Raw genomic sequence first — 115,343 nt, 5'->3', positions numbered from 1 at the left:
GCTGATGGTGCCGCACATCGCCCGGCGCCTGGTGGGCGCCGAACATCGCCGCTTGCTGCCAGCGTGCGTGCTGCTGGGCAGCCTGTTCCTGGTCTGGGTCGACGTCGCCGCGCGTACCCTGATCGCCCCTGAGGACCTGCCCATCGGCGTGGCCACCGCGGCCATTGGCGGGCTGTTCTTCATCGGCCTGATGCGCCGCCGCTGATCCACCCGCCGTTGTAGGAGCCGGCTTGCCGGCGAAGGCGCCCGTGAGCCTTGTGCCAGGTTCGAGGGCCTCTTCGCTGGCACGCCAGCTCCTACAATCGTCGCCCTTGCTTTAAGATCGCGCGCTTGGATCTCTCAGGATGAGTCTCATGTTCAGAACCGCATTCTTGGCCTTGCTGCTCGGCACCTCCCTTGGCGCCCAGGCCGGCACCTCGGTCGATGTCTCGAAAATCTACGGCAACATCCAGATCGTCAACAGCTTCCCCGACTACAAGGTCAAGGTGGTGAACTCCTTCCCCGATCTGAAGGTCAAGCAGGTCAACTCCTTTGCCGACGCGCCGGGCAAGTGGAAGATCGTCAACAGCTTTCCCGATTACAAGATCCAGATCGTCGACTCCTTTCCGGACTTCACCATCAAATACGTCGACTCCTTCCCTGGGGTTAACTGAAGCCCCTGGCTGACCCAGGCTGCCGCTCTGCGGCAGCACCACAATGACGCATCCCTGCGCACCATCCTCTGCGCAAAGCCTCCTCTTGGGGCATCACCTAGCCGCTCACTGCCGCTAAGACCGACGTTTTCATGCCCTGCGGCGACTCGGCACATCCCTTGCAAAACAGCCCTTCAGCACAGGCGGAGTGAAAACTACTGCGTTTTCACTGCGCCTGAGAAGTCGCATCTACCACCTGAAAAAATCAAGAGTTCATGGAGATCGCACAATGAAGCGTCGTAGTTTGCTCAAGGCTTTCACTCTCTCGGCAAGCATTGCCGCGATGGGCATGACCTGGACTGTCCAGGCCGCCGAGACCATCAAGGTCGGTATCCTGCACTCCCTGTCGGGGACCATGGCGATCTCTGAAACCTCGCTCAAAGACATGGCGCTGATGACCATTGACGAGATCAACGCCAAGGGCGGGGTCAACGGCAAGCTCTTGGAACCGGTGGTGGTGGACCCGGCGTCCAACTGGCCGCTGTTCGCCGAAAAGGGCCGGCAGTTGCTGACCCAGGACAAGGTGGCGGTGGTGTTCGGCTGCTGGACTTCGGTGTCGCGCAAATCGGTGCTGCCAGTGTTCGAGGAACTCAACGGCCTGCTGTTCTACCCGGTGCAGTACGAAGGCGAAGAAATGTCGCCCAACGTCTTCTACACCGGCGCCGCGCCGAACCAGCAGGCGATCCCGGCGGTGGAGTACCTGATGAGCGAAGACGGCGGCAGCGCCAAGCGCTTCTTCCTGCTGGGCACCGACTACGTCTACCCGCGCACCACCAACAAGATTCTGCGTTCGTTCCTGCACGCCAAGGGCGTGGCCGACAAGGACATCGAAGAGGTCTATACCCCCTTCGGCCACAGCGACTATCAAACCATCGTCGCCAACATCAAGAAGTTCTCCGCCGGCGGCAAGACCGCGGTGATCTCCACGGTCAACGGCGATTCCAACGTGCCCTTCTACAAGGAACTGGCCAACCAGGGCCTGAAGGCCACCGACGTGCCGGTGGTGGCGTTCTCGGTGGGCGAAGAAGAACTGCGCGGCATCGACACCAAGCCGCTGGTGGGCAACCTCGCGGCGTGGAACTACTTCGAGTCGGTGGATAACCCGGTGAACCAGAAGTTCGTCGCCGCCTGGAAGGCCTACGCCAAGGCCAAGAACCTGCCGGGGGCAGACAAGGCGGTGACCAACGACCCGATGGAAGCCACTTACGTCGGCATTCACATGTGGGCCCAGGCGGTGGAGAAAGCCAAGTCCACCGATGTCGACAAGGTCCGCGAAGCCCTGGCCGGGCAGACCTTCGCCGCGCCCTCGGGCTACACCCTGACCATGGACAAGACCAACCACCACCTGCACAAGCCGGTGATGATCGGCGAGATCCAGCCGGACGGTCAGTTCAACGTGGTGTGGCAGACCGAAGGGCCGATCCGCGCCCAGCCCTGGAGCCCGTACATCCCGGGCAACGACAAAAAGCCGGACTACGCGGTCAAGAGCAACTGATCGCCGGATGGACGCCAAGCCTTCAGGCCCGGCACACCCCCTGTACCCGCTGCCGCTGGCTGCGATCGGCCTCGAAGAGCACGTGCTCTTGAGGCCGTTGAAGGTCCTGCGGACCTTATCGCAGCCTGCGGCAGCGGCTACAGAACCACGCTACGCGCAAGGCCACTGATATGCCCACTGCCCTCTACCGTTTGATCCTCGCCTGCCTGTTGCTGCTGCCCATGGCCGCCCAGGCCGGCGACGCCGAAGACTTCGTCGCCGGCAACTCCAGCGAACAGGCCCGGCTCCTGGAAAGCTGGGCCGCGCAGCCCGACCCGGCGCGCCTGGAACTGCTCATGGCCCTGCAACAAGGCCAACTGAGCATGGCCGGCGAAACCAAACCCCTGCGCCTGAACAACCGCTTGCGGGGCCTGATCGACAGCGCCCTGGCCAGCCACCAACTGCTCGCCGCCGACGCCCAGAGCCGGCTGGCCGCCGCCCGCCAATTGCAGAAAAGCGCCAAGCCGGCGCAATTGAAATTCCTCGATGCCCAGCTCGCCGCCGAGCAAGACCCCGGCGTGCACGCCGCCCTGAGCCTGGCCCTGGCCAACCTGCAACTGGTGGACAGCGACCCGGCGGTGCGTCTGGCCGCCGTGCGCCTTTTGGGGGAAACCGGCGACCCACTGGCCCGCACCCGTCTCGAAGGCCTGCTGCAACCCGGGGTCGAGGCCGATGCCAATGTGCGCACCGCCGCCGAAACCAGCCTGGCCCAGGTCAAGCGCAAGCTGCTGGTGGGTGAAGTCCTCGGCCAGGCCTTCAGCGGCTTGTCCCTGGGTTCGATCCTGCTGCTGGCGGCCCTGGGCCTGGCCATCACCTTCGGCCTGCTGGGGGTGATCAACATGGCCCACGGCGAGATGCTGATGCTCGGCGCCTACGCCACCTACGTGGTGCAGCTGCTGTTCCAGCGCTACGCCCCACAAGCCATCGAGTACTACCCGCTGCTGGCACTGCCGGTGGCGTTCTTCGTCACCGCCGGGATCGGCATGGCCCTGGAACGCACGGTGATCCGTCATCTGTATGGCCGGCCCCTGGAAACCCTGCTGGCCACCTGGGGCATCAGCCTGATGCTGATCCAACTGGTGCGCCTGCTGTTCGGCGCGCAGAACGTCGAGGTGGCGAACCCGGCCTGGCTCTCCGGCGGCATCCAGGTATTGCCCAATCTGGTACTGCCCTACAACCGCATCGTGATCATCGCCTTCGCGCTGTTCGTTGTCGTGCTCACCTGGCTGCTGCTGAACAGGACCCGCCTGGGCCTGAACGTGCGAGCAGTGACCCAGAACCGCAACATGGCCGCGTGCTGCGGCGTGCCCACCGGCCGCGTGGACATGCTCGCCTTCGGCCTCGGCTCGGGCATCGCCGGCCTTGGTGGCGTGGCCCTGAGCCAGGTCGGCAACGTTGGCCCGGACCTGGGCCAGAGCTACATCATCGACTCGTTCCTGGTGGTGGTGCTCGGCGGCGTCGGGCAACTGGCCGGCAGCGTGCTGGCGGCCTTTGGCCTGGGGGTGGCGAACAAGATCCTCGAACCGCAGATCGGCGCCGTACTGGGCAAGATCCTCATCCTGGCGCTGATCATTCTGTTCATCCAGAAACGCCCGCAAGGACTCTTCGCACTCAAAGGACGGGTGATCGACTGATGAATCAACCACTGCTCATTACCGCCAGCCAGAAAGCCGGGCCCAAGGTCACGATCGCCGTCGGCGCGCTGCTGCTCCTGGTGCTGCTGGCCTTGCCGCTGTTGTCACTGCTGCCGGCGGACAACCCGCTGCAGGTCTCGGCCTACACCCTGACCCTGGTGGGCAAGATCCTCTGCTACGCCATTGTCGCCCTGGCCCTGGACCTGGTCTGGGGCTACGCCGGGCTGCTGTCCCTGGGCCACGGCCTGTTCTTCGCCCTGGGCGGCTACGCCATGGGCATGTACCTGATGCGCCAGGCAGCAGGCGACGGCTTGCCAGCGTTCATGACCTTCCTTTCGTGGAGCGAACTGCCCTGGTACTGGACCGGCACCAGCCACTTCCTCTGGGCCCTGTGCCTGGTGGTGCTGGCGCCGGGTCTCTTGGCCCTGGTGTTCGGTTTCTTCGCCTTCCGCTCGCGGATCAAGGGCGTGTACTTCTCGATCATGACCCAGGCCCTGACGTTTGCCGGGATGCTGCTGTTCTTCCGTAACGAGACCGGTTTTGGCGGCAACAACGGCTTCACCAATTTCCGCAGCATCCTGGGTTTTGGCATCACCGAACCCGGGACTCGCGCGGTGCTGTTCCTGGCCACGGTGCTGCTGCTGGTGGCCAGCCTGTACCTGGGCTGGCGCCTGGCCCGGAGCAAGTTCGGCCGGGTGCTGACCGCCCTGCGCGATGCCGAGAACCGCCTGATGTTCTGCGGCTACGACCCGCGTGGCTTCAAGCTGTTCGTCTGGGTCTTGAGCGCGGTGCTCTGTGGCTTGGCCGGGGCCCTGTATGTGCCCCAGGTGGGCATCATCAACCCCAGCGAGATGTCCCCCACCAACTCCATCGAGGCTGCCGTGTGGGTGGCCCTGGGCGGACGCGGCACGCTGATCGGACCGCTGCTGGGCGCCGGGCTGGTGAACGGCATGAAGAGCTGGTTCACCGTGGCCTTCCCCGAATATTGGCTGTTCTGCCTCGGCGCCCTGTTCATCGTGGTGACCCTGTACCTGCCCAAGGGCGTGATCGGCCTGCTGAAGAAACGAGGTGAACAATGAGAGTCACAGCCACCGCGGACTTCATGCTCGAACCCATTCTCGACGCCAACAAGGACGCCGGCGCCAGCCGCGACGCCATCGGCCTCGGACACGCCGCCGGCAAGGGCCTCAACACCCGCCACGGCACCCTCCTGACCCTGGAAGACATCAGCGTCAGCTTCGACGGTTTCAAGGCCCTCAACGACCTCAACCTGTACATCGGCGTCGGCGAGCTACGCTGCATCATCGGCCCCAACGGCGCCGGCAAGACCACCCTGATGGACGTGATCACCGGCAAGACCCGCCCCACCCAGGGCAAGGCCTGGTTCGGCGAAACCCTGGACCTGACCCGGATGAGCGAAGTGCAGATCGCCCAGGCCGGGATCGGCCGCAAGTTCCAGAAACCCACGGTGTTCGAGGCCCTGAGCGTGTTCGAGAACCTGGAGCTGGCGCAGAAGACCGACAAGTCGGTGTGGGCCAGCCTCGGGGCGCGCCTGAGCGGCGAACAGAAAGACCGCATCGCCCAGGTGCTGGAGACCATTCGCCTGAGCCCTTCGGCCCAGCGTCAGGCCGGCTTGCTGTCCCACGGTCAGAAGCAGTTCCTGGAGATCGGCATGCTGCTGATGCAGGACCCGCAACTGCTGTTGCTGGACGAGCCAGTGGCGGGCATGACCGACGCCGAGACCGAGTTCACCGCCGAGCTGTTCAAGACCCTGGCGGGCAAGCATTCGCTGATGGTGGTGGAGCACGACATGGGCTTTGTCGGCTCGATTGCCGACCACGTCACCGTGCTGCACCAGGGCAGCGTGCTGGCCGAAGGGTCGCTGGAGCAGGTGCAGGAAAACGAGCGGGTGATCGAGGTGTACCTCGGCCGCTGACCCAACCAACCACCTTTGTAGCCGCTGCCGCAGGCTGCGATCGGCCTTGAAGAGGACGTGCTCTGCAAGGCCCATGAAGGTCCTGTGGACCTTGTCGCAGCCTGCGGCAGCGGCTACAGGTTTTTGAAGGAATCCGAACATGCTGCAAGTCGACCAGCTGCACCAATACTACGGCGGTAGCCACATCCTGCGCGGCCTGAGTTTCGAAGCCCGGATCGGCGAAGTCACCTGCCTGCTGGGACGCAACGGCGTGGGCAAGACCACCCTGCTCAAATGCCTGATGGGCCTGCTGCCGGTCAAGGAAGGCGCGGTCAACTGGGAGGGCCGGACCATCACCGGCTACAAGCCCCACCAGAGGGTCAACGCCGGGATCGCCTACGTGCCCCAGGGCCGGGAAATCTTCGGCCGCCTGAGCGTGGAGGAAAACCTGCTGATGGGCCTGTCCCGCTTCCCCGGCTCCCAGGCCAGGGAAGTGCCGGCCTTCATCTACGAACTGTTCCCGGTGCTGTTGCAGATGAAGCAGCGCCGTGGCGGCGACCTCTCCGGCGGCCAGCAGCAACAGCTGGCCATCGGTCGCGCCCTGGCCAGCCGCCCCCGGCTGCTGATCCTCGATGAGCCCACCGAAGGCATCCAGCCCTCGGTGATCAAGGAGATCGGCGCGGTGATCAAGCAACTCGCGGCCCGGGGCGATATGGCCATTGTGCTGGTGGAACAGTTCTACGACTTTGCCGCCGAACTGGCGGACCAGTACCTGGTGATGTCCCGGGGCGAAATCGTCCAGCAGGGCCGTGGGGAAAATATGCAGGCAGAAGGTGTACGCGGCCTGGTTACGATCTAATCTGTAGCTTCCTAACGATAACGACCCAGCATGAACTCACCTGCCGCCACCGCCCTGTTCACCCCCAGCTGGCACGCCGAGCTGGAACTGGCCTATGCCCGTTTCGGCGCCACCACGCGCCCGGTGCTGCGTCGCTACCTGGGCCCGCTGCGGGTGCAGAAGCACCTGTATGCCGAAGGCCCCGAGGTCTGCCAGCACATCATCGTCCACCCACCCGGCGGCATCGCCGGCGGCGACCGGCTGGCCATCAGTGCCCGGGTCGAGCGCGGCGCCTGGGCACAGCTGACCAGCCCCGGTGCCGCCAAGTGGTACCGCGCCACCGGTCCTGCCAGCCAGACCCTGAGGCTGCAAGTGGCGCCGGGGGCGACCCTGGAATGGCTGCCCCAGGAAACCATTGTCTTCAGCGCCGCCCAGGCCGAACTGACCACCCTGATCGAACTGCAAGGCGATGCCCGGCTGTTCTACTGGGATGTCGTGGCCCTGGGACGCCCGGCCAGTGGCGAGCGCTTCGAGCAAGGGCACTTCCAGGCTCACCTGGATATCCAGCGCGACGGCCGACCGCTCTGGCATGAGCGCCAGCGCATCAAAGGCGGCGACGGCCTGCTGGATTCCCCCATCGGCCTGGACGGCCAGCCAGTGTTCGCCACCTTGCTGGTAACCGGTGAAATCGACAGCCAACTGCTGGAGCGCTGCCGCGCCCTGGAACACCCGGTACGTGGCGACCTGAGCCAACTGCCGGGCCTGCTGGTGGCCCGCTGCCTGGCCAGTGAAGCCCTGCAGGCCCGGGCCTGGCTGATCGACCTGTGGCGCCTGCTGCGCCCGGCGTTGCTGGGCCGCGAGGCCGTGCCGCCGAGGATCTGGAACACCTGACGCCGACTCTTTTTTCAACTGCCCAACAACGGATTGATCACGATGGACCTGACCCCACGCGAAAAAGACAAGCTGCTGATCTTCACCGCCGGCCTGGTGGCCGAGCGGCGACTGGCTCGCGGCCTCAAGCTCAACTACCCGGAAGCCATGGCCTTTATTTCCGCGGCGCTGCTCGAAGGCGCCCGGGATGGCCAGACCGTGGCTGAACTGATGCACTACGGCACCACGCTGCTGAGCCGTGAACAGGTGATGGAAGGCATCCCGGAAATGATCCCGGAGATCCAGGTCGAGGCCACCTTCCCCGACGGCACCAAGCTGGTCACTGTCCATCAACCCATCGCCTGAGGCCGCGCCATGACCTATCGCATCCGCGACGCATTGCACGCCGACCTGCCGGCGATCCGCGACATCTACAACGACGCCGTGCTCAATACCACGGCGATCTGGAACGACTCGCCGGTGGACCTGGGCAACCGCCAGGCCTGGTTCAGCGCACGCCAGGCCCAGGGCTACCCGATCCTGGTGATCGTCAACGCCGAGGAGCAGGTGCTCGGCTACGCTTCCTTCGGCGACTGGCGACCCTTCGACGGCTTTCGCCACACCGTGGAACATTCGGTCTATGTCCGCCGCGACCAGCGCGGCAACGGCCTGGGTCCACAGCTGATGGCGGTGCTGCTGGAACGTGCCCGTGGCTGTGACAAGCACGTGATGGTGGCCGCCATCGAGAGCGCCAACGCCGCCTCGATCCGTCTGCATGAGCGCTTCGGTTTCATCAGTACCGGGCAGATGCCCCAGGTGGGCACCAAGTTCGGCCGCTGGCTGGACCTGACCTTCATGCAGCTGATTCTCAACCCTGGGGCACAACCGCCCGCCCCTCACAAGGAGTGACCTCTCGATGAACGCCGCCCAACTGCGCCGAGTCCATGGAGAAAGCTTTGCCCATTACCGTCAAGGATTGATCGACCTGCTGCTGGATTCGGTGCACCACGGCGCGTCCATCGGCTTCATGGCCGATCTGGACGACAGCCAGGCCCGGGATTACCTCGGCAGCGTGCAGGCAGGCGTCGAGGACGGCAGCCTGATGCTGTGGGTGGTGGTTCACGATGAGAAGGTCCTGGCCAGCGTGCAACTGGCGCTGTGCATGAAGGCCAATGGGCGCAACCGCGCCGAGGTGCAAAAGCTCCAGGTGCTGCACAGCGCCCGGCGCCGCGGCCTGGGCCAGCAACTGATGAACGCCCTGGAGCAGGCCGCCCGCCAGCACAAGCGCGGGCTGCTGTACCTGGACACCGAGGCAGGGTCGGCGGCCGAGGACTTCTACCGTTCCCTGGGCTACACCCGGGTCGGCGAGCTGCCCAACTACTGCCAGAGCCCGGACGGCACCTACACCGCCACCGCCATCTACTTCAAGACCCTGGGACAACCCCTATGATTCCTGGCCAATACCAGATCCAGCCCGGCGAGATCGAACTCAATGCCGGGCGCCGCACCTTGACCCTCAGCGTGGCCAACAGTGGCGACCGACCGATCCAGGTCGGCTCCCACTATCACTTTTTCGAAACCAACGACGCCCTGACCTTCGACCGCGCCGCCAGCCGCGGCATGCGCCTGAACATCGCCGCCGGCACCGCGGTGCGCTTCGAACCGGGACAGACCCGGGAAGTGGAACTGGTGGATCTGGCCGGCAAGCGCCGGGTGTTCGGTTTTGCCGGACGCATCATGGGCGACCTCTGATCCCTCGCCCCCACGCACATAGGAGCCAGCTTGCTGGCGAATGCGGTCTTTCGGGCCCCTTCGCCGGCAAGCCGGCTCCTACAAGACCTGTTTCTGTAAGGAGCTGCGATGAAGATTTCCCGTGAGGCCTATGCCGACATGTTCGGCCCTACCGTGGGCGACAAGGTGCGGCTGGCCGATACCGAGCTGTGGATCGAAGTGGAGCAGGACTTCACCACCTACGGCGAAGAAGTGAAGTTCGGCGGCGGCAAGGTGATCCGCGACGGCATGGGCCAGAGCCAACTGCTGGCGTGCGATGTGGTGGACACCCTGATCACCAACGCGCTGATCATCGATCACTGGGGCATCGTCAAGGCTGACGTCGGCTTGAAGGACGGGCGCATCGCCGCCATCGGCAAGGCCGGCAACCCGGATATCCAGCCCGATGTGACCATCGCCATCGGCGCCAGCACCGAGGTCATCGCCGGTGAAGGCATGATCCTCACCGCCGGCGGCGTCGACACCCATATCCACTTCATCTGCCCGCAGCAGATCGAAGAGGCGCTGATGAGCGGGGTCACCACCATGATCGGTGGCGGCACCGGGCCGGCCACCGGGACCAACGCCACCACCTGCACCTCCGGACCTTGGCACATGGCGCGCATGCTCCAGGCCGCGGACGCCTTCCCGATGAACATCGGTTTTACCGGCAAGGGCAACGCCAGCCTGCCGGAGCCCTTGATCGAGCAGGTCAAGGCGGGGGCCATCGGCCTCAAGCTGCACGAGGACTGGGGCAGTACTCCGGCCAGCATCGACAACTGCCTGAGCGTGGCCGATGAGTACGACGTGCAGGTGGCAATCCACACCGACACGCTGAACGAGTCCGGCTTCGTCGAAACCACCCTCGGCGCCTTCAAGGGCCGGACTATCCACACCTACCACACCGAAGGTGCCGGCGGCGGCCATGCCCCGGACATCATCAAGGCCTGCGGCTTCGCCAATGTGCTGCCCAGCTCCACCAACCCGACCCGGCCCTTCACCCGCAACACCATCGACGAACACCTGGACATGCTCATGGTCTGCCATCACCTGGACCCGAGCATCGCCGAGGACGTGGCCTTCGCCGAGAGCCGCATCCGCCGGGAAACCATCGCCGCCGAAGACATCCTCCACGACCTGGGCGCGTTCTCGATGATCAGCTCCGACAGCCAGGCCATGGGCCGGGTCGGCGAGGTGGTGACCCGCACCTGGCAAACCGCCGACAAGATGCACCGCCAGCGCGGTCCGCTGCCGGGCGACGGCTCGGGCAACAGCAACTTCCGGGTCAAGCGCTACATCGCCAAGTACACCATCAACCCGGCCATCACCCACGGCATCAGCCATGAGGTGGGCTCCATCGAAGTGGGCAAGTGGGCCGACCTGGTGCTCTGGCGCCCGGCCTTTTTCGGGGTCAAGCCGACCCTGATCCTCAAGGGCGGGGCCATTGCCGCGAGCCTGATGGGCGACGCCAATGCCTCGATCCCGACCCCGCAACCGGTGCACTACCGGCCGATGTTCGCAAGCTTTGGCGGCAGCCGTCACGCCACCAGCCTGACCTTTATCAGCCAGGCCGCACTGGATGCCGGCGTACCGGAGCAATTGGGGCTGAAGAAGCGCATCGCCGTGGTCAAGGGCTGTCGCACCGTGCAAAAGAGCGACCTGATCCACAATGACTACCTGCCGAACATCGAGGTCGACCCGCAGACCTATCAGGTCAAGGCCGATGGGGTACTGCTGTGGTGCGAGCCGGCGGATGTGCTGCCCATGGCCCAGCGTTACTTCCTGTTCTGAGGCGTGCCCGGCCACTGGGCAGGCGCGATGTTGAAGCCGTGGATAAGGCGCTAAGATGCGTGTCGGTTTTCCACTCTCTGCCCAATAAGGTGCCCGGCTATGCGCCTGTCCGATTTCATCGTGCAGCACGTTGATCGAATCGTTGATGAATGGGAACAATTTGCCAGGACCCTGGCCGCGGACACTCTGACCCGCAGCGACCTGCGGGATCACGCCACCTCGATCCTGCTGGCGGCCGCCCGGGACATGCGCATCACCCAGAGCCCGGGTGAACAGCTGGCCAAGGCCAGGGGCGAAGGCCCGGAGAAATCCCCGAGCCTGGATGCGGCCGCCGCCAGCCATGGCGAACTGCGCCATCACGTGGGTTTCGATCTGGTGCAGATGACGTCCGAATTCCGCCACCTGCGGGCCTGCGTGATCCGCCTGTGGGTCGCCAGCCTGGTAACCCCGGACCTGGAACACCTGCAGGACATGATCCGTTTCAACGAAGCCATCGACGAAGCCCTGGCCGAGTCCACCTGCGCCTATGCCGAGCAGGTCAGCCGCTCACGGGACATCTTCCTGGCGATTCTCGGCCACGACCTGCGGGCACCGTTGCAGGCGGTGAGCATGTCCACCGAGATGCTGGCGCGCAAAGTGCCGCTGGATGGCGACGCCCAGGCCTTTGTCTCACGCATCAAGACCGGCACCCGACACATGGGCGCCATGGTCAGCGATTTGCTGGAGTTCGTCCGCAGTCGCCTGGGCAACGGCCTGCCCATCGACCCCGCGCCCATGGACCTGGCCAGCGCCGCCAAGGCGGCCATGGACGAAGCCTGCGCAGGACAGCCCGATTGCACGCCGTTACTGAGCTTCGAAGGTGACAGCCATGGCATCTGGGACCGGGGACGTATCGAACAGATGCTGCAGAACCTGATCGGCAACGCCCTGCAGCACGGCAGCAACCGCCGTACCGTGACCGTGACCATTACCGGCGGTGCGGAACAGGTGCTGTTGACCGTGCACAATTACGGCACGCCGATTCCCAAGGAAGCCCTGGGCACCCTGTTCGATCCTTTGGTGCGCAGTGCAGATGAGGAACTGGGCAGCACCAGCACCAGCCTTGGCCTGGGGTTGTTCATCGTCAAGGAAGTGGTGACCGCGCACCAAGGCAGCATCGAGGTCAGCTCCAACGAGAGCGACGGCACCACCTTCACCGTCACCCTGCCGCGGGTCTCCCGCGCCTGAGGCTCGCTATAACTGCTGCTGCCCTCTGTAGCCGCTGCTGAGCGCCAGCGAAGCTGCGAACGAGGACGCAGTCCTCGCAACCTGCTTTTTCCTGACACCCCGCAGCGGCCTGTTTTTACGGCCGCTGCACGCCCGGTCGCAGCCTCGCTGGCGCTCGGCAGCGGCTACAGGTCATCAGTCCAGCAGCAGGCGGCCCAGGCGCTGCTTGAGCATCTGGTTCTCCGCCCGCAGTTGCCGCACCTCGTCCAGCAGGTCCAACGCCAGGGCGACGCCTTCCCACTCCAGGTCCAGGTCGCGGCGCAACTTCGCCGCGCGCTTGGCCAGGGCCAGTTCGACATCATTGAAGCGCCAGTCCTTGGGCGCCGTCCCCTGAGGTTCGAGGATGCCGTGTTCGACGATTTCGATCACGTAGGCCGCCGACAGGTCGGCCACTTCACAGAACTCTTCCATGTCCAGCTGAACGATCAGGGTGCTCATGATCAGCGCCTCCTAGTGTCGAATCAGAAATTTTCCCGAGGGTCGAACGCAGCCTTCTTCGCCAGCTCCTGCCACAACGCCTTGACGTCGTCGCCGGTCTGCTTGGGCATCACCGCCTTGAGCTGGACGAACAGGTAGCCACGCTGGCCGGCCTTGTTCAGCAGGCCATGCCCCTTGGCGCGCATGCGCTGGCCGTTCTGGCTGCCGGCCGGGACCTTGAGATTGATCTTGCCGGTCAGGGTCGGCACCGCCACCTCGGTGCCCAACGCCAGCTCCCAAGGGGCCAGCGGCAGGGTGATGATCAGGTTTTCGCCTTCGACATCGAATTTCGGATGGGGCGCAAAACGAATGGTCAGGTACAGGTCGCCATTGGCCCCGCCGCCCACACCCGGCGCGCCCTGGCCCTTGAGGCGGATGCGCTCGCCGTCGGTGACCCCGGCCGGAATCTTCACGTTCAGGCTTTTGCTGGTGTTGCTGACGTGCTGCCCGTTGGCGTTGTATTGCGGCACCTGGAAGCTGATCTTCTTCGACTCGTTCGACAGGGTTTCTTCAAGAAAGATCGGCAGTTCCATTTCCACATCCTGTCCACGACGACCGCTGCTGCGGCGCTGCTCCGGGCCGCCGAATCCTGGCCCCCGGTTACCAAAGATCGAACTGAAGAAGTCCGAGAAGTCCCCACCGTCACCGCCACCAAAGCCGCCACGGCTCTGCCAGCCCGGTGGCCCCTGGAACGGCTGGCCGTGCTGGCCGTACTTGCGCAGGTCGTCGTACTCGGCGCGCTTGTCGGCGCTTTTCAGCGCTTCATAGGCTTCCGAGGCATCCTTGAACTTGGCCTCGGCATCCTTTTCCTTACTGACGTCGGGGTGGTATTTGCGCGCCAACTTGCGATAGGCGGCCTTGATCGCCTTGTCGTCCGCCGTCGGCTCCACGCCGAGAATCTTGTAATAGTCTTTGAAGTCCATCGAGGGAATCACCATCCGTTATCAAAGTCGCGCGGCGTGCAGCACAGCATGCTCGGTCTGGCAGCATGAGAATTGATCAATCTCAATCCTCTGACTGAACGGCGCATCAGAAGTTTATCGGCAGCCGCGGGCGGATCTTGTGATCCCTGGTGGCTGCTCGGCCCATGCCTGCAAGTTTGGGGGTCAAGGATAGTCTTTCAAGGCACGACAGGGGGTGATTTAGCAGATAGTCGGCCTTTGCAACGCGCGAGGACTGGCGTACGCTTCGCGGCCGTTTTTTTCACCGGATCCAAAGACATGAACAACGCCACCCCGGCCCGTGCCTGCGGCATTGACTTCGGTACCTCCAACTCCACCGTCGGCTGGCTGCGCCCCGGCGAGGAGACGCTGATCGCCCTGGAGGACGACAAGATCACCCTGCCTTCGGTGGTGTTCTTCAATATCGAGGAGCGCCGTCCGGTGTACGGCCGCCTGGCGTTGCACGAATACCTGGAAGGCTACGAAGGCCGGCTGATGCGCTCGCTGAAGAGCCTGCTGGGCTCCAAGCTGATCAAGCACGACACCAGCGTGCTGGGCACCGCGATGCCGTTCAAGGACCTCTTGGGGCTGTTCATCGGCCAGCTGAAAAGCCGCGCCGAAGCCACCGCCGGTCGGGAATTCGAGCAAGTGGTACTGGGCCGCCCGGTGTTCTTCGTCGATGACGATGCCGCCGCCGACCAGGAAGCCGAAGACACCCTGGTGGAAGTGGCGCGCAAGATCGGCTTCAAGGAAGTGTCCTTCCAGTACGAACCCATCGCCGCGGCCTTCGACTACGAATCCACCATCGAACGCGAAGAGCTGGTACTGATCGTCGACATCGGCGGTGGTACTTCGGACTTTTCCCTGGTGCGCCTGTCCCCCGAGCGCCGTGGCGTCGACAACCGTCACGACGACATCCTCGCCACTGGCGGCGTGCACGTCGGCGGTACCGACTTCGACAAGCAACTGAGCCTGCAGGGCGTGATGCCACTGTTCGGCTACGGCAGCCGGATGAAGAGCGGCGCCTACATGCCCACCAGCCACCACATGAACCTGGCGACCTGGCACACCATCAACTCGGTGTACTCGCAAAAGTCCCAGCTGGCCCTGGGCAGCATGCGCTACGACATCGAGGACACCGGCGGCATCGACCGTCTGTTCAAGCTGATCGAACAGCGCGCCGGGCACTGGCTGGCCATGGAAGTGGAAGAAACCAAGATCCAGCTGACCCACGCCGAGAACCGCCTGGTGGCCCTGGACCGCATCGAGCGCGACCTCAGCGTCGACCTGAGCCGGGCCCTGTTCGAGTCCTCCATCGACGGTTTGCTGGAGCGCATCCGCACCAGCGTCACCCAACTGTTGAGCGATGCCAATGTGGGTGTGGCCCAGGTCGACACGGTGTTCTTCACCGGCGGTTCCAGCGGTATTCCGGCGCTGCGCCAGAGCGTGGCGGCCATGCTGCCCAACGCCCGGCATGTGGAAGGCAATATCTTCGGCAGCATCGGCAGCGGTCTGGCCATCGAGGCCAAGAAGCGTTACGGCTGAAACCGCCTCACCGGCCAGCCGGCTCCTACAGACCGTTGTGGGAGCCGGCTGGCCGGCGAACAAGATTCACACCAATCCCGCCAGCTTCAACTCGCTCTTCAAGTACGCGTAATAGATCGGCCCCGCCACCACCCCGGGCAGGCCGAAGGCGGCCTCGAACACCAGCATCGCCAGCAGCAGCTCCCAGGACTTGGCACTGATCTGCCCGCCAACGATCCGCGCGTTGAGGAAGTATTCCAGCTTGTGGATAAAGATCAGGTAGCCCAGCGCCGCCACCGCCACCCAGATCGACAGCGACAGGCCGACGATGGTGATCAGGGTGTTGGAGATCAGGTTGCCGATCACCGGCAGCAGGCCCAGCAGGAAGGTCAGCACGATCAGGGTCTTGGTCAGCGGCAGCTTGACCCCGAACAGCGGCAGGATCAGCGCCAGGAAGATCCCGGTGAAGAAGGTGTTGAGCAGGGAGATCTTGATCTGGGCGAAGACGATGTTGCGAAACGCCTGGACCAGCAGGTGCAGGCGGTCGAACAGCGCCGCGGCCAGGGGCTTGCGCTTGGTCAGGTCGGGAATGCGCTGCAGCGCGATGATCGCCCCCAGGACCATGCCGATCAGCAAGGTCACGAACATGTGCGCCGCGTCCTTGCCCACCAGTTGCAACTCGCTCAGGTGCTTGCTGGCCCAGGCGCCGATGGCGGTCTGGAACTCGGCCGCACTGGCCGGCAGGTAGGAATCGAGGAACGGCGGCAACTGGCCGCGGGCCTTGTCCACCACCACCATGAACTTGCCCAGCGAAGCGCCGGGGTTCTCCGCTTCATGCAACAGGAAACTGATGGCCCCGGCGAACAGCAGGGTCAGCAGACTGACCACCAGGGTGCCCAGCAGGGCCACCGCCAGCCAGCGCGCGCGCCGGCCTTCGATCAGCCGCTGCAGTTGCGGGGTGAGCATGTTGACCAGCTCGAACACCAAGAGACCGGCCAGCAGGCTGGGCAACAGACGCATGGGCAAGGCCAGCAACAGGCCACCGAAGATGATGATCCAACTGATGAACAACAGATGACGCTGTGAAAACGCTGGCATAAAGCCTCAAGACAAACAGCGGGAAAAGACCGGCAGTCTGCCAGCCTTCACCCCGGAGGAATAGTGGCAGGCGCCCCAAGGGCATGGGCTTACATGGGTACTTGAGTCTTGTGACAGGCGAAGGTTCAGTCGCTTTTGGCCTGAGGCACCGGGGCTGAAAGGTCGGGCAGCGGCACGTTGTAACCGCAGTAATGCAGGTGAGTCAGGGTCAGGCGCTTGTCGGGGTAGTCATCGCCCCATCTCAGGTTCTGGTCGTAGCGCGATTTGACATGGGCACAGAACCCTTGAAGATCGGCCCGGGCCTTGGCCAGCAGCGGTGCCGGCAATGGGTTGATCTTCAGGCTCTGGAAGAACGGCAGGATGAACACCTGATCCAGGTCGTAGCCCTTGCTTCCCAAGGGCAGGCGCTGGCCGGCATGCACGTAGAACGGCTGCTGCAGGCCGCTCTCCTGCTCCCAGCACCAGTACTTGACCTTGTCTTCGAGAATGCCCACTGCGGTCCCTTCCCAGCGCTCGTAGGCGCGCAGGCATTGATAGCCCTGCACAGTCACCCACTGCAGGCTGCTGGGCTTGACTCCGCTATGGGAAGGCAGCGCCTGCCTGGCCAGCAGATCATCCAGAAAGGCCTGGCGGGGATACAGCAGCCCATCCGCGCGACCATCGAGAAAGCTGTTGACCCGCATGTACAGTGCCGCAGCCGTCACCTCGGTAGTGCCGTAGGAGAAGGTTCCGGAGGTGCCGACCGACAGCGCGTCACGGCCCTTTTCATAGTCAAAGCCGCCGGTGACAGTGCCACACGGCGCATGCCGATAAGGCTCGGGCAGGTCGAAGGAGTAACGCTGCATCAGGGTGACCCGCTTCGCCCCCTCCTGGCACAGCATGCGGGAATCCAGACGAGCATTTTCATAGACCAGGGGTGGGCCGCCGCACGCCGGCAGCACCCCACAGGTCAGAACGATCAGCGCTATCTGTGCAGCCTTCATTGCGAGCCCAGTAATTTGTCGTTGCCGTGCTGATCGATCAAGGTCGGGACGATGTACTTGTTGCTGTTCTTGAAGGTCTCTTGCAACCCACTGCTGGCTCCGCCACAAATGTCCTTGGCCACACACAAGTAGTTAGAGTGAGGACTGTCCGCGGCCAACAGCTTGCCTGACGTAGCCGCGGCCCCGAAGAATCGGGCAACCGTATCGGACGAGCGCCACGCATTGCGCCCCAGCAAGTCGGACACCGTATCGGTCACCGGCAACGTATTGAAGAACATGCTCGAGGTCGGCCGGTTGACCTGGAAGAACGCCCCTTCACTGATGTCGAACCCGGCATTCTTGGCCGCCTGGAAGAAGTCCGTCGAAGCGACGGGCGCGCCCGACAGCTGGATGCTACCCGCATTGCCATTGGCATTGAAGTTGAGTCCGGCAATGGCCCGGTACGTCAGCAAGCCGCCCTGGCTGTGGCCGAATACATCCAGCTTGTTGCCCTGGTCGAGCCCGGCGCCGAGGAAATCATTGAGCTGCCGGGCGTTCCCTGAACGCACGGCACCGCCGAGCATCACATCCCACAAGGACTCCACCAGGTCACCCAGGAAGCCATGCTCAGGGTTATAGGCCTGGATGAAGCTGTCCTTGCCGGTCTGCATGCCGCCGTTGACCAGCGCCGCATCCAGCGAGTTCTGGATCCCGTTGGTGAACACCGCTGCGTTACCGTCGGGTGTCAGCAAGTTCTGCAAACTGTTGCGTGTGGCGTCCACATCCAGGACCGGCTTGCCCGATTCCGGGTCGATAAAGACTTTTCCATTGGCATCCTTTTTGTACTCCATCTGCACACGATAGAAGCTCATGTCCCCCGTGAGCAGCGCCGGGACTTGGGTAACCACGCCACCATGACTGACGACGCCCGGTATTACGCCGCCGGTGTAGAAGGCCGACTCGTCCATGGCTTTCTGCAGGAAGCCCGGTATCCAGGCCAAAGGCGCCAGCGCCGGGTTGTCGGCCAGGGCCTTGTCCGCGGCCTGGGTCAGATCGCCGTACTGGGTGAACGCTGCGGACGCATTCTTGCCATAGTCCTTGATCCCCTGGGCCCATTGATTGAGGGTCTGCAACGGATGGCTCACCGCGTCCAGGGACGACTGGGACACATACAGATCGGTACGCTTTTCCTTGTCCTTGGTGATCTCGTAGGCCCGTGACGGATCACGGTTCAGGCCCGCCGTGGAGTCGGCGCCGGTCTTGGCGTCGTTGCGCACGGTGATGGTGCCCGCGCCCACCGTGGCGCGCACTTCCTGTTCACGCTCCTTGCGGTAGTCATAGCCGCTGACACTCCAGCCCGAAGCCCCGGTCTTGCCCTTGCCTTCCTGGCTCTTGTCATTGGTGAAGGCCACCTCCTTGCCGCCGGTGGACTTGGCGCCGTCGCCGCCGCCCCAGCCAAAGGTGCCGCCCGCGTTGACGTAGTAGCTGTGCTCCTTGTCCTGACCGGAAATATCGCGGAAACCCAGGGTGCCGGTGTCCAGCTTGAGGTTGCCGTTGTCGGCGGCGACCAGCGCGCCGTCGAGCTGGGTGTGGTTCTCGGTGCGGATGTCGACACCGTTCTTGCCGGTGATGCTGGTCTGCTCCTGGACCCAGTTGGTCTTGCCGGTGGTCTTGCCCATGCCCAGGGAACCGCTGACGCTGCCACCGCCGCCCAGGCCGATGCTCACGGTGACACTGGCATCCAGTTCCTTGCCGCTGACCTTGCCGGTGTCCGGCACCGAGGACACGGTCAGGTCACCGCCCACCCGGCCGATGACCTCTCCGCCGCGCAGGGTGGCGCCGGCAATGGTGGTGTCCTTGCCGCTGCTGAAACGCAGCTGGTCGCCGGCCACCAGGTTGGCGTTCTGTTGCCGCTGGTTGTCCCGGTCCAGCTGGCCCTTGCCCATGTCGACGCTGGCATAGACCGAGATGAAGTCCTTGCCACCCACCGCCAGGCCCACTTCGCCTCCGCCGCTGTGACGGCTGGACTCGCTGCTGGAATCGTTCTGCGCAGCGCGGATGGTCAGGTCGTTACCGGCCCCCAGGTCGATATCGCGCCCGGCCTGGACCTGGGTTCCGATCAGGGTCAGGTTGTTGCGCGCCTCAAGGCTGACGTCGCGCCCGGCGAGGAACACCGACGGGGTGTTGGTGCCCTGGCTCATCTGCTCGCTGGCCACACCGTTGCTGCCACCGATACCGGCACGGGCACTGCCGCCGCCGCTCTGGCCGTTGATGCCGCCCTGGCTGCGGGCGCTCTTGCTCTCTTCGGAAATCGAGCCGCGGGCCACATCCACATTGATGTCGCGCCCCACCAGGGTGATGTCGCGCCCGGCGTCGAACTGACCGCCACGAATGTTGATGTCATTGCCGGCCACGGCGCTGATGTCCCGTCCGGCACCGAGGCTGGCAGGGCTGTTGCTGTGCACTTCCTGGCGCGAGCTGCTGGACTGGCTGGCCGTGCCGAAGTGGGTCGCGGTGGTCGGGCCCGAGGTGAACTGGTTGATCGCATCCACGGTGCTCAGCACGCTGGAGGCCTTGCTGGTGTTGTCCTCGCCTTTGCCGGTGCCCTTGATCGCATCCATGGTGTTGCCGTAGTTGTGGCTGACGTTGACCGTCAGGCCATTGCGGTCACGGCTCTTGCTGCGTTCCTCGATCGAGGTTTGCTTGCCGGCATCGATGCTGATATCGCGCCCGGCCTGCAGGTTGATATCGCGCCCGGCATCCACCCGCGAGCCTTCCAGGGTCAGGTCACGCCCGGCCTTGATGGTTGCATCCTGCCCGGCCAGCAACTGGCTCGGGGCCACTGTCTGCTCGGCATTGCGCGACTTCTGCTTGAGGGCTTCGCTGCCCAGGAACGCGGTGACGCCGTTGCGATCGCTCTCCAGGGACAGCCCCACATGCTTCTCGGATTTCCAGTTGCTCTGGTCCGAACTGTTGCTGCCGGCCAGCACGTTGACGTCGCGGCCCGCCCCCACGTTGAGGTTGCGCTCGGCCGCCGCCGTGCTGCCGATCATGTTGACGTCGCGGGCCGCCTGCAGGGTGGTGTCTCGCCCGCCACTGACCACGCTGCCAACGCTCTGGGACTGGGTGTTTTCCTGCCCCGACTTCTTCGCCGAGGCAATCGAAGTGAAGCTGCCGGAACTGGAAAGCCCCACCTTGCTCTTGTACTTCTCGCTCTGGCTGCTGGAGGTGTTGGCCGCATCCATCAGGTTGATGTCGCCGTTCTTGTCGATCAGCCCGGCGCGCACTTCGGCATCGCGCTTGGCCTCGATGGAACTGGCCGAAAGGTTGACGTTGGTCCCTGCGATCACCACCGCGTCATTGCCGGCACTCAGCTCGCTGCCCACCTGGGTGGTGCTGCTGGAGGTGCGGCTGTTGCCGCTCTTGCTCAAGCCGAAGCTGCCTTTCTTTTTCTGGCTGTAGGCGCTGTCCTGCTGCTCCTGGGCCGAGACCAGGCTGACGTCCCGGGTGGCGCCCACCAGCAGGTCGTTGCCGGCCTTGAGCTGGCTGCCGACCACCGTGACGTCGCGCCCGCCGTTGAGGCTGATGCGGCCGTCCTGGTCCTGGCTGACGTTGACCATCAGGTCGTGCCCGGCACTGATCTCGGAGGCCACGTTGGTGGTCGAGGAGTCGGCGCTCTGGGTGGTCTTGCTCTTGCCCCAGGAACCTTTCTTCTTCTGGTAGGAAGTCGAGGACTGCTCGTCCTGGGCCGAGGCGATGACGATGTCGCGCTTGGCGTTGAGGGACAGGTCGTGGCCGGCATCAACCTTGCTCGCCACCACCGCCAGGTCGCGCCCGGCATTGAGTTGCAGGTTGCCGCCGGTGGTCACGCTGGAGCCCTGGGTCTGCACCGTGTCGTGGGTCACCAGGCCGCGACGGATCGCGCTCTGGGTGAAGGTATGGTCCTGCACCGCCAGTAAATCGATGTCACGACCAGCGCTGAGCTTGGCATCCCCGGCGCTGGCGAGCTGACCGAGGTTGCTCAGGTCGCGGCCGGCGCTGAGGTCGAGCTGCTGGCGCGCGGTGATCTGGCTGCCCTGGTCAAGGATGGTGCGACTGCCCGAGCCGTAGCCGACGGCCACCGCGGTGCGGTCGTTGATGATGTCGCCCTTGATTGAAGTGACGCTGACCTGATTGCCGCGAATCTCCCCGGCCAGGGCGTTGCGCACGCTGTCCTGGGCCATCAGGCTGACCCGCTCGTTGGCTTCGATCAGGCCACCCTGGTACAGGCTGCCGCCGGCATTCACGCTCAGGTCGTTGCTGGCCCGCAGGGTGCCGACGTTGCTCAGGTCGCCACCGGCGATCAGGGTCATGTCGCGCCCCTGCACCAGGCTGCCGCCGCGCAGGTTGCGGGTTTCCGCCTGGGCCAGGTACAGCACCGGCACCAGCACCTTCTCGCCCTGCACTTCGCGGGTTTCCATCCACACGATGTCGTGGGTCAGCGAGGCCACTTGGGCCGGGGTCAGGGACACGCCGACGCTGAGCTGCAACTGGTCCTTGGAAGCGATGGCGTTGTCCATCAGATAGCGATACTGGTCGTAATCACTGGTCAGCCCCGCCGCGAGGAAACGCTGCCCGGTCTGGGCCAGCACCGCATCGCGGATCAAGCGGGTTTCATACAGGCCGTCGCCCAGGCGGCGCCAGGTCTGGTCGGTGTTGTAGTTGAGGTGGCCGAGCATGTAGTCCGAACTCATGAAGCGCGACAGGTCGGTGAAGGTCGGGTTGGTCTCGATCAGGTAGCGGCCCTGGGGATTCTGGCTCTTGACGAACAGGCCGTACTCGCCCTGGGGTACGCGGAAACTCGACAGAGAAGTCGGGTCCACGGCAGCGAACGGTACGCCGGAGAAGTCCACCGGCACGAAGCTGATTTGGGTGGTGCCGTCGGCGGCGACCTTTTCGATGCGCTGCACATCCTTGGCCACCTGATTGGCAGCGGCGGAGCTTTGCGCGTTGACTGTAATCACCTGGCCGCCCACCTGGGCCAGGTTGTTCTGTAGCGTCTGCCCGGTGAGCTGGGCGCGGCTCTGTTCGGTCTGCACGCCGTTCTCGATAGTGCCGCTGACCTGCAGGTGCAGGCGCTGGCCGGCCTGCAAGGTGGAAGCGTAGGCAGTCTGGGTGCCCGGAGTGATCACCGTGTGGCTGGCGGGTTCGTAGATCGGGTACTGGGTCACCTCTGTCGGCAACGGGTCCTGCTGGCCCGGCGCGCGATTGGCATTGGCAGCGTTCCAGGCGAGGGTCGCCCGCTCCGCGGCGCGGAACGCGCCCTGGGAAACCCCATGCAGGAAATAGCTGATGCTGTCGACCCGCTTGTCCAGGGTCAGGCCGCGGTTGTAGAGATTGTTGGCCGTAATGGAAACATCGCGGTTGGCGGCGATCAGGCTCTGGTCGTTCTCCACCGTGTCGGCATTGATGGTCAGGTCATGGTTGGACACCAGGCGGGCACCGGCGGAGTGCTCGCCCATGGTGCCTTCATAGGTGGTGTTAACGATGTAAGTGGCGGTGTGGTGATCGCCGGAACAGTCGGTGCAATTGATCACGATGTTGCGCTGGGTGATGGTTTCGCCGACCTGGTACTTGTCCATGGCGTTTTGCAGCAACGCCACGTTGAGGTTCATGTCGCCCTCGCTTTCGATGGTCCCGGAGCGGTTGCTCAGCAGGGCCGCGCGGCCACCGTCGAGGGCGGCAAAACTGAGGTTGCCGGCGCTGTAGAGATCGCCATAACTGTTGCTCAGAGTATTGCCCCGCAGGAGCATGTCGCCGCCGCTGTAGATCAGGGTGTCGGCCGAGGTGGTGATGCCGTTGCCGGAGCGCAATTGCATCTGCCCCAGGGCCCCGAGGGTGCCGCGGTTGTTGATCTGCGCCGCGGACACATAGAGATTCTGGCTGGCGATCAGGCGCCCCAGGTTGTCCAGGGTGCCGCGCAGGTTCAGTTCGCTGTCGCCGCCACTGGCGATACGACCGCCGTACTGGTTGAGGTCGCCGGCCCCCACCGTGAGCTTGCCCCGGGACGACAGCAGGCCGCTGTTGTTCAGGTTGCCCCCCAGGTCCAGGGTCAGGTAACCGTCACTGGCCAGCTCCCCGGCGTTGTTCAGGGTCGCCGCGCCCACTCGCAGGCCGCTGGCGCTGGCGATGCGGTCGCCGGCATTCAGGTTGAGGTCGCCCCCGGTGCTCAGGTCCAGCGTACCGTTGAGTTGCATCAGACCGCTGCGATCCACCGCAGCCACATCCCAGTCGCCACGGCCCAGGCCGGTGATCCGTCCCTGGAAGCCGGACAGCGCCCCCAGGTCCAGTTTGAACAAGCCGCTGCCGGCGTGCTCGATGCTGCCGCCGATGTTGTTCAGCTGTCCGGCATTCAGGGCAAAGGCGCTGGAGCCCAGGGCCAGGGTGCCGCCCTGGTTGTTCAGCACGCCGCCCAGGGTAATCCGGCTTTGCTCGCCAGCCAGTGCCCGTACCCGGCCCCCGGCGCTGTTGTCCAGGTTGCCGCCCACCAGCAGCAGTGAGTTGCCCGACTCCACCAGCCCGCCCTGGTTGTAGAGGTTGGCCGCCACGTTCAAGTCCAACTGCCGGGCGCTGACTTCGCCGCCAAAGCGGTTGTCCAGGGTCTGCCCGGTGCTGCTGAGCAGGCCATTGGCGTAGAGCTTGCCCGCCTGGTTGGTGAGGCGATCGACCACCAGCTTGAGCGCTCCGGCCTGGCTGCTGATCAGTCCGGCCTTGCCGTTCAGGGCACTGTTATCCACAGCCCCGGCAGTGACTCCCAGGGTCGCGCCCTGCAGGGTGCCTCCACGGTTGTCCAGAGTGCCTTGGCCCAGCGCCACTTCGCCGTGGCCGTCCTTGGCCAGGATCATCCCTTGGGCGTTGTTCAGGCCGCCGGCCACCAGGTTCAAACCGTCACTGCCGGCCAGCAGTTGTCCCTGGCGGTTATCCAGGGCTGTACCCGCAACCTCCAGGCGCTTGCCCTTGAGGGTGCCGCCTTGGTTGTCCAATTGCCCACCCTGGGTCACCCGCAGCGCCTGTTCACCGGCGTCGATGACCCCGGCGTTGTTGTTCAGTGCGCCGTGGTTGAGTTTCAGATCCAGCGCCCCCTGGCTGGCCACCACCGCGCCCTTGGCGCTGTTGTCGAGGCCGGAGGTATCGAGCCCGACGCTGCGGCCCAGCAGCACACCGCCACTGTTGTTCAGTTGACCGCCGTTGATCTGCAGGTGCCCATCGCTTTGCAGGCGCCCCTGGCTGTTGAGCAGTTGCCCCGGTGCCGCGCCGTCAGCCGTCAAGGTCAACTGCAGGCCATCGCTGCCGGCCGCCAGCAGGCCCGACGCCTGGTTGTCCAGACGCTGGGTGCTGACGGTCAACCGATCACCGGCCAATTGCCCACCACGGTTATCCAGCAGGCCGGTGTTGGTCAGCAGCAAGTGATTGCCCACCACCACACCGCCCTGGTTGTTCAGGCTGCCCGAGACGATCTGCACGTCACCGGTCTTGGCCTGCAGGTGGCCCAGGGCATTGTTCAGGTGCTGTTTGACCGTCAGCGTGAGCTTGCCGGTCTCGGCGCTCAACACCCCGGCCTGGTTCTGGCTGAGGCTGTCGAGGTTGGCGCTCAGCACGTTGCCGATGACCTGGCCCTGGTTGTTCGCCAGGTCCCGGGCGTCCAGCAGCAGGTTGTCCTTGCCCTGCAGCAGGCCGCCCTGGTTGTCGATGTCCGCGGTGTGCAGCTCCAGCGCGTCGGCGGTGAGGGTGCCGCCCTGGTTGCCGAGCTTGCCGCTGCTGTTGAGGGTCAGTTGCGGGGCGATCAGGGTACCGCCGCGGTTGTCCACACTGCCGGCCTTGAGGTTCAGCAGCGAAGTGGCCTGCAACTTGCCATCGGCATTGGCCAGGTCCTGATCGAGGCTCACTTGCAGTGCGCCCTTCTCGGCGCTGATCAGGCCCTTCTGGCTGTTGTCCAGGCGCTTGCCGGTCACCTCGATCTGGTCCGCCAGCAGCTTGCCGCCCTGATTGAGCAGCTCCCCACCCTGGGTTTCCAGCAGGGTCTGGGCCTGGAGCCGGCCGCCATTGTTGTTCAACTGCTCGCTGACCTTGAACGTGGCGCTGCCCTGGCTGGCCCCGATCAGGCCCTGCTGGTTGTCCAGTCGCTGGGCGCTGATCGCAACCTGGTCGGCGACCATCGAACCCTTCTGGTTACTGACCTCACGGGCGTTGAGGGTCAGGTCGGCACCCGCCACTTCCAGGCGTCCGCCGTTGTTGTTCAGGCTGTCGAGGGTCAGGGTTGCGGCCTGCCGGTCGCCAAAGCGGATCAGGCCTTCCAGGTTGGCAATGGCCGGGGTGGTGAGCACCAGCTCATTGTGCGCCAGCACTCGGGCCTGCCCGCCCTGGTTGACCAGGCGTGCGGCCTTGACCTCGACCTTGGGCCCCTGGATCACGCCGTTCTGGTTGCTCAGGGTCTGCCGCGCGGTCAGTTGCAAACTGCGACTGGCCAGCACATCGCCGCGGTTTTCCAGGTTGTCGGCGTTCAGCTTGACCACGCCTTGATCGTTGCGGCTGTTGTCGCTGTTGACCCCGGCCTCGATGATGCCGTGGTTGACCAGTTGCCCGGCGTCCACCACCCGCACCTGATCCCGGGCCGCCAGACTGGTGCCCACCTCGATCTGCTCCTTGGCCTGCAGGGTCGCTTCGGTCCCGGCATAGGCCTTGCCCTTGAGGTCGATGCTCTGGGCCTTGATCGCGATCGCCTGGTTGGCGCCCATGCCGGCCACCGTGACCTTGCCATTGGCATCGATCTGGATGTCACCGGTGCTGGCCGCCATCTCCCCCGACATGTTCACACCCACGCCCTTCTCCGTGCCCACCAGACGGATGGCCCCGGCGTACATGCCTCCCAGGGCCGCACTGTCGATGGCCAGTTCCGGCTTGGCACTGGCATCGGCGTCCCGGGCGGTGACGCTCAGGTCATCAGCCTTGACGTCGTTGCGCCCGGTGATGACGTTGAGGTTCTTGGCATACAGGTTGGCGTTGAGCTTGGTGCTGCGGGTGATCAGGTCGAACTGATCGATATTGCTGGCGTTGAGGCCGGCACCTTCAATGCTGATATCGCCGCCATCGACCTGGAAGCGATCGAGCTTCTGGCCCTCGATAATCGGCTTGCCGGTGGTCAGGGTGGCGCGCGGGGTGTTGATGAAGCCGCAACCGTTGCAGGTAATGCCATGGGGGTTGGCGACGATCACCCGGGCAGCCTGACCGGCCACCTCGGTGTACCCCGCCAGCTTGCTGCGGTTGCTGCCGGTGACTTCGTTGAGGATGACCTGCGCCGCCTGCCCCTTGAGGTTGGGGTTGCCGATGATGTAGCCGCCCAGCTGGGTGCTCTGGGTCGAGCCGGTGGCGTTATTGAGGATCAGGCCGTTACTGCCGACGTTGTATTCGCTGAACTTGTTGTGAGACAAGCCGCTGCCATTGGCCGCATTGATGTTGACGATGGGGACGCCGTTGCCCGCCGCGCCGATGGTGGCATTGCCCCCGGCGGCCGGGTCCAGGGCCAGGCCGGCGGCGACGCTGACGATCGGATTGAGAAACAGGATCCCCGACAACGACAGGGCAATGCATTGGGCAAAGGGCTTGCGTACGTCCATATACGAATCATCCATCCACTAGCGTTTGGGTCGGGTCAGAAGAACAGGTCTACTCGCACGTACACCGGATGCTCTCGTCTCTCGATAATGTCGGGTCGCTCCAGGGAGCGGGCGAAGCTGACTGACGCGGCCAGGTACTGGCCACGGGCGTTGAGTTCGATGGCGTTGCCACTCATGCGGCCCTTGGCGTCATGGTTGTAGCGATCGCCCTTGATCACCCCGACGTCATAAGCAAAGGCCAGGCCGTATTCCTGGACAAAGGGTTGCAGCGCTTGCCAGGTCACGGCACGGCGCCAGCGCAGCTGGTTGCGCCAGTAGCCGCCGCTGTTGCCGGAGAGGGTCTGGTCCTGGAAGCCGCGCACCGAATTGAGCCCGCCGAGGCTGATGCGCTGAGGGCTGAAGAGCACGTCCTCGCTACGCTGACCGGTGGCCAGGCTGTCGAAACTGAAGTTCTCGTTCCACAGGCGAAAGGGCTGCAAGTAGCTCAGGGTCAGGCTGTACTTGTTGTAGCGCGAGACCGGCTCGCTGCCGTGAGGGTTGCCGCTGCCCTGGGCGTCCAGCGCGCCGATGCCCTGCTGCCAGCCGATGTCGGCGTTGACCAGGGCAGTGCCGATGCGCCGCCCGTGGTTGAAGCCCAACTGGCTTTCGGTGATGCGGTTGCTGGAGACGTCGATCAGGTTGTCGTCGATGTAGTTGCGCGTGCGCAGCTGGCTCAGCCCCAGGCTCATCCCGGTCTTGCTCAGGTTGTCGCGGTGCAACACACGCTCGGCGCGCAACTGCTGGTTCTTGCTTTCGCCGTCCATGGTGAAGTCGAAGCCGGTGCTGTCATTGCGAGTGCGGTAGTAGCTCTGGCTGTAGGCGTAGCTGAAAGTCCACCAGCCCCAGGGCAGGCTGTAGAACAGGCTCTGATTGTCGGAATGGCGCCAGCGATCGCTGACCGCGTCCTGGTTGGCCCGCAGGCTCAATTGATCCGCCAGCCCCAGGGGACTGTCCCAGTCCAGGCCGAGGCCCATTTGCTGCTCGCCGGTGCTTTTGTCGCCGCTGTTGTTGCGGGTGGCCGAGACGCGCCAGGGTTTCAGGCGCTGGCCCTTGAGCCCGACATGGCTGTCCCCCAGTGTCTCCCCCGGTGACAGTTCCAGCTCGACCTGGCGCGAAGGCAGGCGGCTGAGCTGGTCCACCAACTGCTCCAGTTCCCGCAGGTTCAGCACTTCGCCGGTGGTGCCGGGAAAGGCCATGGCCAGCTCCCGGGAACTGGCCAGGGCCGAGCTGTCCAGGCTTTCCAGGCGACCTTCGACGATGACGATGATCAATTGCCCCGACGCCAGCTCCTGGGCAGGCAGGTAGGCGCGGGTGGTGACATAGCCCTGTTGCAGGTAGTGGTGGGTAATGGCCTTGAGCAGGGTGTTGATCTGCGCCACCGACAGGCACTGGTCGCGATAGGGCGCAACCAGGCGCTCCTGATCCGCCGCCGAGAGGTGTTCGGCGCCTTTGAGGACCACGGTCTTGATGGTAAAACAGCGCTGCTCGCCAGGTTGCGGAGCAGGCTCGGGGGGCAGGGTCTTGCCGGGCAGTTGCTGCAGTTCGTCGAGGCGCTTTTGCTGTTCTTGCAGCAACTGCTGCTGGCGATCACGGATCAGATCGCGGTCACCCGGCGTCTGCAGCGGGGCGGCGGTGAGGGCAAACGAGCCGAACAAAGCACAAAACGCTACGACAGGCCTGAAACAGCCAAAACGCGACATGCCTTCCATTCCCTTGAGTCGCAGACGCCGGTACTAGAGCGGCCGCGCGGTGCATCCCGGCACCTGTTTTCGAAGGGGATAAAGTCTAAATGTAAAATTTATTACATTAAAAAAAAGCGACGAGCGGTATCTTTCTGATTTATCTCATTGAAATAAAAGATTTTTTGTGATCTTGAAATCGTAAACCTCGATGCGAACCAAGGCCCTGTGCCAGCCCGGTGACCTTGGTCCCATCGATTCAGGCTCACTTTTTCTTCAGGCAATCACTCATGAACGCCTTGCGCGCATCGCCCTTGAGGGCCTGGGTGGTGGCAGTGGCGTTGCACGATTTCATTCTTTCCTGGGGCGTGGAAGGTGTCGCTGCAGCCGCCGGAGCCGCCTTGAGGCAGGTGCTCATGAAGGCCTTGCGCTCGTCGCCCTTGAGGGCCTTGGCGGTGGCCTCGGCATTACAGGTGGTCATCTTGTTTTGCTGGGCAGTGGCGGCAAAACCTTGGGAGCAAAGCAGCAGGCCCACCATCAACAAAGGGATACGCAACATCTTCATGGAGTTTTCTCCTGGTCACCGCACCGATGGGCACGGCCTCCTGCGCAGTGTAGACAAAGCCTGTTACACCTTCACCTGTTCTGCAGGCTGGCCCGGCGGTACTGCTCGGGGGTGCAGCCGGCCTGGCGCTGGAACATCGCGATAAACGCCGAGGCGCTGCTGTAGCCCATGTCGAAGGCGATTTCCTGGACGCTGCGGGTGCTTTCCAGGGCCTCGATGGCCGCGAGGAAGCGCTGGCGTTGGCGCCATTCGCCGAAACTCATGCCCAGCTCGCGAACGAACTGGCGGGCCAGGGTCCGTTCACTGACATGGGCCTGCTGCGCCCAGTGGGCCAGGGGCTGGTGGTTGCCCGGTTCGGCCTGCAGGGCCTGGAGTACCCGCAGCAGCTCGGGGTTGCGGGCATAGGGCAGGTAACAGTCTTGCACCGGGGCCTGGCGCAACTGGTCCAGCGCCACCTGGGCCAGACGCTGGTCGGCCTCGCCTTCGGGGATCTGCACGTCCCGGGCGGCGAAGTCCTTGAGGATCGCCTTGAGTATCTCGCTGATGGCCAGGGTGCTGCCCTGCTTCGGCAAGTCCGTGCACAGTTCCGGCGCCAGCAGCACCGCTCGGTAGTTGATCGGTTGCGGGGTGTAGAAACTGTGGGGCGTCTGCGGCGGCACCCAGACCGCGTACTGTGGCGGCGACATGAAGCGCCGGCCGGCGATGTCCATGCGCATCACACCATGGGCCGAATACTCCAGGCAGCCCCAGGGATGCCGGTGCTCCAGGGCGTGGCTGTCGGCGGCGAAGTCGGCATAGCGGAAGTACACCGGCGCGGGCAGGCCGTGGAAATCCAGGAGATCGATGTGTTTTTTGCTCATGCTGTCCGGATGTCGGGGCAGGTTGTCCGGTTCGAAGTATAGGCATTGATCCGGACAGGAGGATAATCAGCCCTCATCAACTGTCTGGCTGTTTCCATGCAATACGCTTATCCACTGCTGGCCATCTTTATCTGGGCCGGCAATACCGTGATCAACAAACTCGCAGTGGGTGCGATCTTCCCGGCAGAGATCGGCTTCTACCGCTGGCTGCTGGCGGGCCTGCTATTCACTCCGTTCATGCTCAAGCCGGTGCTGCGGCACTGGCCGGTGATCCGCCCCAACCTGGGCCGGATCTTCATCCTCGGGGTGTTGGGCATGGCCGTGTATCAGAGCCTGGCCTACTTCGCCGCGACCCTGACCTCGGCCACCAACATGGGCATCATTCTTTCCCTGATGCCGCTGATGTCCCTGGCCATGGCCATTGCCGCCCTGGGCCAGCGCCTGACCGCCGGGGCCCTGGTAGGCGCCGTGCTGTCCTTTGCCGGGGTGCTGGTGGTGGTGTCTTCCGGCAGCCTCGCTGCGCTGCTGCAACACGGGGTCAACCTGGGTGACGCGATGATGCTGATCGCCACCCTGGCCTATGCGATCTACAGCACCTTGCTGAAGAAGTGGCAACTGCGCCTGCCGCCGCTGGTGCTGCTGTACCTGCAGGTGCTGGTGGCGGTGCTGGTGCTGCTGCCGTTGTTCCTGGCCTCACCCAAGGTCGGCCCGACCCTGCAGAACATTCCGCTGGTGCTCTATGCCTGCCTGCTGGCGTCGATGCTCGCGCCCCTGGCCTGGATGCAGGCAGTGGTGCGCCTGGGGCCAAGCCGGACCACGCTGTTTTTCAATCTGCTGCCGTTGATCACGGCGCTGATTGCCGCGGTGGTGCTGCATGAGCAACTGGCCTGGTTCCATTTGGTGGGGGGCTTGTTGACCTTGGGCGGGGTGGTTCTTTCCGAACGCTGGACCAGGGTGCTGGGGCCGGTCGCCGGCAAGCCGGCGGCTACAGGGCAACAGTGAGGGTCAGAGGTTGGCGGCCTTGAGGCGCCGGGCATGTTCGACGAACAGGCGGATCGGTTCGGCGCCCTTGCCCACCAGCCCCAGGGATTGGTTGACGATATCGAAGTGGTCCAGGGGGTAGTCGTCGCCGATGACCTGCCCCAGGTGCGAGCTGTAGCGCCCGACCATGCCGTCGCACTGGCCGGCCTCGCGGACGAAGGTGCGGGCGAACAGGCGGCAACTGCGGTTGGTGCCGTCGAACAGGTTGCGTCCGCGATTGGTCTTGCCCGGCTGCAAGGTGCCGGACCAGGAGTAGTAGCGCACGCCGCCGACCTCTTCCGCGCCCTGGCCGCCCCAGGTGGACGGCAACCCTTGAGGGTATTGGCGGTTGAACAGGGCCACGCCCTCGGTGGTCAGCGATTGATGCGAAGCGTGGATATCCACCGGCAGTTTCGGCCCGCGATAGCCGGTTTCCAGCAGCGTCATCAAGGCCGCGACGCCCCGCAACAGCCAGCTCAGGACACGCCCCTTGAGGCTGTGGGCCGGGGAATGCCGTGCCAGGTAATCCGCCAGTTCGGAACCGTGGTTGGGACCTGCTACCGAAGTCACCGAGGCGACCCAGTCAGGGCGTTTGGCCGCCGCGTAACGGGCGGTCAGCGCGCCCTGGCTGTGGCCGATCAGGTTGACTCGGGGCGCACCAGTCTCGGCCATGATCCGCTGGACCTGGGCCAACAGTTGTTCGCCGCGCACCTCGCTGGAGTTGAGCGGCGACACCTGTATCGCAAACACCTGGGCGCCACCTTGGCGCAAGGCCGGAATGATGCCGTACCAGTAGGGATACAGCAGCAGGCGGACAAAACCGAGCATGCCGGGCACCAGTACCAGGGGGTAACGCGTGGCAAGCTCTTGGGACATGCGGGGACATCCTTGTGCGAAGGCGGCGGGGCTGGCTGAAAGCTAGACCATAACCAAGGCCGTCGTCAGCCCCTATGACGCTTTGGCGACAAACCGATGACAAGCCGGCCCCGAGTTGCTACTTCAGCCCCACCACCCCGGCCACGATCAGCCCCACCGACACCAGCTTGACCGGCGTCAGGCTTTCCCCCAGCAGCATGAAGCCCAGCAGCACCGTGCCCAGGGAACCGATGGCGGTCCAGATCGGGTAGGCCACGCTCACCGGCAACTCGCGCATGGCCAGGCTCAGGAAGTAGATCCCGCCCAGCGCCGCGACCACCGTCAGCAGCGACGGCCAGGGCCGGGTAAAGCCCTGGGCATACTTCATGCCCATGGCAAACGTGACCTCGAAGGCCGCCGCCAGCAGCAGGAACATCCAGGCCATGGCGCCGCCTCCTCAGAAGGTCTGCGCCAGGGCCAACAGGCGCTGCCGGGCTTCGCCACAGGACTCCGCGAAACGCTCGGGCGCCGACTCCTCGCCTTCCGCCGCAACCACCGTCACATCCTCGATCCCGATGAATCCCAGGGCCGTGCGCAACCATGGATCGGCGTGATTCATCGCTTCATGCTCACCCCCGGGCCCAAATCCACCGCCGCCACGGCTGGTGACGATCAACACCTTCTTGCCCTGCACCAAGGGCTGGTACTGGGCCACGCCGTTGTCCAGCTGGGTGTTGAAGGTCAGCCCCAGGCGCACGATGTGATCGACCCAGGCCTTGATCCCGCTGGGCACGCTGAAGTTGTGCATCGGCGCCGAGATCACCAGGCGCTGATGGCCGAGCAACTCGCCGACCAGCTCGTCACTCAAGGCCAGGTCCGCCTGCATCGACAGCGGCCGCGCTTCGGGCTGTGGATAAAACGCCGCCGCGATAAAGGCTTCGCTGACATGGGGCAAGGAGCCCCGCCCGACTTCGCGCCGGGTCAGGATTGCCCCGGGATTGGCCTGTTGCCAGGCTTGTAGAAAGTCATCGGTCAGACGCCGACTGTGGGAGCGCTCGCCTCGTGGGCTGCCGTGAATCGCAAGAATTGTGCTCATCTGCCTTCTCGTATACGGATTGACTGTAACGGCCTTGAAGCCGGCCCTGTTCCGCGTTCAAGCTAGAGCTACCGCAACTCACCAACAAATGAGTAAACATTCACTTGGATGAACTCAATTCATCCATGGAGCCCATCATGTTCGCCCACCTGCCCCTTACCGCACTGCGCACCTTCGAGTCCGCCGCGCGCCTGCTGAGCTTCAAGGCCGCTGCCGAGGACCTGTCGGTGACCCCTACCGCGGTGTCCCACCAGATCCGCAGCCTGGAACACTGGCTGGGGGTGCCACTGTTCGAACGCCTGCCCCGTCAGGTACGCCTGACGGAGTCCGGCCGCCGACTGTTCCACAGCCTGCATGGCGCTCTGCTGGATGTGGCCCAGAGCGTCGATACCCTGCGCCCCAGTCCCAGCGCCGCGCAGTTGACCGTTTCCACCACTGCGGCCTTCGCCGCCCTGTGGCTGGTGCCGCGCCTGGGGCGCTTTTACGCCCGGCACCCTGGCATCAACCTGCGCCTGGACACTCAGTGCGAGGTGGTGGACCTGCAACAGGACGCCAGCATCGACGTCGCGATCCGCTACAGCCAGGACGGCTACCTGAATCTCCATGGCCTGTGCCTGTTCGACGAGCGCTTTGCGGTCTATGGCGCGCCGCAGCAGGTGGCCCTGGCCCGGCAGCAGCCACCGTCCCTGATCAGCGTGCATTGGCGCAATTCCAGGTTGTATGCCGATGGCTGGCGGGCCTGGTGTGACCAGGCCGGGGAAAACTGGCTCGACGCTCAGTTGCCGATCCGCTCCTACGACGAGGAGCAGTACGCCCTGCAAGCCGCCATTGCCGGTCAGGGCCTGGTGCTGGCGAGCAACATCCTGGTGTCCCAGAGCGTGGCCAACGGCCTGCTGCAAGCCTATCGGCCGGAGGTCCAGGTGGACGGCGCGGGCTATAGCGCCCTGTGCGTGCCGGGACGGGAGCGGCACCCTCCGGTGCGGGCCTTCCTCCAGTGGCTGCAACAGGAAGCGCTGCTGGCCGGGCATCCGCCCCTGGCCCGCAGTTGACCCCGGCGCAGACCACCGGGCACATCCGATAAAACTTTTTGCCACGCCCGGGACTCACAACCCAGGCAGTGATCAGGCCGAGAGAGCCTGGCGCAAAACGGATTAGCCCCAGGAGAGAGACATGAGCGACAAGCATTTATCCGATGTGAACACCCTGCGCGAACGGGCCCGCCAACACGTGGAGAACGGAGCCGTGACCGAGGGCTACAACGCCGACCGCGAGCAGGTGCTGCGGCTGCTCAACGAATCGCTGGCCACCGAGCTGGTGTGTGTCTTGCGCTACAAGCGCCACTACTTCATGGCCAACGGCCTCAAGGCCAGCGTGGCGGCCGACGAGTTCCTCGAACACGCGACCCAGGAAGCCGAGCACGCCGACAAGCTGGCCGAGCGGATCGTCCAGCTCGGCGGCGAACCGGAGTTCAACCCGGACCTGCTGTCCAAGCACTCCCACGCCCAGTACGTGGCCGGCAACACCCTGAAGGAAATGGTCTACGAGGACCTGGTGGCCGAACGCATCGCCATCGACAGCTACCGCGAGATCATCCAGTACATCGGCGACAAGGACCCCACTACCCGCCGCCTGTTCGAAGAGATCCTGGCCCAGGAAGAGGAACACGCCGACGACATGGCAGACATCCTCAACGACCTGTAATCCCCTCCTCCAAGCCCGCCCCTGCCTAACGTAGGAGCGGGCTTGTCCGCGAAGCCCCAGTCCTTCCTACTGGCTCGGCTTGACCGTCACCGGCGCCTTGCCCGAGCGCATCTGCTGCAGCAGCGGCGCGCACTGATTGGGCTCGTCACCGCTGGGCGCCACCAGCGCCAGCAAGCCTGCCGCCGGCCCGGCGATCAACCCCAGCGCCACCATCCCGGCACCGCGCAGCACCAGCGGCACCGCCTTGACCCCGGCACTGGGCTTGATGAACTTGCCCTGCACATAAAGCGGTGAACGCAGGGAGAACAGGCGCAGCCCCTTGGACTCCGGCGTGATGGTCAGGTCCAGTTGCTCGGAGGCCATATTGGCGGTGCCATCGATGTAGATGATGGCGTTCTCGGTATCGAAGACGAACAGCCGTGACGTAGCCAGACCGCTCTTGATGCCAAAGTCGGCGGCGGCGCAATTGATCTTCACTTCCTTGTCGCCAAACATCTTGCCGACCACATAGTTGCCGACGTTGAGCCCGGCGATTTCCATGAGGCTGCGGCTGATGGCGCCATCGTTGATCAACATCTTCAGGTCGCCGTTGGCGCTGCCCAGCAAGGCTGCCACCGAGTTGCCGCGTCCGGTGATATCGGCATCGCCGTTAAGTTCGCCGAAGCTGGTCTTCATCGGCTCGAAGGTCGGAAACAACTGCTTGAGCTTGAAGTTGCGCGCCGTCAGCCTGGCCCGGCCTTCCAGCGGCGTGGTGTGACCATTGAGGCGCACCTGGGCATCCAGCTTGCCCCCGGCCACGCCGAAGCGCAGGGGCTCCAGGCTGAGCTGGCCGTCGTTGAGCACCAGGTGCGTGTAGAGATCGGTGAACGGCAACTCGGCGCTGTGGACAATGCGCTTGCCGGTGAACTCCACATCGGCGTCCATGTCACGCCAGCGCTCGGTGCGGAACTCCTCCACCGGCAGCACCTTGTCCGCCGGCTGCTTACTCTCGCCGCCCCGGGCCTTCTGCTTGGCGTTGGAGTCGGCACCAATCAGCGGCGCCAGGTCGCTCATCAGCAACTGGTTGGAGACCAATGCACCGCTGAGCTTGGGTCGCGGCTGGCTGGCCACGTAGGTCAGGTTGCCGTGGATATCGCTGTCGCCGATCTTGCCGTTGAAATCCTGGTAGCTGAAGGTCGCACCCGCCGGGTCGCGGAGCTTGGCGGTCAGATGGCCGTCGGTGGCATAGGGCGGCGAGTCCGGCAGGGTCACCCCGGTCAACGGGTAGAGATTGCCCAGGCTGGTGCCCGCCAATTTCAGGCGCAGATCCAGGGCGCCCAGATTCAGCGGGTCGGTGAGGCTGCCCCGCAGCTCCACCTTGGTGTCGCCGATCTGCGCCTGGGCCTGCAGTGGAAACGGCTTGCGCCCGTCCTGCAGGGCCAGCAAGCCGCCGATCTTGCCGGTGCCGGCGAGCTTCTGCCCGTGGTACTGGCCCTTGACCTTGAGGGCGAAGGCATAGGCTTGGGCCGCGGCGCCTTTTTCACTGATTTTCTTCGCTTCGCTCTCACCGACTATGTCGCTGAAGGGAATGGGTTTGCCGAGCAGCTCTACCTGCAGGTCAAGCTGGGTTTTCAGGCTCTGGTCGTCCAGGGTCACATGGCCCTTGTCGAAACCGATGGCGCCGATGTCCACCGTCCAGTTGGAAGGCTCGGCCTCGGGGTCCTTCGGGTCGAACTTGAAGGTCCAGTTGGCGCGACCGTCCGCCAGCCGCTGCAGCGCAGCATCGGGCTCGGTCAGATCGATACGCGGGATGCTGACCCGCTGGGCCAACAGGGCCAGGGGCGAGATGCGCAACTCGACCCGTTTGAGGCTGACCATCTGCGGCGCCTTGGACCACTCCGGGTTGCCCAGGGTCAGGTCCTGGGCCACTACGTGAGGCCAGGGCACCCAGGCCCGCCAACCACCCTCGTCGGGCTCGCGCTGCCAGGCCACGGACAAGTCGCCATTGATCGCGAAGGGCCGATGCAACTCCTCGGACACCTTGGCGTTGAGGGTCGGCTTGATGCGGTTCCAGTCGAAGAACGCGATCACCAGCACCAGCACGGCCAGTAGCAGGATCAGGCTGGCGACGGACCAGGCGAGGATTTTACGAGTGCGCGTCATTGCACGAGGCTCCTGAAGACAACTGAGCGCCAAACTGCGACGCATCGATGAAATGCCGATGGAAAATCACCGGCCATGAAAACTACGACTGACAAAGCCCACGCAGGTTTAATCCGGCGGCTCGATGCGGCGAAAAAACCTGAATTGCTGATCGCTTGGACAGCTTTGTGTTACCTCGAACCGCCCCTTCCTGAAGCGGGAGTGGGTCGAAAATACCCACCCTGGTGCAAAAGCCATCGGCGCTAAAGCCCGAGCTAGAGCCTTCGAGGCAAACAATCAATTCCGTTGATTATTACCATTGTGTTTATGAACTTTTATATCGATTTTGCGGCGGTAACATTAGCTCCGTACCCACTTTATCGCCCTACCAAGGAGCAACCCATCATGAAACGCCACCTCTTACTGAGCCTGACCTTATCCGTTCTGGCTGCCAACGCCTTCGCCCTGCCAGCCGCTGAACAAGCCACTCCACAGGTCAAGGCCAGCCACAGCGTGTTCACCCAGACCCTGGCCGAAGGCGGTTCGGACCGTCTGATCGAACGCAACAAAGTCGCTGCCGACGGTTACGAACGCACTCCACAAGGCCAGAGCGTTGCCGAAGACGGCTATGATCGCACCCCACAAGGCCAGAGCGTTGCTGAAGATGGCTACGACCGTACCCCACAAGGCCAGAGCGTTGCCGAAGATGGCTACGACCGCACCCCCCAAGGCCAGAACGTAGCTGAAGGCGGCCGTGATCGCCTGGAAGAGAAAGGCCTGGTTGAAGACGGCTATAGCCGCACGCCTCAAGGTCAGACCGTTGCCGAAGGCGGCGCTGATCGCCTGGCTGAACGTCATCAAGCAGCGAGCTGAGGCCATGCTGGCCCTTAAAAAAAGCCCGATCCCTGGATCGGGCTTTGGCTTTTATGGCCCCGGCATTTTAGCCCTGACCTTCCCCGCTCTCGCCTGACTCCAGTTCGACTCCGGCAAAGTTGATTTGCTAGAGTGCGCCGCTCCCATTGAGCAAAGAACGCCCCGCCGATGCTGCCCCGCGCCGAACAGAAGCAACAGACCCGCAACGCCTTGATGGATGCCGCCCGGCACCTGATGGAGTGTGGTCGTGGGTTCGGCAGCCTGAGCCTGCGGGAAGTGGCCAAAGCCGCCGGCATCGTGCCCACCGGCTTCTATCGGCACTTCAGCGACATGGACCAACTGGGCCTGGAACTGGTCAGCGAGGTCGGCCAGACCTTCCGCGAAACCATCCGCCTGGTGCGCCACAACGAATTCGTCATGGGCGGCATCATCGACGCCTCGGTGCGCATCTTCCTTGATGTCGTGGAAGCCAAGCGCGCGCAATTCCTGTTTCTGGCCCGTGAGCAATACGGCGGCTCGCTGCCGGTGCGCCAGGCCATCGCCACCCTGCGCGAGAACATCAGCTCGGACCTCGCTGCCGACCTGACCCTGATGCCCAAGCTGCAGCATCTGAATGCCGCCGACCTGAGCGTCATGGCCGACCTGATCGTCAAGAGCGTGTTCGCCACTCTGCCGGACATCATCGATCCCCCGGCCCAGGCCCTGCCTGAACACCTGACGCCGCAGGCGAAGATCACCCAGCAACTGCGCTTCATCTTCATCGGCCTGAAGCACTGGCAAGGCCTGGGCAGCACCGAGTAATACAGCCTGCCCCTCTCCCCCTTTCAATCGGCGTGCCCCGCTCTGGGTAGCGCGTTTGCGCCTGCTCGTCGGCCCGGCACCGGATTGCAGCAAAAATATTTCCAGCGCACCAACTCAGTGCTATAAATCAGCTCAGCGCGCCATTTTGTAACAAGATAAAACAAGGTTTTGCCCCTTTTTCAGGCGCAGTTCCGGTGTCGACAAAGGGGTTTTCCTCTCCTCCGGGCGATTGGCAAGGCCCTTGCTCTGGCTTGTGTATCGCTCATAGCTGGAAGCTTTCCGATGCTGGTGATCCACCGCAGAACCGAACCCCAAGCCACCTGGTCCGCCGAGCTGCACCTGACCTATGAGGCTCGCAGCAAAAGCCGTCTGCGCTGTTTCAGTGCCACAGGCGAAGACGTCGGCCTGTTTCTGGAGCGCGGCCAGCCGCCCCTGCACGACGGTGAGTTCCTGGCGGCTGAGGACGGACGCATCGTCAAGGTCTGCGCCCGCCCGGAAACCCTGCTCCATGTCACCTGCCGCAATGCCTTCGAACTGACCCGCGCCGCCTATCACCTGGGCAACCGCCACGTCGCCCTGCAAGTGGGCGATGGCTGGCTGCGCCTGCTCGATGACTACGTGCTCAAAGCCATGCTTGAACAACTGGGCGCCAGCGCTGAAACCATCGAGGCGCCGTTCCAGCCCGAACACGGCGCCTACGGTGGCGGCCACCATCATTCGCGCCACGGCGATGAAGACTTCAACTACCCGCCGCGCCTGCACCAGTTCGGCGTGCGTCAATGAACCCAGCCTGGGCCCTGCTGCGCCTGGCCAGCCCACAGCTGCCGATCGGTGGCTACAGCTATTCACAGGGACTGGAGATGGCAGTGGAGCAACAACGGGTGAACGACCCGGACAGTGCCAGGCGCTGGATCAGCGATCAGTTGCTGCTCAACCTGGCGCGCTTCGAGGCTCCGCTGCTGCTCGCCCACTGCCAGGCCGCCGCAGATCAGGACTGGGCCAGGCTGCAGCAACTCTGCGAAGAACATCGGGCCAGCCGTGAAACCCGCGAGCTGTACCAGGAAAGCCGGCAGATGGGCTATTCCCTCAAGCAATTGCTCGAAGGCCTGCCGGAACTGGACGGTGGCGCCCGGGAGCTGCTGGCGCACCAGGACGAACCGCACCTGGCCCTGGGCTGGGCCCTGGCCGCCCGCGCCTGGCACATCAACCCCGAAGACGCCCTGGCGGCCTGGCTCTGGAGCTGGCTGGAAAACCAGCTGGCGGTGCTGATGAAAACCCTGCCCCTGGGCCAACAGGCGGCCCAGCGCCTGACCAGCGAGCTGCTGCCGCTGCTGCAAGAGGCCCAGCGCCACGCCACCCACCTTGACCCCAACCACCTTGGCAGCGCCGCTTTCGGCCTGTCCCTGGCGAGCATGGCCCACGAGCGCCAGTACAGCCGCCTGTTCCGTTCCTAGGAGAAACTCATGAACGCACAACCTCTGCGTGTCGGCATCGGCGGCCCGGTGGGCTCCGGAAAAACCGCCTTGACCCTGGCCCTGTGCCTGGCCCTGCGCGAGCGCTACAACCTGGCAGTGGTGACCAACGATATCTACACCCGCGAAGACGCTGACTTCCTGGTACGCAATGAAGCACTGGCGCCGGAGCGGATCATCGGGGTGGAAACCGGCGGCTGCCCGCACACCGCGATCCGCGAAGACGCCTCGATCAACCTGGAAGCGGTGGACCAGTTGAACCGGCGCTTCCCGGGGCTCGATCTGATCCTGGTGGAGTCCGGCGGCGACAACCTTTCAGCCACCTTCAGCCCGGAACTGTCGGACCTGACGATCTATGTGATCGACGTTTCCGCTGGCGACAAGCTGCCGCGCAAAGGGGGCCCGGGCATCTGCAAATCCGACTTGCTGGTGATCAACAAGATCGACCTGGCGCCGCTGGTGGGCGCCTCTCTGGAGATGATGAACAGCGACACCCAGCGCATGCGCGGCGGCAAGCCGTTCGTCTTCAGCAACCAGAAGACCGGCCAGGGCCTGGAAGACATCATCGCCTTCATCGAACGCCAAGGGCTGCTGACCGCGGCCTGAAACCGAACCTGAAAAACGCTCAACAAGGAAGCCACTCATGACCCTGAAATCACTCTTCGGCGCCCTGGTGCTGCTGCTGACCCCGGCCCTGGCCTTCGCTCACCCGGGCCACGGCGACAACGGCCTGATGGCCGGTATCAGCCACCCCATCGGCGGCCTCGACCACTTGCTGGCCATGCTTGCGGTCGGCCTGTGGGCCGCCCAGCAACAAGGCGCGGCGCGCTGGGCACTGCCCTGCACCTTTGTCGGCACCATGCTGATTGGCGGCCTGCTGGGCTTCGAAGGGCTGAACCTGCCGGCCCTGGAAAGCGGCATTGCCGCTTCGGTACTGGCCCTGGGCCTGGCCGTGGCCCTGGCGGTGCGCCCGCCACTGAGCCTGGCGCTCGCCGCCACTGCGCTGTTTGCCCTGTTCCATGGCGTGGCCCATGGCCTGGAACTGCCAGACATGTCCAGCCCCTGGGCCTATGCCGCCGGTTTTGTCGCAGCCACCGCGGCCCTGCATGCCGCCGGTTATGCCGTGGTGCGGGTACTGCCTCAGGCGGCGGCGCCGCTGGTGCGCGTGGCCGGTGCGGCCTCGGCCGCCACAGGCGTGTGGTTGCTGGCGGGCTGATCCCTGCCCTCTTCTGTAGGAGCCGGCTGGCCGGCGAAGGCGGTCTTGCGGGCCTCGTTCGCTGGCAAGCCGGCTCCTGCAAGGCTGAGGTGATCTTTAGGCCGTCTTTGCTGGCAAGCCAGCTCCTATCAGTACGCCCTGCTCGGCGGGCAAGCCGCCTTGTGGGGCTTCTCTGGTAACATGTCGCGCACTCAAACCTGCCGTGACGACGCCAGCCAATGCCCGATGTATCCCGCTCCGCCACCTCGCCTGAATCGAGCGCTCTGTTCAACGCCATGCAGCAGCATTTCCACAAGGTGATAGTGCCGCTGTGGCAAGGTCCGGGCTGGAATCCGCAGTTGGCACTGCCCTATGAGGCGCTGGACGCCGAACAGCGGCCATTGCCGCCGCAACGCTATCGAGCCATGGCCTGCGCCCGGCAGCTGTACCTGTTCTCACAATTGATCGGTGATGCCGCCGCCCCCTTTGCCGAGGAGCGGGCCGCCGCGCTGTTCCGCTCGCTGCAGCGGCACTTCCACGATGCCGAGCACGGTGGCTGGTTCTACAGCATCGATGCCGACGGCGCGCCGCTGGATCGGCGCAAGGACCTCTACACCCACGCCTTTATCCTCTTCGCCTGCGCTCATTACTGGGCCAAGGTCCGCGAGCCGCTGGTGGAGTCGGTGCTCAATGCCGCCCTGGAAGTGGTAGCCCTGCGCTTTGCCCGGAGCGATGAACTCTACGAAGCCAGCCTCGCCGAGGACTGGTCCGTACTGGGTTCCGGACCCCTGCAGAATCCGCTGATGCACCTGGCCGAAGCCTTTCTCGCAATCCTGGCAGTGCGCGAAGACGCCGCGGTACAAACCGCACTGCTGGAGCTGTGCCAGGCCATGCAGCAGCAGTTCATCGACCCGCAGCACGGAGTGATGCTGGAGAAGCCCCTGGGGGCTGTGGATAACTGGTTCGAGCCAGGGCATCAGTTCGAGTGGTTCTTCCTCCTCGACTCTTCGCCGTTGCTGCGCAGCAACCCGCTGCACGCCTCATTGAGTCGTGCCTTCACGTTTGCCGAGCAGCTTGGTGTCGACCCGCAGAGCGGCGCGGTGTGCGCCATGCTCGACCTGCAACCGGGTGCCCCCATCAAGGACGCCACCCAGCGCATCTGGGCCCAGGCCGAGTACTTGCGTGCCCTGACCTTGCGTGCGGACAGCCAGGCGCCCCTGCTGCGTCAGCTCAAGGCGCTGCACGCGCATTTCCTGCATGCCGGGGGCTGGAATGAATGCCTGGATGCCAGTGGCGCGGTCAGCCGGCGGGATATGCCATCGACCACGCCTTATCACCTGGCGACCTGTTATCGCGGGCTGGCGGAATATTTTGCCTGAAGCCTCTGCCGGCCAGCCGGCTCCTGCAAGCCCCCTGTAGGAGACGGCTGGTCGGCGAAAAGCGCACCGCCCATCAAACGATCCACTTGCGATCCCCGGTAAAGCTGATGGTCAGCCAGCGCGCTGCGTCGGCCTCTCCCAACTCACTGGAAATCTCCTCGCGCAAGCGGTCCAAAGTCGCCACATCCTGCAGCGGATAGTCCGCCGGCAGCACGATATGGATCTCGATGAAACGCGCCCGGCCGTGCTTCTGCACGTAGGAAATGTATTCCTGGAAGCCATAGGCAACCATGGCCTCTTCCATCACGCTGCGCACCTTTTCATCCAGCTGGTCCGGAGCGATGCCCAGCACATCACGCAACGCCGGCCGCAGGATCTTCAAGGCCGGCGGCAGCATGCTCAGGGCCAGCAGGATCAGGATCGCCGGGTCGACATACACCGCCCACTGGCCATGCCCGTACTGCTTGAGCAGCAAGGCGATGATGAAACTCACCAACAGCCCCACCGAGAGCATTGCGTCCACCAGCCAGCTGATGTTGTCGAACTGGATCAGCGACGATTTGAGCTTGCGGTTACGCCGGCGCACATAGAAGAAGTAGGCGAACTCCGTTACCGCAAAGAACCCGGCGTAGAAGATCACCATCCCCAGCTCGACCTCCCGGCCGCCATTGATGATGCCGAACACACCGTTAAGAAAGGCGTAGATGGCGATCAACAGCAGGAAGCTGCCTTCGATCAGCAGCACCATGGGTTCCAGGTGCCAGAAGCCGAACTGGAAACGGTGGTTGCTTTCCTTGGCAATCAGCTTGGCAGTGATCAGCATCAGGACCTTGATGAAGGTCGCGATCAGGGAAAAAAACCCATCGAACAAAATGGATTGGGCGCCAGAAACAAAACCCGTGACGATACCGGCGATCGCCACGGCGAACATCAGTACAGTCGATTGTTTGAGCAGAACCTGCTCACCTCGGTTACTCACAACTCCTCCTATCGAACTTCAAAAACACCGCCTTGAGTGAGGCGGCAGTGAAATTTCGGGGCGGAATTCTACCCTGCCAAGGCTGACCTTCAGCTGAAACGAATCAGCTTATGTGTTTCCAAGTACAACTGTAGTCACTGCCGAGCCATGGCGGAGGTTGCGACTAACTGCGTAGCAGGCCCAGGTCTTGCAACCGCTGGAGGGTCTGGCGGCCCTGTCGCAGCCTGCGGCAGCGGCTACACCTTGCGCTCGATGGCGAAGCCGGCCCAGGTCTGGCTCACCGGCATCAGCTCCAGGCTATTGATGTTGACGTGGGCAGGCGTGTTGAGGACCCAGAAGATGGTATCGGCAATGTCCTCGGGCTGGATCGGCTCGGCCCCGGCGTAGGTGGCGTCGTAGCGCGCCTGATCGCCGGCGAAACGCACCAGGGAGAACTCGCTTTCGCACAGGCCCGGTTCAATGTTGGTGACCCGCACGCCAGTGCCCTGCAGGTCGCAACGCAGGTTCAGGGAGAACTGTTTGACGAAGGCCTTGCTCGCGCCGTAAACGTGACTGCCCGGGTACGGGTAGTTGCCGGCAATGGAGCCCAGGTTGACGATCCCGGCGCCCCGGCCATGGGCGATCAGCCGCGGCAGCAGCAGACGGGTGCTGTACATCAAGCCCTTGATGTTGGTGTCGACCATGGTGTCCCAGTCATCCAGGTCGCACTTGGGCGCCGGGTCGACGCCCAGGGCCAGGCCGGCATTGTTGATCAGGCCGCGCAACTTGCTGAAGGACGGCGGCAGGTTGGTGATGGCCGCTTCCATGGCCTTGCGGTCCCGCACATCGAGCACCAGGCCGTGCACTTCGGTCTGCTTGGAGAGCTCTGCGCACAGCGCGTTGAGGCGCTCCTCGCGGCGGCCGGTGAGCACCAGCGACCAGCCGGCCTCGGCAAAACGCCGGGCGCAGGCTTCGCCAAAACCGGACGTCGCGCCCGTAATGAACAGTGTGGAAGTCATGGTGTTCTCCTTGCTGGGTGGCGAGCCGCCGTTACGATAAAAAAGCGTTTCGCAGCATGCCCGGCCCGGCTCTGGGCGGCAACAGAAGCGCTGGATATCCGCTATCACTGTACAAAAAACGCTCACATGGCTGAAAGCTATGGCCGGCAAGGCCTGCAGCCACATGCCCGCACCTTATCCACAGGCCGGTCCACAGTCTTTGGGGGCAAGTGCAAATCGCGCAAAGCCGCTGTACACAGGGCTTGCAGCGGATCATGGGAAGTTTTTTGCTTGACCCGCAGAGGCTGTCCATGCAGGTGGCCGCAAAAAAGATGACCGAGCGGTCAAAGTGTATAAGGCCAGAGGCCAGTAACTACGCCGCCCAGAGCAGTCTTTCCAGAGTTTAGTCACAGACTTATCCACAGGCTTATCCAGAGTCTTTTGCGGGTACGGCTGCGACAATAAAAAGGTTGACAAGCGCGTCTTCGAGTTGCTCAAAAAGCCGTGATCAAAAAACAATCAATTGCTTGCAGGCCACGTAAACAAAGGCTTCCAGCCAGCTACTCCCACGTTACCCACAGCCCGCTCCACAGCAAACGGGGACAAGTCAAAACGGTGGAAAAACAACTGTTTGCAGCGTCTTTATGCCGCGCTTTGCCAGCTTGGGAATAATGTTTTCCACAATTGTCGGACGCCGGCTGCCCTTCTGCGCACGCGCGGTTGCCAATGCCCGCACTCAGTCCGCAGGAACCGGCTTGCCGGCAAATCCCGGACGCACGACGGAATCTGAACAGCTGCCATAGGCAGGGGGCGTTTCGCTGGCAAGCCAGCGCCTATGGGGCGGGTGGGGACTGTGGATAAAAAATGCCCCGGCGGCGTGAACCGACGGGGCATGGTTTATCCACAGACCGGGCCGTCAGTGACCGCCCAGGTAAGCGTTGCGCACTTCCTCGTTGACCAGCAGCTCCTTGCCGGTGCCGCTCAGGCGGATCTCGCCGTTGACCATCACGTAGGCGCGGTCCGACAGCTTCAGCGCATGGTTGGCGTTTTGCTCCACCAGGAAGATGGTCATGCCGGTGGCCGCCAGCTCCCGCAGGGTGGCGAATATCTGCTTCACCACGATCGGCGCCAGCCCCAGGCTCGGTTCATCCAGCAACAGCAGCTTGGGCCGGCTCATCAGCGCCCGAGCGATGGCCAGCATCTGCTGCTCACCGCCAGACATGGTCATGGCCCGCTGGGTACGCCGCTCCTTGAGCCGTGGAAAGAGTTCGAACATACGCTGCATGTCCTCGCTAGCGTACTTGTCGCCAATCGGGATGGTGCCCATCAGCAGGTTCTCTTCCACGGTCATGTCGGGGAACACCCGGCGCCCTTCCGGCGACTGGGCGATGCCGTTGGAGGCAATGTAGTGGGACGACTTGTGGGTGATGTCCACGCCGCGATAGAGGATCTGCCCGGACTCCGCCCGGGGCTGGCCGAAGATCGACATCAGCAGGGTCGATTTGCCGGCACCGTTGGAGCCGATCAGGCTCACGGTTTCCCCTTCGTTGATGTACAGCGAGACTTTCTTCAGGGCCTGGATCGGGCCGTAGTACACATCTAGATCCTTGAGTTCGAGTATGGGTTGACTCATACCAGCTCCTCTTCGTCGGCACCCAGGTAGGCGGCGATCACCTTCGGATCGTTGCGGATGGCCTCCGGTCCGCCTTCGGCGATCACGTTGCCGTGGTCGAGCACCACGATGTGGTCGGAAATACTCATCACCATGCCCATGTCGTGTTCAATCAGCACCACGGTCAGATCGTGCTCGTCGCGCAGCAGCCGGATCATCGCGCTCAGCGCTTCGGTTTCCTGGGGGTTGAGGCCGGCGGCCGGTTCGTCGAGGCAGATGATCTGCGGCCGGGTGCACATGGCGCGGGCGATCTCCAGGCGCCGCTGCTGGCCGTAGGACAGCTCGCCGGCCAGGCGGTTGGCACAGTCCACCAGGTCCACCACTTCCAGCCAGTAGAAGGCGTGGTCCAGGGCGGCGCTTTCCGCCTGGCGGTAGCCCTTGGTGTTGAGGATGCCCGCCAGCAGGTTGCGGTTGACCCACATGTGCTGGGCCACCAGCAGGTTTTCCACCACGGACATTTCCTTGAACAGGCGAATGTTCTGGAAGGTCCGCGCCAACCCGGCGCGGTTCACCAGGTGGGTGCCGCCAAACATCTTGTAGTACAGGCGACTGGCGAAGCTTTTCGGTGACACCAAATCGGTGGCACGAAATGGCTCGCCCAAGAGCTTGATGACATTGGTCTGCTGGCCCCGGGTATTGAGCTCGATGCGCCCGCCGGAGGCCTTGTAGAAGCCGGTCAGGCAGTTGAACACCGTGGTCTTGCCGGCGCCGTTGGGGCCGATCAGGGCGAAGATCGAGTTGCGCTTGACCTTGAGGCTGACGTCGCTGAGGGCCTTGATGCCACCGAAGTGCATCATCAGGTTCTCGACCGAAAGAATGTATTCGCTCATGGCGCGTTCCCCTCAGTCAGAGCACCTTTGCGTGGCGTCACCCCGGTACGGCTGATGCGGATCAGCCCCCGCGGTCGCCAGATCATCATCAACACCATGAGGATGCCGAACAGCAGCACCCGGTACTCGGAGAAGCTGCGCAGCAGCTCCGGCGCCACGGTCAGGACGAAGGCCGCGATCACCACGCCCACCGTGGAGCCCATGCCCCCCAGCACCACAATGGCGAGGATCAGCGCCGACTCGAAGAAGGTGAACGAGGACGGGTTGACGAAGCCCTGATAGCTGGCGAAGAACACCCCGGCCAGACCGGCGGTGGAGGCACCAATGGTAAAGGCCGAGAGTTTCACCAGCACGTGGTTCAAGCCCATGGCGCGGCAAGCGATCTCGTCTTCACGCAGGGCTTCCCAGGCCCGGCCCACCGGCATGCGGGTCAACCGGTGCTTGATGTAGAGCACCAGCAACACCACCAGGAACAGCACGATGTAGATGAACAGGAACTTCAGGTTGGGGTTGTATTCCAGGCCGAAGAACTCGTGGAACGGCACCCCACCGTCCTTGGCCCTGCGACCGAACTCCAGGCCCAGGAACGTCGGCGATGGCACCGGCATACCGTTGGGGCCGCCAGTGAAGGACAGCCAGTTGTTAAGCACCAGACGGATGATCTCGCCGAAGCCCAGGGTCACGATGGCCAGGTAGTCGCCATGCATTCGCAGCACCGGGAAGCCCAATATGCACCCCGCCAGCGCGGCGGCAATCGCCGCCAGGGGCAGCACGCTCCAGAAGCCCAGGCCCAGGTACTGGTAACCCAGGGCCAGGCCGTAGGCACCGATGGCGTAGAACGCCACGTAGCCCAGGTCCAACAGCCCCGCCAGGCCCACCACGATGTTCAGCCCCAGGCCCAGCAGCACATAGATCAGGCCGAGGATGACCACGGTCAGCAGGTACTTGTTAGCGAAGAACGGGAACACGATGGCGATCACGATCAGCGCCGGAATGATCCAGCGCAACCGCGACTTGTAGTCCGGCGCCAGCACATGCACCCCGGAGCCTGTGGTCTCGAAGCCCTGGAGAATCTTCAGGCCCTTGGGGGTTTGCAGGAACAGGCTCAGGGCCAGGCGGCCGGCCATGACGATCGCCACCAGCCAGGCGACCCGGGTCGGTTCCAGGTTGAAGCTGTAGCCATCCAGGACCACGCCCACGATGGGGCCGAACACGATCAGCGAGATCAGCCCGGCCAGTACGGCGTCGATGACGCTCTTCTTGATATCAATCGGTTTATTGGCAGCAGACATACTTATACCTTCGCCACGAGTGGGCGACCCAGCAGGCCTTGGGGACGGAAAATCAGGATCAGCACCAGCAGCGAGAAACTGAACACGTCTTTGTAGTCGGAGTTGATCAAGCCGGAGAACAGCGACTCGGAGATCCCGAGGATGATCCCGCCGAGCATCGCTCCGGGCAGCGAGCCAATGCCGCCGAGCACGGCTGCGGTGAACGCCTTGATGCCGATGACGAAGCCGGCGTAGAAGTCGAAGGTGCCGTAGTTCATGGTGATCAGCACACCGGCCAGGGCCGCCATGGCCGCGCCGATGACGAACACGTAGGAGATCACCCGGTCAGTGTTGATCCCGAGGATCGAGGCCATCTTGCGGTCTTGCTGGGTGGCCCGGCACATGCGCCCCAGCTTGGTGTACTTGATGATGTAGGTGAGCAGCGCCATGCCGGCGAACGCCGCCACCAGGATGAAGATCTTGGTGTAGGTGAGCTGCACGAAGCCGGTGCCGATATCGACTTTCCAGGCGCCGGCCAACAGGGTCGGAACCCCTTGCTGCTTGGCGCCCTGGCTGATCTGCGCGTAGTTCTGCAGGATCAGCGAGATACCGATGGCGCTGATCAGCGGTGCCAGGCGGGTGGAGTTGCGCAGGGGTTTGTAGGCCACGCGCTCGATGACCCAGCCATAGATCCCCGTCACCACCACGGTGAAGACCAGGGTGCCGAGAATGAGTAGCGGGAAGGATTCAATGCCGAAGTAGGCCAGCAGAGCCAGACTGATTGCCGCGAGGTAAGCGGAAATCATGTAAACCTCGCCGTGGGCGAAGTTGATCATGCCGATGATGCCATAGACCATTGTGTAGCCGATGGCGATCAGACCATAGACAGACCCGAGGGTCAGTCCATTGATCAGTTGCTGCAGGAAAATACCATCCATAACGCAATCTCACGGACTTGAGAGACGGCACAGGGCGTCAGCGACGGACAGGGATCACCGGTCCGCGCAACACGTCCGTTGTGCAGCTCTACGAGAAAAGGCAAGTACTGCACGAGTACGAACCGGTACCAGGGGGTAGTACCGGTTCGTTCGGACTCATGTCACTTCTGTTTTTCCAGCTGGTGGTACTTGCCGTCCTTGTCCCACTGATAGACCACGTAGTCGGAGATCTTCAGGTCGCCCTTGCCATCCCAGGACTTCTCGCCCATCACGGTTTTCACCGGGTTGGCCTTGAGCCACTTGGCGGCGTCTTCGCCTTTGTTGGATTTGGCGCCATTGAAGCCGGCGGCCAGGGCCTGGACCGACGCGTAGGCGTACAGGGTGTAGCCTTCAGGCTCGGTGCCGGCCTTGCGGAAGGCATCCACCACGGCCTTGCTGTCCGGCAGCAGGCGTGGGTCGGCGCCGAAGGTCATGTACACACCGTCGACGTATTGCGGGCCGCCGGCGGTGGTCACCAGCTCGTCGGTAACGATGCCGTCGTCGGACATGAACTTGACATCCTTCAGGCCCTGCTCACGCAGCTGGCGTACCAACGGACCGGCTTCCGGGTGCAGGCCGCCGAAGTACACCACATCGGCACCGGCAGCGCGGATCTTGGTCACCACGGCGCTGAAGTCTTTCTCGCCACGGGTCAGGCCCTCGTACAGCACCGGGGTCACGCCGCGCTTGGTCAGCTGTGCCTTGGTGGCGTCCGCCAGGCCCTGGCCGTAGGTGTCCTTGTCGTGCAGCACCACGACTTTCTTGCCTTTGAGCACGTCAACGATGTAGTCGCCGGCGACGATGCCCTGCTGATCGTCACGCCCGCACATACGGAACATCGCGGACAGGCCACGCTCGGTGACCTGGGGGTTGGTGGAACCCGGGGTGATGGCAATCACACCGGCGTCGCTGTACACCTCGGAAGCCGGAATGGTCGACGAGGAGCAGAAGTGCCCCACGACGCCCGCCACCTTGTCCTGGTCCACCAAGCGGTTGGCCACGGCCACGGCCTGCTTCGGTTCGCAGGCGTCGTCGCCCTTGACCAGCACGATCTTCTCGCCGTTGACCCCGCCTTTGGCATTGATCTCGTCAGCCGCTGCCTGTGCACCCTTCATGTACTGCTCGCCAAATGCCGCATTGGCGCCTGTCATGGGACCCGCTACGCCGATCTTCAGGTCGGCTTGAGCAAACGCAGAAACACCCAGCGCAGTTGCCACTGCGAGGGCCAGAAAGCCTTTCTTGTAAAACGTCTGGGACATGAGGTGGTGCTCCAAGGTTTTTTTAGTTGGCACTGCGACTTCACTAGAATTGCTCAGAGCAAGCGCCGTGCCAGTGGTTTTTTATTCTGAAAAAAGTCGCTGTCTTATTGTTATTTCGACTGTTTCGAGCCCATTTTTATTGGGCGTGCAACCGTCTAAACCGCGGAAGGTAAAACCCTGCTTTTTAATGGGCGCAACCCATGCGTGCCATCATTGCAACCGCGACACAATTCAACGTGCAACCCTGCTGTAACAGCCCGCGTCACCGAACTGCACACTGCTGGTGCGAGACTGCTACGAGCCGCACCATTACAGGCTAGTCGCTGCATCGAAAAGCGTCGTCCCCGACTGTTTATTTCCTTGTTCAGATGACGATCCGCAGGCACTGGCCCGCGTGGTAGAGGGAGAATCCGGCCTCGTACAGACAACTGCGCAACCCCACTCCGACCAAGGGCTGCATGGGGGCAAAAGGAATCGGCAGGGCCTGGGGATTGCCGTTACACAGGTAGTCGGCGAACGCCTTGCCGACCACGGTGCCGGTGGTGACGCCACGGCCGTTGTAACCGGTGACCGCCACCAGCCCGGGGGCCGGCTCAAACAGGCGCATCAGGTGATCGGGGGTAAAGGCAATGCAGCCGGTCCAGGTGGACTCCCATTCCACCGGTTTGAGATAGGGAAAGTAATGCTGCTGCACCCGATCGGCCCAGGCTTTGAGGAACCACAGGGGTTTCTGGTTGCCGTTGCCCAGGCTGCCCAGCAACAAGCGGCCATCGGCATCCCGGCGAATGCTGCTCAGCACCTGGCGGGTATCCCAGGAGCCCTGGCCTCCGGGCAGGATCTGCCGGGCGGCCTCTTCGGTGAGCGGCGCCGAGGCCACCTGGTAGTAGTAGCCGGGGAAGAAGTTGCGCCGCAGCTCGGTCCAGTCGCCTTCGGTGTAGGCGTTGGAGGCGATCACCACCTGCTCGGCCAGCACCGACCCCTGATCGGTCTGCACCGACCAGCGCTGGCCTTGGCGTTCCAGGCGAGTGACGGGGGAATGATCGAACAACTGGCCGCCGAGCTTGATCGCGGCCTTGGCCAGCCCGGTGGTGTAGGCCATCGGGTTGAGGGTACCAGCGCGCCGGTCGAGCAAGGCGGCGGCGATCTTCCGGGTGCCGGTGGCGGTTTCACAGGCGGCACCGGTCAACAGTTCCACCGGCGCACCACGGCGCTTCCATTGCTCCTCGCGGCTGCGCAAGTCAGCTTCACCACGCGCGTTGTGGGCCATGTGCAACGTGCCTTCGCGGCGTAACTGGCAATCAATCTGGTATTTGTCCACCAGGCTGAACACCAGGGACGGCGCGGCCCCGAGCATGCGGTTGAGCTGGCTGCCCACCTGCTCGCCGAAACCGGCCTCGATCTCGTCCGGTGGAATCCACAGGCCGGCGTTGACCAGCCCGACGTTGCGCCCCGAACCGCCCTGCCCGGCGCGGTGGGCCTCGACGACACAGACTCGTTTGCCTTGCTCCAGCAGATGCACGGCCGCCGACAAGCCGGTGAAGCCGGCGCCGATGATGCACACATCCGCCGTCAGCTCGCCCTTGAGCGGCGCATTGTCAGGCCTTTGTGGGGTCAGTTTTTCCCATAGACATTGTTCTTGTAGCGCCATTGCCAGACTCCGAAATCAACCCACCACAGACGCTGAAACGCATTGACCGCTGTTCGCCAGCAAGCTGGCTCCTACAAACCTCCCCGTAGGAGCGAGCCTGCTCGCGAAAAGACTCAATCGAAGGTAATGCCCTGGGCCAGCGGCAGTTCCTGAGAGTAGTTGACGGTGTTGGTCTGGCGCCGCATGTAACCGCGCCAGGCATCGGAGCCGGACTCGCGGCCGCCGCCGGTTTCCTTCTCGCCACCAAAGGCCCCGCCAATCTCCGCGCCACTCGGACCGATGTTGACGTTGGCAATCCCGCAGTCGCTGCCCACCGCCGACATGAACTGCTCGGCTTCACGCACGTCAGTGGTAAAGATGCAGGACGACAGGCCCTGGGGCACGGCGTTGTTCAAGCGCAGGGCCTCTTCGAAGTCGTTGTAGCCAATGACATAGAGGATCGGGGCGAAGGTTTCGCTGCACACCACATCGCTCTGCTCCGGCATTTCGACAATCGCCGGCGACACGTAATAGGCATTGGGGAACTGGTCCTGCAACTGGCGTTGGCCACCGAACACCCGGCCGCCCTCGCTCAGGGCCTGTTCCAGTGCATCCTGCATGGCGTCGAAGCTGTGCTTGTCGATCAGCGGGCCGATCAGGTTGCCCTGCAGGGGGTGGCCGATGCGCACTTTGGAGTAGGCGGCCTTGAGACGGGTGACGATTTCCTCCTTCACCGACTCGTGGGCAATCAACCGGCGCAAGGTGGTGCAACGCTGGCCGGCGGTGCCGACGGCGCTGAACAGGATGGCGCGCACAGCCATGTCCAGGTCGGCGCTCGGGCCGAGGATCATGGCGTTGTTGCCACCCAGTTCGAGAATGCTGCGGGCAAAGCGTGCGGCCACTTTCGGCGCCACTTCACGGCCCATGCGGGTGCTGCCGGTGGCGCTGATCAGGGCCACTCGTGGATCGTCCACCAGGGCGGCGCCAGCGTCGCGACCACCGATGATCACCTGGCTCAGGTACTCGGGAGCGTCCTGGAAATTCTTCAGCACCCGCTCCAGCAACGCCTGGCAAGCCAGGGCGGTAAGCGGGGTCTTCTCCGAGGGTTTCCAGATCACCGGGTTGCCGCAGACCAGCGCCAGGGCGGTGTTCCAGGCCCAGACCGCCACCGGGAAGTTGAAGGCACTGATCACCCCCACCACACCCAGCGGATGCCAGGTTTCACGCATGTGGTGACCGGGACGCTCGGAGGCGATGGTCAAGCCATAGAGCTGGCGCGACAGACCGACGGCGAAGTCGCAGATATCGATCATCTCCTGCACTTCCCCCAACCCTTCCTGGGTGATCTTGCCGGCTTCCCAGGAAACCAGTTCGCCCAGATCGGCCTTGTACTCGCGCAGCACCTCACCGAATTGCCGTACCAGCTCGCCACGACGGGGGGCCGGGACTTTGCGCCATAGCGCGAATGCATGCTCTGCGCGACTGACCTGCTGCTCCACTTCGGCGGCGCCCTGCCAGTTCACGGCGGCGATCCGGCTGCCGTCGATCGGCGAATGCACAGGCTGGGTGCCCGACTGGTACAGGGCCGGGTTCACACCCAGACGATCAAGCAATGCGGCAACCATGGGGGTCACTCCTTACAGATGAATAGCCAAAAAACCGACCGCTGCGACGGCCATCAAGGCCTGTAGTTGTAGCTGGCCTGAGACTTGCCAACAAACGACCTTTAAGCGAGATATCATTCCGTTTATTCATGCTGAGCCGGCATCCAGCACCGATAAGAACAAGGACCACCCATGCTCAACAAACGCTACCTGCCGTCAATCACTGCCCTGCAGTGCTTCGAGGCCGTGACCCGGCACCTGAGCTTCACCCGCGCCGCCGAGGAACTCAATCTGACCCAGAGCGCGGTCAGCAAGCAGGTGGCGCAGCTGGAAGAGCTGCTGCAGCACCTGTTGTTCCGTCGGGTCCGCCGCCGCCTGCAACTGACCCCGGCCGGCGACCTGTATCTGGTGGAAGTGCGCAAGATCCTTACCCAGGTGGAGATGTCCACCCACTACCTGCGCTCCTACGGCGGCGAGACCGAAGTGCTGCGGGTGTCCACGCCCTACACCTTCGGCGCCCGCTGGCTGGTGCCGCGCCTCAAGGGCTGGCGCCTGCGCCATCCGCATATCCACCTGGACCTGTGCAACGAGCAGGAGCCGGACGAACTGCTCCAGGGCCACGCCGACCTGGCGTTCTACTTCGGCCAGGGTTCGCGCCCCGGCACCGAGAGCCTGAAGCTGTTCAGCGAAGAACTGGTGGCGGTCTGCGCCCCGGATAGCCTGCCCACCGAACCCTTGACCGACCCGCGGCAACTGACCGATCTGGTATTGCTGCAAAACGCCTCACGGCCCCAGGGCTGGCACGAATGGTTCGAACAGCAGGGTTATCAGACCGAACACAGCTATCACGGCCCGCGCTTCGAAACCTTCTATATGTGCATCCGCGCCGCCCAGGTCGGTTGTGGCGTGGCGCTGCTGCCACGCTTCCTGGTGGAAGAGGAACTGGCCGAGGGCAAGCTGGTGATCGCCTGGAAGTACGCCATGCCCAGCCAGGATGCCTACTACCTGGCCTACCCCGAACACTCGGCGGAAGTGCCCAAGGTCCGCGACTTCGTGCGCTGGATGCTCGAACACAACGATGCTCCCCTCGCGTAGGAGCCAGCTTGCCGGCGAATGGGGCCCAGGCACGGCCGAAGCCCCATTCGCTGGCCAGCCAACACCTATCGCAGGAGAATGGCCCGCCGCAAAAATCGCTGGTCAAGCGCAGGACGTCTATGCGCCACTAGCGCCTTCATTGAAAGAGCTGAAGCCGCCGCTGTCCGTCGCGGCCAGCATGGAGATTCCCGTTATGAGCGAGAGTGTGTTTGCCGATCGCATCGTGCAGAACCTGCTCGACACCGACTTCTACAAACTGACCATGATGCAGGCGGTGCTGCACAACTACCCCAACGTGGAAGTGGAATGGGAGTTTCGTTGCCGTAACAGCGAGGATCTGCAGCCGTACCTGGCGGAGATCCGCTATCAGTTCGAGCGCCTGGCGGAACTGAGCCTGAGCGCCGACCAACTGGGCTTTCTCGAACGCATCAGCTTCCTCAAGCCGGACTTCCTGCGCTTTCTCGGGCTGTTTCGCTTCAACCTGCGCTACGTGCACACCGGCATCGAGAACGGCGAGCTGTTCATCCGCCTGCGCGGTCCCTGGCTGCACGTGATTCTGTTCGAAGTGCCGATGCTGGCCATCATCAGCGAAGTGCGTAACCGCTACCGCTACCGCGAGATCCAGCTGGTGCAGGCCCGGGAGCAGCTGTACCGCAAGTTCGACTGGCTCAGCGCCAACGCCAGCAGCGAAGAGTTGTCCGAACTGCAAGTGGCGGATTTCGGCACCCGCCGACGCTTTTCCTACCGGGTCCAGGAAGAAGTGGTGAACGTGCTCAAGCACGATTTCCCTGGGCGTTTTGTCGGCACCAGCAACGTGCACCTGTCCCGGGAGCTGAACATGAAACCCCTGGGCACCATGGCCCACGAATGGATCATGGCCCACCAGCAGTTGGGGCCGCGGCTGATCGACAGCCAGATCGCCGCCCTCGACTGCTGGGTCCGCGAATACCGCGGCCTGTTGGGCATTGCCCTGACCGACTGCATCACCACCGACGCCTTCCTCGGTGACTTCGATCTGTTCTTCGCCAAGCTGTTCGACGGCCTGCGCCACGACTCCGGGGACCCGATCCTCTGGGCGGAGAAAGCCATCGCCCATTACCACAAGCTGGGCATCGACCCGATGAGCAAAACCCTGGTGTTCTCCGACAGCCTGACCCTGCCGCGCTCCCTGGAAATATTCCGTGCGCTGCGGGGGCGGATCAACGTCAGCTTTGGCATCGGCACCAACCTGACCTGTGATATTCCCGGTGTCGAGCCGATGAGCATCGTGCTTAAAATGGCCGCCTGCAATGGCCAGCCCGTCGCCAAGATCTCCGATGAAGCGGGCAAGACCCATTGCAAGGATCCCAACTTCGTCGCTTACTTGCGCCACGTTTTCCAAGTACCTGCCCAACCTGGCAAGGAGTGAATCATGCAAGCCGCACAGCGTGAGATTGCGCAGCAGCTGAAGGTCCAAGCACCTTTTCCCGACCAAGCTGCCCTGGAGGCGGAAATCGCCCGGCGCGTCCGTTTCATCCAGGATTGCCTGGTCAATTCCGGTCTCAAGTCCCTGGTCCTGGGTATCAGCGGCGGTGTCGACTCGCTGACCGCCGGCCTGCTGGCCCAACGCGCCATGCGTGAGCTGCGCGAGCGCAGCGGTGACGACAGCTACCGCTTCATCGCCGTGCGCCTGCCCTACGAGACCCAGTTCGACGAACACGACGCCCAGGCTTCGGTGGACTTCATCAACCCCGACGAACGCCACACCGTGAACATCGGCCCGGCGGTCAAGGCCCTGGCCAATGAAGTGGCGGCCTTTGAGGGGCAGCACGCGGTGTCCCGGGACTTTGTCCTGGGCAACACCAAGGCGCGGATGCGCATGGTGGCCCAGTACACCATCGCCGGCGCCGCCCAGGGCCTGGTGATCGGCACCGACCACGCCGCCGAAGCGGTGATGGGTTTCTTCACCAAGTTCGGTGATGGCGCCTGCGACCTGGCGCCACTGAGCGGCCTGGTGAAGAATCAGGTGCGTTCGATTGCCCGCTACTTCGGCGCTCCGGAATCCCTGGTAGAGAAGGTGCCCACCGCCGACCTCGAGGACCTGTCCCCGGGCAAACCGGATGAAGCCTCACATGGCGTCACCTACACCGAGATCGACGCATTCCTGCATGGCCAGCCGGTGCGCGAGGAAGCCTTCAAGATCATCTGCGACACCTACCGCAAGACCCATCACAAACGCGTCATGCCCTTCGCCCCGTGACCCACCACGCTCTGTAGGAACCGGCTTGCCGGCGAAAGGGCCGCTTGATGCTGCACAAGGTTCAAGGGCCTGTTCGCCGGCAAGCCGGCTCCGACCAGAGGGTGAAACGTCAGGCACAAAAAAAGCGCCCCGCGGGGCGCTTTCTTGTTGCAGCCGGACCTGATGCTTACTTCAGGATCACAGCGCCTTTCATCATCGAGTTGTGGCCTGGGAACGAGCAGAAGAACTGGTAGCTTTCGCCAGCAGTCAGCTTCGATACGTCGAAGGTCACCGAGTCTTTCTCGCCAGCACCGATGATCTTGGTGTGGGCGATGACGCGGGTGTCGCCTTCTTTCAGGTAGCTCTTGTCGATGCCAGCGGCCATGCCGTCGGCGGCGATGCCAGCCATGTCTGCGGTTTTGCTCAGGACCCAGTTATGGCCCATGACGTTCTTCGGCAGGCTGCCGGAGTGAGTCAGGTTCACGGTGAAGGTCTTGCAGCTCTTGTCGATGGTGATTTCCTTAGTGTTGAAGGACATCTGGTCGGTAGAGTCGACATCGACCTTGCATTCGGCAGCCATCAGTTGGCTGCTGGCCAGTGTCAACAGGGATACCGCAACGAGTTTGGCAAACATGGTGAATCTCCAAGGCAGGGTTAACAAAATCCATCTGAATCCATGGGACCGAAGACTGCCTGAATTTCTGCCAAGTTCCTATGATTTGCATCAAAAAACTGTATACAACTCTCTGCTATCGGGCCGATCAAGACAATCAAACAGCCCCCTGCGAAACCGCCCTCTAAGATCTGCCCATCAACATCTTTTAGGAGCCTTGGCCATGCCTCTCAACAGCCTGTTTCGCAGCTTGCTCGCCGCCTACGCCTGTGGCGCCAGCGGCACCCATGAAACCCCGCAACGCGAGGTTTAATGCTTGGAGCCAGATCTTTCAGCCTTTACTCTGAGGCCATCAATGACCGCGGAGTAAGGCATGACGTTAACTTCTGTCTGTGTATTTTGTGGCGCCAGTACCGGCAGCCATCCCCTCTATCGTGAAGCAGCCCAGGCCCTGGGCCGCGCCCTGGCCGAGCGCAAGCTGACCCTGGTCTATGGCGGCGGCGCGGTGGGCCTGATGGGCATAGTGGCCGACGCGGCCCTGGCAGCCGGCGGTGAAGTCATCGGGATCATCCCGCAAAGCCTGAAAGACAAGGAAATCGGCCACAACGGCCTGACCCGCCTGGAAGTGGTGGACGGCATGCACGCGCGCAAGGCGCGCATGGCTGAACTCAGCGATGCCTTCATTGCCCTGCCTGGGGGCCTGGGCACCCTGGAAGAGTTGTTCGAAGTCTGGACCTGGGGCCAACTGGGCTATCACCACAAGCCTCTGGGCCTGCTGGAAGTGAACGGCTTCTACGAAAAACTCAGCGGATTTCTCGACCATATCGTCGGCGAAGGCTTCGTCCGGGCCCCGCACCGTGACATGCTGCAAATGAGCGAATCGCCAGCCAGCCTGCTGGATGCCCTGGACGCCTGGAAGCCTTCGGTAGCGGACAAGTGGGCCGAGAGCAAACCCAATTAACCGTCAGCACCCGATAACAGGCAGAATACGCGCCGCTCAACCTCACCTTCGACCCCAGAGGATCGCCCATGGCTAAACCCAACTACTCCTTCGCCAAACGTCAACGAGACTTGGCCAAGGAACAGAAGAAAGAGGAAAAGCTGCAACGCAAGAAAGCTGCTGCAGAAGAAGCCAGCACACTGACCCCGGATACTGAAGGTGAAGTGAGCGTCGATGACGCCGAGCCTCAAGCCCCCCAAGCCTGAAACACCCGACCTGGCACAGTAGGGGCTGGCGGGCCTGCGAAGGCTTCCCCAAGCCCCACGCAGCATCCGCCGGCCTCTTCGCCGGCAAGCCGACTCCAGCTTTATTCCAGAGGCATGACGGTGACCCGGACCTCCGGGTCATGGCTGCCCCCGCCAAGAATCACTCCACGCAACGGCGAGACATCGGAAAAATCACGGCCCCAGGCCAGGGTGATGTGTTCCAGTGCCGGCTGCACGTTGTTGGTCGGATCGAAATCCACCCAGCCCAGCACCGGGCAAAACACCGAAACCCAGGCATGGGAAGCGTCGGCACCGATCAGCCGCGGCTGCCCCGGCGGTGGCTGGGTCAGCAGGTAGCCGCTGATGTAGCGCGCCGCCAACCCTCGCGAACGCAGGCACGCCAGCATCAGGTGGGCAAAGTCCTGGCACACACCCCGTCGACGCTCCAGGACTTCCACCAAAGGTGTCGCCACTTGGGTCGCTTCGGCATCGAAGGTGAACTCGCTGAAGATCTTCTCCATCAAGGCCTGGACGCCCTGCAACAGAGGCCGCCCCGAAGCAAAGCAGCTTGCGGAAAACTCGACGAAGCGCTGCTTGAGATGCACATAGGGTGACTCGAAGCGATAACGACTGGCCTCCAGCAAATCCACCGGCAACGGCCGACCGCTGTAGGTCAGGGCTCCGCGGGCGACATCCCACGCCATGGACGCGGCAAAGTCCAAACGCGGCCGATCCAGCACCTCGACGCTAAGCTGGGCGTTGACCTGCAATTCATCATGGGGCCGCTCGAAGGCCAGACGGGTCAAAGGGTTACCAAACACATCCTGCTCGTCACGGCGGGAGGTGGGCTCGGGACTGATCAGCAACTGCCGCTCGCTGCACTGTTGCCAGGCGCAAACCCGGGGCCACAGGTGCGCCAGCTGCTGGGCCAGGGACACCGGGCTGTCGTAGCGATAATGGGTGTCATGGAAAATCTGGTAGCGCGCGCTCATTACACCGACACCGTTTGCTGGCTGACATCATCCACGTGGGCGAAATGCCGCAAGGCCAGGCGATCAGACACCTGGCCGCTGACCTCGGCGATCTCTTGCAACAGGTCCGCCAGCCCCGCCACCGCGGCTCTCACGCTGGCCTCACCAAACAGGGAGTTCTCCAGGCAGCCCAGGTCGACATGGGCCAGGCGCTCCACCAGCCTCGGCAACGCCACCTCGCGGGGCACGCCGAAGTCATCGTTGAGGCGCTTGAGGGTACGGGTCACCAGCTTGAGCTGGAACAGCACCGCGTGGGGGTTCTGCTCATCCAGCAGCAACAGGTCGAGGACCGGGATCAACTGCGCCACCGCCAGGTAGCGGGAGCGATAGGTAATGCTGCTGTTGCCCAGCTCCAGCAGCCACTCCAAGCCCGCCTGATCGAACACCGCAGTGCCCCGCAGGAAGGCGGCCAGGCTGCTGCTGAGAAATTGCAGGCGCTCGATGCGCCGGCCAATCATCAGGAAGCGCCACCCTTCGTCCCGGGTCATGTCGTCCAGGGCGAATCCCGAGAGCGCTGCCAGGGACATCACCAGACGGTTGAGAAAATCCAGCAGCTCGCCGAAGTCCGGCTCTGCGGTGTCCAGCTCCTGGGCTTCTCGCTGCAACTCCACCAGGGCCTGCCAGTTTTCCCGGGACAGCTTGCCGCGCACCTGGGAGGCGGCCCACTGCAGGCGCTGCAGGTTGGAGCGCAGGCTGAACGACCAGTCCTCCCCCAACAGGGCCGCCAGCAGACGCTCGGGCAACTCGCCCTCATCCGGCAGCAGCATCAGGCTTTCCCCCAGGTCCACTGCGGCCAGCAAAGCTCGCGGATCGTCGCCATCGACGTAACGGGCCAGCATGATCCGCAACAGCCGTGCGCTGTCGTCACAGCGCTCACAATAACGACCGAACCAGAACAGGTTCTCCACCACCCGCGACGGCAAGTAGGGATCACGACGGACCAAGTCATAAACACCAATGGTGCGCTGGGCTTTCCATTGCTCGCCGCTGGGGGCGCGCTCCCCCAGCACCCAAGTGTCCTTGCTGGCGCCACCGCGCTGCATCGACACCACTTCGGCGTCGGCGTCGGCGGCGACCCGGGTCAGGCCGCCGGGCAGCACCCGATAGCCGTCGTCGCTGGCCACCGCGTACACCCGCATGCCGATGGCCCTTGGCTGCAAGCCACCGTCCTCGGCCTGCCAGACCGGCGCCTGGGACAGTTGCGGCAACTCCTGGGCGACATAAGCGTAGGGCCGCGCACGCATACGCTCGGCGAGGCTGGCGCGCTGTTCGGGACTCAGGTCGCGCCCCAGCACCGGGGTGAAACTCTGGGATGGAAACGCCGGTTTGATCAGCAGCTCTGGGAGTTTCTCCAGGGCTTGTTGCAGCACGGGCGCCTCACCACACCACCAGGTGGCGATGGAAGGCAGGAGCAATGGCTCCCCCAACAGGAACTGGCTGATTTTCGGCAAGAAGCCCAGCAGCCCTGGAGACTCCAGCACCCCGCTGCCCAGGGCATTGGCCACCAGCACCCGGCCCTGACGCACCGCATCCAGCAGGCCGGGCACCCCCAGAGCGGAATCGGTACGCAGCTCCAGAGGATCACAGAAATCATCATCCAGGCGACGCATGATGGCGTGCACCCGACGCAGGCCGCTGAGGGTCTTGAGATAGACCGTGGCATCGCGCACCGTCAGGTCGCCGCCCTCAACCAGCGGGTAACCCAGCTGGCGCGCCAGGTACAGATGCTCGAAATAACTCTCGTTGAAACGCCCCGGAGTCAGCAGCACGATCAGCGGCGCTTCGGCATCCCGGGGCGCCTGCCGGGCCAGGGTTTCCTGCAGGGCACGGAAGAAGCCAGCCAGATGCTGCACGTGCAGGTCGCGGTACAGATCCGGAAAGGCCCGGGACACGATCATGCGATTTTCCAGGGCATAGCCGGCCCCGGACGGCGCCTGGGTACGATCGGCAGTGACCCACCAGCGACCATCGGGGGTGCGCGCCAGGTCCACTGCATAGAGGTGCAGAAAGGTCTGCTCGGGCGGCTGGATGCCCTGGCATGGCCAGAGAAAGTTGTTGTGCCCGAACACCAGTTCAGCAGGCAACAGCCCTTCGCTGATCAGTCGCTGCGGGCCGTACAGGTCCGCCAGTACGGCATTGAGCAGGCGCGCCCGCTGGGCGATCCCGGCGGACAACAGTTGCCACTCCTCCACCGGGATCACATGGGGCAGCAAATCCAGCTCCCAGGGCCGGTCCGCGCCCTTGGGGTCGGCATAGACGTTGTAGGTGACACCGTTCTCGTGGATCTGCCGGGTCAGCAGCGCCTGGCGCTGGGCCAGTTGCGCGGGGCTGCTGCGTTGCAGTTGTTCAAGCAGGCGCTGCCAGTGCGCCCGGACCGCACCCTGGTCATCCAGCAGCTCGTGGTAGGTACCCGCCGTCAGCGGGTAACGGTCTAGCAAGTCAGGCATGGAACACTCGGCAGACGGCAGGGAAAGTCAGATTAACCCACAGCCCCGACGCCCGGATATGGCTATATCGCGGGCGTCGCAGGTGGATTAGAAGCGTCGTAAATCCAGGGTCATGGGCAGCTCGTCATTGATGATCAAAGGCGGCACCGCGAGGCTCCCGGGGCTGTGTCCGAGGCGAAAGAAACGCGCCATGCGCCGGCTTTCCGCTTCATTGGCATTGACCGGCAGACTGTCGTAGTTGCGTCCCCCAGGATGGGCCACATGGTATTGGCAGCCCCCCAGGGAGCGCTGCATCCAGCTGTCCAGCAGATCGAACACCAGCGGTGCGTGTACCGGGATCCCGGGTTGCAGGCAGTTGGCCGGCTGCCAGGCGCGATAACGCACCCCGGCGACAAACTCCCCTACCCGCCCGGTGGGCTGCAAGGGGACCGCCACACCGTTGCAGGTCAGCACATGGCGCTGCGGCGTCAGCCCGCTGACCTTGACCTGCAGACGCTCCACAGAGGAGTCGACATAGCGCACCGTGCCCCCGGCCCCGCCCTCTTCCCCCAGCACATGCCAGGGCTCCAGGGCCTGACGCAACTCCAGCTCGATACCGCTGACCGCGTAATCGCCGACCTTGGGAAAGCGAAACTCCAGATGAGGGGCAAACCACTCGGCCCGCAGCGGATATCCGGCGGCATTGAGCTCCACCAGCACATCGGCAAAATCCTGCTCGATGAAATGCGGCAGCAGGAAACGATCGTGCAGTTCAGTGCCCCAGCGCGCCAGCTTGGCCGGGGCATAAGGTTCGCGCCAGAACCGCGCCACCAGCGCCCGCAGCAGCAACTGCTGGACCAGGCTCATGCGCCCATGGGGCGGCATTTCAAAGGCCCGCAGCTCCAGCAGGCCGAGACGCCCGGTGGCGCCGTCCGGCGCATAGAGCTTGTCGATGCAGAACTCGGCGCGATGGGTATTGCCGGTGACATCGATCAGCAGGTTGCGCAGCAGGCGATCCACCCGCCACGGCGGGCACTCCTCGCCCGGCGCGGGCATCTGTGCAAAGGCAATTTCCAGTTCATAAAGCGAGTCGTTGCGCGCCTCATCGACCCTGGGTGCCTGGGAGGTGGGGCCGATGAACAACCCGGAAAACAGGTAGGACAACGACGGATGATTGTGCCAATAGCTGATCAGGCTACGCAGCAGGTCGGGGCGGCGCAGGAACGGCGAATCCGCCGGCGTCGCGCCACCGAGGACGAAATGGTTGCCGCCGCCAGTACCGGTGTGGCGTCCATCGATCATGAATTTCTCACTGGTCAGGCGGGTCTGCCGGGCCTGTTCGTACAGGAACTCGGTGCGCTCCACCAGTTCGTCCCAACTGACCGAAGGCTGCACGTTGACCTCGATCACGCCCGGGTCCGGCGTCACCCGGAAGTTGCTCAAACGCGGGTCGGCGGGCGGCTCGTAGCCTTCCAGCAGCACCGGGCAATGCAGCTCTGCCGCAGTGGCTTCGATCACGCTGACCAGTTGCAGGTAATCCTCGAGTCGCTCCAGGGGCGGCATGAACAGGTACAGCCGCCCTTCTCGCGCCTCGGCGCAGAGCGCGGTGCGGGTCAGCCAATCCGCGGACTGATCAATCTCTGGCACGCGCTCATCCGCAACCGCCGACTCAGGGACTTCTGCGAGCTGCGCCCGGTCCGGCAGCTCAGGGAAATCCTGGTTCGGATCGTTGGGGTGAATAAAGGGGTACTCCGCCGCTGTCACCCAGGGTTGGGACGCCAGGGGCAGGCGATAGCCCAGGGGGGAATCCCCGGGCACCAGCCGGCAATGACTGTCTCGCAGGTACCAGCGGCCGCTCTGCCATTGATCACCCTTGGCGCTGCGGGCCAGGGGCAGCACCTGGCCAATGACTTTATCCAGGCCCTGGCTGAACACCTTGCGCAACCGCTGGCGCTCCAGGGCATCCTCCAGCCGCGAGTCCTCGGCACTGACATTGGGGGGCAGGCGGCCCTCGCGCCACAGGTAATAGAAGTGGTCTTCGTAGGCGGGAAACACAAAGCGCCCGGGCAGCTTCAGGCGCTCGGCGACACTGGCGAGAAAGCGCCCGGCCAATGATGCGTCAGCGCCATAGTCCTCGTGCTCATCGGCAATCAAGGCGCTGTTGTGCCAGATCGGCACACCGTCAACTCGCCAATAGCAGTTCAGCGACCAGCGCGGCAATTGCTCCCCCGGGTACCACTTGCCCTGGCCGAAATGCACCAGCCCCTGAGGCCCGTAGCGCTGGCGCAGGCGCTGGAACAGCTCAGCGGCCAAACGCCGCTTGTTCGCGCCCAGGGCGGCGGTGTTCCACTCGGCGCCGTCGGGATCGTCGATGGCCACGAAGGTCGGTTCGCCGCCCATGGTCAGGCGCACATCGTTCTGCGACAGGTCCACATCGATCTGCCGGCCCAGGGCCTGGATGGCCAGCCACTGCTCGTCGGTGTAAGGCTTGGTGACCCGGGGCGCTTCCCAGATCCGCTCCACACTCATTTCATGGCTGAACTGACACTCGCAAGGTTCCACAAGACCCGTGATAGGCGCCGCTGAAGAGGGATCGGGGCTGCAGGCCAGGGGAATGTGACCTTCTCCGGCAAACAGCCCTGAGGTGGCGTCCAGGCCGATCCAGCCGGCTCCGGGGAGGTAGACCTCGCACCAGGCGTGCAGGTCGGTGAAGTCCACCTCAGTACCCGAAGGACCGTCCAGGGATTTGACGTCGGCCGTGAGCTGGATCAGGTAGCCGGAGACGAAACGCGCCGCCAGTCCCAGGTGGCGTAACAGCTGCACCAGCAGCCAGGCCGAATCGCGACAGGAGCCGGAGGCATTGACCAGGGTCTGCTCCGGGCTCTGCACCCCCGGTTCCAGGCGAATCAGGTAGGCGATGTCTGCGCTGAGCCGCTGATTCAACGCCACCAGGAAGTCCACCGCAGGCAACGGCGTACGTGAGATACCGTCCAGGTAGGCCTGGAACTTGGGCGTCAGGGGCAGGGTTTCCAGGTAGGGCGCCAGCTCGCGCTGCTCATCGGCGGCGTAGGCGAAAGGGATCTGCTGCGCGTAGGGCTCAAGGAAGAAGTCGAACGGATTGAACACCGCCATCTCCGCCAGCAGATCCACTTCGATCCGCAGCTCGGTGGTTTTCTCCGCAAAGACCAGACGCGCCAGATAATTGCCCTGGGGGTCCTGCTGCCAGTTGATGAAATGCTGCTCGGGCTGGACCTTCAGCGCATAGGAGAGGATTCGCGTGCGGCTGTGGGCAGCCGGGCGCAGGCGGACGATCTGCGGGCCAAGTTCGACGGCGCGGTCGTAGCGATAGTGCGTGACATGGTGCAATGCGACATGAATCGACACGGCGTGCCTCCTGCGAGCCTGAGCGGTGGATGAACCCGCGCAAGACTTGTGCCAGGGCCCAAGTCCGGGGGGTTGTTCAACGACTCGGGGCAGTACAGCACCAAAACCGCGCAACCGGTGCATCCCTGTGCAGCTCACTGCACAGAAATGTGCCAGACGGCATGACCCGAAGCGGCTGCGCTCGCACTGTTAATGCAGCGCCAGCTCAATGCGCCAACGCTGACAGCGGATCGCCAACAAGACCGGCTTGCGCCGCGATCGGCAGCCAAAACAAAAACGCCAGCTCCGAGGAGCTGGCGTTCTGTTGTCTAGCGCGGTACCACCGGCTTGCGGGTTGGCTTCTTGCCTTTGCCCTTGGCCGCATCGGCGCGCTCCTTGGCGGCCTGCTTGTTGCGGGCGAAGGCGGCGGCCTTGGCCTGTTCACGCTTGTCCCAGGCATTGCCACCGTCACTGCCACGCGGCGGCAGGCCGGTGTGCTGGGTCAGGATCTTGGTTTCCTTGGCCACTTTGTGGCTGCCGGCCGGTGTCGAGTTCTTGCGGCGGGCGCTCTGGTAGCTGTCGGTGGCCGGCTGATGGGTCGGAATCAGCTGGTGCTTGCCCGGGCCGATCAGGTCGCCACGCCCCATGCGCAGCAGGGCCTCGCGCAGCATCGGCCAGCCCTTGGGATCGTGGTAGCGCAGGAACGCCTTGTGCAGGCGACGCTGCTCCTCGCTCTTGACGATGGTCACGCCGTCGCTCTTGTAGGTGACCTTGCGCAGCGGGTTCTTGCCCGAGTGGTACATGGCGGTGGCGGTGGCCATCGGCGACGGATAGAACGCCTGCACCTGGTCGGCGCGGAAGCCGTTGCCCTTGAGCCACAGGGCAAGGTTCATCATGTCTTCGTCGGTGGTCCCCGGGTGCGCGGCGATGAAGTACGGAATCAGGTATTGCTCCTTGCCCGCTTCCTTGGAGTACTTCTCGAACATCCGCTTGAAGCGGTCGTAGGTACCGATGCCCGGCTTCATCATCTGATTGAGCGGACCTTCCTCGGTGTGTTCCGGAGCAATCTTCAGGTAGCCACCCACGTGGTGGGTCACCAGCTCCTTGACGTACTCCGGCGATTCCACCGCCAGGTCATAGCGCAGGCCGGAGGCGATGAGGATCTTCTTCACCCCGGGCAAGGCGCGAGCACTGCGATACAGCTGGATCAACGACGAATGGTCGGTGTTCAGGTTCGGGCAGATGCCGGGGAACACGCAGGACGGCTTGCGGCACGCGGATTCGATCTCCGGGCTCTTGCAGGCAATGCGGTACATGTTCGCGGTCGGGCCGCCAAGGTCGGAGATCACTCCGGTAAAACCGGGAACCTTGTCGCGGATTTCTTCGATCTCGCGAATGATCGACTCCTCGGAACGGTTCTGGATGATCCGCCCTTCGTGCTCGGTGATGGAGCAGAAGGTACAGCCACCGAAGCAGCCGCGCATGATGTTCACCGAGAAGCGGATCATGTCGTAGGCCGGAATTTTTTCCTTGCCATAGGCCGGGTGCGGAACGCGCTGGTAAGGCATGCCGAACACGTAGTCCATTTCCTCGGTGGTCATGGGAATGGGCGGCGGGTTGAACCACACGTCCACTTCGCCATGTTTCTGCACCAGGGCACGGGCGTTACCGGGGTTGGTTTCCAAGTGCAGCACGCGGTTGGCGTGGGCGTACAGGACCGGGTCGTTGCGCACCTTCTCCATGGACGGCAGGCGGATCACGGTCTTGTCCCGGGTCATCCGCGGGCTGGCAAGGATCTGCACCACCTTGGCTTCGCTCGGATCTTCAACCGGGCCCTTCTCCTGCTCGATGGCGCAGGCCTGGGTGTCCTGGGTATTGACGTAGGGGTTGATGATCTTGTCGATCTTGCCCGGGCGGTCGATACGGGTGGAGTCCACTTCGTACCAGTCTTTGGGCGTATCGCGGCGGATGAAGGCGGTGCCGCGCACGTCGGTGATGTCTTCGATCTTGTGGCCATAGGACAGGCGCTGAGCCACTTCAACGATGGCCCGCTCGGCGTTGCCGTACAGCAGGATGTCGGCGCTGGCGTCGATCAGGATCGAGTTGCGCACCCGATCCTGCCAGTAGTCGTAGTGAGCAATACGGCGCAGGGAAGCCTCGATGCCGCCCAGGACGATCGGCACATGCTTGTAGGCTTCCTTGCAGCGCTGGCTGTACACCAGGCTGGCGCGGTCCGGACGCTTGCCCGCCAGGCCGCCCGGGGTGTAGGCGTCGTCGGAGCGGACTTTCTTGTCGGCGGTGTAGCGGTTGATCATCGAGTCCATGTTGCCGGCGGCGACACCGAAGAACAGGTTCGGCTCGCCGAGCTTCATGAAGTCGTCTTTGGACTGCCAGTTGGGCTGGGCGATGATCCCCACGCGAAAGCCCTGGGACTCCAGCAGCCGGCCGATGATCGCCATGCCGAACGAGGGGTGATCGACGTAGGCATCACCGGTGACGATGATGATGTCGCAGGAATCCCAGCCGAGCTGATCCATCTCCTCCCTGCTCATGGGCAGGAATGGTGCTGGCCCGAAACATTCGGCCCAGTACTTTGGATAGTCAAATAACGGCTTGGCTGCTTGCATGTCGATGACCGGTGTTGGCTTGGATAGGGACGCGTTGATTCACAGGGAAATTCGCGGGCGCGGAATATAGCACAAAAAATAACCAATTCCGACCATTATGGTCGGAATTCGGTGCAGCCCGATTCGCCGGCGAGCCGGCACCTACAGCTGGGCGCCGGCAAGCGAATTGCCAGCGAACGGGCGGGTTACTCGTCGTCGTCGAAGTTGTAACTGCCCGGCGCGAGGTTCTCGAAGCGGGTGTACTTGCCGATGAACGCCAGGCGGATAAAGCCGATGGGGCCGTTCCGCTGCTTGCCGATGATGATCTCGGCAATGCCCTTGTGCTCGGTCTCGGGGTGATACACCTCATCCCGGTACACGAACATGATCACGTCGGCGTCCTGCTCGATCGCTCCGGATTCCCGCAAGTCGGAGTTCACCGGGCGCTTGTTGGGGCGTTGTTCCAGAGAGCGGTTGAGCTGGGACAGGGCCACCACCGGGCAGTTGAATTCCTTGGCCAGGGCTTTGAGGGACCGGGAGATCTCGGAAATCTCGTTGGTCCGGTTGTCACCGCTGGAACCGGGGATCTGCATCAGCTGCAGGTAGTCGATCATGATCAGCGCGATGTCGCCGTGCTCACGCACCAGGCGACGGGTCCGCGCACGCATCTCCGAAGGGCTGATACCCGCGGTGTCGTCGATGAACAGCTTGCGGTCGTTGAGCAGGTTGACCGCCGAGGTCAGCCGCGGCCAGTCGTCGTCTTCCAGCTGGCCGGAACGGACCTTGGTCTGGTCGATGCGGCCCAGGGAGGACAGCATACGCATGATCAGCGATTCGCCTGGCATCTCCAGGGAGTACACCAGCACCGCCTTGTCGCTGCGCAGCACCGCGTTCTCCACCAGGTTCATGGCGAAGGTGGTCTTACCCATGGACGGACGGCCGGCGACGATGATCAAGTCGGCCGGTTGCAGGCCGCTGGTCTTCTCGTCGAGGTCGGTGTAGCCGGTGGACAGGCCGGTGATGGCGTTGTCGGTGTTGAACAGGGTATCGATGCGGTCGATGGCCTTGGTCAGCAACTCGTTGACGCCCACCGGACCGCCGGTCTTGGGCCGCGCCTCGGCAATCTGGAAGATCTGCCGTTCGGCCTCGTCGAGGATCTCTTCAGCGGTGCGACCTTCAGGGTTGAAGGCGCTGTCAGCGATCTCGGTACTGATGCCGATCAGTTGGCGCAGGGTCGCCCGCTGGCGAACGATCTGCGCATAGGCCTTGATGTTGGCCACCGACGGGGTGTTCTTGGCCAGCTCGCCGAGATAGCCCAGGCCGCCGACCTGGGAGGTCTGGCCTTCCTTGTCCAACTGCTCGGACAGGGTGACCACGTCGATGGGCATGTTCTGATCGGCCAGCTTGGCGATGGCGCGGAAGATCAAACGGTGGTCATGCCGATAGAAATCGCCGTCGGACACTTGATCCAACACGCGTTCCCAGGCGTTGTTGTCCAGCATCAGACCACCGAGCACGGCCTGTTCGGCCTCGATGGAATGCGGCGGCACCTTCAGGGCAGCGGTTTGCAGATCGTATTGCTCGGGAGCGGAAATATCGTTCATGGCCACTTGGAATTCGGGGGTGAAAATCAGGATCAGCAGAAAGACAAAGGGCACGACCTGTAAACAGGATCGTGCCCGATGTTAACCGTCAGCCACACAAGGTGCCAGACGATTTGGTACTGCTTAAGCAGCCACCACGACAACGCGTACGGTTGCTTCAACTTCAGCGTGCAGGTGCACGGCTACGTCGAATTCACCTACGTTGCGGATGGTGCCGTTCGGCAGACGAACTTCGCTTTTTGCAACTTCAACGCCGGAGGCGGTCAGTGCATCAGCGATGTCGTGGGTGCCGATCGAACCGAACAGCTTGCCTTCGTCACCGGCGGTGGCAGTGATGGTCACTTCCAGCTCGGCCAGTTGGGCAGCGCGGCTTTCAGCCGAAGCTTTACGGTCTGCAGCCAGTTTTTCCAGCTCAGCACGACGCTCTTCGAACGCAGCCAGGTTGGCAGCGGTAGCAGCGGTGGCTTTGCCGTAAGGCAGCAGGTAGTTACGGCCGTAACCAGCCTTAACGTTCACTTTGTCGCCCAGGTTGCCCAGGTTGGCGACTTTTTCCAGAAGGATCAGTTGCATGTGAAAATCCTCTTAACTTTTAACCTTCACCGTTCGCGTTATCGGCGTCTTTCGGCGCCAAACGACCGCGAAAATCAACCAGACTGTCGACAATGGCCAGGACCACTAGCAACGGATAGATCAGCTGCATGAATGGCAACAGCGTGACGTACAACCCCACCAGCCAGAATCTGGCCAGTCGCCCTTGCGCCACCAGCCCGTGAATCAGGGCCAGCCCGGCAAAAGCCAGCGGGACACTGCACATCGGCGTGAGCATGGCCAGTTGAGGTCCGAAGTTCGGCCCCACCAACATGCACGCCAGCAGCAACATCGCTGGCCCAAGAGGGATTCTGATGGCGCGAAACTCGCGACCAAAACCACCCGGGTTATACAACACAGCCTGCCAGTAACGCCCAAGAATCAGGCTCAGCACGCTGATGGCTTGCAACAAGGCCGCTATCAGGCCGGTCAGGATCGGTGCAATCAGCGTGGCAAGACGAGCTCGCTCTTCAACCGATAACTGCTGGTAGACCTCACCCAAGGCCATCGGCAGGATCTTTATCAATTCCTGCGACAACGCTTCGATCTGAGGGCGGAAAGCCGCACCCAGGACTCCAGCAAACACCAACCCCATCGCTATGCTGACCAGCAGCACGCGGCTCCAGGACTCGCCTGCGCGCAAAACCAACGCAAGACTCGAAGACCCCACCAGCACCAGAAATGCTCGCGGGTCATCGAACGCCAGCCACCAGAACAAAGCCGGCAGCATTCCCAGAGCGAGGACACCAAGGGCATCCTTCAACCCGCGCCGCAGAAGCACCAGGCTCCCCGCGGCAGCACCCAACCAATACAACAACGGCAATGCCGAACAGCCAGCCACTACCAGAGTGGCCTGCATACGACCGCGCATGATGAACTCAGCTAAGGCGCGCATGCATTCAATCCCTTACTACTTGTCGACTGCCCGGTCTCAGCGGCCGTGGCTGTCGGTGTAGGCCAGCAGGGCCAGGAAGCGGGCGCGCTTGATAGCGGTGGCCAGCTGACGCTGATAACGAGCTTTGGTACCGGTGATGCGGCTTGGAACGATTTTGCCGGTCTCGGATACGTAGGCTTTCAGAGTGTTGAGATCTTTGTAATCGATCTCTTTCACGTCTTCAGCGGTGAAGCGGCAGAATTTACGACGACGGAAGAAACGTGCCATGTAATTGGCTCCTCAAAAGGTCCGTGGATTACTCGTCAGCGTTATCGCTGGCGTCGCTGTTGTCGCTGTCATCGCCATCGGCGCTGTCAGCATGCTCAGGACGGTCACGACGCTCACGGCGCTCACTGCGGTTTTCTTCAGCCTTGAGCATCTCGGATTGGCCAGTGATGGCTTCTTCGCGACGGATGACCAGGTTACGGATCACAGCATCGTTGTAACGGAAGTTGTCTTCCAGCTCAGCCAGGGCTTTACCGGTGCACTCAACGTTCAGCATCACGTAGTGAGCCTTGTGAACATTGTTGATTGCGTAGGCCAGTTGACGACGGCCCCAGTCTTCCAGACGGTGGATTTTGCCGCCGTCTTCTTCGATCAGCTTGGTGTAACGCTCAACCATGCCGCCGACTTGCTCGCTTTGATCCGGGTGGACCAAAAAGATGATTTCGTAATGACGCATGAATGCTCCTTACGGGTTGTAGCCTGCCGCCTATAAGCGGTCAGACAAGGAGTGAATGACACTGGTGTGTCTTGCCTGTTAGTAGGCACATATGCGCCTGCCGTCACGGCAAGGGGCGCAATTGTAGAGAAGGGGGAACAGCGGCGCAAGGCAATTGGTGATTATTTGAACAATCACCTGCAGGAGCCAACGAGCCGGCAATGGACGGCAAGGCGTGGTTCGCCGGCAAGCCGGCTCCTACGGGATAGATCAGGCTTTCTTGGCGACGGCCTTGGCCTTGGCGCCGCGCTGGCGCATGGCTTCGAACAGACAGACACCCGTGGCCACGGAGACGTTGAGGCTGCTGACGCTGCCGGCCATTGGCAGGCGCACCAGATAGTCGCAGTGCTCGCGAGTCAGGCGACGCATGCCCTTGCCTTCGGCCCCCATGATGATGATGGTCGGGCCGGTCAGGTCCTGATCGTACAACTCCTGCTCGGCCTCGCCGGCGGTACCGACGATCCACAGGCCGCGCTGCTGAAGCTTTTCCAGGGTACGGGCCAGATTGGTCACCGCCACCAGCGGAATCACTTCGGCAGCGCCGCAAGCCACCTTACGTACGGTCGGGGTCAGAGTGGCCGACTTGTCCTTGGGCACCAGCACCGCAAGGGCACCCGCCGCATCGGCGGTACGCAGGCAGGCGCCAAGGTTGTGCGGATCGGTCACGCCATCCAACACCAGCAACAGCGGCGCGCCCTCGGTGCGATCCAGCAGTTCGTCGAGCATGGCTTCGCCCCACACCTGGCTTGGGCTGACTTCCGCCACCACCCCCTGATGCACGCCTTCAACCCAGGCGTCCATCTCACGACGCTCGGCCTGGCCGACCGACACACGGTTCTGCGCAGCCAGATCAACCAGCACCTGAACCCGTGGGTCACTGCGCCCTTCAGCCAACCAGATCTGCTTGACCCGCTTGGGATGGTGACGCAGCAACGCTTCTACAGCATGCACGCCGTAGATCTTTTCCAACTGACTCATGACTTGGCCTTAGGTTTGCGCGCGCCGCCGCTTTTCGCGCCGGAAGCGGAGCCCGCCTTGGGCGGACCTTTACGATGCTTGCTCGGTTTGGCTGGCCGGTCGCTGTCTCTGGCCGGAGCCGATTTGCCGGACTTTCCCCCAGACGCCGCTTTACCACCGCCTTTGGCTCCCGCCAGCAGCGCCTGTTTCATTTCACGACTTTTGCGTACTTCGGCGTTTTTTGCCGCCGCATCGCTCGGACGGTAAGCCTCGACCGCTTTCTCCTTGGCAGAGCTGCGACGCCCCGCCTTCGCTGGAGCTGACTCTTCGACTGCCTTGCTCGCCGGCACGTCCGCAGCCCCCCGCTTTTTGCGGCCAATAGGTGCAGCAATGGTCTTTTCGGCCATCTCGAAATCGATTTTGCGCTCGTCCAGATCTACGCGCATGACCCGCACTTCCACGGTGTCGCCCAAGCGGAAGCTGCGACCGGTGCGCTCGCCCGCCAAGCGGTGATGCACAGGATCGAAGTGGTAGTAGTCACCTGGCAGCGCAGTCACATGCACCAGGCCTTCGACGTAGATATCGGTGAGTTCGACGAACAGACCAAAACCGGTGACCGCGGTGATCACGCCAGGGAAGGATTCGCCGACGCGATCCTTCATGAACTCGCACTTGAGCCAGTTCACCACGTCACGAGTGGCTTCGTCGGCGCGACGCTCACTCATCGAGCACTGCTCGCCGAGCTGCTCGAGGATGGCCTCGTCGTACGGATAGATACGCGCTTTCGGAATACTCATCGCTCCGGCTCGACGCACGTGCGGCGTGTCTTGCTTGGAGTGGATGACACTGCGAATGGCCCGGTGGGTCAGCAGATCCGGGTAACGACGGATCGGCGAAGTGAAGTGGGTATAGGCTTCGTAATTCAGGCCGAAGTGGCCCTGATTATCAGCGCTGTACACCGCCTGGCTCAGCGAGCGCAGCATCACGGTCTGGATCAGGTGGTAATCCGGACGATCCTTGATGGTTTCCAGCAGCGCCTGGTAGTCCTTCGGCGTAGGACCATCCTTGCCTTTATGCAGGGACAGGCCCAGCTCGCCAAGGAAGGCACGCAGCTTCTCCAGACGCTCCGGCGGCGGACCGTCGTGCACCCGGTACAGGGCCGGAATCTCGTGCTTCTTGAGGAACTCGGCGGTGGCCACGTTGGCCGCCAGCATGCACTCCTCAATCAGTTTGTGAGCATCGTTGCGCGTGGTTGGACGAATTTCGGCGATCTTGCGCTCGGAACCGAAGATGATCCGGGTTTCCTGGGTTTCAAAGTCGATGGCGCCACGGGTATGGCGAGCACCGAGCAGGACCTTGTACAGCGCATACAATTGCTTAAGGTGCGGTACGACATCCGCGTACTCACCGCGCAGCTGCTTGGCTTCGGTGGTTTTCGGCTGCTCGAGCATGGCGCTGACCTTGTTGTAGGTCAGTCGCGCCTTGGAGTGGATCACCGCTTCATAGAACTGGTAATCGGTCATTTCGCCGGACTTGGAGATGGTCATCTCACAAACCATGGCCAGGCGATCAACTTTCGGGTTCAGCGAGCACAGGCCATTGGAAAGCTGCTCAGGCAGCATCGGGATAACCCGCTCGGGGAAATACACCGAGTTGCCACGCACCTGGGCTTCAGCATCCAGAGCTGAACCAATCTTCACGTAGCTGGAGACGTCGGCAATGGCCACGTACAGTTTCCAGCCACCGCCGAACAGGCGCAGCTTGCCAGGCTTGGCTTCGCAGTACACCGCGTCGTCGAAGTCGCGAGCGTCTTCACCGTCGATAGTGACGAAAGGCAGATCACGCAGATCGATGCGCTTCTCTTTGTCCTTCTCCTCCACTTCCGGCTTGAGCTTGGCAGCCTCTTTGAGCACGGCCTCGGGCCAGACATGGGGAATATCGTAGGTGCGCAGGGCAACGTCGATTTCCATGCCCGGCGCCATGTAGTTGCCAACCACTTCAACTACGTCGCCTTGTGGCTGGAAGCGCGGCGTCGGCCAGTGAGTAATCTTCACTTCAACGAACTGACCGACCTTGGCATTGGCATTACGCCCCGGCGTCACCAGCACTTCTTGCTGGATCTTCGGGTTATCTGCTACCACAAAGCCAATACCGCCCTCTTCAAAGTAACGCCCCACGATGCTTTCATGGGCACGAGATACCACTTCGACGATCACGCCTTCGCGGCGACCACGACGATCCAGGCCGGAAACTCTGGCCAGGGCACGGTCACCATCGAATACCAGGCGCATTTGCGCCGGGCTCATGAACAGGTCGTCACTACCGTCATCCGGCACCAGAAAGCCGAAGCCGTCGCGGTGGCCGCTGATACGACCGAGGATCAGGTCGAGCTTGTCCACCGGCGCATAAGTGCCGCGGCGGGTGTAGATCAGTTGAGCGTCGCGCTCCATGGCGCGTAAGCGGCGGCGCAAAGCTTCAAGTTGGTCCTCTGTGGTCAGACCGAACTCTTCTACCAACTGCTCGCGACTAGCAGGCGAACCCCGATCAGCAAGGTGCTGGAGGATGAGTTCGCGGCTAGGAATAGGGTTTTCGTATTTTTCCGCTTCACGAGCGGCCTCGGGATCGAGGGACTGCCAATCGGCCATTAGATAAATTTCACCTTGTCTATATGCGGGTTAGTTTGGCATACGCGTATTGAAACGGGAAATTTCAGGCTCAGACAACGCTGGAAAAATCCTCATCGCCGCCTCAGAAACATCCTCACGCCTGCCACCGGAGACTTTTTTCAAACTTTTTTGAAATCGGGGGTTTACAGCTTAAAAGAGCCTCCGTATAGTGCGCGCCATCGACGACGGAGACGTCAGCGATACTGCCCAGATGGTGAAATTGGTAGACACGCCAGCTTCAGGTGCTGGTGACCGCAAGGTCGTGGAAGTTCGAGTCTTCTTCTGGGCACCAATTCAAGAGCTTGAGATTAGATCAATTTCAAGACTCAAACAAAACCCCGCGAAAGCGGGTTTTTGCATTCTAAGTGTTTGATTTAATAAAACCAAAACAGGGGTTTACAGATCAAAACACGGTCCGTATAGTGCGCTCCATCGACACGGCAACGACGTCGATACTGCCCAGATGGTGAAATTGGTAGACACGCCAGCTTCAGGTGCTGGTGACCGCAAGGTCGTGGAAGTTCGAGTCTTCTTCTGGGCACCAATTCAAACTTGAGAGCATCGCTTTCAAGTCTCTCAAAAACCCGCGAAAGCGGGTTTTTGCGTTTCTGCATCCAGGTATTCCCTCGCCTCATCGCCCCGCCGTCGTACCCGCAAAGCGCACATGAGAAACGATATCGTTTATGATTGTTACAAGTTTTTGCGGCACTACAGTGAGGAAACCTGCGAATGATGTTCAGAAATACCCTCCTTCCAACATCCCTTCTGCGTGGCTTGACCATCACTTTGCTGGGACTGACCCTGGCATCTCCACTCACCCAAGCAGCCGATCCAGTTTCCCTGACCCTGTATAACGGCCAGCACAAGGAAGTCGGCGATGCCGTTGCCAAGGCCTTCGAAGCCAAGACCGGCATCCACGTCAACGTGCGCAAGGGCAGCAGCAATCAGTTGGCCAGCCAGGTCGTCGAAGAAGGCGATCGCTCCCCCGCTGATGTGATCTACACCGAAGAGTCCCCGCCCCTGAACAAACTGGGCGAACAAGGCCTGCTTGCCCAGACCGATGCCGCGACCCTGGCCGTCCTGCCCAAGGAATACGTGGCCAGCAACGGCACCTGGATCGGCATCACCGCTCGAGTGCGAGTGGTGGCTTTCAACCCGAAACTGATCAATGAAAAAGACCTGCCCAAGTCGGTGATGGAGTTCTCCCAGCCACAGTGGCAAGGCAAGGTCGGTTTCGTACCGACCAGCGGCGCCTTCCAGGAACAAGCCGTGGCCATCATCAAATTGCACGGCATGGATGCAGCAGAAGAGTGGCTGACCGGCCTGCGGGCATTCGGCAAGGTCTATAGCAATAACATGGTAGCCCTCAAGGCCGTGGAAAACGGCGAAGTGGCCAGCGTCCTGGTGAACAACTACTACTGGTTCGCACTGCAACGGGAAAAAGGTCAACTGGACTCGAAGCTGCACTATTTCACCGGCGGCGATGTTGGTGGCCTGATCACGGTCTCCAGCGCCGCAGTGCTCAAGTCCAGCAAACACCCGAAAGAAGCTCAACAGTTCCTTGCCTATATGGCCAGCGAAGAGGGTCAGCGGGTGATCACCCAGACCACCGCCGAGTACCCACTGCATAAAGGCATGAAGTCGGATCGCGGCCTCAAGCCATTCAGTGAACTGCAGGCTCCGAAAGTAACCCCGGCCGACCTCGGAAATGCCGAGGAAGCACTGGACCTGGAACGCGACGTCGGCCTGAACTGATGAGTCCACCACTCTGCGCCCCCGCCTCGCGCACGCCTTACGTGCCGAAGCGCAAGCGACCATCGATCTGGCTGCTGCTGCCGGTATTGCTACTGGTTTGCCTGAGCCTGCTGCCTCTGCTGTATGTCGGGCTCAAGGCCTGGCAAGCCGGCTGGGCCGAAGCACTGCACCTGCTGTGGCGCCCTTATGTATTCCGCCTGCTAAGCAACACCTTGCTACTGATGCTGGGAGTCACCATCGCCTGCGCAATGATCGGCCTATCCCTGGCTTGGCTGCTGGAACGCAGCGATCTGCCAGGGCGACGGATCTGGGGCGTAGTGCTGTGCCTGCCCTTCGCCGTACCGGCCTTCATCAGCAGCTTCACCTGGGTGTCCCTGAGCGCCGGATTCGAAGGACTGGGCGGTGCGATCCTGGTGATGACCCTGTCTAAATACCCCCTAGTGTTCCTGCCAGTGGCAGCCACCCTACGCAATCTTGACCCCTCCCTCGAAGAGTCCGCACGCACCCTTGGGCAAAATCGCTGGGGCGTGTTCTTCAAGATCACCCTGCCCCTGCTCTGGCCATCGTTACTGGCAGGAGCCCTGTTGATTGCCCTGCACATGCTGGTGGAATTCGGCGCCCTGTCGATCATCGGCCTGCAAACCTTTACCACGGCGATCTATCAGCAATTCGAGCTGGAGTTCAGCAACGCCAACGCAGCCATGCTCTCGGCGGTACTGCTGGTGCTGTGCCTGATACTGCTGGGTCTAGAGCTGCGGGTTCGTGGCAAGGGGCGTCACGTACGCACCGGCCAAGGTGCAGCGCGACATGCAGAACAGGTACGCCTGGGACGCTGGTCCGCAGGCGGACAAATCTACTGCCTGCTACTGGCCTTGATTGGCAGCGGCGTTCCCCTGGGCATGCTTGCCTACTGGCTGGCCGTGGGTTCATCGGCCGCTTTCCCGATGGCAGCCATAGGCGAAGCACTGCTTTCCTCCCTGGCGCTGTCCCTGGGCGGTGCCGCCCTGTGCCTGGCGCTGGCGGTTCCTGTGGGACTGCTAGTGGTGCGTCACAAGGGACGACTGGCCATCTGGGCCGAGCGTCTGCCCTACCTGTTGCATGCCCTGCCTGGCCTGGTGATCGCCCTGACGCTGGTGTATTTCGCCCTGCACTATGTGCCGGTGCTGTATCAAACCTCGGCGCTGTTACTGATCGCCTATGCCCTGCTGTTCCTGCCCCTGGCACAGGCGCCCATCCGCACCGCCCTGAACAAGGCCGCGCCGCAACTGGAAGAAGCGGCAAGAACCCTGGGAGCGTCGTCATTCAGTGCTTTTTGCCGGGTGACGTTGCCGATCATCTTTCCAGCACTGGGCGCGGCCTTCGCCCTGGTGTTTCTGGATGCGATGAAAGAGCTGACTGCAACCTTGCTGCTCAGCCCGACCGGGCTGAATACCCTGGCCACAGAGGTCTGGGCCCATACCGCGAATGTGGAGTTTGCGGCCGCGGCACCTTATGCAGCACTGCTGATTCTGGTGTCTGGGCTGCCGGTGTATCTGCTGACGACGCGGATGTATCTGAGCCGTTGAGAAGTGCTTCGCCGGCACGCCGACTCCTACAAAGTAACGCAGGAGCCAGCCGGCCAGCGAAAGATCAAGCGCGGAACTGCCCCAGACTGGCCTTGAGCTGCGCCGCCAGGCTGTCCAGTACCTTGCCGCTGGCGGTGGTCTCCACCACAGCCTGAGCCGCTCGCTCGGCCTGGGCATGAATGGTTTCCACCCGCCCCCGCACCGCTTGCGCGCCCTGAGCCTGATGCGCCGCAGCCTGGGTAGCCAAGCCAATCGCGGCATGCACCTGTTCGACCGAAGACTGCACCGTCTGCTGCAGGCGGACACTGTCACGCAGCACCAGCAAACCCTCGCTGGCCTGACGGCCGGCCTGCCCAATAGCCGCCACCGCCTCTCGCGCGCCCTGTTGCAACGCGCCGATATGGGCCTGGATATCGCCTGTGGAGCTCTGGGTCTTGCTGGCCAGGGCTCGCACCTCATCCGCCACCACGGCAAACCCGCGCCCGGTTTCACCGGCGCGCGCTGCTTCGATCGCCGCATTCAGCGCCAGCAGGTTGGTCTGTTCAGCAATGCCATGAATCACCGTCAGCACCACCTCGATCTGCTCGCTCTGCTGAGCCAGGCGCTCGATCACCTTGGCCCCGGTATCCACCTGCCCGGCCAGGGCTTCGATCAGGCTGCCGACCTGCTCCGAAGTGCGGGTGTTCTCGTCAGTGGCCTGACGGATCTCCACCACCTGCTGCAGCGCCGCCTGCATCGCCTGGCTTTCCGCCTGGGCCTCATCAGCCATCTGCGATAGCGCCCGCAAGCTTTCGGCCACTTCGTCACGCTGCGCCTCAGCCGCTGCATCCGCCCCAGCATTGCGCAGGCTCATAGCCCCAATCTCCACACCGGTACGCTGCGCCACATCGCCCGCTTCACGCACAATGGGCTGCAACTTATCCACAAAGCGGTTCACCGCCGAGGCCATATCACCAATTTCATCATTGCTGTTGAGGGGCACGCGCTTGGTCAGATCCCCTTCGCCCGCTGCCAAGTCGTTGAGAGCCGTGATCAACAGATGCAGTTTGTTCACCACTCGCCGCCCCAACACTACCGCCAGCAACAGCAGCAGGGCCAACCCCACCAGCGCCAGGCCAACACCGATCTGCCAGCGCAAGGTGGCCGCAGCCTCCTGCACCGTGCTTGCGGTATTGGCCTGCATTTGCGCGGCAGTGGCCTGAGCCGATTGCAAGCGCGAGCGCATGGCCGCCGAACTGTCGGCGGAGGCTCCCTTGAGACTGTCTCCAACCAACTGGTCACTGCTGGCGATCAATGCCCCGAAGCGCTGATCCAAGGCGGCGATATCTGCCTCTACCGAAGCCGTGGACACCCCCATCAGCACCTTGCCGATTTCCACTCCATTAGGATTGATCGACGCCTCAAGGTAGTAGACAGAAGGATCGTTCTTGGCGGCATCCAGAACCTTGTCCAAGGCCCGGTCGCCCTTGCCCTTTTCCAACAGGGCCTTGTTGATCGGATTCTCACGATTCAGATAGCGAGTCAGATGCTCACCTGCTGCATCGTCATAGACCACGAACAGTACGTTGGGGTTACGCTGGGCACGCCGTGCGAACTCGGACAGAGTCGGCACATCACTGTCCCACATGGCACGAGGCGCCACAGAGGCCAGCAACTGGGCCATATCATTGGCGGAGTCCTTAAGGTCCTTCTCCAGCGCCGCACGCAGCTGAACCTGCTCTTCCTTCAGACGCGAAGACAGCCCTGCCGTCAGACGCTGACGCGTGCTGCTGGACAGGCTTTCCAGACTGGAAGTGACTTCCTTGCCCGCCTGTTCGAGTTCGCCAGACAACTTCTGGCTATCAACACCCAAACGCGCAGCCAGATCGGCCTCCAGGGCAGTCACCGTGCTCCGAGTCAGGGCAACGGCGAGCACTACCTGCACCAAAAGGGCGATACCGAGAGTAACGAACACAGGCCGCAGTAAACGGCTTTGTAACAGTGAGAGAACGGCCGACACAGGAAATCCCTCTACTTTTGGCGCCATTATTCTGATGGCACTCTAGAAGCGAGTTTCACAGCAAGGGTCGTGCCGCACGGCGGACAGAAACGACAAAGGGCCCGATCAAGGGCCCTTTGGTTTTTACATCAACGACTTATCAAGCAAACGGATGGCGCAGAACGATGGTTTCGTTGCGGTCCGGGCCCGTCGAAATAATGTCGATCGGCGCGCCGACCAACTCTTCGATGCGCTTGATGTAGGCCTGAGCAGCGGCAGGCAGCTCTTCCAGGGTCTTGGCACCCAGGGTCGATTCGCTCCAGCCCGGCATCTGCTCGTACACCGGCTCCAGGCCGATGTAGCTGTCGGCGTCGGTAGGCGCGTCGATGACTGCACCATCCTGGTTCTTGTAGCCAACACAGATATTGATGGTTTCCAGGCCGTCCAGTACGTCAAGCTTGGTCAGGCACAGGCCCGAGATGCTGTTGACGTCGATGGCGCGACGCAGGATCACGGCATCGAACCAGCCGCAACGACGGGCACGACCGGTAGTCGCACCGAACTCGTGGCCACGCTTGGCCAGGAAAGCGCCGACGTCATCGAACAGCTCAGTCGGGAACGGACCCGAACCCACACGAGTGGTGTAGGCCTTGGTGATGCCCAGGATGTAGTCCAGGTACATCGGGCCTACGCCCGAACCGGTGGCGATGCCGCCAGCGGTGGTGTTGGAGCTGGTGACATACGGATAGGTGCCGTGGTCGATGTCCAGCAGCGAACCCTGGGCGCCTTCGAACATGATGTCCTTGCCGGCGCGACGCAGCTGGTGCAGCTCGGCGGTGACGTCGAGCATCATCGGCTTGAGCAGCTCGGCGTATTCCATGCACTCGTCCAGCGTCTTCTGGAAGTCGATGGCCGGCTCTTTGTAGTAATTGACCAGCACGAAGTTGTGGTAGTCCAGCAACTCGCCCAGCTTGGCGGCGAAACGCTCGCGGTGGAACAGATCACCGATGCGCAGCCCGCGACGGGCAACCTTGTCTTCGTAAGCCGGGCCGATGCCGCGACCGGTAGTACCGATCTTCTGCTCGCCACGAGCCTTCTCGCGGGCCTGGTCCAGGGCTACGTGATAGGACAGGATCAGCGGGCAGGAAGGGCTGATACGCAGGCGCTCACGCACCGGTACGCCTTTCTCTTCCAGCTTGACGATTTCACGCATCAAGGCATCCGGTGCTACCACTACGCCGTTACCGATCAGGCACTGCACGCCTTCGCGCAGCACGCCGGACGGAATCAGGTGCAGGACGGTCTTCTCACCATCGATTACCAAAGTGTGGCCAGCGTTGTGGCCACCTTGGTAGCGCACTACGGCGGCGGCATGTTCGGTCAGCAGATCAACGATCTTGCCTTTGCCCTCATCACCCCACTGGGTGCCCAGGACTACGACATTCTTACCCATAACACTTGTCCTCATTCGCGCAAACTTGGTGCCGGCAGCCGCCGGCAGGAAAACTCAAGAAGCCAGCGGCAATACTTGCCAAAGCCCATTCTGCTGAATCAATTGCCGGTCGCAGTCCGCTTCACGGGCGGCGGCCAAAGGTTGCCCAGGCAGAGCCTGAACGACACGCTGACCCTCACTGCGCAACTGGCAGACGGTCTGCCAGAGTGCCGCGTCGGTGCTGTCAGGCATCCAGATACCACCAGACGGCAGCTCGACCTCAGCACGCCCCAGGGTCACCAGGGTTTTCAAATCGGTAGAAAAACCGGTCGCTGGACGGGCACGTCCAAAATCGGCTCCGATGTCATCGTAGCGACCGCCCTGGGCGATGGATTGACCCACGCCCGGTACAAACACCGCGAACACCACACCCGTGTGGTAGTGATAGCCCCGCAGCTCGCCCAGATCGAAATACAACGGTAAGTCAGGGAAACGCACCGACAAGCGCTCGGCGATCGTCAGCAACTCATCCAGGGCCAGCAGCACCGAGGTCGGCGCACCCGCCAGGCGACGGCGAGCATCGCCCAATACTTCGCGGCCACCACACAACTCCACCAGGGAGCGCAGCATGTCGGCCAGATCGGCCGGCAGGCCCTGGGTCAGGCTGATGACTTCATCGATCGCCTTGCGCTGCAGGGCATCGAACAATTGTTGCTCCACGGCACCGGACAGGCCGGCAGCCTGGGCCAGGCCGCGGTAGATGCCCACATGCCCCAGATCCATGTGCACATCCGGCACATCGGCCAACTGCAGCATGGCCAACATCAGACTGATGACCTCAACGTCGCTGCTCGGGCTGGCGTCGCCGTACAACTCGGCGCCCAACTGGATCGGGCTGCGCGAGGACGACAAGGCCCGCGGCTGAGCATGCAGCACGCTGCCGGCATAGCACAGGCGGCTCGGCCCTTCGCGACGCAGGGTGTGGGCATCGATTCGCGCCACTTGTGGCGTAATGTCGGCACGGAACCCCATCTGCCGACCCGACTGCGGGTCGATGACCTTGAAGGTACGCAGATCCAGGTCCTGGCCGGCACCTGTCAGCAGGGATTCCAGGTATTCGATATGGGGAGTCACGACAAACTCGTAACCCCAACTCTGAAACAGATCCAACACCTGACGACGCGCCACTTCAATGCGCGCCGCTTCCGGCGGCAATACTTCTTCGATGCCATCTGGCAGCAGCCAGCGGTCTACCGTTGCCATTACGCCATTCCCCTATGGTCCGGGCGGCAAGCCTGGGGCCAGCCTTAGAGTGAAGCAGAAAACAGTCGCATCCGACGCGAGCTCAGCCGGACAGGCAGCCAGGAATCAGCTGTACAGACTATTTTCCTCGAAAAATCTTGCCGAGCTCTTGAACGAGCCACGGCCAATCAAAGATGCAGACGCAAAAAAGCCGGGAATTTCCCGGCTGCCGCATCATACACCCGTTTTCCCAAAGGATCACCCCGCGAGGCATTTTAGCCGCCCGGCGGGGTGCCCAAGGATCAGGGCCTGATCAAGGCTTGGACTTTTCCAGGTAGTGGAAGAAGTCGCTGCTTGGGTCCAGAACCATGACGTCGGATTTGTTTGCAAAGCTTTCACGGTAGGCACGCAGGCTACGGTAGAACGCGTAGAACTCCTGATCCTGGCCGTAGGCCTTGGCGTAGATCGCCGCCGCCTGAGCATCACCATCACCGCGCGCCTCTTCAGACTCGCGATAGGCTTCAGCCAGCAGCACGCGACGCTGACGATCAGCGTCAGCACGAATACCTTCGGCCAACTCGTTACCCTTGGCACGGTGCTCGCGAGCCTCACGCTCACGCTCGGTGCTCATGCGCTCGAACACGCTGCGGTTCACTTCCTTCGGCAGATCGATGGCCTTGACCCGGACATCGACCACTTCGATACCCAGCTCCTTTTCCGCCATCCTGTTCAGCGAAGCCGTGATATCCGCCATCAGCGCATCACGCTCACCGGAAACCACTTCATGCAGGGTGCGCTTACCAAACTGGTCACGCAGGCCCGATTCCAGACGACGGGAAAGACGCTCGTCGGCAATTTGCTTGAGACCGGAAGTCGCGGTGTAGAAGCGCTCAGCATCCTTCACTCGCCACTTGGCGTAGGCATCCACCATGACGGCTTTCTTTTCCAGGGTCAGGAAGCGCTGTGTCGGTGCATCCAGGGTCATCAGGCGCGCATCAAACTTACGCACCTGATTCACATAGGGCACTTTCACATGCAGGCCAGGCTGGACATCAGCCTGGACCACACGACCGAACTGCAGCAACACCGCGCGCTCGGTCTGAGCGACGATGTAGAAGCTGTTCCAGGCAACCACCGCCACGACAACGCCCACGATCAGGGCGATCAGCGATTTATTGCTCATCAGCGACTCTCCCTAGAACGCGTCTGCTGCTGTTGCTGCATGTGCTCCGCAGCGGCGCGCGCATTCGCTTCATTGCTGGTCGCAGACGCTGATCCCGTTGCCGGAACACCGCCGCTACGACCACTGTCGATCATCTTGTCCAGCGGCAGGTAGAGCAGGTTGTTCTGCCCGCCTTTGCTGCCGGTTACCAGAACTTTGCTGGTATTGCTGAAGACTTCCTGCATGGTGTCCAGGTACAGGCGCTGACGAGTCACTTCAGGAGCCTTGCGGTACTCGGCAACCAGCTTGGTAAAGCGATCAGCCTCACCCTTGGCCCGCGATACCACTTCGTCGCGATAACCATTGGCATCTTCGAGGATGCGCTGAGCCTGACCACGAGCCTCCGGCACAACACCGTTGGCGTAGGTTTCAGCCTGGTTGCGCGAACGCTGTTCGTCTTCACGAGCTCGGATCACGTCATCGAAGGCTTCCTGCACTTCACGCGGTGCAGCTGCGCTCTGTACGTTCACCTGAGTCACGGTGATACCAGTGCGGTAGTTGTCGAGGAAGCGTTGCAACCGCTCCTTGATTTCACTGGCCATCAATTCACGACCTTCAGTCAACACCTGATCCATGGCGGTGGAACCCACCACATGGCGCAGGGCGCTGTCGGTTGCATGCTGCAGACTGATTTCCGGCTGATCAACGTTCAACACGAAGTCCTGCAGATTGCTGATCTTGTACTGCACGGTCAGCGGCACTTCGACGATGTTCTCGTCCTCGGTGAGCATCTGCCCCTGCTTGGTGTAGGCACGCTCACGCGTGACGTTTTCCATGTACTTGCGATCGATCGGCGGGAAGTAGATGTTCAGACCCGGGCCGACGGTTTCGTAGTATTTGCCGAAGCGCAGCACCACGGCCTGCTCCTGCTCATCGACTACATAAACCGCGCTGTACAGCCACACGGCCGCCAGCACGACAAGACCAATGCCCAGCAAGCCGAAACCACCGCCCTTGCCGGAGCTACCGCCGTCATCACCACGTTTCTTACCACCACCGAACAACCCATTCAGGCTTTCCTGCAGCTTACGGAAGGCCTCGTCGAGATCTGGTGGCCCCTTGCGATCGCCATTATTGCGGCGTTTACCACCCCAAGGGTCCTGATTATTCGAGTTGCCACCCGGCTCATTCCAAGCCATAGCGCTCTCCATCTGATAAAGCAAAGACGCACCCACGGCGCGCCGACCAATGCTACAGAATGCCTGCTACAGCGGCACAACCGCATGCCCAGGCTTTTATTGCAAAGTGTGTTGCTCGATGAATTCCGACGGTTGCAGACCTTCGCGACTGACCAGCCGGTTCAACTCGGCCCGCGGTAGGCGAACGGCCAGCAAACTGACCCCTTCGTCGTCGTGATCTTCTTTCTGCACAGCGTTCAACTGGAAAAACTGTGCTCGCAGTCGAGCAAAACGCTGAGGCAAGCGCAAGGTGCCTACGAACAAATCTTCACCCAGCAGCTCCGCAATGGCCTGCTTGAGCAGATCAAGCCCCTGGCCATCACGGGCCGACAACCAGACACGCTGCGGCTTGCCATCGGGATCGCGCTGAATCTGCGGCTCCACACCCTCGAGCAAATCGAGTTTGTTATAGACCTCCAGGATCGGCAAGTCTTGAGCCCCGATCTCACCCAGTACCACCATCACCTGCTCGATCTGAGCCATGCGCTCGGGCTCGTGAGCATCGATCACATGAAGCAGCAAGTCGGAGTTGCTGGACTCTTCGAGGGTAGCCCGAAACGCCTCCACCAGCTTGTGCGGTAGGTGGCGAATGAAACCAACGGTATCAGCCAGCACAATCGGCCCCAGATCATCCAGCTCCAAGCGGCGCAAAGTCGGATCGAGGGTAGCGAACAGCTGGTCGGCGGCGAATACATCGGACGCGGTGACAGCATTGAACAACGTGGATTTGCCAGCGTTGGTGTAGCCCACCAGCGAAACTGAAGGAATGTCGGCACGCTTACGGCCTCGACGAGCCTGCTCGCGCTGGCTGCGAACCTTTTCCAGACGCGCCTTGATCTGCCGCAGACGCACTCGCAGCAGGCGCCGGTCGGTTTCCAACTGAGTCTCACCCGGACCACGCAGACCAATACCGCCTTTCTGCCGTTCAAGGTGAGTCCAGCCACGAACCAATCGCGTGCTCATGTGCTCAAGCTGTGCCAGTTCTACCTGGAGCTTGCCCTCATGAGTGCGTGCGCGCTGAGCGAAGATATCGAGAATCAGACCCGTGCGATCAATCACGCGACACTCGAATACACGTTCGAGGTTACGTTCCTGACTGGGCGTGAGGATGTGATTGAAAATCACCAGGTCTACCTGTTCGGCTTTGACCAGATCGCGCAATTCCTCGACCTTGCCGCTGCCAACCAGGTATTTGGCGGTTGGCCGATGACGCGGCACGCTAACAAACGCGACGGTCTCGGCGCCGGCCGATAATGCCAGCTCCTGAAACTCCTGCGGATCTTCGCGCGCCTCAGGGTCCTGACCATCCAAGTGAACGAGAATGGCCCGTTCACCACCACCGTGGCGCTCAAAGAACAAAGGAGACTCCTATCAGGCGTTACCTGGCTCAGCGTCACCCTGTTCGGATTCGGATGCGCTAGGCAGACGAATTGGGCGAACTGGAACCACTGTAGAGATAGCGTGCTTGTAAACCATTTGGCTGACGGTGTTTTTCAGCAGGATAACGAACTGGTCGAAGGACTCGATCGTGCCTTGCAGTTTGATCCCGTTAACCAGATAGATGGAAACCCCAACTTTCTCTTTACGCAATGTATTCAAGTAAGGGTCTTGTAGCGAATGCCCTTTTGACATGTGCCGCACTCCTTTAAGGATCAATAATAAAAATCGGAAAACAGATAGCTCAAACCGTCACACCCCCAAGGATAGACGGCAATTGCAAGGACTCAGCTCAATATGGAGATCGTCCCTAGGTATTTCAAGGCGCGTGGCAGATTGTCGCAATCCAGGCTGTCCAACCATTGCAGGTCAGCCCAACTGCGTAACCAGGTGAACTGCCGTTTCGCCAATTGGCGCGTGGCAATGATGCCCCGCTCCTGCATTTCGGCTGACGTCAGCTTGCCATCCAGATGATCCCAGACTTGGCGGTAACCCACTGCACGTATAGACGGCAACCCGGCATGCAGGTCACTTCTTGAGCGCAGAGCTACGACCTCGTCAATGAATCCCTGTTCCAACATTTGTGTGAATCTTTGTGCAATACGCTGGTGCAGTACCTGACGATTCGCCGGAGCGATGGCCAGATTGGCGACAGTATAGGGCAATTGACCGCGTCCCGATGCGCCTGCCTCAGCACTTTGCGCCAATTGACGCTGACGATGAGCGGTCATTGTCAGACCGCTGACCCGATAGACTTCCAGCGCTCGGGTCAGGCGTTGAGGATCATTGGGATGAATCCTCGCCGCAGACTCGGGGTCCACAGCCGCCAGCTGATCATGCAGCGCCTGCCAACCAAGGCGTTGAGCCTCGTCTTCGAGTTCGGCGCGGACCTGCGGGTCTGCTGGCGGCATATCCGCCAGGCCTTCAAGCAGCGCCTTGTAATACAGCATCGTGCCCCCCACCAGCAGCGGAATTTTGCCCCGAGCGGTGATATCGGCCATGGCCGCGAGGGCATCGGTGCGAAAATCTGCCGCCGAGTAGCTTTCGGCGGGGTCGAGAATATCGATCAGGCGATGGGGAAACTGCGCCAACAACTCCTTGGAGGGCTTGGCGGTGCCGATATCCATGCCGCGATACACCAGCGCCGAATCGACACTGATCAACTCGCAAGGCAGCACCTTGGTCAGCTCGATGGCCAGATCGGTCTTGCCCGCAGCGGTCGGGCCCATCAGGAAAATCGCTGGAGGAAGCTGAGTCATCAACGGCCGCGCAAAAAGAGTTTGTCCAGATCGTCCAGACCCAATTGGGTCCAGGTCGGTCGACCGTGGTTGCACTGGCCGCTGCGCTCGGTGTTTTCCATATCCCGCAACAGGCCATTCATTTCCGCCAGGGCCAGGCGCCGGTTGGCGCGAATGGCGCCGTGGCAGGCCATGGTGCCGAGCAGTTCATTGAGATGAGCCTGAATTCGGTCGCTGGTGCCGTATTCCATCAAATCAGCAAGCACATCATGCACCAGGCGATTGGCTTCAGCCTGCTTCAACAGCGCCGGAATCTGCCGGATCGCCAGAGACTCAGGTCCCAGGCGCTGCAACTCGAAGCCCAGACGCTGGAACCAGGCGACATGCTCTTCCGCGCAATCGGCTTCACGCTGGCTGACGGCAATCGATTCCGGCACCAGCAACGGCTGGCCACTCAAGCCTTCGCTGGCCATGGCCACCTTCAAACGCTCGTACATGATCCGCTCATGAGCAGCGTGCATATCCACCAGCACCAGGCCCAGAGCGTTTTCCGCAAGGATATAGATGCCCTTGAGCTGTGCCAGGGCATAGCCCAACGGCGGAATATCCTCCTGCCCCTCCGGCAGGGCTGTGGCCGCAGCCCCAGGCAAGGGCGCAAAGAACTCGCGATAGACTCCCTGGGACTCCGCAGCCGGCAGCACTGGCTGGGGCCGTGGTGTGTACTGATACTGATAGCCGCTACCAGCACCAGAGCCCGGCGCATTGAAGCTCGGCTGGGACTGCGGCTGCTCCAGGGCCAGGTTCGCGGCCAGGCGCATTTCACCCTGGGGTCCGAACTCACCGGCTTCGATACCGCTTGGCCGCACAATACCTGCTACCGCCGCCGGCGCTGCCAACTGGTCCTCGGGGCGCACATCGCCCAAAGCCCTGTGCAAGGTGCCATAAAGGAAGTCATGCACCATGCGCCCATCACGGAAGCGCACTTCATGCTTGGTCGGGTGCACATTGACGTCGACCACCGAGGGATCGACCTCGAAAAACAGCACAAAAGTCGGATGCCGGCCGTTGAACAGCACATCGCGATAGGCCTGACGCACCGCGTGGGCCACCAGCTTGTCCCGTACCGCACGACCGTTGACGTAGAAATACTGCAAGTCCGCCTGGCTGCGGGAGAAGGTTGGCAAGCCCACCCAGCCCCAAAGATGGAGACCGTTGCGCTCGACCTCAATGGGCAGCGCCTGCTCCAAAAAGCCCGAGCCGCAGACCGCCGCCACGCGCCGGGCGCGAGCTGCATCATCCTTGGCTTCATGCAGACTGAGGATGCTCTTGCCGTTGTGGCGCAAATGGAAGGCCACGTCGAAACGCGCCAGAGCCAAACGCTTGATCACCTCCTGCAGGTGATCGAACTCGGTTTTCTCCGCCTTGAGAAACTTGCGTCGGGCTGGAGTATTGAAGAACAGGTCACGCACTTCCACCGAGGTGCCTACCGGGTGGGCCGCCGGCTGCACTCGCGGCGCCATGTCGCGGCCTTCGGTTTCGACCTGCCAGGCCTGATCGGCATCACGGGTACGGGACGTCAGGGTCAAGCGCGCCACGGAACTGATGGAGGCCAGGGCTTCACCGCGAAACCCCAGGCTCATCACCCGCTCGAGGTCTTCCAGGTCGCGGATCTTGCTGGTGGCGTGCCGCGCCAGCGCCAGAGGCAGATCGTCGGAGGAAATGCCACTGCCATCATCACGGACCCGCAGCAGCTTGACTCCAGCCTGCTCGACATCCACATCAATGCGCTTAGCGCCAGAGTCCAGGCTGTTTTCCAGCAGCTCCTTGATCACCGAAGCCGGGCGCTCAACCACCTCACCCGCGGCAATCTGGTTAGCCAGGCGCGGACTGAGCAGCTCGATGCGCGCGCCGCTGATTACCGAGTCACTCATTCCTTGGCCGCCAATTCAGTGCCGGGGATGGTCAGGACCTGCCCCACTTTCAATTCATCGCTTTTCAGATTGTTGGCACTGCGCAAGGCGGGCGCCGATACCTGGTAGCGCACCGCGATCATCGCCAGGGTTTCCCCCGGGTTGACCCGGTGATCGCGAGGCCCCTGGGCAATCTTCCCGGAATCTCGCAGCCAGGCGATATAGGTGCCCGGTGGCGGGTTCTGCTGGAAGAACTGCCGCACGCCGCTGCTGATGGAGCGAGCCAAGGCCTGCTGATGGCTGACAGTGGCCAGCTTCGAGGCTTCATTGGAGTTGGAGATAAAGCCAGTCTCCACCAGGATCGATGGAATATCCGGGGACTTGAGCACCATGAATCCAGCCTGTTCCACACGCTGCTTGTGCAGCGGTGTGACCCGGCCGATGTTGTTCAGGACTTTCTGCCCGACATTGAGGCTGGAGGTCAGGGATGCGGTCATCGACAGATCCAGCAGCACCCCGGCCAGCATCCGGTCCTTGTCATCCAGGCTGACGTTGCCGGCACCACCGATCAGGTCGGAGCGGTTTTCACTGTCCGCCAGCCAGCGGGCAGTTTCCGATGTGGCGCCGCGCTCGGACAGGGCGAATACCGAGGCGCCAAAGGCTGCGGTCGAAGGCGCGGCATCGGCGTGGATCGAAACGAACAGGTCAGCGCCCTTCTTCCGAGCGATCTCGGTACGACCGCGCAACGGAATGAAGTAGTCGCCAGTACGGGTCAGCTCGGCGCGGAACCCCTTGATGCCATTAATCTGGCGCTGCAGTTCACGGGCGATGGCCAGCACCACATCTTTCTCATGCTGGCCACGGGAGCCGGAGGCACCCGGGTCTTCACCGCCGTGACCGGCGTCGATCACCACGATGATGTCGCGCTTGCCCGCCGGGGCCGGCGGCAGCTTGATCGCGGGCTCCGCAGGCGTGACTGGCACGGCGGGAACGGTGGCCACAGCAGGAGGCGGAGCAGCAGGCGGCGCGGCATCAGCCGGGTTGTCGAACAGGTCAACTACCAGGCGATTGCCATACTGGGCGTTGGGCGCCAGGGTAAAACTCTTGGGGGTGACGGCCTTTTTCAGGTCGATGACCACTCGCAGGTCACTGGGGGTACGCTGCGCCGAGCGCATGGCGGTGATCGGCGTATTGGCCGTGGCGACATTCAGCGGACCGCCGAGGGTCGCGCCATTGATATCGATCACCAGACGATCCGGGGCCGTCAGGGTAAAGACGCTGTGCTGAACCGGACCGGACAGGTCGAAGACCAGTCGCGTGTTATCCGGTGCCCGCCACAGGCGGACGCTGCGAACCTGTGTAGCGGCCACAGCATCGACGGCCAATGCCGTAAGCAACAGTCCTACGACAGCAACCAACGCGCGAATGCGCATACCTAACCCCATCAATTATTTGAATTCCAACGCCAAAGCGGCACACCAGGACTCGCCTCGCGAGCCTTGAGACAACAGATGCACAGAACGCCCATTGTTATGCGGGGTAATGGTAATGGTCAGGTCGGGCTTTGGCAAAAAGCCTGCACCACGCTGGGGCCACTCCAACAGACACAGTGCATCGCCTTCGAAGTAGTCGCGAATCCCCAGAAACTCCAGCTCCTCCGGGTCCACAAGACGATACAAGTCGAAGTGAAAAGCCCGCACCGGACCTATCTCATAGGGCTCCACCAGGGTAAAGGTCGGACTTTTTACCGCCCCGTCATGCCCCAGGCCGCGGATGATCCCCCGGGACAGGGTGGTTTTGCCCGCCCCCAGATCGCCCTCAAGAAAAATCACCCCCACGCCCTGAGTGACGCGAGCAATGCGTGCACCAAATTCCACCATGGCCTGCTCGTCGGCCAGATAAAGGGTTAACTCAGACACGGTGATTGCTCCTCCAACAACTGACGAATGGCTGGAATCAGATCACTGGCCGCCAGCCCTCGGCCCAATTTGCCTTGCTGCTCGCCAGCGCGGGCGTGTACCCAGACCGCCAGGCAAGCCGCATCGAATGTCGACAGTCCCTGCGCCAGCAACGCACCGATCAATCCTGCGAGCACGTCCCCCAGCCCCGCCGTGGCCATCGCCGGATGCCCACCATCACAGCGGGCCACTTGCCCCTCGGGGCTGGCGATCAGGCTGCCAGCACCCTTGAGCACGGCAACCGCAGCGTATTTTGCGCTCAAGGCTCGGGCCGCCGCCGGACGATCACCCTGAACCTCGGCGATGGAGATCCCCAGCAGACGAGCCGCCTCCCCAGGATGGGGGGTGATCACGCTGGCCGCCGGCAGTTGTAGACCGCCCAAGGCCAGGAGATTCAAGGCATCGGCATCCCATACCTGAGGCAAAGGCGCGTTGGCCGCTGCCGACAACAGGCTGCGCCCCCAGGCGCCCTGCCCCAGTCCGGGACCGACCACCAGTACCGTGGCCCGCGCCAACAGCCCCATCAGTTGGTTGGCCGAATGAGTGCCCTGGGTCATGACTTCCGGCAGCCGCGCAGCGGCCGCCGCTACGTGCTCATTGCGAGTTGCCAGGGACACCAGCCCCGCACCACTGCGCAAGGCACTTTCCGCACTCAATAACGCGGCGCCAGCAAAGCCGCGGTCGCCACCGATCAGCAACAAATGACCGAATTGCCCCTTATGAGCGTCCAGAGGACGAGCTTCCAATCGCGGCAAATGAGCGTCAGTCAGCAACTGAACGTCGAGTAAAGGGTGTTTTGTCTGCGGCATGCGTCTTCGGGCTCCGATGTCTGGCAGAATTATACGCACCTCAGCTCCGGTTTCTCTCGCCTCATGCCCGCTATTACCCAGGATCTCCCCGCTCTCGCCCAATCGATCAAGGACTGGGGCCGCGAACTGGGCTTTCAACAAGTCGGTATCAGCGGCCTGGACCTGGCCGAGCATGAGCAGCATCTGGAACGCTGGCTCGCCGCCGGCTACCACGGCGAAATGGAATACATGGGCGCCCATGGCAGCAAACGCTCCCATCCCGATCAGTTGGTGCCCGGCACGCTGCGAGTGGTATCGCTGCGCATGGACTACCTGCCCGGCGACACCCAGATGGCCCAGCGCCTGGCCGAACCGTCCAAGGCTTATGTCTCGCGCTACGCCTTGGGCCGCGACTATCACAAGCTCATCCGCAAACGTGTGCAGCAGTTGGCCGAACGCATCCAGCAAGCCATTGGCCCCTTTGGCTACCGTGCGTTCGTCGACAGTGCGCCAGTGCTTGAAAAAGCCATCGCCGAGCAGGCCGGGCTCGGCTGGATCGGCAAGAACACCCTGGTGCTCAACCGCAAGGCCGGCAGCTACTTCTTCCTCAGCGAGCTGTTCGTCGACCTGCCGCTGCCCGTGGACGAGCCCCACGCCACTGAACATTGCGGACGCTGCACCGCCTGCCTGGACATCTGCCCGACCAATGCCTTCGTCGGCCCCTATGTACTGGATGCCCGGCGCTGCATTTCCTACCTGACCATCGAGCTGAAAAACGCCATTCCCGAAGACCTGCGCCCACTGATCGGCAATCGGGTATTCGGCTGCGATGACTGCCAGATCGTCTGCCCCTGGAACCGCTTCGCCCGCCCCTCGGGCGAAGGCGACTTCAAACCCCGGCACAACCTGGACAATGCCGAACTGGCAGAACTGTTCATGTGGGACGAGGACAAGTTCCTCAGCAGCACCGAAGGCTCGCCCCTGCGCCGTGCCGGCTATGAGCGCTGGCTGCGCAACCTGGCGGTAGGCCTGGGCAACGCGCCCTCAAGCATTCCGGTGCTGGAAGCGCTCAAGGCCCGCCAGGACTATCCCTCGGAACTGGTCCGCGAACACGTGCAATGGGCCCTGGCGCAGCACGCCAACCGTCAATGCTCGTCGTTGTAGACGAACTTGGGCATTTCCCAGTGAAAACGGATCGCCAGCAGGCGCAATAGAAAGCCACCGAACAGGGTGACCAGGATCGACTGCTCGCTGGGCAGCTGCAAATAGATGCACAGCATGTAGCACCAGGCCGCAGCGAAGGACACGCTGGCGTACAGTTCACGGCGGAAGATCAGGGGAATGTCGTTGCAGAAGATATCCCGGAGGATGCCGCCAAAGACCCCGGTGATCACCCCGCTGACCGACGCCACCAGCATGCCGTGGCCCATTTCCAGGGCGGTCATGCAGCCGATCAGGGTAAAGGCCACCAGGCCCACGGCGTCGAGCACCAGAAACAGCGAACGCAGGTGACGCATCAGGGGCGCGATAAAGATCGTCACCAACGCCGCCACCGAGGTCAGTACCAGGTATTCCGGGTGCTTGACCCAGGTCAGCGGGTAATGCCCCAACAGCACATCACGCACCGAACCACCGCCGAGCGCAGTGACACAGGCAATCAGCACCACGCCAAACCAGTCCATGCCACGCCGGCCGGCAGACAAGGCGCCGGTCATGGCTTCGGCAGTAATGGCGATCAGATAAAGCATCAACAGCATGATGGCGGTCCTTACAGGAAGGCGCGCAGTCTACTCAGTTGAGGCGAGCACCAAAAGAGGGCGGGTACGGGCGCCGCTTGCAGCGTGCGCCCGTTCGCCGGCAAGCCGGCTCCTGCAGGTCAGAATTTGATGAAGTGCTTGCGGTAGTGCTGCAGCTCGGCGATGGACTCGCGGATGTCGTCCAGGGCCAGATGGGTGCTGCCTTTCTTGAAGCTGTCGCGCACGTCAGGAGCCCAGCGGGCGGCCAGCTCCTTGAGGGTCGAAACGTCCAGGTTGCGGTAATGGAAGTAGCTTTCCAGAGCCTTCATGTGGCGATAGAGGAAGCGCCGATCCTGGCAGATGCTGTTGCCACAGATGGGCGACTTGCCCTTGGGTACCCACTGCTCCAGAAAGGCAATGGTCTGGGCTTCGGCTTCGGCCATGCTGATGCGGCTTTCGCGAACCCGCTGGGTCAGGCCGGAACCACCGTGCTGGCGAGTGTTCCACTCGTCCATACCGGCAAGGATCTCGTCGCTCTGGTGGATAGCGATGACCGGCCCTTCAGCCAAGGTGTTCAGATTGCTGTCAGTGACAATGGTCGCCATCTCGATGATGACGTCGGTGTCGGGGTTCAGACCGGTCATTTCCAGATCGATCCAAATCAGGTTCTGTGGGTTTTGCATGGGGGGCTCCTCGGCGTAGTTGCGCAGTTTAGCCTAGAGGGCCTGCCCGGCGTGCTAAACTCGCCGCCGTTTTACCTATCCGCCGTAATTATCAACACGGAACACCAATGGCCAAACGCCAGCTCAATCGTCGCCAAAACTGGCGCATCGAAAAGATTCAGGGTGAGCGCGCTGCCCGCGCCGCCAAACGCGAGTCCTCCGCCGTAGAGGCGCTGGAGGGTGGCGACCTCGGCCCGGAACAGACCGGCCTGGTCATTGCTCACTTCGGCGTGCAGGTCGAGGTCGAAGCCCGGGAAGGTGAGCTGGCCGGCCAGGTGTTCCGCTGCTACCTGCGAGCCAACCTGCCAGCGCTGGTGACTGGTGATCAGGTGGTATGGCGCGCCGGCAATCAGGGCATCGGGGTGATCGTCGCGCAATTGCCGCGCAGCACCGAGCTGTGCCGACCGGACAGCCGTGGCCAGCTCAAGCCGGTGGCCGCCAACGTCGACATGATCGTGATCGTGTTTGCCCCCATGCCCGAACCCCACGCCAATCTTATCGACCGCTACCTGGTTGCCGCCGAGCACGCCGGGATTCGGCCGCTGCTGCTGCTGAACAAGGCCGACCTGATCGACGAGCAGAACGCTCCGGCACTCAACGCCTTGCTGGCGGTCTATCGCCAACTGGGCTATCCGCTGCTGGAAGTCTCGGCCCACCACGGCGACGGCATGGAGCAACTGCAAGGCTTGCTGGACGGACGCATCAGCGTATTCGTGGGGCAATCGGGGGTGGGCAAGTCATCCTTGGTGAATAGCCTGCTGCCGGAAGTCGAAACCCGAGTCGGTCCGCTGTCGGAATACTCCGGACAGGGCACCCACACCACCACGACCGCGCGACTGTTCCACTTCCCGGGCGGCGGCGAGCTGATCGACTCCCCCGGCATCCGCGAATTCGGCCTGGGGCATGTCAGCCGCGCCGATGTCGAAGCTGGCTTCATCGAGTTCAACGACTTGCTGGGTACCTGCCGCTTCCGCGACTGCAAGCACGATCGCGAGCCGGGTTGTGCATTGCTCAAGGCTTTGGAAGACGGGCGCATCCAGCAGCAACGGATGAACAGCTACCGCTCGATCCTCGCCAGCCTGCCAGACAGCGGCTACTGAGCCGAGCACTGTAGAAACAACAAGGCCGCGATCTTCGCGGCCTTGTTGTTTGTCACCTGACGGTTCCCGGCGCAGCCGCTGGGGCCACAGGCGCAGAAGCCGGAGCAACCGGCTTGGGAGCCGGCGCCTGGCCGGCCGATCCCTGCTCATCCATCTTCAGTACGCCATCCTCGAAGATGTTCATGCGCTGGCGCACTTCATGAGCGGGCAACGGCTCGCTACCCGGCGGCAAGGCATTCGGGTCAGCCGCCGCACCCGGCACTTCACCTGGCGCCCCAGTACCCTGGTTGGGCGTAGGAGCGTCTGGATCCGTCTGCTCGCCTTCGATAGCGCGCTGGGCCTTCTTGGTCAGCACCACAATATCGATCCGCCGGTTGACCGGGTTGACCGGATTCTTGCGGTCGAACAGCGCAGAGGAGGCAAAGCCCACCACCCGCGCCACTTGCGGATCGGGATAACCGCCAGCCACCAGAGCCCGACGCGCAGCGTTGGCACGGTTGGCGGACAGTTCCCAGTTGCCGAATTCACCACTGCCGGCATAGGGCGTGGCATCGGTATGACCGCTGATGCTGATCTTGTTCGGCACCGCCTTGATGGTGTCGGCCATGGCCAGCAGGATGTCTTCGAAATACGGCTTCAGACGTGCGCTGCCAGAGTCGAACATCGGCCGGTTCTCGGCATCCATGATCTGGATCCGCAAGCCGTCCGGAGTGATTTCGAAGAGGATCTGGTCCTTGAACTTCTGCAGTTGGGGATTCTCTTCAACCTTGTTCTGCAGCTCTTGTAGCAGCAGTTCAAGACGCTCGCGCTCCACCTGCTCGGCCATGCCCTCCACCTGATCGGCATCCACCGTGACCTTGTCCGGTTGCGGCTGGGACTTGATCTCGGGGTTTAGGGTGTTATCCGGCGCCAGTTCGGGAGAGCCACCCAGATCAATGATGTAGGGTGTGCCGCTTTCCGAGAAGCCGATCGGGTCCTTGAAGTAACCGGCGATGGCGATCTTCTGTTCCGGGGTTGCGGTGGACAAGAGCCACAGCACCAGGAAGAACGCCATCATCGCCGTGGCGAAGTCGGCGAAGGCGATTTTCCAAGCGCCCCCGTGATGCCCGCCAGCGAAGCGCTTGACGCGCTTGATGATAATCGGCTGATTATTTTCCATGACTTAGCGACCGCGAACCGCTTGTTCCAGCTCGGCGAAGCTAGGACGGTGCGCTGGGTACAGAACCTTGCGCCCGAACTCCACCGCCAGCGAAGGCGGCATGCCGGAAGCCGAAGCGACCAGGGACGCCTTGATGGCTTCGTAGACGTTCAGCTCTTCCTTCGCATCGTGCGCCAGGGAAGTGGCCAACGGACCAAAGAAACCATAGGCCGCGAGGATACCGAAGAAGGTCCCGACCAAGGCCGCACCTACGTGCAGGCCAATGGACGCCTGGTCGCCATCCCCCAGGGACGCCATGGTCACCACGATCCCCAATACCGCCGCCACGATACCGAAACCGGGCATGCCATCGGCGATCCCGGTGACTGCATGGGAGGGATGCTCAAGGTCTTCCTTGAGACTGAACAGTTCCATGTCGAACAACCCTTCCAGCTCGTGAGGAGCCATGTTGCCGGAGGACATGATGCGCAGGTAGTCACAGACAAAAGCGGTCATGCGCTCATCTTTGAGCACCGCAGGATACTTGGCGAAAATCGGACTGGCCGCAGCGTCCTCGATGTCACCCTCGATGGCCATCATGCCTTCGCGACGACTTTTGTTGAGGATCTCGTAGATCAGCCCCAGCACTTCCAGATAGAAGGTGTGAGTAAAGCGCGAACCGAACATACCCAACGACTTTTTGATGACATGCATCGTCATATAGCCTGGGTTGGCCTGGAGGAATGCGCCAAAGGCAGCACCACCAATGATCAAAACCTCGAAAGGCTGGATCAGTGCCGCGATTTTGCCGTGTGAAAGCACGTATCCGCCGAGCACGCTCGCGAATACGACGATGATGCCGATAATTTTAGCCATAGGTAGGAGAGTACTTACTGAGTCGGGTTCAAGGTCATATTCGGAAGTTCTTAAAACTCTTCTTCTACTTATCGGCAAAACTGCGCCAGACTATAGCCAGTTAAGGCGAAAAGCCAGTTTGGCCCGCTCTGGGCGTGTTCACAGCAGACGATGATTGCGCCCGACCATGTCTAATGAAACCAACGTCCCACATTCCCCGCCCACCTCTCTCGACGCCTGGGTAAAGCTCCTCAATGGCGTGCGCTTGCCCGTACCGCAAGCCAGCCATGATCGAGTGTGCAAAGCCATCGCCAACAATCGCAGTTCGCTGCGGGACATTGCCGAACTGATGCAAAACAGCCCGGCGCTGGCCCTGAGCGTGATCCGCGAAGCCAACCGGCACTCCCACGGCAGCATGAGCGAACCGGCAGAAAACCTGGAGGTCGCGGTCAACCGCCTGGGACTCAAGCGCACCGAAGAACTGCTCGAACAACTGCCCACCCTGCCAGAGGAACAGATTCCGCAGGCTCTGCGTCAGTTGCAACTGATCAGCCAGCACGCCACCCAGCAAGCCAACGGTTTTTTCGCCGGGCGCCTGGCGCGACTGTGGCAGGACATTCACTGGGGCAGCCTGCTGTTTCTCTCGCCACTGTGGGCCATGGCCCTGGTCTACCCCAAGCTCGTGGAAGAGTGGGAACTGCGAGTCATCTATAAGCACGAGTCGGCTCGTCAGGTAGAAATGCAACTGTTCGGCGTTCGGCTGATGGAATTGTGCCAGGCCCTGGTCCATGCCTGGCACCTGCCAATCTGGGTGCGGCAGGGTTATCGCCTGCTGACCCAAGAGCAGCGTCAACTGGCCAAGGTCATGCTGATCGCCCGCGACAGCGAACATCCGCTGCGCCAGCAACAGCGCCTGGATGCCGATCCGGACCTGCAGCGCTGGCTGAACCAGCCAGCCAACTGCGTCCTGCTGGCCAACGGCCTGGCCCTGGCGGCGCAGCACTCCTGGAACAACGCTCATGGCCGACGCTGGCAAAACCTCACCGGCCTGTATCTACAAATGCCGGTCGCCCAGGTCCAGCAACAGCTACACCAGCAGGCCGCAACCAGCGCTCGCAATGACAGCCAACCCGATCTCTGGCACCCGGCCCAGGCCCTGATCTGGCCCTGGGATGTCCGGCGCCTGCACAACGGTGAACAGCCGGCACCGGCTCCGACAGCCGAGGAGTTGGCCAAATGGCGCAAGCTCTGCAGCGAACTTCTACTGGAACCCAGCCCCTTCACCAATGCCGTGCACCTCACCAGCTTTGCCCGAGATGCCCTGGTGGCCTGCGGCATGCGTCGAGTGCTGTTACTGATGGTTGACCGCAGCCAGAGCCACCTGCGGGTACAGCAACTCTACGGTCTGCCCAAGGAAACAGCAGGGCTGACACTGCAGGCCAAACAGAGCACGGTCCTGCAACGTCTGCTGGAAAAATCTGCCCAGGTGCGCCTGACGCCGGCCAACAATGGGCAGTTCTCCGCCCACCTGCCAACCTCCTTGCGCCAGTTGTTTCGGGGCGAGCACCTGCTGATGCGCTCCCTGTCGTGCAACGGCCGGGTACTGATGCTGGCCGTGGCCGATCAGGGCGGCGTTCCGTTCTCGGAAATCAGCGTCCAGGCGTTCGGCAAGACCGCTCAGTGCATCGAAAAAGCCTTGCATAGCTTTACCAACCGCAGCCAATGACGCTTGCGCTACAATCCTTCCCTTTGTGCCCTGGGGACCTGACATGTCTGACTTCTCTGGCTTGCCGCTGGTCATCGAACCGAGCGACTTGCTCGCCCGCCTCGACGCCCGCGAACTGATCCTGGTCGACCTGACCAGCGCTGCCCGCTATGCAACCGGGCATATTCCCGGGGCGCGCTTCGTCGACCCCAAGCGCACCCAGCTCGGCCAGCCCCCCGCCCCCGGACTGCTGCCGCCACAGAACGCCCTTGAAGCGCTCTTCGGCGAGCTCGGGCACAACCCGGACGCGGTCTACGTGGTCTATGACGACGAAGGCGGAGGCTGGGCCGGCCGCTTCATCTGGCTGCTGGACGTGATCGGCCACAGTCACTACCACTATCTGGACGGCGGCCTCACGGCCTGGCTGGCACAAAGCCTGCCAGTGACCACCGAAGTTCCAGCCCCGGCAGGCGGCCCAGTGCCCCTGATCCTGCATGACGAACCCACCGCCACCCGCGAATACCTGCAAAGCCGTCTCGGTGCAGCCGACCTGGCCATCTGGGACGCTCGCGGCCCGCTGGAATACTCCGGGGAGAAAGTCCTGGCCGCCAAGGGCGGACACATTCCCGGCGCGGTGAACTTCGAGTGGACCGCCGGCATGGACCAGGCGCGCCATCTGCGCATCCGCCGCGACATGCCACAGATCCTCGCGGACCTGGGCATCAGCAAAGACAAAGAAGTGATCACCCACTGCCAGACCCACCACCGCTCGGGCTTCACCTATCTGGTGGCCAAGGCGCTGGGCTACCCACGGGTCAAGGGCTACGCCGGCTCCTGGGGCGAATGGGGCAATCATCCCGATACGCCCGTAGAGATTTAAGGTTTTTAAGGACACCCAATGAAAAAGCGTTTGTTCATCCTCAGTCAGTACCTGCTGCCTCATCACCTGCTGTCGCGCCTGGCCGGCTGCATTGCCGAGTGCCGTGTGCGCTGGTTCAAGAATGCGTTCACCAGCTGGTTCGCCAAGCAGTACCAAGTGAACATGTCCGAAGCCCAGGTGGAGGACGTGACGGCCTACGAACATTTCAATGCCTTCTTCACCCGCGCCCTGAAAGAGGGCGCACGCCCGCTGGACCCAACCCCAGGCGCAATCCTCAGCCCCGCCGACGGTGCCATCAGCCAACTGGGGCCGATCGAACACGGCCGGGTATTCCAGGCCAAGGGCCACAGCTACAGCGTGCTGGAGCTGCTGGGTGGCGATCCGGCCCTGGCCGCGCCTTTCATGGGCGGCGACTTCGCCACCGTCTACCTGTCGCCCAAGGACTATCACCGAGTGCACATGCCCCTGGCCGGCACCCTACGGGAAATGGTCTACGTGCCCGGGCGGATCTTCTCGGTCAACCAGACCACCGCCGAGAATGTCCCGGAATTGTTCGCCCGCAACGAACGCGTGGTGTGCATTTTCGACACCGAGCGCGGCCCGATGGCGCTGGTACTGGTCGGCGCAATGATCGTCGCTTCGATTGAAACCGTCTGGGCCGGCCTGGTAACGCCACCCAAACGTGAGCTCAAGACCGTGCGCTACGACGAAGCAGCCCGCGCGCCCATCCATCTGGAAAAAGGCGCAGAGATGGGTCGCTTCAAACTGGGCTCCACGGCCATCGTGCTGTTTGGCCCGGATCAGGTGCAGTGGGCTGAAGAACTGGCCGCCGGCTCGCCAGTGCGGATGGGCCAGGGTATGGGTCTGCCCAAGGCTTGAGACCTGAATGCCGGACACAAAAAACGCCGCTGATCAGCGGCGTTTTTTATGGGCGGGGATTTTTCCCGGGACTCAGAGCTGCCCGTCGCGATCGCGGAAACCCAGCAGATACAGCACGCCGTCCAGACCCAGGGTCGAGATCGCCTGCTTGGCCGATTGCTTGACCAGCGGTTTGGCACGGAACGCCACGCCCAAGCCGGCAATTCCCAGCATCGGCAAATCGTTGGCGCCATCACCCACAGCGATGGTCTGCTCCAGGCGCAGGCCTTCCTTGTGGGCCAGCTCGCGCAGCAGATCGGCCTTGCGTTGAGCGTCGACAATCGGCTCGATGGCGACGCCGGTGACCTTGCCGTCCACCACCTCCAGTTCGTTGGCGAACACGTAATCGATACCCAGCTTGGCCTGCAACTGCTTGGCAAAGTAGGTGAAGCCGCCGGAGAGAATCGCGGTCTTGTAGCCCAGGCGCTTGAGCTCGGCAAACAGGGTTTCGGCGCCCTCGGTCAGACGCAGGGACGCGCCGATGGAATCCAGCACGCTGACGTCCAGACCCTTGAGCAACGCCAGGCGCTCCTTGAAGCTGGCACGAAAATCCAGCTCGCCGGCCATGGCCCGCTCGGTGATTTCTGCCACCCGCTCACCCACGCCAGCCGCCTTGGCCAGCTCGTCGATGACCTCGGCTTCGATCAGCGTCGAGTCCATGTCAAACACCGCCAGGCGGCGGTTGCGGCGGAACAGCGAATCTTCCTGGAAGGCGATGTCGACGTTCAGCTCCTGGGCCACGCTGAGGAATTCGGCTCGCAGGGCTTGCGGATCGGCGGCTTCACCACGCACGGAAAACTCGATGCAGCCTTTGCCCTGATCGGCTGGCATATCCAGGGGCATGCGCCCGGACAGGCGATCGATGTGATCGATGTTCAGACCGTACTTGGCAGTGATCGAACTCACTCGCTGCAACTGCTCGGCGGTGACCTTGCGCGTCAGCAGGGTGACGATGTGGCGTTGCTTGCCCTGCCCGTCGACCCACTGCTGGTAGTCCTCCTCGGACACCGGTGTGAAACGCACCTGCTGATCGAGCTTGTAGGCGGTGAACAGAATGTCCTTGAGCACCGACGAACTCTGCTCGTTGCTGGGAATTTCAACCAGGATGCCGAACGACAAGGTGTCGTGGATCACCGCCTGACCGATGTCGAGAATGTTCACACCACCCTGGGCCAGAACACCCGTAATGGCCGCAGTCAGACCGGGACGATCTTCGCCGGTGATGTTTATCAGGACAATTTCGCGCAAGGCGCACCCCCGAGGTGGAAAAAAAGCGCATTCTACCCACTTTCGGTGACCATCGGGCACAGCCAGCGCTTTGCCGGTCTAGGGCCTGTCGCTATACTGCGCGTCAACTTCACGGACAAAAGAGCCGAGCTCAGTGAACCGGCCCACGCCAGTTAAAACCGATAACTTCTTCCTGCTGATCTTCCGTGCACTGCGCCACCGCCGTGTGCCGATTGCATTGCGCATTGCCAGCCATAACGTGATCCTGGTCGCCCTGGCCCTGGTGATCTATGCCGGCGTGATGGGCCTGCAGTTCAAGCAAGCCATGCACGAACAAGCCGACGCCCTGGGTCAGAGCCTGACCACCCAGACCGCCACTTCGGCCACCGAGCTGCTGGTGTCCAATGACATCCTCAGCCTCAACGTCCTGCTCAACAACCTGACCAAGAACCCGCTGGTGGCCCATGCGGCGATCTACAGCGTCGACAACCGCATCCTCGCCGAAGCCGGGCAACGCCCCAAGAGCAGCCTGCTGGGTGAAACCGAGGGTGTCTACCAGACCAAGATCACCTTCCAGGACGTGACCGCCGGCAACCTGCGGATCAGCCTGGACATGGCGCAGTTCCAGCAGCCAATGACCATCAGCCTGCAGAGCATGGGCATTCTCAGCGCCATCCTGCTGGCCCTGGCCCTGGCCCTGAGCCTGCGTCTGGGTCGCCACATCTCCACCCCGCTGCTGCAACTGCGGGTCTGGCTGCGGGACCTGGATGAACACACTCCGGCGACCCAGCGCCAGGACGAAATTGGTGATCTGGCGCGCCAACTGCACGCTCGCCTGGTACCGGAAAAGCCCGAGCCAGAGCCGCAGCCAGAGCTCGAAGAGCAGGATGACGAGGAACACGAAGCCGCATTCGAAGTGCGTAACCTGCGTGACCCAAGCTTTGATGAAAGCACCCCGCTCGCCGGTCTGAAGCCTGCGCCACGGCATCTGGTCAGCGCCGAGGAGGACGAACTGGACGAAGAAGATCCGTTCGCCGACCTGCGTGATCACTCGTCGACTCCCGCCCCCAAACCTGCGCTGCAACCCCAGGTCCCGGCTCAGCCTCAGCACAGCGCAGTACTCGCAGTGCAGTTGGGAGCCCAGGAACAACTGCGCCGCCTGCCCCGCGCGCGGCTGATGGAACTGCTGGAGCGCTATCGCGATTGCCTCGACCAGGCGGCCTCGCTGTACCAGAGCGAACTGCACACCCTGAACGATGGCAGCACGCTGATGCTGTTCCATAGCGAAGACAGCGGCGACGACTACCTCACCAACGCCATCTGCTGCGGCGAGCTGTTGCGTGCTCTGGGCCATGCCCTGCAGATCGAAGTGGCGGACAGCGGCATCACCCTGCAACTGCAATTGGGCCTGACGCTGGGCGAAGGACTGTTCGGCCTGAGCCAGATCGACCTGCTGCTGACCGAAACCGCCCAGGACGCCCTGGCGCTATCCCAGCACAGCCGCAATCTGCTGCTGGTGGAGCGCCAGATCAATGACGACGCGCTGATCCGTCAGCGCGCGCGTATCCGCCCTATCGCCAGCCCGGAAGGAGCTTGCTGTGTCGAACGACTGATGGAGCCCTATCCGTCAATGCTGGAACGGCAATTGGCACGCATGCATGAGACACGGGCCAAGCTGTAAGGCTGGCACCGTGCAAGAAACAGCCCGCCAAGTGCGGGCTTTTTTGTGGCCTTCGTGTAGCCACTGACGCAGCCAGCAACAAGCCCCGAAGGAGCTTTAGCGCGAGGCATGACTGCGGCCTGTTCGCAGGCTGCAGGGATGGTGCTGGCTATATGGAACACCTGCCACAGCCAGTAACGAAAAGGCCCGCGGATTAGGCGGGCCTTGTCTTGCAGCGGCTCAACTCAGAATCTGAACACTTCCATATCCGTCCGGATTGGCGTGGCCATTGGGATCTTCGGCTGCTTCTCATGCTCGACAGGCTTGGGCGCTGGTGCCGGCGGCGCCTTGCGTGGCACCTCTGCCACCGCCGGCTGATTGGCCAAGGGTTTGAGGGCGACCGACAATTGCTCGGCCAGACGCTGCAACAACACGCCCTGGGCCTGGACCTGAGACGCCGTGGTACCCGCATGCTGCTCCTGCAGGTGAACAATGCGGTTGTCCCGCACCTGACCACGACGATCGATCAGGCGCCACTGAGCATCCAGTACCGCCGGTTGCGACTTGCCGGAATCCAGGCGAGTGATCGACAGCAGTACCTGAACATCCGGAGTGAAGCCGCTGGTGGCCGGCGCCAGTACCACGCGCTGGCTGTCCAGATGGCCGGCCACCTGGCGCAGCAGCAACTGGTCGATGTCCGAAGACAAGCTACCGGCCCAACGACCATCGGTGGAGGCTTGCAGGCTGCCATCGTCCTGGCGTTGCAGGAGGGTTTCCCGTTGCAGGTAGTCAGCGATCAACACCGGCCCCAACAATACCGACATGCCGGCACTGGCCGGCTGAGCTGGACTTCCGCTGTCCAGCTGATACAGCGACACCGGCTGGTGTACGCTGCAACCCGCCAGGCCAAAAACGCCCGCGAGCAAGAAAACAAGAGGAAGGCGCAGAGCAGTCATCATCCCATCCAAGTGGCGGCCACAAGGCTGGCCACAGTGTAAATACTCAAAAAAATTGAATAACGCCCGGCCACGCCAGCGTTTGAAACGCGCATATCATCCGTGAATATGCGCCATGACTCCAGTGTTCTAGCGTTGATCTGGCGCTTAAGTCCAAGATCGAACGCTCTAGCCCGCCCTTAACTGAGCGGCTCTACCAACAACGCATCGACCCGCTGGAAACCGCGAGGCAGTTTGTTGCCACGACGCCCGCGCTCGCCCTTGTAGTGTTCAAGGTCATCGGCCTTCAACGACAAGGTGCGCTTGCCCGCCTGCAACACCAGGGTCGCGCCATCGGGCAGCACCGCGATGTCGGTGACGTACTCTTCGCGGCTGGCCACGCGCTCACCGGGAATGCCGATGATCTTGTTGCCCTTGCCTTTGCCCAGCTGCGGCAGGTCGCTGATCTTGAACACCAGCAGACGCCCCTCGGTGGTCACCGAGGCCAGCCAGTTCTGCTCGCGGTCGGCCACCGGCCGCGGCGCCAGGACCTTGGCGTTGTTCGGCAGGCTCAACAACGCCTTGCCCGCCTTGTTCTTGGCCTGCAGATCTTCGCCCTTGACCACAAAGCCATAGCCCGCGTCGGAAGCGATCACATACAAGGCATCGTCATCGGGCAACAGTACGCACTCGAACGTCGCACCCGGTGGCGGCGTCAGACGACCGGTCAACGGCTCGCCCTGACCACGGGCCGATGGCAGCGTGTGGGCCGCCACCGAGTAACTGCGGCCGGTGGAGTCGATGAACACCGCGAACTGGTTGGAACGCCCCGCAGCAGCAGTCTTGTAACCGTCACCGGCCTTGTAAGACAAACCAGTGGCGTCAATATCATGCCCCTTGGCGCAGCGAACCCAGCCTTTTTCCGACAAAACGATGGTCACCGGCTCGGTGGGCATCAGCTCATTTTCCGACAGTGCCTTGGCTTCCGCACGGGCAACGATCGGGGAGCGACGGTCGTCGCCGTAGGTTTCTGCGTCTTGCAGCAATTCGGTGCGCACCAGCTTCTTCAGCTTGGTCTCGCTGTTGAGCAGGGCTTGCAGCTTGGCCTGCTCCTTGAGCAATTCATCCTGCTCGGCCCGCAGTTTCATCTCTTCCAGACGCGCCAACTGCCGCAGGCGGGTATCGAGGATATAGTCGGCCTGGATTTCGCTGAGGGCGAAACGCTCGATCAGCTTGGCCCGCGGATGCTCCTCGGTACGGATGATGTGAATCACCTCATCCAGGTTGAGGTAAGCGATCAGCAAACCGTCCAACAGGTGCAGGCGACGCTCGACCTTGTCCAGGCGGAACTGCAGGCGCCGGCGCACAGTGCTAACCCGGAACTCCAGCCATTCCACCAGCAACGCCCGCAGGTTCTTCAACTGCGGCTTGCCGTCCAGACCGATGATGTTGATGTTGACCCGGTAGGTCGACTCCAGCTCGGTGGTGGCGAACAGATGCTGCATCAGTTCATCGGGATCGACCCGGTTGGAGCGCGGGATGATCACGATGCGGCAGGGGTTCTCGTGGTCCGACTCGTCCCGCAGGTCGGCCACCATCGGCAGTTTCTTGGCCTGCATCTGCGCGGCAATCTGCTCCAGCACCTTGGCCCCGGAGACCTGGTGCGGCAGCGCGGTGACAATAATGTCGCCATCCTCGATCCGATACACGGCGCGCATGCGCACCGAGCCACGGCCGGTTTCATAGATCTTCAGCAGGTCGGCGCGCGGGGTGATGATTTCCGCTTCGGTGGGGTAATCCGGCCCCTGGATATGCTCGCAGAGCTGCTCCACCGTGGCCTTGGGTTCGTCCAGCAGACGCACGCAGGCCGAAGCCACTTCCCGCAGGTTGTGCGGCGGCACGTCGGTGGCCATGCCCACGGCGATACCGGTGGTGCCGTTGAGCAGGATATTCGGGAGACGCGCCGGCAATACCAGAGGTTCCTGCAAGGTGCCGTCGAAGTTCGGCCCCCAGTCCGCAGTGCCCTGGCCCAGCTCGCTGAGCAGCACTTCGGAATAGCGCGACAGACGCGCCTCGGTATAACGCATGGCCGCGAAGGACTTGGGATCGTCCGGCGCACCCCAGTTGCCCTGGCCGTCCACCAGCGTGTAGCGATAGCTGAAGGGCTGTGCCATCAGCACCATGGCTTCGTAGCAGGCGGAATCCCCGTGAGGGTGGAACTTACCGAGCACATCACCCACGGTACGCGCGGATTTCTTGTGCTTGGAATCGGCATCCAGCCCCAGCTCACTCATGGCGTAGACGATACGCCGCTGTACCGGTTTCAGGCCGTCGCCGATATGCGGCAAAGCACGGTCCATGATCACGTACATGGAGTAGTTGAGGTAGGCACTTTCGGTGAAGTCAGCCAGTGACCGGCGTTCTACGCCATCCAGGCTGAGATCAAGGGAGTCGCTCATGCGGGCCTCATTGGTTCGTTGTCTGGCGCAGCAGCATAGTGCCGCCGCGCTGAGTAAATTCAAGTTTCTTCAAAGCGCTCATGCCCAGCAAAATCTGGTCGCCGTCGAGCCCCGGGGCCACCAGGGCCCTGACGTCCTGGAGAACGATATCCCCCAGTTGCAAACGCTCGATGCGGGTCCGATAACCCTCGCTGCGCCCGTTGGCCGTGCTCAGGGTGACCGGCACCCCACGCTCCAGGCCCAGGCGCTCGGCCAGCCCGGAAGGAATCGACACCTCGGTGGCGCCGGTATCGAGCATGAATTGCACCGGCTGCCCGTTGATATGGCCGCTGGCGACGAAATGCCCCTGGCCGTTGCCGACCAGTTTCACTTCGATATAACCCTCATGTTGTTGCGAACTGACGACCGTGTTCGGGTTCTCCTGACGGGCCTCCCAATCGGCAAAGAACCGCGTGGCCAGGAACAGCGCAGCGGCCCAGGCCATGATCAGCATCACGCGCCCGGCACTCTTGCCCGGTTGCTGGCTCATGACTTGCTACTCCAGCCACCTTCAGGCGCAGCAAAACGCCAGACGATGGGACGGGCCTCGCCATCGGCGCGGGCTCCATTGTTGTTGTCCACACCGATCCAGGCCCCCTTGGCATCCACCACCAAGGCTTCCGCCAGCCCATAGGGCTGTGGATAACGTCGATGCTCCACCAGCGCCTCGGCGGCATAGGACCAGCACTGCTCGACCTTGGCGGTCTGCGCATCCCGGCGACAGATCTGATAGGCGTTACGCTCCAGGGTGAACAACTTGCCGTCGAACAGCGACACGTCGGCAAAATCCCGGGACACCGCCTTGGCATTGGGCACCTGCTCCGGCTGCATTTCCGAGCCAGCCTCACTGAGCAGCACGCAACCACCATCACAGTCCCAGGTGGTCTGCCCGCGCTTGATCAGCAACAGCCCGCGCCGCTCACGCTCCGCCGCCAACCAGATACGGTCGCCGGCAGGGTTCACCGCCAGGCCTTCGAACAAGGCGTTGAAATGCAGGAGCATGCCACTGGCCCGCGCTTCACGGACCATGATCGGGGAGATCTTCAACCAGGCCGGCGTGCCTTGCGCCGGCACTTGTAGCACCGCGGCATGAGCCTCGCTGATCACGTACTTGTTGCTGGCGGCGTCGCAGGAGATGCCTTCGAAATCCAGGTCGCCACCACGCACGAAGGACGCCGCCCAGGTCCGTGACTTCAAGCCCCAGGGCAAGCCGGTATCGGGTACTGCAGGTACCTCCAGCTTGACGGCATCGGCCTGCCAGGCACTGTCGCGGGTATCGAGCTTGTAGATCTGATCGTCATCGCGGTCGGAAACCGTCCACAAATCCTGGCCACAGAGTGCCAGCCCGGACAGATTGCCGCCGCGCATGCCTTCCACAGGATGCTCGGACAACAAGGTCAGTTCGGGCACTGGCGCGGCCACCACCGAGGTTGCCAATAGCGCTAGGGCCAGGGCAAAACCTCTGTGCATCAGGCCAGCACCTCGGCCAGGTTGCCCTTGGACTCCAGCCAGGACTTGCGATCACCGGCGCGCTTCTTCGCCAGCAGCATGTCCATGATTTCTGCGGTGGCCTCGACGTCGTCCAGGGTCAACTGCACCAGGCGCCGAGTGTTCGGGTCCATGGTGGTTTCACGCAGTTGCGGCGGGTTCATCTCACCCAGCCCCTTGAATCGGGTGACCTGGGGCTTGCCGCGCTTCTTCTCGGCCACCAGGCGATCGAGAATGCCGTCGCGCTCGGCATCATCGAGGGCGTAGAAGATGTCCTTGCCCAGGTCGATGCGGTACAGCGGCGGCATGGCCACATAGACGTGACCGGCATTCACCAACGGGCGGAAATGCTGGACGAACAAGGCACAGAGCAAGGTGGCGATGTGCAAACCGTCGGAGTCGGCATCGGCGAGGATGCAGATCTTGCCGTAGCGCAGTTGGCTCATGTCCTCGGCGCCTGGATCGACCCCGATGGCCACAGCGATGTTGTGCACTTCCTGGCTGGCCAGGACTTCGCTGCCGTCCACTTCCCAGGTGTTGAGGATCTTGCCGCGCAACGGCAGGATCGCCTGAAATTCCTTGTCCCGCGCCTGCTTGGCCGAACCGCCAGCAGAGTCACCTTCCACCAGGAACAGTTCGGAGCGCATTGGGTCCTGGCCGGCGCAGTCCGCCAGCTTGCCGGGCAGCGCCGGGCCCTGGGTAATGCGCTTGCGCTCGACCTTCTTGCTGGCCTTCAAGCGGCGACCGGCGTTGCTGATGGCCAACTCCGCCAGTTGCATGCCCAGCTCGGGATTGGCATTGAGCCACAGGCTGAAGGCGTCCTTGACCACACCGGAAACGAAAGCCGCCGCCTCACGGGACGACAAACGCTCTTTGGTCTGGCCGGAGAACTGGGCGTCTTGCATCTTCATCGACAGGACGAAGGCGATCCGTTCCCAGACGTCTTCCGGAGCCAGCTTCAGGCCACGGGGCAGCAGGTTGCGGAATTCGCAGAACTCGCGCATGGCATCCAGCAGGCCCTGGCGCAGGCCGTTGACGTGGGTACCGCCCTGGGCCGTGGGGATCAGGTTGACGTAGCTTTCCTGAACACTGTCGCCACCTTCCGGTAGCCACAGCAGGGCCCAGTCCACCGCTTCCTTGTTACCGGCCAGGCTGCCGCAGAACGGCTCGCTGGGCAGGCGTTCGAATTCGCTGACCGCATCCACCAGATAGGAGCGCAAGCCGTCTTCGTAATGCCACTCGACCTTCTCACCGCTGGACTTGTCCTCGAAGCTCACCAACAGCCCCGGGCACAGTACCGCCTTGGCCTTGAGCACATGCTTGAGGCGGCTGACGGAGAATTTCGGCGAATCGAAGTATTTCGGGTCCGGGGCAAAGTACACACTGGTACCGGTGTTGCGCTTGCCCACGGTGCCGACCACTTCCAGCTCGGTGGCCTTGTAGCCGTCGGCGAAGGTCATCTGGTATTCGTTGCCGTCGCGCTTGACCCGCACCCGCACCTGGTTCGACAGGGCGTTGACCACGGAAATACCCACCCCGTGCAAACCGCCGGAGAACTGGTAGTTCTTGTTGGAAAACTTGCCGCCGGCATGGAGCTTGGTGAGGATCAGCTCGATCCCGGAGACGCCCTCTTCCGGGTGGATGTCCACGGGCATGCCGCGGCCGTCGTCGCAGACTTCCAGGGAGTGGTCGGCGTGCAGGATGACCTGTATCGACTTCGCATGGCCGGCCAGGGCTTCGTCGACACTGTTGTCGATGACTTCCTGGGCCAAATGGTTGGGCCGCGTGGTGTCGGTGTACATGCCCGGGCGTTTGCGCACCGGGTCGAGTCCCGAGAGGACTTCGATGGCGTCTGCGTTATAAGAGCTAGCGCTGGGAGTGGCCATGGGTTCTCGTCGTTAGTCGTTCAATGAATATGGGGCGAGGCCTTCACAGTGCCGTGAAGTCGATCGCCTGGTACTGATCGGCAGTGATGCCGGCAAAATTCAACATCGCCGGCAATTGTCCGGCAAAACCTTGGAAACTATGATCGCCGCCGGCCTGAATGCGCAAGGCGCAGGCACGGTAATAACGCTCGGCGCTGCGATAGTCCAGCGTCTCGTCCCCGGTCTGCAACCACACCTGATAACGCTGTGGGTCCTGAGGCGGCGCGACTTCCAGCGCTGCCAGGGCCGCCACATGGTCATGGGTCAGCTCCCAGGTTTCATCGGTATACAGGTTTTTCTGCGTGCCCAGATAACCGTCGAACATCCGGTGCGGGCTGACAGCAGGGTTGATCAGCAGGGCTTTGAGCCCGTAGCGCTCGGCAAGGTGAGTCGCATAGTAGCCGCCGAGCGAGCTGCCGACCAGCAATGGTCGACCGAGCTCGGCAATCGCCTGCTCCAGCTGGCCAATGGCCTGTCGCGGATGATGATGCAGGGCCGGTACCCGCAATTGTTCAGCCAGCCCCAGCTGCTCCATGACACGCCGCAACTGAGAGGCCTTGGTCGACGCGGGAGCACTGTTGAAGCCGTGGATATAAAGGATCGAACCGGACATGCGAACTCCCTGTGCACCTGGGCAAAAGCCGCAGTTTACAGGGATGACGACCGGTTACGAAGCCGCTTCAGTAGCCGTTGCTACCGTAGTCGATGGTGAATTCGTAGCCCAGGACCCGTTCCACGCCGGTTTCCAACCGTCCATCGGGCCACAACCGCAGCCAGCGATAGCCAGGCACCTGCTCCTCGACCTTGAAGTCGTCGCTGCCGGGCTCGAACTGGATGCAGGTCGAGGGTGAGGCCAATAGCCGCACGGCGCCGCGCTGGCGGTCGATTTCCTGATGCACATGCCCCCAGAGCAAGGCACGGACCTGAGGGAAAGCATCGAGCACGGCGAACAGTGCCTCGGCGTTGCGCAGGCCAATGGGCTCCATCCAGGTACAGTCAATGGATACCGGGTGATGGTGCAGGCAGATCAGGTGATGGCGCTCAGGCGCCTCGCTCAGGGAGCGGGCCAGCAATTGCAGTTGGTCGTCCTGCAGGTAACCCGGCACCGAGCCGGGCACCGCCGAGTCCAGCAAGGTGATGCGCCAGTTGCCGATATCCATTACCGGCTCCAGCAAGTCACTGTCCTGCGTCGCCAGTTGCATGACCTGCGGCTCGTCATGGTTGCCCGGCAGCCAGCGGCCAGGTGCCGGAATCTGTCGGGTCAACTGACGAAAGCGCTGATAGGACTCCAGGGAGCCGTCCTGGGACAGATCACCGGTGGCCAGCATCAGGTCGATCCGCGGCTGCTGCGCCAGCACCTGCTCGATGACTCGCTGCAGACTGTCGGCGGTGTTCATGCCCAGCAAGGTGCCATCAGCGTCGGCAAACAGATGGCTGTCAGATAGTTGCACCAGCAGTACGGAATCGTCGGCAGTCAGTGCGGATACGCTTGGCACGGCGTTCTCCCGGAGCAAGGGCACAAAGCATGATGAAGGCGGCAATTATGCTGGGGGAAATGCAAAAGAGGAAACCTGGGAAACGGACCCAGTTCACATCTAGCGCACGGCTTCGAACTCGTGACCACAGGCCAGGCAATGGCTCAGCCACTCCCCAAGAAAGACATTCAGCTGGGCCTTTTCATCCGGCTGGTGCATGAAGGCATTGGGATAGGGATAGATGCTGCGAAAACGCCGGGCATGCTCGGCACTGATGACCTCCGCCATGCGCGCATCGTGATAGACCTGCACTTCCAGTTGCGGCACGGGCAGCCACGGCAAGCTGTGCTCCTGACGCACCTGCAAGGTGGTGGTGTAGGGGCAGGCCAGCACCACTTCCAGGGCCAGTACGCCGAGCATCTGGTCGCCCTGGGTCACGGCAATGCGCCGTGCCACAGGCTGATTGCGCATGTCAGGCAACAGGCGCATCAGCCGAGCGTAGTTGGCCTCGCAGGACGCTTGCAGCCCCGCGAGATCAACCCGATAGCGGTCGCGTACCTTGTTTACGACCATAACCCCCTCACTTCAGCGCGATTGAGCGCCAGCCACTGCAAGGCAATGATGCTGGCGGCATTGCAGATCCGCCCGTCACGCATGGCCTGCAGCGCATCCTCATAAGCCATCACCGAAACCCGGATGTCTTCCGCCTCTTCTTCCAGCCCATGCAGCCCGCCGGCAGCGCTGCTGTCGCAACGGCCCAGGAACAGGTGGACGAACTCGGTGCTGCCCCCCGGCGACGGAAAATACTGGGTCATCGGCCACAGCGCAGAGATGTCCAGGCCAGCTTCCTCCTGTGCCTCACGCCGAGCAACCTGTTCCGGCTGCTCGTCCTTGTCGATCAGCCCGGCCACCAGCTCCACCAGCCAGGGCGTAGCGGTCTTGCCCATGGCGCCAACGCGGAACTGTTCGATCAGCACCACTTCATCGCGTTGCGGATCGTACGGCAGTACGCAGACCGCATCGTGACGGACAAAGACTTCACGATTGATTTCCCGCCCCATGCCACCGGCGAACAGCTCGTGGCGCAATTGCAAGCGATCGAGCCGGTAGAACCCCTGGAAGCAGTTTTCACGCCGGATGATCTCAACGGCACTTGGCGTGGAGTTGGCAAAGTCAGTCATAACAATCCTCGTGTACAGCGTATTCGACCCGAGGATCCCCCTCGACTTCGCGCCATCCTAACGCGCCCGCGGTTGCCGATGCAGCCCCTTTACCCTCAGCGGGATAGACGGCGAGGGGCTAAACCTACTCTAATTGCTTCTATTGAGCTTAGTGGCGAACCGACTGCCTCGCAGACAGTCGAAGCCGGTAACTTTTGCCTCCCCCCTGGTTTATGAAGGACGCCCATGTCGCTTGTCAAAATCGCCTCCGTGGCCTGTATCGCCCTGACCCTGGGCGCCTGCCAAAGCCTGTTTCAGCCAAGCTACAACACCCCGCTGGAAACCAAGCGCGAGAAATCCGAACAACTCAAGC

At 62.7% G+C, this 115,343-nt stretch carries 98 protein-coding genes and 2 tRNA genes (2 of these 100 cut by a window edge); 41 read left to right on the top strand and 59 right to left on the bottom strand.

The annotated features are described in order from the left end of the window. The 14 genes from KHO49_RS04225 to KHO49_RS04160 form a co-directional block, all read left to right on the top strand. Positions 1-205, top strand: the end of a protein-coding gene (locus tag KHO49_RS04225; protein ID WP_102881968.1) for a FecCD family ABC transporter permease. Its footprint begins 806 nt before the window's first position; only the last 205 of its 1,011 coding nucleotides appear in the window; its start codon lies off the left edge, out of view; its stop codon occupies positions 203-205. Positions 206-353: 148 nt separating this feature from the next. Beyond that, positions 354-653: a 7(1) septoil knot domain-containing protein gene (locus KHO49_RS04220; RefSeq protein ID WP_102881969.1), complete on the top strand. Its 300-nt coding sequence runs from the start codon at positions 354-356 to the stop codon at positions 651-653. A gap of 268 nt (positions 654-921) precedes the next feature. Further along, a complete protein-coding gene (urtA, locus tag KHO49_RS04215; RefSeq protein WP_102862967.1) occupies positions 922-2,187 on the top strand; it encodes an urea ABC transporter substrate-binding protein in 1,266 nt (421 codons plus the stop codon). 170 nt (positions 2,188-2,357) lie between these two features. Beyond that, a complete protein-coding gene (gene urtB, locus KHO49_RS04210) occupies positions 2,358-3,860 on the top strand; it encodes an urea ABC transporter permease subunit UrtB (RefSeq protein WP_102881970.1) in 1,503 nt (500 codons plus the stop codon). Continuing rightward, positions 3,860-4,939, top strand: coding sequence for an urea ABC transporter permease subunit UrtC (urtC, locus tag KHO49_RS04205; RefSeq protein ID WP_102862965.1), 1,080 nt, complete (start codon positions 3,860-3,862; stop codon positions 4,937-4,939). Before urtB ends, urtC begins: the two co-directional genes overlap by 1 nt. Beyond that, positions 4,936-5,796 carry an urea ABC transporter ATP-binding protein UrtD gene (gene urtD, locus KHO49_RS04200; protein WP_102881972.1) on the top strand — a complete coding sequence of 287 codons (861 nt, stop codon included), beginning with the start codon at positions 4,936-4,938 and terminating at the stop codon, positions 5,794-5,796. Before urtC ends, urtD begins: the two co-directional genes overlap by 4 nt. A gap of 139 nt (positions 5,797-5,935) precedes the next feature. Further along, positions 5,936-6,634 (top strand): urea ABC transporter ATP-binding subunit UrtE, encoded by a 699-nt coding sequence (urtE, locus tag KHO49_RS04195; protein ID WP_102862963.1) that lies wholly within the window; start codon positions 5,936-5,938, stop codon positions 6,632-6,634. Between the two features lie 30 nt (positions 6,635-6,664). After that, the gene (locus KHO49_RS04190) at positions 6,665-7,504 is read left to right on the top strand and encodes an urease accessory protein UreD (RefSeq protein WP_213664652.1); all 840 of its coding nucleotides are present in this window, start codon (positions 6,665-6,667) and stop codon (positions 7,502-7,504) included. Positions 7,505-7,546: 42 nt separating this feature from the next. Beyond that, complete coding sequence (locus tag KHO49_RS04185) at positions 7,547-7,849, top strand: urease subunit gamma (RefSeq protein ID WP_102881974.1); 303 nt, start codon at positions 7,547-7,549, stop codon at positions 7,847-7,849. A 9-nt stretch (positions 7,850-7,858) separates the two neighbouring features. Next, positions 7,859-8,392 carry a GNAT family N-acetyltransferase gene (locus KHO49_RS04180; protein WP_102881975.1) on the top strand — a complete coding sequence of 178 codons (534 nt, stop codon included), beginning with the start codon at positions 7,859-7,861 and terminating at the stop codon, positions 8,390-8,392. Between the two features lie 7 nt (positions 8,393-8,399). Then, positions 8,400-8,933, top strand: coding sequence for a GNAT family N-acetyltransferase (locus KHO49_RS04175; RefSeq protein ID WP_102862960.1), 534 nt, complete (start codon positions 8,400-8,402; stop codon positions 8,931-8,933). Continuing rightward, positions 8,930-9,235, top strand: coding sequence for an urease subunit beta (locus tag KHO49_RS04170; protein WP_102862959.1), 306 nt, complete (start codon positions 8,930-8,932; stop codon positions 9,233-9,235). Before KHO49_RS04175 ends, KHO49_RS04170 begins: the two co-directional genes overlap by 4 nt. A 108-nt stretch (positions 9,236-9,343) precedes the next feature. Beyond that, complete coding sequence (gene ureC / locus KHO49_RS04165; protein ID WP_213664651.1) at positions 9,344-11,044, top strand: urease subunit alpha; 1,701 nt, start codon at positions 9,344-9,346, stop codon at positions 11,042-11,044. A 99-nt stretch (positions 11,045-11,143) separates the two neighbouring features. Further along, complete coding sequence (locus tag KHO49_RS04160) at positions 11,144-12,271, top strand: sensor histidine kinase (protein ID WP_102862957.1); 1,128 nt, start codon at positions 11,144-11,146, stop codon at positions 12,269-12,271. Between the two features lie 174 nt (positions 12,272-12,445). Here KHO49_RS04160 and KHO49_RS04155 read toward each other — a convergent pair whose 3' ends face one another. Both KHO49_RS04155 and KHO49_RS04150 read right to left on the bottom strand, forming a co-directional pair. After that, positions 12,446-12,748, bottom strand: coding sequence for a chaperone modulator CbpM (locus KHO49_RS04155; protein ID WP_102862956.1), 303 nt, complete (start codon positions 12,746-12,748; stop codon positions 12,446-12,448). A gap of 23 nt (positions 12,749-12,771) precedes the next feature. Beyond that, positions 12,772-13,710, bottom strand: coding sequence for a DnaJ C-terminal domain-containing protein (locus tag KHO49_RS04150; RefSeq protein ID WP_102882200.1), 939 nt, complete (start codon positions 13,708-13,710; stop codon positions 12,772-12,774). A 297-nt stretch (positions 13,711-14,007) separates the two neighbouring features. Here KHO49_RS04150 and KHO49_RS04145 point away from each other — a divergent pair, with 297 nt between their 5' ends. Then, positions 14,008-15,273, top strand: a complete 1,266-nt coding sequence (locus KHO49_RS04145; RefSeq protein ID WP_102862955.1) for an Hsp70 family protein — start codon at positions 14,008-14,010, stop codon at positions 15,271-15,273. Positions 15,274-15,339: 66 nt separating this feature from the next. Here KHO49_RS04145 and KHO49_RS04140 read toward each other — a convergent pair whose 3' ends face one another. The 6 genes from KHO49_RS04140 to KHO49_RS04115 all read right to left on the bottom strand — a co-directional run bounded on the left by KHO49_RS04140 (position 15,340) and on the right by KHO49_RS04115 (position 30,108). Further along, entirely contained in the window at positions 15,340-16,350 is a 1,011-nt protein-coding gene (locus KHO49_RS04140; protein ID WP_102881980.1) for an AI-2E family transporter, read from the bottom strand. A gap of 125 nt (positions 16,351-16,475) precedes the next feature. Then, positions 16,476-17,333: a hypothetical protein gene (locus tag KHO49_RS04135; RefSeq protein ID WP_110650912.1), complete on the bottom strand. Its 858-nt coding sequence runs from the start codon at positions 17,331-17,333 to the stop codon at positions 16,476-16,478. Further along, entirely contained in the window at positions 17,330-26,965 is a 9,636-nt protein-coding gene (locus tag KHO49_RS04130; protein WP_213664650.1) for a hemagglutinin repeat-containing protein, read from the bottom strand. The genes KHO49_RS04135 and KHO49_RS04130 overlap by 4 nt, the downstream gene beginning before the upstream one ends. Positions 26,966-27,000: 35 nt before the next feature. Continuing rightward, positions 27,001-28,704: a ShlB/FhaC/HecB family hemolysin secretion/activation protein gene (locus KHO49_RS04125; protein WP_213664649.1), complete on the bottom strand. Its 1,704-nt coding sequence runs from the start codon at positions 28,702-28,704 to the stop codon at positions 27,001-27,003. A gap of 244 nt (positions 28,705-28,948) precedes the next feature. Then, positions 28,949-29,248, bottom strand: coding sequence for a PsiF family protein (locus KHO49_RS04120; RefSeq protein WP_110595457.1), 300 nt, complete (start codon positions 29,246-29,248; stop codon positions 28,949-28,951). Positions 29,249-29,319: 71 nt separating this feature from the next. Further along, a complete protein-coding gene (locus KHO49_RS04115) occupies positions 29,320-30,108 on the bottom strand; it encodes an AraC family transcriptional regulator (protein WP_102862949.1) in 789 nt (262 codons plus the stop codon). Between the two features lie 96 nt (positions 30,109-30,204). Here KHO49_RS04115 and KHO49_RS04110 point away from each other — a divergent pair, with 96 nt between their 5' ends. Further along, positions 30,205-31,110: a DMT family transporter gene (locus KHO49_RS04110; RefSeq protein ID WP_110595456.1), complete on the top strand. Its 906-nt coding sequence runs from the start codon at positions 30,205-30,207 to the stop codon at positions 31,108-31,110. Positions 31,111-31,113: 3 nt separating this feature from the next. Here the strand turns inward: KHO49_RS04110 and KHO49_RS04105 are convergent, their stop codons facing one another. The 3 genes from KHO49_RS04105 to KHO49_RS04095 form a co-directional block, all read right to left on the bottom strand. After that, on the bottom strand, positions 31,114-32,004 hold the full coding sequence (locus KHO49_RS04105) for an esterase/lipase family protein (RefSeq protein ID WP_102881985.1): 891 nt from the start codon (positions 32,002-32,004) through the stop codon (positions 31,114-31,116). Between the two features lie 118 nt (positions 32,005-32,122). Then, complete coding sequence (locus tag KHO49_RS04100; protein ID WP_110650918.1) at positions 32,123-32,428, bottom strand: DMT family transporter; 306 nt, start codon at positions 32,426-32,428, stop codon at positions 32,123-32,125. A 12-nt stretch (positions 32,429-32,440) separates the two neighbouring features. Beyond that, a complete protein-coding gene (locus KHO49_RS04095) occupies positions 32,441-33,079 on the bottom strand; it encodes an FMN-dependent NADH-azoreductase (protein WP_123391281.1) in 639 nt (212 codons plus the stop codon). A 125-nt stretch (positions 33,080-33,204) separates the two neighbouring features. On the opposite strand from KHO49_RS04095, the gene KHO49_RS04090 reads away from it, so the two are divergent. Together KHO49_RS04090 and KHO49_RS04085 are read left to right on the top strand one after the other, a co-directional pair. After that, positions 33,205-34,128: a LysR substrate-binding domain-containing protein gene (locus KHO49_RS04090; RefSeq protein WP_213665248.1), complete on the top strand. Its 924-nt coding sequence runs from the start codon at positions 33,205-33,207 to the stop codon at positions 34,126-34,128. Between the two features lie 121 nt (positions 34,129-34,249). Further along, the gene (locus KHO49_RS04085; RefSeq protein WP_102881989.1) at positions 34,250-34,780 is read left to right on the top strand and encodes a ferritin-like domain-containing protein; all 531 of its coding nucleotides are present in this window, start codon (positions 34,250-34,252) and stop codon (positions 34,778-34,780) included. A 66-nt stretch (positions 34,781-34,846) separates the two neighbouring features. On the opposite strand, the gene KHO49_RS04080 is transcribed toward KHO49_RS04085, so the two are convergent. Then, entirely contained in the window at positions 34,847-36,922 is a 2,076-nt protein-coding gene (locus KHO49_RS04080; RefSeq protein WP_102881990.1) for an AsmA family protein, read from the bottom strand. A 384-nt stretch (positions 36,923-37,306) separates the two neighbouring features. On the opposite strand from KHO49_RS04080, the gene KHO49_RS04075 reads away from it, so the two are divergent. From KHO49_RS04075 to KHO49_RS04045, 7 genes are all read left to right on the top strand, one after another. Continuing rightward, positions 37,307-37,774 carry a hypothetical protein gene (locus KHO49_RS04075; RefSeq protein WP_102881991.1) on the top strand — a complete coding sequence of 156 codons (468 nt, stop codon included), beginning with the start codon at positions 37,307-37,309 and terminating at the stop codon, positions 37,772-37,774. Positions 37,775-37,942: 168 nt separating this feature from the next. Then, the gene (locus KHO49_RS04070; RefSeq protein WP_102862940.1) at positions 37,943-38,575 is read left to right on the top strand and encodes a TetR family transcriptional regulator; all 633 of its coding nucleotides are present in this window, start codon (positions 37,943-37,945) and stop codon (positions 38,573-38,575) included. A gap of 282 nt (positions 38,576-38,857) precedes the next feature. Next, positions 38,858-39,358 (top strand): urease accessory protein UreE, encoded by a 501-nt coding sequence (ureE, locus tag KHO49_RS04065; protein ID WP_170001570.1) that lies wholly within the window; start codon positions 38,858-38,860, stop codon positions 39,356-39,358. Further along, complete coding sequence (locus KHO49_RS04060; protein ID WP_213664648.1) at positions 39,355-40,029, top strand: urease accessory protein UreF; 675 nt, start codon at positions 39,355-39,357, stop codon at positions 40,027-40,029. The genes ureE and KHO49_RS04060 overlap by 4 nt, the downstream gene beginning before the upstream one ends. Positions 40,030-40,038: 9 nt before the next feature. Then, entirely contained in the window at positions 40,039-40,653 is a 615-nt protein-coding gene (gene ureG, locus KHO49_RS04055) for an urease accessory protein UreG (protein ID WP_047301379.1), read from the top strand. Between the two features lie 37 nt (positions 40,654-40,690). Further along, positions 40,691-41,263, top strand: a complete 573-nt coding sequence (locus KHO49_RS04050) for a HupE/UreJ family protein (RefSeq protein WP_213664647.1) — start codon at positions 40,691-40,693, stop codon at positions 41,261-41,263. Positions 41,264-41,481: 218 nt separating this feature from the next. Beyond that, the gene (locus KHO49_RS04045; RefSeq protein WP_213664646.1) at positions 41,482-42,621 is read left to right on the top strand and encodes an AGE family epimerase/isomerase; all 1,140 of its coding nucleotides are present in this window, start codon (positions 41,482-41,484) and stop codon (positions 42,619-42,621) included. A 73-nt stretch (positions 42,622-42,694) separates the two neighbouring features. Here the strand turns inward: KHO49_RS04045 and KHO49_RS04040 are convergent, their stop codons facing one another. The 9 genes from KHO49_RS04040 to amaB form a co-directional block, all read right to left on the bottom strand. Beyond that, a complete protein-coding gene (locus KHO49_RS04040) occupies positions 42,695-43,600 on the bottom strand; it encodes a cation diffusion facilitator family transporter (protein WP_102862935.1) in 906 nt (301 codons plus the stop codon). Between the two features lie 236 nt (positions 43,601-43,836). Next, positions 43,837-44,598, bottom strand: coding sequence for an SDR family oxidoreductase (locus KHO49_RS04035; RefSeq protein ID WP_102881995.1), 762 nt, complete (start codon positions 44,596-44,598; stop codon positions 43,837-43,839). A gap of 895 nt (positions 44,599-45,493) precedes the next feature. Then, positions 45,494-46,210 (bottom strand): ABC transporter ATP-binding protein, encoded by a 717-nt coding sequence (locus KHO49_RS04030; protein WP_170001574.1) that lies wholly within the window; start codon positions 46,208-46,210, stop codon positions 45,494-45,496. Beyond that, positions 46,207-47,079, bottom strand: a complete 873-nt coding sequence (locus tag KHO49_RS04025) for an ATP-binding cassette domain-containing protein (protein WP_102862933.1) — start codon at positions 47,077-47,079, stop codon at positions 46,207-46,209. Before KHO49_RS04025 ends, KHO49_RS04030 begins: the two co-directional genes overlap by 4 nt. Beyond that, positions 47,076-48,371, bottom strand: coding sequence for a high-affinity branched-chain amino acid ABC transporter permease LivM (gene livM, locus KHO49_RS04020; RefSeq protein ID WP_102862932.1), 1,296 nt, complete (start codon positions 48,369-48,371; stop codon positions 47,076-47,078). The genes KHO49_RS04025 and livM overlap by 4 nt, the downstream gene beginning before the upstream one ends. A 2-nt stretch (positions 48,372-48,373) precedes the next feature. Then, positions 48,374-49,288, bottom strand: a complete 915-nt coding sequence (locus tag KHO49_RS04015; protein ID WP_102862931.1) for an ABC transporter permease subunit — start codon at positions 49,286-49,288, stop codon at positions 48,374-48,376. Positions 49,289-49,449: 161 nt separating this feature from the next. Further along, entirely contained in the window at positions 49,450-50,586 is a 1,137-nt protein-coding gene (locus KHO49_RS04010) for a branched-chain amino acid ABC transporter substrate-binding protein (protein ID WP_102881998.1), read from the bottom strand. Positions 50,587-50,950: 364 nt separating this feature from the next. Further along, positions 50,951-52,234, bottom strand: coding sequence for an L-pipecolate oxidase (gene amaA / locus KHO49_RS04005; RefSeq protein WP_102862929.1), 1,284 nt, complete (start codon positions 52,232-52,234; stop codon positions 50,951-50,953). 113 nt (positions 52,235-52,347) lie between these two features. After that, on the bottom strand, positions 52,348-53,838 hold the full coding sequence (amaB, locus tag KHO49_RS04000) for an L-piperidine-6-carboxylate dehydrogenase (RefSeq protein WP_110595448.1): 1,491 nt from the start codon (positions 53,836-53,838) through the stop codon (positions 52,348-52,350). Between the two features lie 171 nt (positions 53,839-54,009). Here amaB and KHO49_RS03995 point away from each other — a divergent pair, with 171 nt between their 5' ends. From KHO49_RS03995 to nadE, 3 genes are all read left to right on the top strand, one after another. Further along, positions 54,010-54,912 (top strand): LysR family transcriptional regulator, encoded by a 903-nt coding sequence (locus KHO49_RS03995; RefSeq protein WP_110650928.1) that lies wholly within the window; start codon positions 54,010-54,012, stop codon positions 54,910-54,912. A gap of 193 nt (positions 54,913-55,105) precedes the next feature. Continuing rightward, positions 55,106-56,320, top strand: coding sequence for a nicotinate phosphoribosyltransferase (gene pncB, locus KHO49_RS03990; RefSeq protein ID WP_102882000.1), 1,215 nt, complete (start codon positions 55,106-55,108; stop codon positions 56,318-56,320). Between the two features lie 3 nt (positions 56,321-56,323). After that, on the top strand, positions 56,324-57,151 hold the full coding sequence (gene nadE, locus KHO49_RS03985; RefSeq protein ID WP_102862925.1) for an NAD(+) synthase: 828 nt from the start codon (positions 56,324-56,326) through the stop codon (positions 57,149-57,151). Between the two features lie 166 nt (positions 57,152-57,317). On the opposite strand, the gene azu is transcribed toward nadE, so the two are convergent. Then, complete coding sequence (gene azu, locus KHO49_RS03980) at positions 57,318-57,764, bottom strand: azurin (RefSeq protein ID WP_102862924.1); 447 nt, start codon at positions 57,762-57,764, stop codon at positions 57,318-57,320. Between the two features lie 352 nt (positions 57,765-58,116). Here azu and KHO49_RS03975 point away from each other — a divergent pair, with 352 nt between their 5' ends. Further along, entirely contained in the window at positions 58,117-58,704 is a 588-nt protein-coding gene (locus tag KHO49_RS03975) for a cytokinin riboside 5'-monophosphate phosphoribohydrolase (RefSeq protein WP_170001577.1), read from the top strand. A 68-nt stretch (positions 58,705-58,772) separates the two neighbouring features. Continuing rightward, positions 58,773-58,949: a hypothetical protein gene (locus KHO49_RS03970; protein WP_162884106.1), complete on the top strand. Its 177-nt coding sequence runs from the start codon at positions 58,773-58,775 to the stop codon at positions 58,947-58,949. A 101-nt stretch (positions 58,950-59,050) separates the two neighbouring features. On the opposite strand, the gene KHO49_RS03965 is transcribed toward KHO49_RS03970, so the two are convergent. The 11 genes from KHO49_RS03965 to rnr all read right to left on the bottom strand — a co-directional run bounded on the left by KHO49_RS03965 (position 59,051) and on the right by rnr (position 75,824). Beyond that, positions 59,051-59,941 (bottom strand): transglutaminase family protein, encoded by an 891-nt coding sequence (locus tag KHO49_RS03965; protein ID WP_123391295.1) that lies wholly within the window; start codon positions 59,939-59,941, stop codon positions 59,051-59,053. Next, positions 59,941-62,427, bottom strand: coding sequence for a circularly permuted type 2 ATP-grasp protein (locus tag KHO49_RS03960; RefSeq protein ID WP_213664645.1), 2,487 nt, complete (start codon positions 62,425-62,427; stop codon positions 59,941-59,943). Before KHO49_RS03960 ends, KHO49_RS03965 begins: the two co-directional genes overlap by 1 nt. 87 nt (positions 62,428-62,514) lie before the next feature. Further along, entirely contained in the window at positions 62,515-65,790 is a 3,276-nt protein-coding gene (locus KHO49_RS03955; protein WP_213664644.1) for a transglutaminase family protein, read from the bottom strand. Between the two features lie 308 nt (positions 65,791-66,098). Continuing rightward, positions 66,099-68,396 carry a YgiQ family radical SAM protein gene (locus KHO49_RS03950; protein WP_102862919.1) on the bottom strand — a complete coding sequence of 766 codons (2,298 nt, stop codon included), beginning with the start codon at positions 68,394-68,396 and terminating at the stop codon, positions 66,099-66,101. A gap of 185 nt (positions 68,397-68,581) precedes the next feature. Beyond that, the gene (dnaB, locus tag KHO49_RS03945) at positions 68,582-69,979 is read right to left on the bottom strand and encodes a replicative DNA helicase (RefSeq protein WP_007921486.1); all 1,398 of its coding nucleotides are present in this window, start codon (positions 69,977-69,979) and stop codon (positions 68,582-68,584) included. A 123-nt stretch (positions 69,980-70,102) separates the two neighbouring features. Then, positions 70,103-70,549 (bottom strand): 50S ribosomal protein L9, encoded by a 447-nt coding sequence (rplI, locus tag KHO49_RS03940; protein WP_020299422.1) that lies wholly within the window; start codon positions 70,547-70,549, stop codon positions 70,103-70,105. Between the two features lie 19 nt (positions 70,550-70,568). Beyond that, complete coding sequence (locus KHO49_RS03935; RefSeq protein WP_102862918.1) at positions 70,569-71,462, bottom strand: hypothetical protein; 894 nt, start codon at positions 71,460-71,462, stop codon at positions 70,569-70,571. Between the two features lie 36 nt (positions 71,463-71,498). Beyond that, positions 71,499-71,729 carry a 30S ribosomal protein S18 gene (rpsR, locus tag KHO49_RS03930; protein WP_002551829.1) on the bottom strand — a complete coding sequence of 77 codons (231 nt, stop codon included), beginning with the start codon at positions 71,727-71,729 and terminating at the stop codon, positions 71,499-71,501. A 28-nt stretch (positions 71,730-71,757) separates the two neighbouring features. Then, positions 71,758-72,183, bottom strand: a complete 426-nt coding sequence (gene rpsF, locus KHO49_RS03925) for a 30S ribosomal protein S6 (RefSeq protein WP_011058949.1) — start codon at positions 72,181-72,183, stop codon at positions 71,758-71,760. Between the two features lie 249 nt (positions 72,184-72,432). Then, positions 72,433-73,200 carry a 23S rRNA (guanosine(2251)-2'-O)-methyltransferase RlmB gene (gene rlmB / locus KHO49_RS03920; protein WP_016964328.1) on the bottom strand — a complete coding sequence of 256 codons (768 nt, stop codon included), beginning with the start codon at positions 73,198-73,200 and terminating at the stop codon, positions 72,433-72,435. Further along, complete coding sequence (gene rnr / locus KHO49_RS03915; RefSeq protein WP_213664643.1) at positions 73,197-75,824, bottom strand: ribonuclease R; 2,628 nt, start codon at positions 75,822-75,824, stop codon at positions 73,197-73,199. The genes rlmB and rnr overlap by 4 nt, the downstream gene beginning before the upstream one ends. A 226-nt stretch (positions 75,825-76,050) precedes the next feature. Here rnr and KHO49_RS03910 point away from each other — a divergent pair. The 4 genes from KHO49_RS03910 to KHO49_RS03895 all read left to right on the top strand — a co-directional run bounded on the left by KHO49_RS03910 (position 76,051) and on the right by KHO49_RS03895 (position 79,165). Further along, positions 76,051-76,137, top strand: a tRNA-Leu gene (locus tag KHO49_RS03910). Positions 76,138-76,302: 165 nt separating this feature from the next. Beyond that, positions 76,303-76,389, top strand: a tRNA-Leu gene (locus KHO49_RS03905). Positions 76,390-76,574: 185 nt separating this feature from the next. Then, positions 76,575-77,600 carry an extracellular solute-binding protein gene (locus KHO49_RS03900; protein ID WP_213664642.1) on the top strand — a complete coding sequence of 342 codons (1,026 nt, stop codon included), beginning with the start codon at positions 76,575-76,577 and terminating at the stop codon, positions 77,598-77,600. Beyond that, positions 77,600-79,165, top strand: coding sequence for an ABC transporter permease (locus KHO49_RS03895; protein WP_213664641.1), 1,566 nt, complete (start codon positions 77,600-77,602; stop codon positions 79,163-79,165). Before KHO49_RS03900 ends, KHO49_RS03895 begins: the two co-directional genes overlap by 1 nt. Before the next feature lie 64 nt (positions 79,166-79,229). Here KHO49_RS03895 and KHO49_RS03890 read toward each other — a convergent pair whose 3' ends face one another. From KHO49_RS03890 to KHO49_RS03835, 12 genes are all read right to left on the bottom strand, one after another. Continuing rightward, entirely contained in the window at positions 79,230-81,164 is a 1,935-nt protein-coding gene (locus tag KHO49_RS03890; protein WP_102862914.1) for a methyl-accepting chemotaxis protein, read from the bottom strand. A gap of 139 nt (positions 81,165-81,303) precedes the next feature. Beyond that, positions 81,304-82,596: an adenylosuccinate synthase gene (locus tag KHO49_RS03885; RefSeq protein ID WP_047283686.1), complete on the bottom strand. Its 1,293-nt coding sequence runs from the start codon at positions 82,594-82,596 to the stop codon at positions 81,304-81,306. Between the two features lie 54 nt (positions 82,597-82,650). Further along, positions 82,651-83,838, bottom strand: a complete 1,188-nt coding sequence (locus KHO49_RS03880; RefSeq protein WP_102862913.1) for an ATP phosphoribosyltransferase regulatory subunit — start codon at positions 83,836-83,838, stop codon at positions 82,651-82,653. A gap of 292 nt (positions 83,839-84,130) precedes the next feature. Next, on the bottom strand, positions 84,131-85,000 hold the full coding sequence (gene hflC / locus KHO49_RS03875) for a protease modulator HflC (RefSeq protein WP_102862912.1): 870 nt from the start codon (positions 84,998-85,000) through the stop codon (positions 84,131-84,133). Next, positions 85,000-86,178 (bottom strand): FtsH protease activity modulator HflK, encoded by a 1,179-nt coding sequence (gene hflK / locus KHO49_RS03870; RefSeq protein ID WP_102862911.1) that lies wholly within the window; start codon positions 86,176-86,178, stop codon positions 85,000-85,002. The genes hflC and hflK overlap by 1 nt, the downstream gene beginning before the upstream one ends. A 96-nt stretch (positions 86,179-86,274) precedes the next feature. Next, positions 86,275-87,576, bottom strand: coding sequence for a ribosome rescue GTPase HflX (gene hflX / locus KHO49_RS03865; protein ID WP_102862910.1), 1,302 nt, complete (start codon positions 87,574-87,576; stop codon positions 86,275-86,277). A 12-nt stretch (positions 87,577-87,588) separates the two neighbouring features. Next, positions 87,589-87,849 (bottom strand): RNA chaperone Hfq, encoded by a 261-nt coding sequence (hfq, locus tag KHO49_RS03860; RefSeq protein ID WP_007921378.1) that lies wholly within the window; start codon positions 87,847-87,849, stop codon positions 87,589-87,591. Positions 87,850-87,941: 92 nt separating this feature from the next. After that, positions 87,942-88,913: a tRNA (adenosine(37)-N6)-dimethylallyltransferase MiaA gene (gene miaA / locus KHO49_RS03855; RefSeq protein WP_102862909.1), complete on the bottom strand. Its 972-nt coding sequence runs from the start codon at positions 88,911-88,913 to the stop codon at positions 87,942-87,944. Next, positions 88,913-90,823, bottom strand: coding sequence for a DNA mismatch repair endonuclease MutL (gene mutL, locus KHO49_RS03850; RefSeq protein ID WP_102882012.1), 1,911 nt, complete (start codon positions 90,821-90,823; stop codon positions 88,913-88,915). Before mutL ends, miaA begins: the two co-directional genes overlap by 1 nt. Continuing rightward, positions 90,820-92,247, bottom strand: coding sequence for an N-acetylmuramoyl-L-alanine amidase (locus KHO49_RS03845; protein ID WP_205413457.1), 1,428 nt, complete (start codon positions 92,245-92,247; stop codon positions 90,820-90,822). Before KHO49_RS03845 ends, mutL begins: the two co-directional genes overlap by 4 nt. Before the next feature lie 3 nt (positions 92,248-92,250). Beyond that, complete coding sequence (tsaE, locus tag KHO49_RS03840) at positions 92,251-92,721, bottom strand: tRNA (adenosine(37)-N6)-threonylcarbamoyltransferase complex ATPase subunit type 1 TsaE (protein WP_102862906.1); 471 nt, start codon at positions 92,719-92,721, stop codon at positions 92,251-92,253. After that, entirely contained in the window at positions 92,709-93,569 is an 861-nt protein-coding gene (locus KHO49_RS03835) for an NAD(P)H-hydrate dehydratase (RefSeq protein WP_110595441.1), read from the bottom strand. The genes tsaE and KHO49_RS03835 overlap by 13 nt, the downstream gene beginning before the upstream one ends. 63 nt (positions 93,570-93,632) lie before the next feature. On the opposite strand from KHO49_RS03835, the gene queG reads away from it, so the two are divergent. Then, the gene (gene queG, locus KHO49_RS03830) at positions 93,633-94,712 is read left to right on the top strand and encodes a tRNA epoxyqueuosine(34) reductase QueG (RefSeq protein ID WP_102882014.1); all 1,080 of its coding nucleotides are present in this window, start codon (positions 93,633-93,635) and stop codon (positions 94,710-94,712) included. On the opposite strand, the gene KHO49_RS03825 is transcribed toward queG, so the two are convergent. Both KHO49_RS03825 and orn read right to left on the bottom strand, forming a co-directional pair. After that, on the bottom strand, positions 94,694-95,308 hold the full coding sequence (locus KHO49_RS03825; protein WP_169893104.1) for a trimeric intracellular cation channel family protein: 615 nt from the start codon (positions 95,306-95,308) through the stop codon (positions 94,694-94,696). The two genes, queG and KHO49_RS03825, sit on opposite strands and share 19 nt — an antisense overlap. 116 nt (positions 95,309-95,424) lie before the next feature. After that, a complete protein-coding gene (gene orn / locus KHO49_RS03820; protein ID WP_011058931.1) occupies positions 95,425-95,967 on the bottom strand; it encodes an oligoribonuclease in 543 nt (180 codons plus the stop codon). A 107-nt stretch (positions 95,968-96,074) separates the two neighbouring features. Here orn and rsgA point away from each other — a divergent pair, with 107 nt between their 5' ends. Then, positions 96,075-97,106 carry a small ribosomal subunit biogenesis GTPase RsgA gene (rsgA, locus tag KHO49_RS03815; protein ID WP_110595440.1) on the top strand — a complete coding sequence of 344 codons (1,032 nt, stop codon included), beginning with the start codon at positions 96,075-96,077 and terminating at the stop codon, positions 97,104-97,106. Between the two features lie 52 nt (positions 97,107-97,158). Here rsgA and motB read toward each other — a convergent pair whose 3' ends face one another. Then, complete coding sequence (motB, locus tag KHO49_RS03810; RefSeq protein WP_213664640.1) at positions 97,159-98,265, bottom strand: flagellar motor protein MotB; 1,107 nt, start codon at positions 98,263-98,265, stop codon at positions 97,159-97,161. A gap of 3 nt (positions 98,266-98,268) precedes the next feature. Next, positions 98,269-99,120 carry a flagellar motor stator protein MotA gene (motA, locus tag KHO49_RS03805; RefSeq protein WP_102862901.1) on the bottom strand — a complete coding sequence of 284 codons (852 nt, stop codon included), beginning with the start codon at positions 99,118-99,120 and terminating at the stop codon, positions 98,269-98,271. A 166-nt stretch (positions 99,121-99,286) separates the two neighbouring features. Here motA and KHO49_RS03800 point away from each other — a divergent pair, with 166 nt between their 5' ends. The 3 genes from KHO49_RS03800 to asd are packed head-to-tail and all read left to right on the top strand — an operon-like array spanning position 99,287 to position 102,563. After that, positions 99,287-100,825: an HDOD domain-containing protein gene (locus tag KHO49_RS03800; RefSeq protein WP_110595438.1), complete on the top strand. Its 1,539-nt coding sequence runs from the start codon at positions 99,287-99,289 to the stop codon at positions 100,823-100,825. A gap of 43 nt (positions 100,826-100,868) precedes the next feature. After that, positions 100,869-101,684, top strand: coding sequence for a thiosulfate sulfurtransferase (gene rhdA, locus KHO49_RS03795; protein WP_110595437.1), 816 nt, complete (start codon positions 100,869-100,871; stop codon positions 101,682-101,684). A gap of 18 nt (positions 101,685-101,702) precedes the next feature. Further along, complete coding sequence (gene asd, locus KHO49_RS03790) at positions 101,703-102,563, top strand: archaetidylserine decarboxylase (protein WP_102862898.1); 861 nt, start codon at positions 101,703-101,705, stop codon at positions 102,561-102,563. Between the two features lie 72 nt (positions 102,564-102,635). Here asd and serB read toward each other — a convergent pair whose 3' ends face one another. Continuing rightward, on the bottom strand, positions 102,636-103,850 hold the full coding sequence (serB, locus tag KHO49_RS03785; RefSeq protein WP_102862897.1) for a phosphoserine phosphatase SerB: 1,215 nt from the start codon (positions 103,848-103,850) through the stop codon (positions 102,636-102,638). A gap of 133 nt (positions 103,851-103,983) precedes the next feature. On the opposite strand from serB, the gene KHO49_RS03780 reads away from it, so the two are divergent. After that, complete coding sequence (locus KHO49_RS03780) at positions 103,984-105,510, top strand: AhpA/YtjB family protein (RefSeq protein WP_102862896.1); 1,527 nt, start codon at positions 103,984-103,986, stop codon at positions 105,508-105,510. A gap of 224 nt (positions 105,511-105,734) precedes the next feature. Here the strand turns inward: KHO49_RS03780 and KHO49_RS03775 are convergent, their stop codons facing one another. From KHO49_RS03775 to KHO49_RS03735, 9 genes are all read right to left on the bottom strand, one after another. Then, on the bottom strand, positions 105,735-106,445 hold the full coding sequence (locus KHO49_RS03775; RefSeq protein WP_213664639.1) for a PqiC family protein: 711 nt from the start codon (positions 106,443-106,445) through the stop codon (positions 105,735-105,737). A 179-nt stretch (positions 106,446-106,624) separates the two neighbouring features. Beyond that, the gene (parC, locus tag KHO49_RS03770; RefSeq protein WP_102882021.1) at positions 106,625-108,883 is read right to left on the bottom strand and encodes a DNA topoisomerase IV subunit A; all 2,259 of its coding nucleotides are present in this window, start codon (positions 108,881-108,883) and stop codon (positions 106,625-106,627) included. A 7-nt stretch (positions 108,884-108,890) separates the two neighbouring features. Then, positions 108,891-109,412, bottom strand: coding sequence for a retropepsin-like aspartic protease family protein (locus KHO49_RS03765; RefSeq protein WP_102862893.1), 522 nt, complete (start codon positions 109,410-109,412; stop codon positions 108,891-108,893). After that, the gene (locus KHO49_RS03760) at positions 109,409-110,392 is read right to left on the bottom strand and encodes an esterase-like activity of phytase family protein (protein ID WP_110595435.1); all 984 of its coding nucleotides are present in this window, start codon (positions 110,390-110,392) and stop codon (positions 109,409-109,411) included. The genes KHO49_RS03765 and KHO49_RS03760 overlap by 4 nt, the downstream gene beginning before the upstream one ends. Beyond that, positions 110,392-112,296: a DNA topoisomerase IV subunit B gene (parE, locus tag KHO49_RS03755; RefSeq protein ID WP_102882023.1), complete on the bottom strand. Its 1,905-nt coding sequence runs from the start codon at positions 112,294-112,296 to the stop codon at positions 110,392-110,394. The genes KHO49_RS03760 and parE overlap by 1 nt, the downstream gene beginning before the upstream one ends. 43 nt (positions 112,297-112,339) lie before the next feature. Next, the gene (locus KHO49_RS03750; protein WP_102862890.1) at positions 112,340-112,948 is read right to left on the bottom strand and encodes a YqiA/YcfP family alpha/beta fold hydrolase; all 609 of its coding nucleotides are present in this window, start codon (positions 112,946-112,948) and stop codon (positions 112,340-112,342) included. Positions 112,949-113,015: 67 nt separating this feature from the next. Continuing rightward, entirely contained in the window at positions 113,016-113,831 is an 816-nt protein-coding gene (gene cpdA / locus KHO49_RS03745) for a 3',5'-cyclic-AMP phosphodiesterase (protein ID WP_110650953.1), read from the bottom strand. Positions 113,832-113,930: 99 nt separating this feature from the next. Then, complete coding sequence (locus KHO49_RS03740; RefSeq protein ID WP_011058915.1) at positions 113,931-114,383, bottom strand: DUF1249 domain-containing protein; 453 nt, start codon at positions 114,381-114,383, stop codon at positions 113,931-113,933. After that, positions 114,374-114,991, bottom strand: coding sequence for an NUDIX domain-containing protein (locus tag KHO49_RS03735; RefSeq protein WP_102862888.1), 618 nt, complete (start codon positions 114,989-114,991; stop codon positions 114,374-114,376). Before KHO49_RS03735 ends, KHO49_RS03740 begins: the two co-directional genes overlap by 10 nt. A 225-nt stretch (positions 114,992-115,216) precedes the next feature. On the opposite strand from KHO49_RS03735, the gene KHO49_RS03730 reads away from it, so the two are divergent. Beyond that, positions 115,217-115,343: the start of an RsiV family protein gene (locus KHO49_RS03730; protein ID WP_102882025.1), read on the top strand. The gene runs 617 nt beyond the window's last position; the window shows 127 of its 744 coding nt (coding positions 1-127); the start codon lies at positions 115,217-115,219; its stop codon lies beyond the right edge, outside the window.

Source organism: Pseudomonas sp. RC4D1 (assembly GCF_018390395.1).
Taxonomy (GTDB): domain Bacteria; phylum Pseudomonadota; class Gammaproteobacteria; order Pseudomonadales; family Pseudomonadaceae; genus Aquipseudomonas; species Aquipseudomonas danubii.
This window is presented reverse-complemented; position numbering and strand designations above follow the sequence as displayed.

What these genes read in the sequence shown, in the direction of transcription:
- azu (WP_102862924.1), bottom strand. Translation starts at nt 57,764, where the DNA reads ATGTTTGCCAAACTCGTTGCGGTATCCCTGTTGACACTGGCCAGCAGC.
- ureC (WP_213664651.1), top strand. Translation starts at nt 9,344, where the DNA reads ATGAAGATTTCCCGTGAGGCCTATGCCGACATGTTCGGCCCTACCGTG.
- KHO49_RS03900 (WP_213664642.1), top strand. Translation starts at nt 76,575, where the DNA reads ATGATGTTCAGAAATACCCTCCTTCCAACATCCCTTCTGCGTGGCTTG.
- KHO49_RS04080 (WP_102881990.1), bottom strand. Translation starts at nt 36,922, where the DNA reads ATGACGCGCACTCGTAAAATCCTCGCCTGGTCCGTCGCCAGCCTGATC.
- amaA (WP_102862929.1), bottom strand. Translation starts at nt 52,234, where the DNA reads ATGGCGCTACAAGAACAATGTCTATGGGAAAAACTGACCCCACAAAGG.
- KHO49_RS04135 (WP_110650912.1), bottom strand. Translation starts at nt 17,333, where the DNA reads ATGAAGGCTGCACAGATAGCGCTGATCGTTCTGACCTGTGGGGTGCTG.
- KHO49_RS04035 (WP_102881995.1), bottom strand. Translation starts at nt 44,598, where the DNA reads ATGACTTCCACACTGTTCATTACGGGCGCGACGTCCGGTTTTGGCGAA.
- KHO49_RS03740 (WP_011058915.1), bottom strand. Translation starts at nt 114,383, where the DNA reads ATGGTCGTAAACAAGGTACGCGACCGCTATCGGGTTGATCTCGCGGGG.
- KHO49_RS04105 (WP_102881985.1), bottom strand. Translation starts at nt 32,004, where the DNA reads ATGTCCCAAGAGCTTGCCACGCGTTACCCCCTGGTACTGGTGCCCGGC.
- urtD (WP_102881972.1), top strand. Translation starts at nt 4,936, where the DNA reads ATGAGAGTCACAGCCACCGCGGACTTCATGCTCGAACCCATTCTCGAC.
- rpsF (WP_011058949.1), bottom strand. Translation starts at nt 72,183, where the DNA reads ATGCGTCATTACGAAATCATCTTTTTGGTCCACCCGGATCAAAGCGAG.
- KHO49_RS03800 (WP_110595438.1), top strand. Translation starts at nt 99,287, where the DNA reads ATGTCTAATGAAACCAACGTCCCACATTCCCCGCCCACCTCTCTCGAC.
- KHO49_RS03935 (WP_102862918.1), bottom strand. Translation starts at nt 71,462, where the DNA reads ATGCGCGCCTTAGCTGAGTTCATCATGCGCGGTCGTATGCAGGCCACT.
- KHO49_RS04050 (WP_213664647.1), top strand. Translation starts at nt 40,691, where the DNA reads ATGACCCTGAAATCACTCTTCGGCGCCCTGGTGCTGCTGCTGACCCCG.
- KHO49_RS04115 (WP_102862949.1), bottom strand. Translation starts at nt 30,108, where the DNA reads ATGAGCAAAAAACACATCGATCTCCTGGATTTCCACGGCCTGCCCGCG.
- KHO49_RS04075 (WP_102881991.1), top strand. Translation starts at nt 37,307, where the DNA reads ATGAAACGCCACCTCTTACTGAGCCTGACCTTATCCGTTCTGGCTGCC.
- KHO49_RS04010 (WP_102881998.1), bottom strand. Translation starts at nt 50,586, where the DNA reads ATGTCCCAGACGTTTTACAAGAAAGGCTTTCTGGCCCTCGCAGTGGCA.
- KHO49_RS04160 (WP_102862957.1), top strand. Translation starts at nt 11,144, where the DNA reads ATGCGCCTGTCCGATTTCATCGTGCAGCACGTTGATCGAATCGTTGAT.
- KHO49_RS04085 (WP_102881989.1), top strand. Translation starts at nt 34,250, where the DNA reads ATGAGCGACAAGCATTTATCCGATGTGAACACCCTGCGCGAACGGGCC.
- rplI (WP_020299422.1), bottom strand. Translation starts at nt 70,549, where the DNA reads ATGCAACTGATCCTTCTGGAAAAAGTCGCCAACCTGGGCAACCTGGGC.
- KHO49_RS03775 (WP_213664639.1), bottom strand. Translation starts at nt 106,445, where the DNA reads ATGACTGCTCTGCGCCTTCCTCTTGTTTTCTTGCTCGCGGGCGTTTTT.
- KHO49_RS04190 (WP_213664652.1), top strand. Translation starts at nt 6,665, where the DNA reads ATGAACTCACCTGCCGCCACCGCCCTGTTCACCCCCAGCTGGCACGCC.
- ureG (WP_047301379.1), top strand. Translation starts at nt 40,039, where the DNA reads ATGAACGCACAACCTCTGCGTGTCGGCATCGGCGGCCCGGTGGGCTCC.
- KHO49_RS04185 (WP_102881974.1), top strand. Translation starts at nt 7,547, where the DNA reads ATGGACCTGACCCCACGCGAAAAAGACAAGCTGCTGATCTTCACCGCC.
- KHO49_RS03970 (WP_162884106.1), top strand. Translation starts at nt 58,773, where the DNA reads ATGGCTAAACCCAACTACTCCTTCGCCAAACGTCAACGAGACTTGGCC.
- KHO49_RS04150 (WP_102882200.1), bottom strand. Translation starts at nt 13,710, where the DNA reads ATGGACTTCAAAGACTATTACAAGATTCTCGGCGTGGAGCCGACGGCG.
- KHO49_RS04120 (WP_110595457.1), bottom strand. Translation starts at nt 29,248, where the DNA reads ATGAAGATGTTGCGTATCCCTTTGTTGATGGTGGGCCTGCTGCTTTGC.
- livM (WP_102862932.1), bottom strand. Translation starts at nt 48,371, where the DNA reads ATGTCTGCTGCCAATAAACCGATTGATATCAAGAAGAGCGTCATCGAC.
- urtC (WP_102862965.1), top strand. Translation starts at nt 3,860, where the DNA reads ATGAATCAACCACTGCTCATTACCGCCAGCCAGAAAGCCGGGCCCAAG.
- KHO49_RS03960 (WP_213664645.1), bottom strand. Translation starts at nt 62,427, where the DNA reads ATGCCTGACTTGCTAGACCGTTACCCGCTGACGGCGGGTACCTACCAC.
- KHO49_RS04220 (WP_102881969.1), top strand. Translation starts at nt 354, where the DNA reads ATGTTCAGAACCGCATTCTTGGCCTTGCTGCTCGGCACCTCCCTTGGC.
- KHO49_RS04180 (WP_102881975.1), top strand. Translation starts at nt 7,859, where the DNA reads ATGACCTATCGCATCCGCGACGCATTGCACGCCGACCTGCCGGCGATC.
- mutL (WP_102882012.1), bottom strand. Translation starts at nt 90,823, where the DNA reads ATGAGTGACTCGGTAATCAGCGGCGCGCGCATCGAGCTGCTCAGTCCG.
- KHO49_RS04110 (WP_110595456.1), top strand. Translation starts at nt 30,205, where the DNA reads ATGCAATACGCTTATCCACTGCTGGCCATCTTTATCTGGGCCGGCAAT.
- parE (WP_102882023.1), bottom strand. Translation starts at nt 112,296, where the DNA reads ATGGCCACTCCCAGCGCTAGCTCTTATAACGCAGACGCCATCGAAGTC.
- amaB (WP_110595448.1), bottom strand. Translation starts at nt 53,838, where the DNA reads ATGGTTGCCGCATTGCTTGATCGTCTGGGTGTGAACCCGGCCCTGTAC.
- queG (WP_102882014.1), top strand. Translation starts at nt 93,633, where the DNA reads ATGCCCGCTATTACCCAGGATCTCCCCGCTCTCGCCCAATCGATCAAG.
- motA (WP_102862901.1), bottom strand. Translation starts at nt 99,120, where the DNA reads ATGGCTAAAATTATCGGCATCATCGTCGTATTCGCGAGCGTGCTCGGC.
- parC (WP_102882021.1), bottom strand. Translation starts at nt 108,883, where the DNA reads ATGAGCGACTCCCTTGATCTCAGCCTGGATGGCGTAGAACGCCGGTCA.
- rsgA (WP_110595440.1), top strand. Translation starts at nt 96,075, where the DNA reads ATGGCCAAACGCCAGCTCAATCGTCGCCAAAACTGGCGCATCGAAAAG.
- ureE (WP_170001570.1), top strand. Translation starts at nt 38,858, where the DNA reads ATGCTGGTGATCCACCGCAGAACCGAACCCCAAGCCACCTGGTCCGCC.
- dnaB (WP_007921486.1), bottom strand. Translation starts at nt 69,979, where the DNA reads ATGAACGATATTTCCGCTCCCGAGCAATACGATCTGCAAACCGCTGCC.
- hfq (WP_007921378.1), bottom strand. Translation starts at nt 87,849, where the DNA reads ATGTCAAAAGGGCATTCGCTACAAGACCCTTACTTGAATACATTGCGT.
- rhdA (WP_110595437.1), top strand. Translation starts at nt 100,869, where the DNA reads ATGTCTGACTTCTCTGGCTTGCCGCTGGTCATCGAACCGAGCGACTTG.
- KHO49_RS04155 (WP_102862956.1), bottom strand. Translation starts at nt 12,748, where the DNA reads ATGAGCACCCTGATCGTTCAGCTGGACATGGAAGAGTTCTGTGAAGTG.
- hflK (WP_102862911.1), bottom strand. Translation starts at nt 86,178, where the DNA reads ATGGCTTGGAATGAGCCGGGTGGCAACTCGAATAATCAGGACCCTTGG.
- KHO49_RS04125 (WP_213664649.1), bottom strand. Translation starts at nt 28,704, where the DNA reads ATGTCGCGTTTTGGCTGTTTCAGGCCTGTCGTAGCGTTTTGTGCTTTG.
- urtE (WP_102862963.1), top strand. Translation starts at nt 5,936, where the DNA reads ATGCTGCAAGTCGACCAGCTGCACCAATACTACGGCGGTAGCCACATC.
- KHO49_RS03835 (WP_110595441.1), bottom strand. Translation starts at nt 93,569, where the DNA reads ATGCCGCAGACAAAACACCCTTTACTCGACGTTCAGTTGCTGACTGAC.
- KHO49_RS03995 (WP_110650928.1), top strand. Translation starts at nt 54,010, where the DNA reads ATGCTCAACAAACGCTACCTGCCGTCAATCACTGCCCTGCAGTGCTTC.
- KHO49_RS04140 (WP_102881980.1), bottom strand. Translation starts at nt 16,350, where the DNA reads ATGCCAGCGTTTTCACAGCGTCATCTGTTGTTCATCAGTTGGATCATC.
- hflC (WP_102862912.1), bottom strand. Translation starts at nt 85,000, where the DNA reads ATGAGCAATAAATCGCTGATCGCCCTGATCGTGGGCGTTGTCGTGGCG.
- KHO49_RS04015 (WP_102862931.1), bottom strand. Translation starts at nt 49,288, where the DNA reads ATGGATGGTATTTTCCTGCAGCAACTGATCAATGGACTGACCCTCGGG.
- urtB (WP_102881970.1), top strand. Translation starts at nt 2,358, where the DNA reads ATGCCCACTGCCCTCTACCGTTTGATCCTCGCCTGCCTGTTGCTGCTG.
- rnr (WP_213664643.1), bottom strand. Translation starts at nt 75,824, where the DNA reads ATGGCCGATTGGCAGTCCCTCGATCCCGAGGCCGCTCGTGAAGCGGAA.
- KHO49_RS03965 (WP_123391295.1), bottom strand. Translation starts at nt 59,941, where the DNA reads ATGAGCGCGCGCTACCAGATTTTCCATGACACCCATTATCGCTACGAC.
- nadE (WP_102862925.1), top strand. Translation starts at nt 56,324, where the DNA reads ATGCAAGCCGCACAGCGTGAGATTGCGCAGCAGCTGAAGGTCCAAGCA.
- motB (WP_213664640.1), bottom strand. Translation starts at nt 98,265, where the DNA reads ATGGAAAATAATCAGCCGATTATCATCAAGCGCGTCAAGCGCTTCGCT.
- KHO49_RS03765 (WP_102862893.1), bottom strand. Translation starts at nt 109,412, where the DNA reads ATGAGCCAGCAACCGGGCAAGAGTGCCGGGCGCGTGATGCTGATCATG.
- pncB (WP_102882000.1), top strand. Translation starts at nt 55,106, where the DNA reads ATGAGCGAGAGTGTGTTTGCCGATCGCATCGTGCAGAACCTGCTCGAC.
- KHO49_RS04090 (WP_213665248.1), top strand. Translation starts at nt 33,205, where the DNA reads ATGGAGCCCATCATGTTCGCCCACCTGCCCCTTACCGCACTGCGCACC.
- KHO49_RS03735 (WP_102862888.1), bottom strand. Translation starts at nt 114,991, where the DNA reads ATGACTGACTTTGCCAACTCCACGCCAAGTGCCGTTGAGATCATCCGG.
- KHO49_RS03895 (WP_213664641.1), top strand. Translation starts at nt 77,600, where the DNA reads ATGAGTCCACCACTCTGCGCCCCCGCCTCGCGCACGCCTTACGTGCCG.
- KHO49_RS04070 (WP_102862940.1), top strand. Translation starts at nt 37,943, where the DNA reads ATGCTGCCCCGCGCCGAACAGAAGCAACAGACCCGCAACGCCTTGATG.
- rlmB (WP_016964328.1), bottom strand. Translation starts at nt 73,200, where the DNA reads ATGAGTCAGTTGGAAAAGATCTACGGCGTGCATGCTGTAGAAGCGTTG.
- KHO49_RS04145 (WP_102862955.1), top strand. Translation starts at nt 14,008, where the DNA reads ATGAACAACGCCACCCCGGCCCGTGCCTGCGGCATTGACTTCGGTACC.
- KHO49_RS04175 (WP_102862960.1), top strand. Translation starts at nt 8,400, where the DNA reads ATGAACGCCGCCCAACTGCGCCGAGTCCATGGAGAAAGCTTTGCCCAT.
- KHO49_RS04025 (WP_102862933.1), bottom strand. Translation starts at nt 47,079, where the DNA reads ATGAGCGAATACATTCTTTCGGTCGAGAACCTGATGATGCACTTCGGT.
- KHO49_RS03760 (WP_110595435.1), bottom strand. Translation starts at nt 110,392, where the DNA reads ATGCACAGAGGTTTTGCCCTGGCCCTAGCGCTATTGGCAACCTCGGTG.
- KHO49_RS04170 (WP_102862959.1), top strand. Translation starts at nt 8,930, where the DNA reads ATGATTCCTGGCCAATACCAGATCCAGCCCGGCGAGATCGAACTCAAT.
- KHO49_RS03975 (WP_170001577.1), top strand. Translation starts at nt 58,117, where the DNA reads ATGACGTTAACTTCTGTCTGTGTATTTTGTGGCGCCAGTACCGGCAGC.
- KHO49_RS03880 (WP_102862913.1), bottom strand. Translation starts at nt 83,838, where the DNA reads ATGGCAACGGTAGACCGCTGGCTGCTGCCAGATGGCATCGAAGAAGTA.
- KHO49_RS04095 (WP_123391281.1), bottom strand. Translation starts at nt 33,079, where the DNA reads ATGAGCACAATTCTTGCGATTCACGGCAGCCCACGAGGCGAGCGCTCC.
- KHO49_RS03950 (WP_102862919.1), bottom strand. Translation starts at nt 68,396, where the DNA reads ATGCAAGCAGCCAAGCCGTTATTTGACTATCCAAAGTACTGGGCCGAA.
- rpsR (WP_002551829.1), bottom strand. Translation starts at nt 71,729, where the DNA reads ATGGCACGTTTCTTCCGTCGTCGTAAATTCTGCCGCTTCACCGCTGAA.
- KHO49_RS04045 (WP_213664646.1), top strand. Translation starts at nt 41,482, where the DNA reads ATGCCCGATGTATCCCGCTCCGCCACCTCGCCTGAATCGAGCGCTCTG.
- asd (WP_102862898.1), top strand. Translation starts at nt 101,703, where the DNA reads ATGAAAAAGCGTTTGTTCATCCTCAGTCAGTACCTGCTGCCTCATCAC.
- orn (WP_011058931.1), bottom strand. Translation starts at nt 95,967, where the DNA reads ATGCAAAACCCACAGAACCTGATTTGGATCGATCTGGAAATGACCGGT.
- KHO49_RS04130 (WP_213664650.1), bottom strand. Translation starts at nt 26,965, where the DNA reads ATGGACGTACGCAAGCCCTTTGCCCAATGCATTGCCCTGTCGTTGTCG.
- KHO49_RS03750 (WP_102862890.1), bottom strand. Translation starts at nt 112,948, where the DNA reads ATGTCCGGTTCGATCCTTTATATCCACGGCTTCAACAGTGCTCCCGCG.
- KHO49_RS04060 (WP_213664648.1), top strand. Translation starts at nt 39,355, where the DNA reads ATGAACCCAGCCTGGGCCCTGCTGCGCCTGGCCAGCCCACAGCTGCCG.
- KHO49_RS03845 (WP_205413457.1), bottom strand. Translation starts at nt 92,247, where the DNA reads ATGGGGTTAGGTATGCGCATTCGCGCGTTGGTTGCTGTCGTAGGACTG.
- miaA (WP_102862909.1), bottom strand. Translation starts at nt 88,913, where the DNA reads ATGACTCAGCTTCCTCCAGCGATTTTCCTGATGGGCCCGACCGCTGCG.
- KHO49_RS03885 (WP_047283686.1), bottom strand. Translation starts at nt 82,596, where the DNA reads ATGGGTAAGAATGTCGTAGTCCTGGGCACCCAGTGGGGTGATGAGGGC.
- urtA (WP_102862967.1), top strand. Translation starts at nt 922, where the DNA reads ATGAAGCGTCGTAGTTTGCTCAAGGCTTTCACTCTCTCGGCAAGCATT.
- KHO49_RS04100 (WP_110650918.1), bottom strand. Translation starts at nt 32,428, where the DNA reads ATGGCCTGGATGTTCCTGCTGCTGGCGGCGGCCTTCGAGGTCACGTTT.
- KHO49_RS04030 (WP_170001574.1), bottom strand. Translation starts at nt 46,210, where the DNA reads ATGAGTCAACCCATACTCGAACTCAAGGATCTAGATGTGTACTACGGC.